This window comes from Kocuria sp. LHG3120 (assembly GCF_049897445.1).
Taxonomy (GTDB): domain Bacteria; phylum Actinomycetota; class Actinomycetes; order Actinomycetales; family Micrococcaceae; genus Kocuria; species Kocuria rosea.
The window spans coordinates 783,916-871,310 of the sequence record NZ_JAFCWG010000001.1; the positions used below are offsets into that span (position 1 = coordinate 783,916).

At 73.2% G+C, this 87,395-nt stretch carries 76 protein-coding genes and 1 tRNA gene (1 of these 77 running past the window's edge); 23 read left to right on the top strand and 54 right to left on the bottom strand.

Annotation, left to right across the window (positions count from 1 at the left end; translation table 11 throughout):
• The 9 genes from topA to ACP7CD_RS03695 all read right to left on the bottom strand — a co-directional run.
• On the bottom strand, positions 1-2,461 hold the 5' portion of the coding sequence (gene topA, locus ACP7CD_RS03655) for a type I DNA topoisomerase (RefSeq protein ID WP_426118893.1). 395 nt of this gene lie to the left of the window's left edge; only the first 2,461 of its 2,856 coding nucleotides appear in the window; its start codon is at positions 2,459-2,461; its stop codon lies off the left edge, out of view.
• Positions 2,462-2,660: 199 nt separating this feature from the next.
• On the bottom strand, positions 2,661-3,098 hold the full coding sequence (locus ACP7CD_RS03660) for a pyridoxamine 5'-phosphate oxidase family protein (protein WP_017832495.1): 438 nt from the start codon (positions 3,096-3,098) through the stop codon (positions 2,661-2,663).
• 60 nt (positions 3,099-3,158) lie between these two features.
• A complete protein-coding gene (locus ACP7CD_RS03665; RefSeq protein WP_426118895.1) occupies positions 3,159-4,817 on the bottom strand; it encodes a DUF7059 domain-containing protein in 1,659 nt (552 codons plus the stop codon).
• Positions 4,814-5,830, bottom strand: coding sequence for a rhodanese-related sulfurtransferase (locus ACP7CD_RS03670; RefSeq protein WP_426118897.1), 1,017 nt, complete (start codon positions 5,828-5,830; stop codon positions 4,814-4,816). Before ACP7CD_RS03670 ends, ACP7CD_RS03665 begins: the two co-directional genes overlap by 4 nt.
• A gap of 56 nt (positions 5,831-5,886) precedes the next feature.
• A complete protein-coding gene (locus ACP7CD_RS03675) occupies positions 5,887-6,339 on the bottom strand; it encodes a pyridoxamine 5'-phosphate oxidase family protein (RefSeq protein ID WP_232035265.1) in 453 nt (150 codons plus the stop codon).
• Positions 6,340-6,475: 136 nt separating this feature from the next.
• Positions 6,476-7,873, bottom strand: a complete 1,398-nt coding sequence (locus tag ACP7CD_RS03680; protein WP_426118900.1) for an MFS transporter — start codon at positions 7,871-7,873, stop codon at positions 6,476-6,478.
• A gap of 283 nt (positions 7,874-8,156) precedes the next feature.
• Positions 8,157-9,416, bottom strand: coding sequence for a galactokinase (galK, locus tag ACP7CD_RS03685; protein ID WP_426118902.1), 1,260 nt, complete (start codon positions 9,414-9,416; stop codon positions 8,157-8,159).
• Positions 9,413-10,555, bottom strand: coding sequence for a galactose-1-phosphate uridylyltransferase (gene galT / locus ACP7CD_RS03690; RefSeq protein ID WP_368796708.1), 1,143 nt, complete (start codon positions 10,553-10,555; stop codon positions 9,413-9,415). Before galT ends, galK begins: the two co-directional genes overlap by 4 nt.
• Positions 10,552-11,337, bottom strand: coding sequence for a DeoR/GlpR family DNA-binding transcription regulator (locus ACP7CD_RS03695; RefSeq protein ID WP_017832502.1), 786 nt, complete (start codon positions 11,335-11,337; stop codon positions 10,552-10,554). The genes galT and ACP7CD_RS03695 overlap by 4 nt, the downstream gene beginning before the upstream one ends.
• A gap of 194 nt (positions 11,338-11,531) precedes the next feature.
• On the opposite strand from ACP7CD_RS03695, the gene ACP7CD_RS03700 reads away from it, so the two are divergent.
• The 6 genes from ACP7CD_RS03700 (at position 11,532) to ACP7CD_RS03725 (ending at position 21,528) form a co-directional block, all read left to right on the top strand.
• Positions 11,532-13,775 (top strand): alpha-galactosidase, encoded by a 2,244-nt coding sequence (locus ACP7CD_RS03700; RefSeq protein WP_426118905.1) that lies wholly within the window; start codon positions 11,532-11,534, stop codon positions 13,773-13,775.
• A 9-nt stretch (positions 13,776-13,784) separates the two neighbouring features.
• Complete coding sequence (locus ACP7CD_RS03705) at positions 13,785-14,726, top strand: carbohydrate ABC transporter permease (protein ID WP_426118907.1); 942 nt, start codon at positions 13,785-13,787, stop codon at positions 14,724-14,726.
• Positions 14,727-14,741: 15 nt separating this feature from the next.
• Positions 14,742-15,725 (top strand): carbohydrate ABC transporter permease, encoded by a 984-nt coding sequence (locus ACP7CD_RS03710; protein WP_426118909.1) that lies wholly within the window; start codon positions 14,742-14,744, stop codon positions 15,723-15,725.
• 9 nt (positions 15,726-15,734) lie between these two features.
• Positions 15,735-17,147, top strand: a complete 1,413-nt coding sequence (locus ACP7CD_RS03715) for an ABC transporter substrate-binding protein (protein WP_426118911.1) — start codon at positions 15,735-15,737, stop codon at positions 17,145-17,147.
• A 112-nt stretch (positions 17,148-17,259) separates the two neighbouring features.
• Entirely contained in the window at positions 17,260-18,396 is a 1,137-nt protein-coding gene (locus tag ACP7CD_RS03720; protein ID WP_426118913.1) for an ABC transporter ATP-binding protein, read from the top strand.
• A gap of 72 nt (positions 18,397-18,468) precedes the next feature.
• A complete protein-coding gene (locus ACP7CD_RS03725; RefSeq protein WP_426118915.1) occupies positions 18,469-21,528 on the top strand; it encodes a glycoside hydrolase family 2 TIM barrel-domain containing protein in 3,060 nt (1,019 codons plus the stop codon).
• A gap of 70 nt (positions 21,529-21,598) precedes the next feature.
• On the opposite strand, the gene ACP7CD_RS03730 is transcribed toward ACP7CD_RS03725, so the two are convergent.
• Positions 21,599-22,789 (bottom strand): ROK family protein, encoded by a 1,191-nt coding sequence (locus ACP7CD_RS03730; RefSeq protein ID WP_426118917.1) that lies wholly within the window; start codon positions 22,787-22,789, stop codon positions 21,599-21,601.
• A 232-nt stretch (positions 22,790-23,021) separates the two neighbouring features.
• Here ACP7CD_RS03730 and ACP7CD_RS03735 point away from each other — a divergent pair, with 232 nt between their 5' ends.
• The 5 genes from ACP7CD_RS03735 to ACP7CD_RS03755 all read left to right on the top strand — a co-directional run bounded on the left by ACP7CD_RS03735 (position 23,022) and on the right by ACP7CD_RS03755 (position 30,377).
• The gene (locus ACP7CD_RS03735; protein WP_426118919.1) at positions 23,022-24,242 is read left to right on the top strand and encodes an ABC transporter substrate-binding protein; all 1,221 of its coding nucleotides are present in this window, start codon (positions 23,022-23,024) and stop codon (positions 24,240-24,242) included.
• Positions 24,239-25,174, top strand: coding sequence for a carbohydrate ABC transporter permease (locus ACP7CD_RS03740; RefSeq protein ID WP_426118921.1), 936 nt, complete (start codon positions 24,239-24,241; stop codon positions 25,172-25,174). Before ACP7CD_RS03735 ends, ACP7CD_RS03740 begins: the two co-directional genes overlap by 4 nt.
• A complete protein-coding gene (locus ACP7CD_RS03745) occupies positions 25,174-26,097 on the top strand; it encodes a carbohydrate ABC transporter permease (protein WP_426118923.1) in 924 nt (307 codons plus the stop codon). Before ACP7CD_RS03740 ends, ACP7CD_RS03745 begins: the two co-directional genes overlap by 1 nt.
• Complete coding sequence (locus ACP7CD_RS03750; RefSeq protein ID WP_426118925.1) at positions 26,094-27,893, top strand: glycoside hydrolase family 13 protein; 1,800 nt, start codon at positions 26,094-26,096, stop codon at positions 27,891-27,893. Before ACP7CD_RS03745 ends, ACP7CD_RS03750 begins: the two co-directional genes overlap by 4 nt.
• A gap of 141 nt (positions 27,894-28,034) precedes the next feature.
• A complete protein-coding gene (locus ACP7CD_RS03755; RefSeq protein WP_426118927.1) occupies positions 28,035-30,377 on the top strand; it encodes a DEAD/DEAH box helicase in 2,343 nt (780 codons plus the stop codon).
• A gap of 4 nt (positions 30,378-30,381) precedes the next feature.
• Here ACP7CD_RS03755 and ACP7CD_RS03760 read toward each other — a convergent pair whose 3' ends face one another.
• From ACP7CD_RS03760 to ssd, 7 genes are all read right to left on the bottom strand, one after another.
• Entirely contained in the window at positions 30,382-30,726 is a 345-nt protein-coding gene (locus ACP7CD_RS03760; protein WP_035925175.1) for an Rv3654c family TadE-like protein, read from the bottom strand.
• 73 nt (positions 30,727-30,799) lie between these two features.
• On the bottom strand, positions 30,800-31,165 hold the full coding sequence (locus tag ACP7CD_RS03765; protein WP_426118929.1) for a TadE family type IV pilus minor pilin: 366 nt from the start codon (positions 31,163-31,165) through the stop codon (positions 30,800-30,802).
• 305 nt (positions 31,166-31,470) lie between these two features.
• Complete coding sequence (locus ACP7CD_RS03770; RefSeq protein ID WP_426118931.1) at positions 31,471-31,770, bottom strand: DUF4244 domain-containing protein; 300 nt, start codon at positions 31,768-31,770, stop codon at positions 31,471-31,473.
• 215 nt (positions 31,771-31,985) lie between these two features.
• Positions 31,986-32,552 (bottom strand): type II secretion system F family protein, encoded by a 567-nt coding sequence (locus ACP7CD_RS03775; RefSeq protein ID WP_426118933.1) that lies wholly within the window; start codon positions 32,550-32,552, stop codon positions 31,986-31,988.
• Positions 32,549-33,310: a type II secretion system F family protein gene (locus ACP7CD_RS03780; RefSeq protein WP_426118935.1), complete on the bottom strand. Its 762-nt coding sequence runs from the start codon at positions 33,308-33,310 to the stop codon at positions 32,549-32,551. Before ACP7CD_RS03780 ends, ACP7CD_RS03775 begins: the two co-directional genes overlap by 4 nt.
• Positions 33,307-34,560, bottom strand: a complete 1,254-nt coding sequence (locus tag ACP7CD_RS03785) for a TadA family conjugal transfer-associated ATPase (RefSeq protein WP_426118937.1) — start codon at positions 34,558-34,560, stop codon at positions 33,307-33,309. Before ACP7CD_RS03785 ends, ACP7CD_RS03780 begins: the two co-directional genes overlap by 4 nt.
• Positions 34,557-35,651, bottom strand: a complete 1,095-nt coding sequence (gene ssd, locus ACP7CD_RS03790; protein ID WP_426118939.1) for a septum site-determining protein Ssd — start codon at positions 35,649-35,651, stop codon at positions 34,557-34,559. Before ssd ends, ACP7CD_RS03785 begins: the two co-directional genes overlap by 4 nt.
• A gap of 143 nt (positions 35,652-35,794) precedes the next feature.
• Between ssd and ACP7CD_RS03795 the strand changes: the two genes are divergently transcribed.
• Entirely contained in the window at positions 35,795-37,543 is a 1,749-nt protein-coding gene (locus ACP7CD_RS03795) for a bifunctional 3'-5' exonuclease/DNA polymerase (protein ID WP_426118941.1), read from the top strand.
• A 30-nt stretch (positions 37,544-37,573) separates the two neighbouring features.
• On the opposite strand, the gene ACP7CD_RS03800 is transcribed toward ACP7CD_RS03795, so the two are convergent.
• From ACP7CD_RS03800 to nth, 3 genes are all read right to left on the bottom strand, one after another.
• Positions 37,574-41,281, bottom strand: a complete 3,708-nt coding sequence (locus tag ACP7CD_RS03800) for a helix-turn-helix domain-containing protein (protein WP_426118943.1) — start codon at positions 41,279-41,281, stop codon at positions 37,574-37,576.
• A gap of 109 nt (positions 41,282-41,390) precedes the next feature.
• Positions 41,391-42,080 carry an NUDIX hydrolase gene (locus ACP7CD_RS03805; protein WP_081615713.1) on the bottom strand — a complete coding sequence of 230 codons (690 nt, stop codon included), beginning with the start codon at positions 42,078-42,080 and terminating at the stop codon, positions 41,391-41,393.
• A gap of 86 nt (positions 42,081-42,166) precedes the next feature.
• A complete protein-coding gene (gene nth, locus ACP7CD_RS03810; RefSeq protein WP_426118945.1) occupies positions 42,167-43,042 on the bottom strand; it encodes an endonuclease III in 876 nt (291 codons plus the stop codon).
• 174 nt (positions 43,043-43,216) lie between these two features.
• Between nth and acs the strand changes: the two genes are divergently transcribed.
• Positions 43,217-45,166 (top strand): acetate--CoA ligase, encoded by a 1,950-nt coding sequence (gene acs, locus ACP7CD_RS03815; RefSeq protein ID WP_368810046.1) that lies wholly within the window; start codon positions 43,217-43,219, stop codon positions 45,164-45,166.
• Positions 45,167-45,276: 110 nt separating this feature from the next.
• Entirely contained in the window at positions 45,277-45,726 is a 450-nt protein-coding gene (gene aroQ / locus ACP7CD_RS03820) for a type II 3-dehydroquinate dehydratase (RefSeq protein WP_109268170.1), read from the top strand.
• A 4-nt stretch (positions 45,727-45,730) separates the two neighbouring features.
• Here aroQ and ACP7CD_RS03825 read toward each other — a convergent pair whose 3' ends face one another.
• Positions 45,731-46,894, bottom strand: coding sequence for a MarP family serine protease (locus tag ACP7CD_RS03825; RefSeq protein WP_109268171.1), 1,164 nt, complete (start codon positions 46,892-46,894; stop codon positions 45,731-45,733).
• 252 nt (positions 46,895-47,146) lie between these two features.
• Between ACP7CD_RS03825 and ACP7CD_RS03830 the strand changes: the two genes are divergently transcribed.
• Complete coding sequence (locus ACP7CD_RS03830; protein WP_017832519.1) at positions 47,147-47,824, top strand: Crp/Fnr family transcriptional regulator; 678 nt, start codon at positions 47,147-47,149, stop codon at positions 47,822-47,824.
• Between the two features lie 78 nt (positions 47,825-47,902).
• On the opposite strand, the gene ACP7CD_RS03835 is transcribed toward ACP7CD_RS03830, so the two are convergent.
• The 3 genes from ACP7CD_RS03835 to ACP7CD_RS03845 are packed head-to-tail and all read right to left on the bottom strand — an operon-like array spanning position 47,903 to position 49,526.
• Positions 47,903-48,772 (bottom strand): NUDIX hydrolase, encoded by an 870-nt coding sequence (locus ACP7CD_RS03835; protein ID WP_426118949.1) that lies wholly within the window; start codon positions 48,770-48,772, stop codon positions 47,903-47,905.
• Between the two features lie 34 nt (positions 48,773-48,806).
• Positions 48,807-49,292: a RidA family protein gene (locus ACP7CD_RS03840; RefSeq protein ID WP_109243634.1), complete on the bottom strand. Its 486-nt coding sequence runs from the start codon at positions 49,290-49,292 to the stop codon at positions 48,807-48,809.
• Between the two features lie 39 nt (positions 49,293-49,331).
• Positions 49,332-49,526 carry a hypothetical protein gene (locus ACP7CD_RS03845; protein ID WP_031282517.1) on the bottom strand — a complete coding sequence of 65 codons (195 nt, stop codon included), beginning with the start codon at positions 49,524-49,526 and terminating at the stop codon, positions 49,332-49,334.
• Positions 49,527-49,617: 91 nt separating this feature from the next.
• Here ACP7CD_RS03845 and ACP7CD_RS03850 point away from each other — a divergent pair, with 91 nt between their 5' ends.
• Both ACP7CD_RS03850 and ACP7CD_RS03855 read left to right on the top strand, forming a co-directional pair.
• Positions 49,618-51,774: a transglycosylase domain-containing protein gene (locus ACP7CD_RS03850; RefSeq protein ID WP_426118952.1), complete on the top strand. Its 2,157-nt coding sequence runs from the start codon at positions 49,618-49,620 to the stop codon at positions 51,772-51,774.
• A gap of 23 nt (positions 51,775-51,797) precedes the next feature.
• Positions 51,798-52,712, top strand: a complete 915-nt coding sequence (locus ACP7CD_RS03855; protein WP_426118954.1) for a metallophosphoesterase — start codon at positions 51,798-51,800, stop codon at positions 52,710-52,712.
• A 50-nt stretch (positions 52,713-52,762) separates the two neighbouring features.
• Here ACP7CD_RS03855 and ACP7CD_RS03860 read toward each other — a convergent pair whose 3' ends face one another.
• Positions 52,763-53,341, bottom strand: a complete 579-nt coding sequence (locus ACP7CD_RS03860; protein WP_426118956.1) for an RBBP9/YdeN family alpha/beta hydrolase — start codon at positions 53,339-53,341, stop codon at positions 52,763-52,765.
• Positions 53,338-53,496, bottom strand: a complete 159-nt coding sequence (locus tag ACP7CD_RS03865; RefSeq protein WP_017832526.1) for a hypothetical protein — start codon at positions 53,494-53,496, stop codon at positions 53,338-53,340. Before ACP7CD_RS03865 ends, ACP7CD_RS03860 begins: the two co-directional genes overlap by 4 nt.
• Before the next feature lie 237 nt (positions 53,497-53,733).
• On the opposite strand from ACP7CD_RS03865, the gene ACP7CD_RS03870 reads away from it, so the two are divergent.
• From ACP7CD_RS03870 to ACP7CD_RS03885, 4 genes are all read left to right on the top strand, one after another.
• Positions 53,734-56,583, top strand: a complete 2,850-nt coding sequence (locus tag ACP7CD_RS03870; protein WP_426118958.1) for an FAD-binding and (Fe-S)-binding domain-containing protein — start codon at positions 53,734-53,736, stop codon at positions 56,581-56,583.
• 68 nt (positions 56,584-56,651) lie between these two features.
• On the top strand, positions 56,652-57,146 hold the full coding sequence (locus ACP7CD_RS03875) for a MarR family winged helix-turn-helix transcriptional regulator (protein WP_426118960.1): 495 nt from the start codon (positions 56,652-56,654) through the stop codon (positions 57,144-57,146).
• Positions 57,147-57,151: 5 nt separating this feature from the next.
• Positions 57,152-57,574, top strand: a complete 423-nt coding sequence (locus ACP7CD_RS03880; RefSeq protein WP_017832530.1) for an organic hydroperoxide resistance protein — start codon at positions 57,152-57,154, stop codon at positions 57,572-57,574.
• A gap of 43 nt (positions 57,575-57,617) precedes the next feature.
• On the top strand, positions 57,618-58,625 hold the full coding sequence (locus tag ACP7CD_RS03885; protein WP_426118962.1) for an NADP-dependent oxidoreductase: 1,008 nt from the start codon (positions 57,618-57,620) through the stop codon (positions 58,623-58,625).
• Positions 58,626-58,634: 9 nt separating this feature from the next.
• Here the strand turns inward: ACP7CD_RS03885 and ACP7CD_RS03890 are convergent, their stop codons facing one another.
• The 6 genes from ACP7CD_RS03890 to ACP7CD_RS03915 form a co-directional block, all read right to left on the bottom strand.
• A complete protein-coding gene (locus tag ACP7CD_RS03890) occupies positions 58,635-59,333 on the bottom strand; it encodes a haloacid dehalogenase type II (protein WP_426118964.1) in 699 nt (232 codons plus the stop codon).
• Between the two features lie 61 nt (positions 59,334-59,394).
• Positions 59,395-60,105: an HAD family hydrolase gene (locus ACP7CD_RS03895; protein WP_052133114.1), complete on the bottom strand. Its 711-nt coding sequence runs from the start codon at positions 60,103-60,105 to the stop codon at positions 59,395-59,397.
• Between the two features lie 168 nt (positions 60,106-60,273).
• Positions 60,274-61,878: a M28 family peptidase gene (locus tag ACP7CD_RS03900; RefSeq protein WP_426118966.1), complete on the bottom strand. Its 1,605-nt coding sequence runs from the start codon at positions 61,876-61,878 to the stop codon at positions 60,274-60,276.
• A gap of 163 nt (positions 61,879-62,041) precedes the next feature.
• Positions 62,042-63,496 (bottom strand): M28 family peptidase, encoded by a 1,455-nt coding sequence (locus tag ACP7CD_RS03905; protein ID WP_426118968.1) that lies wholly within the window; start codon positions 63,494-63,496, stop codon positions 62,042-62,044.
• A gap of 251 nt (positions 63,497-63,747) precedes the next feature.
• On the bottom strand, positions 63,748-65,337 hold the full coding sequence (locus tag ACP7CD_RS03910; protein WP_426118970.1) for a M28 family peptidase: 1,590 nt from the start codon (positions 65,335-65,337) through the stop codon (positions 63,748-63,750).
• Positions 65,338-65,494: 157 nt separating this feature from the next.
• Positions 65,495-66,724 (bottom strand): M28 family peptidase, encoded by a 1,230-nt coding sequence (locus tag ACP7CD_RS03915; protein ID WP_426118972.1) that lies wholly within the window; start codon positions 66,722-66,724, stop codon positions 65,495-65,497.
• 233 nt (positions 66,725-66,957) lie between these two features.
• On the opposite strand from ACP7CD_RS03915, the gene ACP7CD_RS03920 reads away from it, so the two are divergent.
• Positions 66,958-67,034 (top strand) — tRNA-Pro (locus tag ACP7CD_RS03920).
• 83 nt (positions 67,035-67,117) lie between these two features.
• Here ACP7CD_RS03920 and ACP7CD_RS03925 read toward each other — a convergent pair.
• The 14 genes from ACP7CD_RS03925 to ACP7CD_RS03990 all read right to left on the bottom strand — a co-directional run bounded on the left by ACP7CD_RS03925 (position 67,118) and on the right by ACP7CD_RS03990 (position 80,258).
• On the bottom strand, positions 67,118-67,993 hold the full coding sequence (locus tag ACP7CD_RS03925) for a type II secretion system F family protein (protein WP_426118974.1): 876 nt from the start codon (positions 67,991-67,993) through the stop codon (positions 67,118-67,120).
• A 36-nt stretch (positions 67,994-68,029) separates the two neighbouring features.
• On the bottom strand, positions 68,030-68,968 hold the full coding sequence (locus ACP7CD_RS03930; RefSeq protein ID WP_426118976.1) for a type II secretion system F family protein: 939 nt from the start codon (positions 68,966-68,968) through the stop codon (positions 68,030-68,032).
• Positions 68,968-70,416, bottom strand: a complete 1,449-nt coding sequence (locus ACP7CD_RS03935) for a CpaF family protein (RefSeq protein WP_426118978.1) — start codon at positions 70,414-70,416, stop codon at positions 68,968-68,970. Before ACP7CD_RS03935 ends, ACP7CD_RS03930 begins: the two co-directional genes overlap by 1 nt.
• A complete protein-coding gene (locus ACP7CD_RS03940; protein ID WP_426118980.1) occupies positions 70,413-71,624 on the bottom strand; it encodes an AAA family ATPase in 1,212 nt (403 codons plus the stop codon). Before ACP7CD_RS03940 ends, ACP7CD_RS03935 begins: the two co-directional genes overlap by 4 nt.
• A complete protein-coding gene (cpaB, locus tag ACP7CD_RS03945) occupies positions 71,621-72,361 on the bottom strand; it encodes a Flp pilus assembly protein CpaB (protein WP_426118983.1) in 741 nt (246 codons plus the stop codon). Before cpaB ends, ACP7CD_RS03940 begins: the two co-directional genes overlap by 4 nt.
• 12 nt (positions 72,362-72,373) lie before the next feature.
• Positions 72,374-73,333: a pilus assembly protein TadG-related protein gene (locus tag ACP7CD_RS03950; RefSeq protein WP_426118985.1), complete on the bottom strand. Its 960-nt coding sequence runs from the start codon at positions 73,331-73,333 to the stop codon at positions 72,374-72,376.
• Positions 73,330-73,704: a TadE/TadG family type IV pilus assembly protein gene (locus ACP7CD_RS03955; RefSeq protein ID WP_426118987.1), complete on the bottom strand. Its 375-nt coding sequence runs from the start codon at positions 73,702-73,704 to the stop codon at positions 73,330-73,332. Before ACP7CD_RS03955 ends, ACP7CD_RS03950 begins: the two co-directional genes overlap by 4 nt.
• An 80-nt stretch (positions 73,705-73,784) precedes the next feature.
• Positions 73,785-73,985 carry a Flp family type IVb pilin gene (locus tag ACP7CD_RS03960; RefSeq protein WP_426118989.1) on the bottom strand — a complete coding sequence of 67 codons (201 nt, stop codon included), beginning with the start codon at positions 73,983-73,985 and terminating at the stop codon, positions 73,785-73,787.
• 244 nt (positions 73,986-74,229) lie between these two features.
• The gene (locus ACP7CD_RS03965) at positions 74,230-74,916 is read right to left on the bottom strand and encodes a prepilin peptidase (RefSeq protein ID WP_426119041.1); all 687 of its coding nucleotides are present in this window, start codon (positions 74,914-74,916) and stop codon (positions 74,230-74,232) included.
• A 294-nt stretch (positions 74,917-75,210) separates the two neighbouring features.
• Positions 75,211-77,028, bottom strand: a complete 1,818-nt coding sequence (locus ACP7CD_RS03970; RefSeq protein WP_426118991.1) for a hypothetical protein — start codon at positions 77,026-77,028, stop codon at positions 75,211-75,213.
• 91 nt (positions 77,029-77,119) lie between these two features.
• On the bottom strand, positions 77,120-77,365 hold the full coding sequence (locus ACP7CD_RS03975) for a hypothetical protein (RefSeq protein ID WP_426118993.1): 246 nt from the start codon (positions 77,363-77,365) through the stop codon (positions 77,120-77,122).
• Positions 77,248-78,321 (bottom strand): glycosyltransferase, encoded by a 1,074-nt coding sequence (locus ACP7CD_RS03980; protein WP_426118995.1) that lies wholly within the window; start codon positions 78,319-78,321, stop codon positions 77,248-77,250. The genes ACP7CD_RS03975 and ACP7CD_RS03980 overlap by 118 nt, the downstream gene beginning before the upstream one ends.
• 57 nt (positions 78,322-78,378) lie before the next feature.
• The gene (locus tag ACP7CD_RS03985; RefSeq protein WP_426118997.1) at positions 78,379-79,578 is read right to left on the bottom strand and encodes a glycoside hydrolase family 26 protein; all 1,200 of its coding nucleotides are present in this window, start codon (positions 79,576-79,578) and stop codon (positions 78,379-78,381) included.
• A 116-nt stretch (positions 79,579-79,694) separates the two neighbouring features.
• Positions 79,695-80,258 (bottom strand): CGNR zinc finger domain-containing protein, encoded by a 564-nt coding sequence (locus tag ACP7CD_RS03990; protein ID WP_426118999.1) that lies wholly within the window; start codon positions 80,256-80,258, stop codon positions 79,695-79,697.
• Positions 80,259-80,372: 114 nt separating this feature from the next.
• On the opposite strand from ACP7CD_RS03990, the gene ACP7CD_RS03995 reads away from it, so the two are divergent.
• Positions 80,373-80,588, top strand: coding sequence for a hypothetical protein (locus tag ACP7CD_RS03995; RefSeq protein WP_426119001.1), 216 nt, complete (start codon positions 80,373-80,375; stop codon positions 80,586-80,588).
• A 108-nt stretch (positions 80,589-80,696) separates the two neighbouring features.
• On the opposite strand, the gene ACP7CD_RS04000 is transcribed toward ACP7CD_RS03995, so the two are convergent.
• From ACP7CD_RS04000 to ACP7CD_RS04035, 8 genes are all read right to left on the bottom strand, one after another.
• Positions 80,697-81,863: a thiolase family protein gene (locus ACP7CD_RS04000; RefSeq protein ID WP_426119003.1), complete on the bottom strand. Its 1,167-nt coding sequence runs from the start codon at positions 81,861-81,863 to the stop codon at positions 80,697-80,699.
• Positions 81,844-83,253, bottom strand: coding sequence for a class I adenylate-forming enzyme family protein (locus tag ACP7CD_RS04005; protein ID WP_426119005.1), 1,410 nt, complete (start codon positions 83,251-83,253; stop codon positions 81,844-81,846). The genes ACP7CD_RS04000 and ACP7CD_RS04005 overlap by 20 nt, the downstream gene beginning before the upstream one ends.
• Before the next feature lie 93 nt (positions 83,254-83,346).
• On the bottom strand, positions 83,347-83,958 hold the full coding sequence (locus ACP7CD_RS04010) for a biotin transporter BioY (RefSeq protein WP_426119007.1): 612 nt from the start codon (positions 83,956-83,958) through the stop codon (positions 83,347-83,349).
• Positions 83,959-84,137: 179 nt separating this feature from the next.
• Positions 84,138-84,845: an energy-coupling factor transporter transmembrane component T family protein gene (locus ACP7CD_RS04015; RefSeq protein ID WP_426119009.1), complete on the bottom strand. Its 708-nt coding sequence runs from the start codon at positions 84,843-84,845 to the stop codon at positions 84,138-84,140.
• Complete coding sequence (locus tag ACP7CD_RS04020) at positions 84,845-85,603, bottom strand: energy-coupling factor ABC transporter ATP-binding protein (protein WP_426119011.1); 759 nt, start codon at positions 85,601-85,603, stop codon at positions 84,845-84,847. Before ACP7CD_RS04020 ends, ACP7CD_RS04015 begins: the two co-directional genes overlap by 1 nt.
• Before the next feature lie 111 nt (positions 85,604-85,714).
• Positions 85,715-86,017 carry a CHY zinc finger protein gene (locus ACP7CD_RS04025; RefSeq protein ID WP_242630541.1) on the bottom strand — a complete coding sequence of 101 codons (303 nt, stop codon included), beginning with the start codon at positions 86,015-86,017 and terminating at the stop codon, positions 85,715-85,717.
• 163 nt (positions 86,018-86,180) lie between these two features.
• Complete coding sequence (locus ACP7CD_RS04030; protein ID WP_426119013.1) at positions 86,181-86,822, bottom strand: LutC/YkgG family protein; 642 nt, start codon at positions 86,820-86,822, stop codon at positions 86,181-86,183.
• A partial coding sequence (locus ACP7CD_RS04035) for a lactate utilisation protein LutB domain-containing protein (protein ID WP_426119015.1) occupies positions 86,819-87,395 on the bottom strand: 577 nt, incomplete at its 5' end. The genes ACP7CD_RS04035 and ACP7CD_RS04030, both read right to left, overlap by 4 nt.

The following is an 87,395-nucleotide window of genomic DNA, read 5'->3' on the forward strand; positions in this document are numbered from 1 at the left end:
ACAGCTGCTCCTCGGACTGCAGGGAGCGCGAGTCGCCGCCCTTCTTCAGGTAGGGGCCGAAGCGGCCGTTCTGCACCGTGATCTCGTTGCCCTCGGCGTCCGTGCCCAGCGTGCGCGGCAGGGACAGGATCTTGAGCGCGTCCTCGAGGGTCACGTCCTGCAGCGTCATCGTGGAGAGCAGGGAGCCCGTGCGGGGCTTCTCCTTGACCGGCTTCTTCGGGGGCTTGGGCTTGCCGTTCTTGTAGTACTCGACCGGCTGGGCCGCGAGCTCCTCGGCGGTGGGCTCGGGGATCACCTCGGTGACGTAGGGCCCGTAGCGGCCGTCCTTGGCCACGATGGCGCGCCCGGTCACGGGGTCGCGGCCGAGCTCCCGGCCGTCGGCCTTGCCCGTCTCGATGAGCTCGCGCGCCTTGTCGGGCGTGAGCTCGTCGGGGGCGAGGTCCTCCGGCACGTTGGCCCGGATCGGGTCGGTGATCTCCCCGGTCTCCGGGTCGACGGCGCCGGCCACCTCCAGGTAGGGGCCGAACTTGCCGACCCGCAGGGTGATGTCCTCGGTCACGGGGATGGAGTTCACGGCGCGGGCGTCGATCTCGCCGAGGTCGTCGACGATGGGCTTGAGCCCGTTCTCGTGGCCCTGGGAGCCGAAGTAGAAGTCCTGCAGCCAGTCGGTGCTGTCCTCCTCGCCGCGGGCGATCCGGTCGAGGCCCTCCTCCATCTCCGCCGTGAAGTCGTAGTCCACGTAGTCGGAGAAGTGCTCCTCGAGCAGGCGCACCACGGAGAACGCGGTCCACGAGGGGATGAGCGCGGAGCCCCGCACGCGGACGTAGCCGCGGTCCATGATCGTGGAGATGGTCGCCGCGTAGGTCGAGGGCCGGCCGATGCCGAGCTCGTCGAGGACCTTCACGAGGGACGCCTCGGTGTAGCGCGGCGGCGGCGAGGTGCGGTGCCCGTCCGCCTCGACCTCGGTGGCGTCCAGGAGGTCGCCCTCGGCCATCCGCGGGAGCCGCTTGTCGCCGTCCTTGCCGTCCTTGGCGCCGTCCTTGTCCGTGGCGGGGTCCTCGTCCCGGCCCTCCTCGTAGGCGGCCAGGAAGCCGCGGAACGTGATGACGGTGCCGGACGCGGAGAACTCGGCGTCCCGGCCGGCGGAGGACGTCGCCCCGAGCCGGACGGTCGCCGTCGACCCCTTGGCGTCGGCCATCTGGGAGGCCACGGTGCGCTTCCAGATCAGCTCGTAGAGCCGGAACGCGTCCGCGGAGAGCTCGCCGCGGACCTGGTTCGGGGTGCGGAAGGAGTCCCCCGCGGGGCGCACGGCCTCGTGCGCCTCCTGCGCGTTCTTCGACTTGGAGCTGTAGAGCCGCGGGGAGCCGGGCACGAAGTCGGCGCCGTAGAGCTCCGTGGCCTGGCGCCGGGCGGCCGTGACCGCCTGGTCGGACAGCGCCACGGAGTCGGTGCGCATGTAGGTGATGTAGCCGTTCTCGTACAGCTTCTGCGCCACCTGCATGGTGGTGCGGGAGGTGAAGCGCAGCTTGCGCGCCGCCTCCTGCTGCAGCGTGGAGGTGGTGAACGGGGCGGCCGGGCGGCGTGTGTAGGGCTTGGTCTCCAGGGACCGGACCGTGAACGCCGCGTCCTCGAGACCGGCGGCCAGTTCGCGGGCGGCCTGCTCGTCCAGGTGCGCGAGCTTGTCCGCGGCGCCCTTGAGCACGCCGTCGTCGCCGAAGTCGCGGCCGCCCGCCACCCGCTTGCCGTCCACGGAGGAGAGCCGGGCGCTGAAGGCGGTGCCGGCGTCCTCGCCGTCGGTGCGCGCGAACGTCCCGCTGAGGTCCCAGTAGTCGGCGGGCACGAACGCCATGCGCTTGCGCTCCCGCTCCACGACCAGGCGGGTGGCCACGGACTGCACGCGCCCGGCGGACAGGCCCGAGGCGATCTTGCGCCACAGCACCGGGGAGATCTCGTAGCCGTAGAGCCGGTCGAGGATGCGCCGGGTCTCCTGCGCGTCGACCAGGTCCTGGTCGAGCTCGCGCAGCTCCCCGAAGGCCCGCTCGATGGCCTCGCGGGTGATCTCGGAGAAGGTCAGCCGGTAGACGGGGATCTTGGGCTTGAGCACCTCCAGGAGGTGCCACGCGATGGCCTCCCCCTCGCGGTCGCCGTCGGTGGCGAGGTAGAGGGCGTCCGCGTCCTTGAGCTTGCGCCGGAGCTCGGTGACCTTCTTCTTCTTGTCCGGGTTCACCACGTAGTACGGCTCGAAGCCGTGCTCCACGTCCACCGCGAACTTGCCGTAGGGACCCTTCTTGAGCTCCGCCGGCAGCTCCGAGGGCTGCGGGAGGTCGCGGATGTGCCCCATCGAGGACTCGACCTCGTAGGCGTCGCCGAGGTACCCGGCGATGGTCTTGACCTTGGAGGGGGACTCCACGATGAGCAGGCTCTTGCCCGTTCCCGGGCTCTGGGTGGCCTTCGTTGGCACGGTACTCCTTGCTGCGGTCCGCGGTGCCGCGGGCCGCGGCGCTGCTGGACGTCGGGTCGAACGGGCGGGCGTCGGCCCGCCGTTGCGCTCCACCATAACGCCTCACCGCCGTCAACCCCCGCGCGGCGGGGACCCGGAGGACATCGGCGTCCCCGGGCGGGTCGCGCGGGCCGCCCGGCCCGGGCGGCCCGGACCGGTCTCAGGAGGGGTAGCGCTCGGGCTCGTCGCCGATCGTGAACTCGCGGCCCGTGGCGTGCTCCACGTCGATGACCACGAAGTTGTACTTCAGCGTGGGCGCCCACGGCCTGAGCGGCAGCTCCTCCGCGGCGTCGATCTCGGCGCGCGTCTCGAGCCGGCGGGCCCGGCCGTGGACCACCACGGATCGCACGACGTGCTCCTCCGAGACCTCGTCGATCTCGAACGCCACCTGGTCGTTGACGATGAGGCTCGAGAGCTTGGAGCCCTGGGCCGTGCGGAAGTACAGCTTGCGCTGGTGGACCACGTAGTTCACCGGGAAGATGTCCACGAGACCGGCGGCCTCGACGGCCAGCCGGCCGAAGGGGTGCTGCTCGAGGAGCTGCCAGACGGTGTCCTTGTCGAGGGTCTTGATGGGGTTCAGGTTGTCTCCGATGCTCATGCTCCCATCCTCCCACCCCCACCGTCGCGGCGCCGCCTGCTCATCCGCCCACAACGTCGCTCAGGCGGCGGGCGGCACCGGCTCGTGCGGCACGAGGAAGCCGTCGAGCACGAGGTGCCGGACCTCCTCGGTCAGCCGCTGCCGCTCCTCGCCCGCCCAGTCCAGCAGGGCGGCGAGCGCCCCGAGGATCTGCCGGGCGCTCAGCTCGCCGTCGCAGGCCCCGGCGAAGCCCGCGGCCTCGCTCGAGAGCACCACGGTCCGGCGCAGCCCGGCCCCCTGCCGGAGCAGGATCACGCCGGGGTGCTCCGCGCCGGGGCGCTGGTGGCGCTCCTCGGTGACGTCCTCGGCGGCCACGAGGTGGGCGTCCAGCCAGTCCTGGGGGTGCGCGGCGAGCCAGTCGGCCCGTTCCCACGTGGCGGCGAGCGCGGGGGCGAGCGGCTGCTGGACCGGGTGGGGGACGTGCTCGAAGCGGCGGAGCGCGCCCCCGGGCCGGGCCCGGGACGGGCGGCGGAGGCGGATCATCCCGAAGCCCACGGCCTCGACGCCGCGGGCGGCGAAGTCGTCGAGATAGGCGCGGTAGGCGCGTTCGTAGTGCTCGAGGTCGCGGGACTCCGCCGCGTCCCGCAGCCACGTCTCGGCGTACTCCTCCGGGCCGGCCAGCTCCCGCTGGACGAACCAGGCGTCGACGCCCTCGGGCACCCACTGCTCGGGCCGCTGCGCCCAGCGCTCGGCGGCCGGCCGCGCGTCCCCGGGCGGCGGGGCGAGGACCTCCCAGTTGCCGAGCAGGTGGGCGGTGGCCCCGGGGGCCATGACCCCGGGCAGCCCCCGCACCAGGTCGGCCACGATCCGGTCCCCCGGCAGACCGCCGTCCCGGTAGGTGTAGCGGTCGAGAGGGGTCTCCCCGGCGGGGCGCGGGGTGATGACGAACGGCGGGTTGGACACCACGAGGTCGAACCGCTCACCGCGCACGGGCTCCAGGAGGGATCCCGCCCGCAGGCTCACGCGGTCCTCGAGCCGGTCGGGGTCGATCCCGAGCGCCTGCGCGTTGAGCAGCAGGTTGAACCGGGTGAAGCCCAGGGCCCGGTCCGAGACGTCGGTGGCGGTCACGTGCCCCGCGTGCGCGAGCAGGTGGAACGTCTGGATGCCGCACCCGGTCCCCAGGTCCAGCGCCCGGTCCACCCGGCGGCGGTCGGTCGTCTGGGCCAGCGTCAGGGAGGCCTGGCCGATGCCCAGCACGTGGTCGCGGCGCAGCACGCCGGGGCGCTGGGACTCCCCCAGGTCGCTCGCCACGTACAGCTCCGTCCCGTCGTCGGAGGCGTGGGGGCGCAGGTCCACGGTGGAGCGCAGCCCGCCCTCCGTCTCCTCGGCGAGGCCCAGGCCCACGAGCTGCTCCGGGCGCACCGGGGCGGGCGCGAGCGTCTCCGCGGGGACGGTGCGGCCGAGGAGGAAGAGCGAGACGACCCCGGCGAGGCCCCGGTCCGGGTGCCCGGGCGTGCGGAGGGCCGGCTCGAGGACCCGCAGGGCGGGCACCGCCTGGTCCCGTGCGAGCGCGTCCATGGCGGCCTCCCCCAGCAGCTCCGCCACGCGGTCGTGGGTGAAGCCCGTCCGGCGGAGGGCGTCGTGCAGCTCGGCCGGCGCCCGCGGGTCGTCGGAGACGGGGGTCCCCGGGACCCGGGAGAAGGCCGGTGCCGCCGAGGGGCCGGGGGCGGCGGGGCTCATGCGGCCCCCGTCGGCACGGGCACGGGTGCCGACGCTGCGCGGGAGGCGGCCGGGGTTCCGTCGCCGGGCACGGGTGCGGGGGCGGACCCGACGGCGACCGGGGCGCCGTCGCCGGCCCCCGGTGCCGTGGCGGTGCCGCACCCGGCCGGGCAGGTGAGCCGCGGCCGCTCCTCGAGGCAGGCCGGGCACGCGAGCACGAGGGCGCGGCAGGTGCCGTCCGCGCAGTTGACGAAGCGGTTCGCGGGGCCGGCGCACCGGTCGCAGCGACCGATCGTGACCGCGGCCGGGGTGAACCGCACGTGCATGCGCCGGTCGAAGACGTACAGGGACCCCTCCCACAGCCCCCGGTCCCCGCGCTCGCGGCCGTACTCGGCGATGCCGCCGTCGAGCTGGTAGACCTCCTGGAAGCCGCGGTTGCGCATCAGCGCGGAGAGCACCTCGCAGCGGATCCCGCCGGTGCAGTAAGTGACCACGGGCCGGGTCTTGAGGTGGTCGTACTTCCCGGAGTCCAGCTCGGCCACGAAGTCGCGGGTGTGCGCCACGTCCGGGACCACGGCCCCGCGGAAGCGCCCGATCCGGGCCTCGTGGGCGTTGCGCCCGTCGAAGAACACGACGTCCTCGCCGCGGCGGGCCACGAGCTCGTCCACGGCGCCGGGCGCCAGGCGGGTGCCGCCGCCGACCACGCCGTGCTCGTCGACCTCGAGCTCGCCGGGCGCTCCGAAGGACACGAGCTCGTCCCGGACCTTGACCGACAGCCGCGGGAAGTCCTCGGCCGAGCCGTCCGACCACTTGAACACCGTGTCCCGGAGACCGGGGTGGGAGCGGGTGGTGCGGGCGTACTGCTTGAGCGCCCCGACCTCACCGCCCACGGTGGCGTTGAGCCCGTGCGGGGAGACGATGATCCGCCCGCGCAGGCCCAGCCCCTCGCACAGGGCGCGCTGCCAGAGCATCACGGCCGTGGGGTCGGGGAGCGGGGTGAAGACGTAGTGCAGGACGATCCGGTGCTGTGCCACGGGTCCAGGCTACAAGCGCGGCGGGGCGCCCGGCGCCGCGCGGTCCGGGCGCCGGGTCAGTGGCCCAGGTGGAACACGCGGCCGGTGACCTTCGTGGGGGCCACCTCCACGTACTCGAGCTTGGTGGTCCCGACCCACGGCCGCAGCGGCAGCTCGTCCACCCGGTCGGTCTCCTCCGGGTCGGTCAGCTGGCGGGCCGTGCCGCGCACGATCACGGACCAGGCCTCCCCGCCCTGCGCCTGGTCGACCTGCACGGCGACGTGCTCGTTGAGCACCAGGTGCAGCAGCTTGGTGCCCTTGGCGGTGCGGAAGTAGATCTTCCCGTCGTCGGCCACGAGGTTGATGGGGGTGATCTCGATCTCGTCGCCGTCCATGGTGGCGATCCGGCCGAAGCGTGCGCTGTAGAGGTGCTCCCAGCACTGCTCCGGGGTCAGCTCCGTGACCGGCGGCCGGTGCGCCCGGGCCTCCTTGTCGGGATTGTGCCCGGAGATGTTCATGGGGTTGCTCATGCGGTCATTCTGGCACGGGGCCTCCGCCGGCGTGACCCGTGTCATGTTCGTGACCGGGGCCCGGCTCGGGACGGGCGGACGCCCCGGCTGGGGTGACCGGCCGGGGCGTCCGCCCTCGTCAGCGATTCCGGAGCGCTCAGCGGCCGGAGGCGGTGCCCGCCCCCTGCAGCCGCTCCAGCTCGGCCGCCTCGGTGCGGGTGGTGTGCAGGTCGTCGATCTGGCCCAGGGTCCTGTCCTTGGTCTCCTTGGCCGTCAGGGCGGCGGCCACGGCGATCAGGCAGGCGCCGGTGACGAACCCCGCCACGCCCAGCCAGTTGTCCCCCTCGGCCCCGGCCAGGGAGCTGGCCAGGACGGGGGCGAAGCCGCCGGAGATCGCGAAGCCGATCTGGGTGCCCAGGGCCAGCCCCGTCACGCGCACCCGGGTGGGGAACATCTCCGCGTAGAAGGAGGGCCAGATGCCGTTGGACATGGAGTAGAAGAAGCCGGACATGACGGCGCCGAGGAGGAAGATCAGCGTCCAGTTCCCGGCGTGGACGGCGGCCAGGTAGGGATACATCACCGCGGCCGCGCCGGCCGCCCCGGTGATGAACACCGGCTTGCGCCCGACCCGGTCGGCGACCGTGGCCGCCACGGGGATCACGAGCAGGGCCACGGCGTTGGCGATGACGGAGACCCAGAGCATGGTCGAGCGGTCCAGGCCCACCACGGAGGTGGCGAAGGACAGCGACCACACCAGGAAGACCACGTTGACGGTGTTGATCATCGCGGCCGCGGCCACGCGCAGCACCGCGGTCTTGTGGTGCTTGACCATCAGGGTGAGCGGGGTGGCCGGCTTCTCGCCGGGCAGCACGGCCCGGGCCTGCTCGAAGGCGGGCGGCTCCTCCAGGTGGCGGCGGATCAGATAGGCCACGACCACCACGACGGCGGAGAGCCAGAACGGGACCCGCCAGCCCCAGCTGAACAGCTGCTCCTCGGTGAGCACGAGCGTGAAGGGGATGAAGACGGCGGTGGCGAGGAGGGTGCCGAACTGGGTGCCCTGCAGCGTCCAGCTCGTGGTGAAGGCCCGCCGGTGCTCCTCGGAGTGCTCCAGCGAGACCGAGATCGCGCTGGCCTGCTCGCCGGAGGCCGACAGCCCCTGGATGACGCGGCAGGTCACGAGCAGGGCCGGGGCCAGCAGGCCGGCCTGGTCGTAGGTCGGCAGGCAGCCGACGGCGAACGTGCCGGCGCCCATCATGAACAGGGTCAGCATCAGCACGAACTTGCGCCCGAACCGGTCGCCGAGGGGGCCCATGATGAGGGCCCCCAGGGGCCGGACGACATAGGCGACGCCCACGGTGCCCATCGACAGCAGGATCGCCACCCCGGGGGACGTGTCGGCCGGGAAGAACAGGTGGTTGAGCACCAGGGCGGCGGCCGTCCCGTAGACGGCGAAGTCGTAGTACTCCAGGGCGGAGCCGATCCAGCTGGCCAGGGCCGCCTTCTTCGGGGTCTTGCCGTGGGTCGCGGCCGCGGCCGGTGGAGGAGCGTTGTGCATGGGAGGTCCTTCGCTGAGGGCACCCCGGACGGCGGGGGCACGGGACGTGAGCGGAGCTGGAGAGAGGTGCACCGGCGGGTGGACGGGTTCGCGAGGAGCCCGGCCGGCCGGACCGTTGCCATATGATGGCAACTGTGTTTATATCTTGAACACAAGAATGATCCAGATCACACTGCACGTCAAGAGTGCGCCCTGCGATGACGCCGACCCCGGGCCCAGTGGGCCCGGGGCCGAGGAGCAGTGGCGCGGTGCCGCCGACGTCGTCCTGCGGAGGATCCGCGCCTCACCGCACCCGGCCGGCGCCCTCCCCCGGCACGACGACGAAGACGTCCGGCGCCCGGTGACCCCGGTCCGCGAAGGCCTCGGCGACCGCGTTCCCGACCTGCTCCGCCCGCGCCGCGGGCACGAGGGCGATCGCGGAGCCGCCGAAGCCTCCGCCGGTCATCCGCGCCCCGGCGGCCCCGGCGGCCAGGGCGGTGTCGACGGCGAGGTCGAGCTCGGGGCAGGAGATCTCGTAGTCGTCCCGCATCGAGGCGTGGGAGGCGACCAGCAGCTCCCCGATGCCCCGGACGTCCCCGGCCCGCAGCCGCCGGACCGTCTCCAGGACCCGGCGGTTCTCGCTGAGCACGTGCCGGATCCGGCGGGCGGTCTCCTCGTCCAGTCCGCTCAGGTCGGTATCGTCCGGGACGTCGCGCAGGGAGACCGCTCCGAGGGCGGCGGCCCCGCGCTCGCAGGAGGCGCGCCGGGCGGCGTAGCCGCCGTCGGCGTGGGAGTGGGCGACCTTCGTGTCGACCACCAGGACGGCGAGCCCGTGCCGGGCCACCGGCAGCGGCACGAGCTCGGCCTCCTGGGTGCGGCAGTCCAGGAACAGCGCGGCGCCGGCCCGGCCGCGCAGGGAGGCCGACTGGTCCATGATCCCGGTCGGGGCGCCGACGAACTCGTTCTCCGCCCGCTGCGTCAGCCGCGCCATCGCCGGCCGGTCCAGATCCAGTCCGAGCAGGTCGTTGAGGGCCACGATCGTGGCGACCTCCACGGCGTGCGAGGAGGACAGGCCGGCACCCACGGGGACGGTCGAGTCCAGCAGCAGCTCGAACCCGGGCACCTCCACCCCGTCGAGGCCGGCGAGCACGTGCACCACGCCAGCCGGATAGGCCCCCCAGCCGCCGACCGTCCCGGGGGCGAGCGCGGGGATCCGGAACCGGGCCCGGGACAGCCCCCCGCCGTCGGGGGCGTACGTGGAGGCCAGGTCGACGACGTCGTGCCCGGTCGTGTCCTCGCCCTGCCCGGTCCGCCGCCCCTGTTCGGCGTCCCGGCGCAGCCGGACGGCGACCATCGCCGAGCGGTCGATGGCGAAGGGCAGCACGAAGCCGTCGTTGTAGTCGGTGTGCTCCCCGATGAGGTTCACCCGCCCCGGGGCACGCCACACCCCGTCCGGAGCGTGCCCGTAGACCTCGGCGAACCGGCGGGAGAGCTCCTCCGCCCGGGCGGCGTCGTCCTGGCCTGCCTGCCGAGCGGCCGGCTGGGGGGTGTGGTGTCCGGTCATCGTGCGGCCTCCCTCAGGCGTGCGGCGGTCTGCTCCGCGGTGACGTCGTTGATGAACGCCCCCATGGCGGCCTCGGAGCCGGCCAGGAACTTCAGCTTGTCCTCGGCCCGCCGGGGGCTGGTCAGTTGCAGGTGCAGCCGGCCGGCCTCCCGGTCCGCCGCGTCCACGGGGGTCTGGTGCCAGGCGGCGATGTAGGGGGTCGGCGTGTCGTAGAGCCGGTCCACGCGCTGGACCAGGTCCTGGTACACCACCGCCAGCTCGTCCCGCTCGGCCCCGGTCAGCGCGGCCAGGTCCGGGACGCGGCGGTGCGGGACCAGGTGGACCTCCAGCGGCCACCGCGCGGCATAGGGCACATAGGCCGAGAAGTGCTCACCCGCCAGCACCATCCGGTCCCCGGCGGCGGTCTCGTCGGCCAGGACCTCGCCCATCAGGGTCCGCCCCGTGGCCTGGAGGTGCGCCCGGGAGCGGGCCGCGAGCCGCGCCGCGTGCGGGGCCGGATAGGGGTAGGCGTAGATCTGCCCGTGCGGGTGGTGCAGGGTCACCCCGATCTGCTCGCCCCGGTTCTCGAACGGGAACACGTGCCGGACCCCGGCCATGGCCGAGAGCGCCTCGGTGCGCTGGGCCCAGGCCTCCACCACGGTGCGCGCCCGCTCGGAGGACAGGGACGCGAAGGAGCCCTGGTGCTCCGGGGTGAACACCACCACCTCGCACCGCCCCACGGCCGGGGACGGGACGCCCCACAGGGACCGCTCCCCCACCTGCTGCGGGTCCGGCAGCTCGGCCAGCTCCGGGCCCAGCGAGGGGAAGCGGTTCTCGAAGACGACGACGTCGAAGTCCTCCGCCGGGATCTCCGACTCGCGCCCGCCCACGCTCGGGCACAGCGGGCACTGGTCGGCCGGGGGCAGGTAGGTGCGCGCCTGCCGGTGGGCGGCCACCGCCACCCACTCCCCCGTCAGCCGGTCGAAGCGCACCTCACCGCCGCCGGAGCGGGCGTCCAGGGGCCGGCGGTCCACCACGTGCTCCACGGGCGGGGTGCCGCGGTCGGAGAAGAACACGGCCTCCCGTCCGTCGGCGAGGTGGTGGGTCCGGTGCGCGATCAGCGGCACGGGGGCGCGCTCGGCGGGGGCGGGAGAGGTCATCGGACGGGCTCCAGTCGCAGGTCGGGGACGTGCTGGCTCAGGGTCTCGCGGTCGGCGGCGCCCAGACCGTCGTCGGTCACGACCGTGTCGACCTCGTCGAGACCGGCGATGCGGTGGAGCCCGGACAGGCCCCACTTCGTGGAGTCGGCCAGCACCACGCTGCGGTCGCAGCGCTCCAGGAAGAGGCGGTTGATCTCGGCCTCCATCATGTTCGGAGTGGTCAGCCCGTCGCGCTCGGACAGCCCGTGCACGCCCAGGAAGGCCAGGTCCACGTGCAGGGTGCGCAGGGCCGCGGTGGCCAGCGGGCCCACCAGGGCGTCCGAGGGGGTGCGCACCCCGCCCAGCAGGACCACCGTCTGTCCCGTGGCGGGCGCGTCCTGGAGCACGTCGGCGATCCGCGGGGAGTTCGTCACCACCGTGATGTCGCTGACGCGGCGCAGGGCGCGGGCCAGCGCGAAGGTGGTGGTCCCGGAGTTCAGCGAGACGGACATGCCCGGCCGCACCATCGCCTCGGCGGCGGCGGCGATGGCCGCCTTCTCCGGCAGCTGCAGCTCGGACTTGTGCGTGAATCCGGGCTCGGCCGCGGAGGATCCCGCCGGCAGCTTCGCCCCGCCGTGGACCTTCTGCAGCTCCCCGTCCCGGGCCAGCCGGTCCAGGTCCCGGCGCACCGTCATGTCGGACACGCCCAGCTCGGCGACCAGGTCCGCGACCCGCACCGCACCGGAGGCGCGCACGCGGTCGAGGATCTCCCGCCGTCGGCGGTCGGGGAGCATCTCGGTCATGGGGCCTCCTGGCTCGGCCGGGGTCCGTCGAGACCCCGGATCGGTGACATGCCCCACAATACAAACATCGTGGTGTTCTTTTCAACAGGGTTGATGTTTGATTCTGTCGCTTCTACTATGACGTGAACCACATCGATCCACCACTGCGATCGAGTGTCCGAACCCACCACCCCGATCAGCGCCCAGGAGCCGACATGACTGCTGCGACCCTCGAGCCGACCACCGCCCTCGATCCCACCGGACCGTGCCGGGTCCACCTCACGAGCGGGGGTGTGTCGGTCCTGGTCGACCTCTCCGAGGCCCAGCTGCCCTCCGTGGTGCACTGGGGCGCCGCACTGCCCGGCCTCGACGCCGAGGAGGCCGCCGTGCTCGTTGAGGCCGCGGTGGCCCACCGCACGGCCAACGGGCAGGACCTGCCGATGCGCCCGGACGTGCTCGGGAGTCTGCACACCGGCTGGAGCGGCCGGCCAGGACTGGTGGGTGACCGGGACGGCACCGCGTGGACCCCGCTGCTGCACCTCACGGAGGCCCGGTTGGATCCGGTGGAACCGCAGGAGGTCCTCGCCGACGGCGCCCTGGTGAGCGCCGGCGCGGCCCGCCTGCTCGTGGCGGCGGAGGACACCGGCGCAGGCCTGCGCGTGGCGATCGAGCTGGAGCTCACGCCCTCGGGCCTGCTGCGCGCCCGCGCCACGCTGACGAACACCGCCCCGGGTCCCTACCGCGTCCAGGAGCTGGGCCTCGTGCTCCCCCTGCCCACCCACGCCCGGGAGATCCTGGACTTCGCAGGGCACTGGGGCAAGGAACGGACCCCCCAGAGGCGCGAGCTCACCGTGGGCACGCACCTCCGGGAAGGACGCAAGGGCCGCACCGGCGCCGACGCCGCCTACGTCCTGTCCGTGGGCGAACCGGGCTTCGGCTTCGCCGACGGCGAGGTCTGGGGCCTGCACACCGGGTTCTCCGGCAACCACCGCACGTGGGCGGAACGGCTCTACGACGGCCAGCAGGTCGTGGGCGGCTCCGAGCTGCTGCTGCCGGGCGAGGTCTCGCTCGGACAGGGCGAGGGCTACACCACCCCGTGGCTGTACGGCGTGTACGGGCGGGGGCTGGACGAGCAGGCCGGGCGCTTCCACGACTGGCTCCGGGCCCGCCCCCAGCACCCCGCTCGGCCCCGTCCGGTGACGCTGAACGTGTGGGAGGCCGTCTACTTCGACCACCGCCTCGAGAAGCTCTCTACCCTGGCCGACCGGGCGGCCGCCGCAGGTGTGGAGCGCTTCGTGCTCGACGACGGGTGGTTCGGCGCCCGCCGCGACGACAACGCCGGGCTGGGCGACTGGGTGGTCTCCCCCGAGGTGTGGCCGCAGGGCCTGTCCCCGCTGATCGACCACGTCAACGACCTCGGCATGGAGTTCGGCCTGTGGTTCGAGCCCGAGATGGTCAACCCCGACTCCGATGTGGCCCGCGCCCACCCCGAGTGGATCATGGGCCCCGGCGGGCGCCTGCCCATCGAGTCCCGCCGGCAGCAGGTGCTGGATCTGGGTGTGCCGGAGGCCTACGCGCACGTGCGCGACCAGATGGTGGCTCTCCTGGACGAGTACCCGATCGCCTACCTCAAGTGGGACCACAACCGCGACCTGCTCGAGGCCGGCACCCACCCCGACGGACGCCCCGGGGTGCACGCCCAGACCCTGGCGACCTACCGGCTGATGGCCGAGCTCAAGGAGCGGTTCCCGGGCCTGGAGATCGAGTCCTGCTCCTCCGGCGGCGCCCGGGTCGACCTCGGGGTCCTGGAGCACACCGACAGGGTGTGGACCTCCGACGACATCGACCCCTTCGAGCGCCAGCAGATGCACCGGTGGACTCAGCAGCTCATCCCGGCCGAACTCATGGGCTCGCACGTCGCCTCCGGCGCCTCGCACACCACCGGGCGCATGCACACCCTGCACTTCCGCGCCGGCACCGCCGTGTGGGGCCACCTCGGCATCGAGTGGGACCTCACCCAGGCGACCGAGCAGGAATCGGCCGAGCTCGCCGAGTGGGTCGCCTTCCACAAGGTCCACCGCGGTCTGCTCCACTCGGGCCGGATGGTCCGCCTGGACGCCTTCGACCCCGCGCTGCGGATCCACGGGGTCGTCAGCGCCGACCGCTCGGAAGCGCTGTTCGCCGTCGTCGGCGCCGCCCTGCCCGACGTCGAACCCGTGGGCCGGTTCCGGTTGCGCGGCCTGGACCCCGAGCGCCACTACCGGGTGCGCGACGTCACCCCCGGCGCCGACCCGCACGGGTTCCGCCGCCCGCCGTGGTGGCCGACCGAGCGGGGCGTGGTCCTGTCCGGCCGGGCGCTGCAGACCGTGGGCGTGCACGCCCCCTGGCTGGCCCCGGACACCCTGCGCGTCCTGCGGCTCGAGGCCCAGGACCCCACCCAGCCCGCCCCCCAGAACTGAGGTAGCCCCATGTCCACGACCACACGTCCCCGCCGACCGGACACGCCGGTCGTTCCGGGCCAGGCCGGCCACGCACGCCGGCGGGGCCGACAGGACACCCGGATCGCGATGCTGTTCATCGCCCCGGCCCTCCTCGGCTTCCTCGTCTTCCTCGCCTGGCCCACCGTGCGGGGCATCTGGCTGAGCTTCACCAGCTTCAACCTGCTCACCCCGTCCGAGTTCGTGGGCCTGGCCAACTACCGGCGCCTCGTGCAGGACCCCATCTTCTGGGACTCGCTCCTGGTCACGGTGCAGTACGTCCTGCTGAACATCGGGATCCAGACCACGTTCGCCCTGCTCATCGCGCTGATGATGCACCACCTCACCCAGTCCACCTTCCTGCGCGGGGTGGTGCTCGCCCCCTACCTGGTCTCCAACGTGGTCGCCGCGATCGTGTGGCTGTGGATCCTCGACACCCAGTTCGGGGTGGCCAACCAGGTCATCTCGTGGGTCGGGCTGGACCGGATCGGCTTCCTCTCCGACGAGACCTGGGCCATTCCCACGATCGCGATGATCAATGTGTGGCGGCACATGGGCTACACCGCCCTGCTGATCTTCGCGGGTCTGCAGACCCTGCCCCAGACCGTCTACGAGGCGGCGCGCATCGACGGGGCCGGTGAGGTCCGGACCTTCTTCACCATCACCCTGCCCCTGCTGCGCCCCATCCTGGCGCTGGTGCTCATCATGACGGTCATCGGGTCCTTCCAGGTCTTCGACACCGTCGCCGTGACGACCGCCGGTGGGCCGGCCAACGCCACCAACGTGCTCCAGCTCTACATCTACGACATGGCGTTCGGCCGCTTCCAGTTCGGCTACGCCTCGGCGATGTCCGTGGCCCTGCTCGTGGTCCTGGCCGTCATCACCTTCCTCCAGTTCCGTCTGACCCGCGCCGGGTCCACGGACCTGGCCTGATCCCGAGGAGCTCCGATGAACCCGACCCCAGCCCCCGCGCAACCCGGAAGCGCCGCGCCCAGTCCCACGGGCGCCGCCGCGCCCGTGACCGCGGCCCCGGCGGACACCCCCGCCCCGGCCCGCCGCCGGATCACCCCCGGCAGGCTGCTCGCCTGGGCCTTCCTGATCGCCGTCGTCCTCGTCACGCTGTTCCCCTTCTACTGGATGCTGCGCACCGCGCTGTCCACGAATCCCGGGCTGCAGGCGGACCCCTCCTCCTGGTTGCCCCCGGAGTTCACCTGGGGCGCCTTCGAACGCGTGCTGGGACTGCAGTCCACCGAGGAGGCCCTCGCAGAGGGCGGCTCCGGCACGTCGCTGAACTTCTGGCGCTACCTGCTGAACTCCGTGGTGGTGGCCACGCTCATCACCGCGGGCCAGCTGCTGTTCTCGGCCATGGCCGCCTACGCCTTCTCCCGGCTGAAGTGGCCCGGGCGGGACCGGATGTTCGCCCTGTTCCTCGCCGGGCTGATGGTGCCGGCCATCTTCACCCTGCTGCCCAACTTCGTGCTCATCAAGGAGCTGGGACTGGTGGACAACATGCTCGGCATCGCCCTGCCCACCATGTTCATGACCCCGTTCGCGGTGTTCTTCCTGCGGCAGTTCTTCATGAACGTCCCCGCCGAGATCGAGGAGGCCGCCCTGCTGGACGGCGTCTCCAAGGTCGGCGTGTTCTTCCGGGTGATCCTGCCCATGTCCGCGGCACCGATGGCGACCCTGGGCATCCTCACGTACATGACGGCCTGGAACGACTACTTCTGGCCGCTGATGGTCTCCTACACGGACGCCTCCCGCGTCCTCACGGTGGCCCTGGGCGTCTTCCGGGCGCAGTCCCCGCAGACCGGCACCGACTGGGCCGGCCTGATGGCCGCCACCCTCATCGCCGCGCTGCCGATGATCCTGCTCTTCGCGGTCTTCGCCAAGCGCGTCGTCAACTCCATCGGCTTCAGCGGCATCAAGTAGGAGCTCACCATGACACGCACACCTTCACCTCTTCACCGTCCCCAGCGCACCGCGCGCACCCGTGGGCGCCTGGTCCTGGCCGTCTCCACCGTCCCGCTGCTCGCCCTCACCGGGTGCGGGGCGGACGCCGACGCCGAGGCCTCGGCCACCGGCGTCATCGACTACTGGATGTGGGACACCAACCAGCTGCCCGCCTACCAGAAGTGCGCCGAGATGTTCGAGGCCGAGCACCCGGACCAGGACGTGCGCATCACCCAGACCGGATGGGACGACTACTGGACGAAGCTCACCGCCGGGTTCATCGCCGACACCGGCCCGGACGTGTTCACCAACCACGTCTCCAAGTATCCCCAGTTCGCCGAGCTCGAGGTCCTGGCCCCCCTGGACGAGCACCCTGCCACCGCCGCGCTGGACCCCGACGACTACCAGGACGGCCTCGTCGACCTGTGGACCGGCCCGGACGGCCACCAGTACGGCGCGCCCAAGGACTGGGACACGATCGCCGCCTTCTACAACGAAGAGCTGCTCGCCGAGGCGGGCCTGACCCCCGCGGACCTCGAGGGCTGGAGCTGGAACCCCGAGGACGGCGGCAGCTTCGAGGACCTCGTGGCGCACCTGACCGTGGACGAGAACGGCGTCCGCGGCGACGAACCGGGCTTCGACAAGGACCACGTCGCCGTCTACGGCCTGGGCATCTCCGAGGCCGGCGGGAGCACCGCCGGCCAGGGACAGTGGTCGGCGTTCGCCGCCTCCAACGGCTGGCGGGTCACGGACGAGCCGCTGTGGGGAGACCACTACAACCTGGACGACCCCGCCCTGCACGAGACCCTCGACTGGTACTTCGGGTTGACCGACAAGGGGTACATGCCCCCGTACGGGCAGTTCAACGCGGCCGAGGGCGTCAACGCCCAGTTGGCCTCGGGGTCGGCGGCCATGGTCCTGGACGGGGCCTGGATGATCAGCACCTACGCCGGCATCGAGGACTTCCCCGTGGGCACCGCCCGCACACCCGTGGGCCCCGACGGCACCGCCACCTCCATGCTCAACGGCCTGGCGGACTCGATCGTCAAGGACACCGACAACCCCGAGGGCGCGGCGCAGTGGACGGCGTTCATGTCCTCCGCGCAGTGCCAGCAGGAGGTCGCCCGCGCCGGTGTCGTCTTCCCTTCCCGAAAGGACGCCACGCCCATCGCCGCGGACGCCTACCGGCAGATGGGGATCGATCCCGAGCCGTTCATCGCCCCGGTCCAGGAGGGCAACACCGTCTACTTCCCCGTCACCAAGTTCGGCGCGGACGTCTCGGCCCTGATGACCCCGGCTCTGGAGGACATCTACGCGAACCGGGTGCCCGCCTCGACTCTCACCGACATCAATGACGCCATCAACGTCCTCTTCGAAACCGACGAGACCGGGGGCTCCTGACCCGGCCCGGGCCCCGACGACACCCGTCCCGGGGGCCCGGCACCATCCGGTGCCGCTCCACAGCCACCACCCGCAGCATCACCTGCAGGAACTCCGAGAGGAAATACCCGCCATGTCTTCTGTGCGCTACGCCAATGTGACCTGCCAGTACCCCGGGGCCGAGCGGCCCTCGGTGACCGACCTGAACCTGGACATCGCCGACGGGGAGTTCCTCGTCCTCGTGGGCCCCTCCGGGTGTGGGAAGTCCACCACCCTGCGGATGCTCGCCGGGCTGGAAGAGGTCACCGGGGGCAACATCTACATCGGTGACCGCGACGTCACCGACGTCCCCTCCCGGGACCGCGACATCGCGATGGTCTTCCAGAACTACGCCCTCTACCCGCACATGACCGTGGCCGAGAACATGGGCTTCGCCCTGAAGATCGCCAAGATCAGCCCCGAGGAGCGCCGCCGCCGGGTCGAGGAGGCGGCGAAGATCCTGGATCTGACCGACTACCTGGACCGCAAGCCCAAGGCCCTCTCCGGCGGGCAGCGCCAGCGCGTGGCCATGGGCCGGGCCATCGTGCGCTCCCCTCAGGTGTTCCTGATGGACGAGCCGCTGTCGAACCTGGACGCGAAGCTGCGCGTGCAGACCCGCACCCAGATCGCCTCCCTCACCCGCCGGCTCGGGGTCACCACCGTCTACGTCACCCACGACCAGGTCGAGGCGATGACCATGGGCGACCGGGTCGCGGTGCTCAAGGACGGGCTGCTGATGCAGGTCGACACCCCCCGGGCGCTCTACGACGCCCCGGCCACGGAGTTCGTGGCCGGGTTCATCGGCTCGCCGGCGATGAACCTCTTCCGGGTGCCCGTCACCGAGGCCGGAGCCCAGCTGGGCACGGTGCGGATCCCGCTGAGCCCCGCCCAGCGCTCCGCCCTGAGGGGATCCCAGGTCACGATCGGGATCCGGCCCGAGGACCTGCACCCGGCCGCCGAGGGCACCGGGCTGCCGATCGTCGCCGACGTGGTCGAGGAGCTCGGCGCCGACGCGTTCGTCTACGGCCACCTCGCCCCGGTCACCGCCGCCAACGCGATCCTGCCCGTGGACCCCACCACCGGAACCACCGACGACCCCACCACCCACGAGTTCATCGTCCGGGTCGAGGGTCGCACCCCGCCGCGGGCCGAGACCACGGTCTGGGTCACCCCGGACCTGGAGCACGTCCACCTCTTCGACACCACCACCGGCAACCGCCTCCCCGACTGACCCGCAGGGCCCCGCAGCCCCGCACCACCCCGCACACGACATCGTCCGACCCGACCCGGAGCACCGAAACCCATGCACTCCTGCACCACCACCGATCTCCGAGCCGACCCATGGTGGTTCACCCACCCCGATGGCTCCTGCGGGGCGCTTCCGCCGCGGGCGCACCTCACCTCCGACCGGCAGGAGCTCTCCCTGGCGGGCGCGTGGGACTTCCGCTGGTTCCCCTCGGCGTCCGACGCCGTCTCGGCCTGCCCCGACCCGACAGCACCGGACACCGCCTGGCCGGACCGGATCCCCGTCCCCGGCCACTGGGTGCTCGAGCACCTCGACGGGGACCGGCGGTTCGGCACCCCCTGGTACACCAACGTCGTCTACCCCTTCCCCGTGGACCCGCCGCACGTCCCGGACGCCAACCCGACGGGCGACCACCGCACGCGCTTCGTGCTCGCCGATCTCACCGGCGGCGCGAGGACGGACCTGCGTGCCGTGCTGCTGCGCTTCGAGGGCGTCGAGTCCGCCTTCCGGGTGTGGGTGAACGGACGGTGGGCCGGCCAGGCGATGGGCTCCCGGCTCACCCACGAGTTCGACATCACCGACCTCGTCCGGGACGGGGAGAACACCGTGGTGGTGCGGGTCCACCAGTTCAGCGCGGGGTCCTACCTCGAGGACCAGGACCAGTGGTGGCTGCCCGGCATCTTCCGCGACGTCCGCGTGCTCGGCGAGGTGCACGGCGGGATCGACGACGTCCACCTCACCGCGGACCGGGACCCGGCCACCGGTGAGGGCGTCCTGGGCTGTCGGATCACGGCCCCCGCGGACGCATTCCCGGTGCACGTGGAGATCCCGGAGCTCGGCCTCTCCACCACCGTGGACGGCCCCGACCAGGTGGCGCTGCCCGTCGGGGTCGTGCGCGCCTGGACCGCCGAGGACCCGCACCTCTACGACGTCGCCCTGCGCGCCCAGGGACAGCTCGTCACCCACCGCGCCGGATTCCGCCGCGTCGCCATCTCCACCGACGGCGTCCTGCAGGTCGACGGCGCCCCGGTGCGCTTCCGCGGCGTCAACCGGCACGAGTTCCACCCGCGCCGGGGCCGCGCCGTGGACGCAGACTTCACCCGCGACGAGTACCGCCTCATGCAGGAGCACCACGTCAACGCGGTGCGCACCAGCCACTATCCACCGGCGCACCACGCCCTCGACCTGGCCGACGAGATGGGCCTGTGGCTCGTCCTCGAGGGCGACCTCGAGACCCACGGCTTCGTGCAGCAGGGCTGGGCGCGCAACCCCTCGGACGACCCTGCCTGGCAGGAGGCCTACCTCGACCGCACGGCCCGGATGTGGCAGCGGGACAAGAACCACGCGAGCGTCGTGATGCTGTCCCTCGGCAACGAGTCGGGCACCGGCGCGAACCTCGCGGCCGCCGCCGACTGGCTGCGCCGGCACGACGACCGCCCCGTGCACTACGAGGGCGACCACGACGCGGCCTACACCGACGTCTACTCCCGCATGTACCCGACGCCGCGCGAGACCCGCAGCATCGCCGCCGGCGAGCCCGTGCCCTCCACGGACGCCGCCGGGTCAAACCGGATCGCCCGGATGCCGTTCGTGCTGTGCGAGTACGCCCACGCCATGGGCACCGGCCCCGGTGGCCTGGCCGACTACGAGGAGATCTTCCGGACCCACCCCCGCGCGTGCGGCGGTTTCGTCTGGGAGTGGAAGGACCACGGCATCACCACCGTCACACCCGACGGCGTCCCGTTCCTCGCCTACGGCGGCGACTTCGGGGAGCCCCTGCACGACGGCAGCTTCGTGCTCGACGGACTGTGCACCGCCGACGGCCTCCCCGGCCCAGGTCTGCTCGAGTACGCGGCGGTGATCGACCCGCTGCGCCTCGAGCTCGACCCCGGGCACGCGGTGGTCGGCAACGGGTACGACCACACCGTGCTCACAGGCCTGCGGCTGCACTGGACGCTGCGCGGCACCGCTGTGGAGACGCTCAGGACGGGCACGGTGGAGGCCAGCGACCTGCCGTCCCGCCGCAGCAGCCGCGTGCCCCTGCCCGTGGCCCCTGGACCCGGTGAGCACCTCGAGGTCACCGTGGAGGCCCGCGGTCCTGCGGCCGGGCCACGACGGCGTGACGCCCAGCTCACCGGCCCGCCGGCCGTCGCCTCCGGGACACCAGGGCCGGCCGCGACGGCACCGTCCGGGGTCCGCGGTCCCGTGCTCTGCGTGTTCCGCGCGCCCACGGACAACGACGCCGGAACCATCGAGCCGACCCGCGAACTGTGGCGGCCGTCCCCGAACGGGGACGACACGGACTGGCACGGCTACACCGGGACCGACCCCCGCGACGCCACGACGACGCCGGGCATCGTGGTCTCCACGGCCCGGCGATGGCTGGACCACGGTCTGCACCGTCTCCAGCAACGCACCCTGCCCCAAGATCCCGGTGCGCCGGCGGGCACGATCCGCACCCTGTGGGCCGCACCGGGCACCGATCTGCGCACCGCGCCGTTCGTGCTCACCCACCGCTGGAGCGCCACGGACCGCCCCGGCGCCCGGCGCCTGGAACTGTCCTGGCAGCTCCCCGAACTGGACGTCCCCCTCGCGCGGGTGGGCTGTGTCCTGTCCCTGCCCGTGGATCCCGACGGGGAGGTGGAGTTCGACGGCGACGGCCCGCACCAGACCTATCCCGATGCCTGCGCCGCCGCGCGATACGGCACGCACCGCCTTCCGGCCCGGGGCCTGGCCGATCCCGGCGCCCGCCCGCAGGCCTCGGGCAACCGCGCCCGCGCGCACCGGCTCAGCATTCCGCTGGCCGACGGCACCCGCCTGCGGCTGCAGACCCTGAGCACCGAACTGGACGGAGCGCCCGCTCCCCGGGGGTTGCAGTGGACGCTCACCCCATACCGGGATGAGGAGCTCATGGCCGCGGCCCACCCGCACGAGCTCCCGGACACCGCCGGACGCGACTGGTTCCTGCACCTCGACGTCGGCCACCACGGTCTCGGCAGCCGCTCCTGCGGCGTCGACGTCGCACGCTCGGCGCGGCTGCACGCCCGCAGCGCCCGGCTCGACCTGGTCCTCGAGCCCGAGGCACCCGACACCGTGCGGAGACGGCCTGCCCGGTGAGCACGCTGCGGGGCCTCGCGACAGTCCTCGGGCGCGCCGGGGACGGCGGACCTCGGCCGCCACCTGAGCCTCAGCGGCCGGCGAGCTCCAGGTCCAGGGCGTGGCGCTCCACGTGGTCCAGGGCCAGACGGACTGCCCCCACGGAGACCACCGACTCCCCGAGCACCGAGACCGCCACCCGCGGGGGCGTGGCGGTGAAGCGGGGCAGCAGGTCCTCGATCCGTCCCAGCAGCGCGCCCGCGGACTCGGCGACGGCACCGGCGATGACCACCAGTTCCGGGTCGAAGAGCGTGCCCAGCAGGCCGATGACCCGCGCGAGCCGCTCGGCGAGGCGGCCGAGGATCTGCTGCGCGACCTCGTCGCCGCCCGCCGCGGCACGGAACACCGCCTCCGCCTCGACGGCGCCGGACGGCCCGGCCAGCTCCCGGAGCGCGGTCTCCGGCGCCCCGGGCCGCACCGCCTCGGCGCCCCACGCCCGGCACAGGGCGGCGATGCCGTCCGGGCTGCCGACCCCTTCGACCAGGGTCAGGCTGCCGAGCTCGCCCGCCGCCCCGGAGCGGCCGTGCAGGAGACGGCCGGCCTCCATCACCCCGGTGCCGATCCGCTCCCCCGCCAGCATCACCACGAGGTCGTCCACCCCGGCGGCAGCCCCGCGCCAGCGCTCGGCCATGGCCGCGAGGTTGGCGTCGTTGGCCAGCAGGGCGGGCCACCCGCGGCGCTCCTCCAGCCGGGTCTCGAGGCCGAGGTCGAAGGCCTCCCAGAACGGCTGGCCGTGGGAGATCCTGCCGCCGCGGTCCACTGGCGCGGCGATCCCCACCGCGGCGGCCAGCACCGCCCCCGGGGCCACGGACGCGTCCGCGAGCGCGCCGTCGACGGCGTCGTCCACAGTGGCCAGGCGCCGCGCCGGGGCGGGGTCGGCGAAGGCGCGGGTCGTGCGGCCCAGGACGCGGCCCCGCAGATCCGCCACCACGGCGGTGGTCTTGGCCTCGCCGACGTCCACGCCCACCACGAAGCCCGCCCGGTCCCGGAACCGGAAGCGGCGGGCGGGCCGGCCGACCTGGGCGTCGGAGGCCCCCTCGAGCTCCTCGATCCAGCCCATCCGCAGCAGGTCGTCGCACACGGCGATGACGGTGGTGCGCACCAGGCCGGTGGCGGCGATGAGCTCCGTGACGGTGACGACGCCCGCCTCGCGCATCACCTCCAGGACCGCGACCGTGTTGGTCCGGCGCAGCAGCTGCGGCGATGTTCCCGTACGACCCACCCGAACCCCTTGACTCTCCCGAACTGTGATCCACATAATAGTCCAGATAATAAATCTAAGTCACGTATTTATAGTCCGCGCGGTGCCGGACCGTCTGTCGTCCGTCGTCGCCCCGCCCGAGGAGAACCATGAGCGAGACCCCTGCCCCGCCGCCCCCGTCCGTCCTCCCGGCACCGGTGCGGCCGTGACCGCGCCACGGCGCGGGGGCGCGCGGCGATGGACCGCGACGGCCGTGTGCGCCCTGCTGCTGAGCGGCTGCGCCGCGGACGCGGACGCGCCCACCACGATCACCTTCTTCCAGTTCAAGCCCGAGGCCGTCGCCTACTTCGAGGACCTCGCCCGGCAGTTCGAGGCCGAGAACCCGGACGTGCGCGTGGTCGTGGACAACGTCCCGGACCCCGAGACGGCCCTGCGCACCCGCCTGGTCAAGGAGGACGTGCCCGACGTCCTGACCCTCAACGCCAACTCGACGTTCGGTGAGCTCGCCTCCGCCGGGATCTTCGCGGACTTCGCCGGCACCCCCGCGCTCGAGGACGTCAACCCGGCCTACGTGGACGTCGTCCAGGACCTGGGCGCGAGCACGCCGGACGCCGTCAACGGAGTGCCCTTCGCCGCCAACGCCTCCGGAGTGCTCTACAACGAGGAGCTCTTCGCCGAGCACGGGGTGGAGGTGCCCCGCACGTGGGACGAGCTGATCGCCGCCGCGGAGACGTTCGAGGCCGCCGGGGTCACCCCCTTCTACGGGATGCTCGCCGACGCCTGGACCGCCCAGGCGCCGCTCGCACCCCTCGTCCCGCAGACCGTCCCGGAGGACTTCTGGGAGCAGCGCTTCGCGGGCGGGAGCACCTTCCGCGAGGAGTGGCCGGAGGCCGCGCAGAAGCTGGCGACCCTCTTCGACCACACCCAGCCCGACCCGGTGGCCACCGGCTACGAGGACGGCACCGCCGCCTTCGCCCGGGGCGAGTCGGCGATGCTGCTGCTGGGCAACTACGCCGTTCCCCAGATCCGCTCGTTCGAGCCCGAGTTCACCATCGGCAGCTTCGCGCTGCCCGCCACGAACGACCCCGCCGAGACCGTCCTGGTCTCGGGGGTGGACGTGGTCGTCACCGCCGGCGCGGACACCGAGCACCCCGAAGAGGTCCAGCGCTTCGTCGACTTCCTCATGCAGCCGGAGGTCGTCCAGGCCTACTCCGAGGAGCAGACGGCCATCCCGACCCTCGAGGGCATGTCCAACGACGACCCCGCGCTCGCCGGGGTCCAGCCCTACATCGACCAGGAGCGCATCGTGGGTTTCTTCGACCACCAGTTCATCCCCGCCGTCCCCCTGGGGTCGCTGCTGCAGCAGTACCTCATCGACCGCGACCAGGAGGCCTTCCTGGGGACCCTCGACGAGAGCTGGGACAGGGTCGCCGACCGGCGCACCTGGGGCCTCGGAGCGGTGGAGTCACGATGACCACGGCACCCGCCCGCGCGCAGGGCGCACCGTCCACGGGCACGTCCGCCGCCGCGCCCGCCCGGCGCCGGAAGGGACCCGGCCGCGCCTTCTACTGGATGGTGCTGCCCGCCCTCGTGCTCTTCCTCCTTTTCCACACCCTGCCCGTGCTGCAGGGGGTCTTCTACAGCTTCACGGACTCCCCGGGCTACGGCGAGTGGGACTTCGTGGGCCTGTCCAACTACACGGCGCTGTTCACCGACGAGCGGGTCCGCTCCGCGTACCTGTTCACCTTCCAATTCGCGCTCGTGGCGACCGTGCTCGTCAACGTCATCGCCCTGGCCCTGGCCGTGGGCCTGACGGGGCGGATCAAGTTCAAGAACACCCTGCGCGGGATCTACTTCGTGCCCAACATCCTGGCCGTCCTGGTGATCGGCTACGTGTTCAACTACCTGCTCACCAACTCCCTGCCGAGCATCGGGGCGGCCCTGGGGATCGACCGGCTGTCGACGTCGATCCTGGCCGACCCCGAGCTGGCCTGGATCGGCATCGTGGTGCTCGCCGTGTGGCAGGCCGTCGCGTTCAACATCATCATCTACATCGCCGGGCTGCAGACCATCCCGGCCGAACTCTACGAGGCCGCCGCCATCGACGGCGCCGGGCCGTGGCGGCGGTTCTGGTCCATCACGTTCCCCATGATCGGGGCGTTCTTCACGCTCAACATGGTGCTCTCGCTCAAGAACTTCCTGCAGGTCTTCGACCACATCATCGCCATGACCAACGGCGGGCCGGGAACGGCGACCGAGTCCGTCTCCGTCCTCATCTACCGGGGCGGGTTCCAGGGCGGCGAGTACGGCTACCAGATCGCCAACGCGGTCGTGTTCATGATCGTGCTGGTGGTCTTCGCCGTCGTCCAGCTCCGAGTCCTCCAGCGCGAAGAGGTGTCCGCCTGATGTCCTCCACCAACGTCTCCGCCCCGCCCAGCGGCACCGCAGCAGCCGCCCTTCCGGCCCGATCCCGGCGGTCCGGCCGCCGGCGGTCCGGCCGCCGGCGGTCCGAGGGAGGCCGGGTGAACTGGTGGCTGACCGCGCTGCTGGTCGTCCTGGCCCTGACCGTCTTCGTGCCGCTGTACTTCACGGTGATCACCGCCCTGAAGACCCCCGACCAGCTCGGCGGCAGCGGCTTCGCCCTCCCCACGGAGGTGCGGTGGGCGAACTTCGCCGACGCGTGGACGCTGACGGACTTCCCGCGGGCCGCGCTCAACAGCGCCCTGATCACCGTCTCCGCGGTGGTGCTCACGCTCCTGACGAACTCGATGGTGGCGTACGCGATCGCCCGCAACATGCACCGGCGCTTCTTCAAGGGCCTGTTCTTCTACTTCATCTCCGCGCTGTTCGTGCCCTTCCCGATCCTCATGCTGCCCGTGGCGAAGCAGACCGCCGCGCTCGGCCTCGACAACCCCGCCGGCCTGGTCCTGCTCTACGTGGTCTACGGCCTGTCCTTCAACATCTTCATCTTCACCGCCTACATCCGCTCCATCCCCGTCGAGCTCGAGGAGGCGGCCAGGATGGACGGTGCGGGCACGTGGGGAGTCTTCTGGCGGGTCGTCTTCCCGCTGCTCACGCCCATGAACGCCACGGTCGGCATCCTGACCTGCCTGTGGGCGTGGAACGACTTCCTGCTCCCCCTCATCATCGTCTCCGACCCGCAGCAGGCGACCCTGCCGCTCGTCCAGTACGTCTTCCAGTCCCAGTTCCAGACCAACTACACCGTCGCGTTCGCGTCCTACCTGATGGCGATGGCACCGCTGCTCGTGGTCTACGTCTTCGCCCAGCGGTGGGTCATCTCCGGCGTCACCCGAGGAGCAGTCAAATGAGCACCCGCACCCAGCAGCAGGACATCACCGCCCAGCGGCCCGGCACCGGCAGCGGCGCCGGGGACACCCCCGCGTGGTGGACCGACGCGGTCGTCTACCAGATCTACCCCCGCTCCTTCGCGGACTCCGACGGGGACGGGATCGGCGACCTCGGCGGCATCATCGCCCACCTCGACCACCTGCAGGACCTGGGCGTGGACGTCGTCTGGCTGTCCCCGATCTACTCCTCCCCGCAGGACGACAACGGCTACGACATCAGCGACTACCAGGACATCGACCCGGTCTTCGGCACCCTCGAGCAGTTCGACGAGCTGCTCGGGGCGGTCCACGCCCGCGGCATGAAGCTGGTGATGGACCTCGTGGTGAACCACACCTCCGACGAGCACCCGTGGTTCGTCGAGTCCCGATCCTCCCCGGACTCCCCCAAGCGGGACTGGTACTGGTGGCGGGCCCCGCGCCGGGGCATGGAGCCCGGCGCCCCGGGCGCGGAGCCGACGAACTGGCAGAGCGCCTTCTCGGGCTCGACCTGGGAGTACGACGAGGCCTCGGGGGAGTACTACCTGCACCTGTTCTCGCGGAAGCAGCCGGACCTCAACTGGGAGAACCCCGAGGTGCGGCAGGCCGTCCACGCCATGATGCGCTGGTGGCTGGACCGCGGCGTGGACGGCTTCCGCATGGACGTCATCAACATGATCAGCAAGGACGTCGCCGAGGACGGCCACCTGCACGACGGGCCCCCGGTGGACGGGACGCCCTGGGGCGACGGCTCCGCGTCCTTCCTCTGCGGTCCCCGGATCCACGAGTTCCTCCAGGAGATGCACCGCGAGGTCTTCGCCGGCCGGGACGCCGAGCTCATCACGGTGGGCGAGATGCCCGGCGTCACCGTGGAGCAGGCCCAGCTCTTCACCGATCCGGCCCGCGCCGAGGTGGACATGGTCTTCCAGTTCGAGCACGTGGGCCTCGACCACGGCCCCGGCGGGAAGTTCGACCCCGAGCCGCTGCGCCTGACGGACCTGAAGGCCTCGCTGGGCCGCTGGCAGGAGGGCCTGGAGGAGATCGGCTGGAACTCCCTGTACTGGAACAACCACGACCAGCCCCGCGCAGTCTCCCGCTTCGGCGACGACAGCCCTGAGCACCGGGTGGCCTCCGCGACCTGCCTGGCCACCCTGCTGCACCTGCACCGCGGCACGCCCTACGTGTACCAGGGCGAGGAGCTGGGCATGACCAACGCACCGTTCGAGACGATCGAGGACTTCCGCGACATCGAGTCGGTCAACCACTACCGCCACGCCGTGGCCGCCGGCGCGGACCCCGCCGGGGTGCTGCGCGGACTGCGCTGGTCGAGCCGGGACAACGCCCGCACCCCGGTCCAGTGGACCGCGGGCGCGAACGCCGGGTTCACCACCGGCACCCCGTGGATCGCGGTCAACCCGAACCACGACGAGGTCAACGCCGAGGCCGCCCGGGCCGAGCCGCACTCGGTGTTCCACCACTACCGGCGTCTCATCGAGCTGCGGCACACCGAGCCCGTGGTCGCCCTGGGCGACTTCACCATGCTGGCCCCCCACCACGAGCAGCTATACGCCTTCACCCGGCGGCTCGGGGACGTCGAGCTGCTGGTGCTCGCCAACGTCTCGGGAGAGGAGGTCCGCACCGACCTGCCCGAGGGCTGGGCCGGCGCCGAGCTGCTGATCGGCAACCGCCCCGACGGCGTGGTCCCCGGCGACGAGGGGCTGCTGCGGCCGTGGGAGGCCCGCGTGCACCGGCGGACCCGGGGCGCGGACACGCAGGGCTGAGACGCGCCGCAGCGGCAGGGCGCCACCGCGCAGCGGCGCCGCACGGAGCCTCCGGGACAGCACCGAGCGCCGATGCCCTGGCGGCTCCCCGCGGCCGCCCCGCCGGTGGGGCCGCCGGGGCGGCGGTGGCACAATGAACCGGTGCCGTCCTCCGACCACGTCTCCCTGATCCCCCTGCTCGGCCGCGGCGACGCGCCGGAGCAGGTGCGGCACGTCCGGGAGATCCCCGACCGGGACGCCGTGACGGTCCCGTGGCCCGAGCACCTGCACCCGGACGTGGTCGCGGCCTGGGAACGGCTCGGCGTGCACGCGCCGTACCTGCACCAGGTCCAGGCGGTGCTGGCCCCCCGGCACGTGGTGGTCGCCACGGGGACCGCGTCCGGGAAGTCCCTCGCCTACCAGGCGCCCGTGGCCGACGCCGTGCACCGCGGCCGGCTCGCGGCGCTGGCGAACCCGGGCATGATCCACCACCCGGACGAGGCCACGGCCCTCTACCTGTCCCCCACCAAGGCCCTGGCCGCCGACCAGCTCAAGGGCCTGGACGCCCTCGGCCTGCCGACCCTGCGCGCCGCGACCTACGACGGCGACACCGACCCCGCGGAGCGCCGGTGGGTCCGGGACCACGCCGACGTGGTGCTGTGCAACCCGGACATGCTGCACTACGGGGTGCTGCCCAACCACGCGCGCTGGTCCCGGTTCTTCCGCCGCCTGAAGTACGTCGTGGTGGACGAGGCCCACTCCTACCGGGGTGTCTTCGGCTCGCACGTGGCCAACCTCATGCGGCGGCTGCGCCGGATCTGCCGTCTCTACGGCGCGGACCCCGTCTTCATCGGGGCGTCCGCGACCTCCTTCGAGCCGCACGCCTCCTTCGCCCGCCTCGTCGGCGTCCCCGAGGCCGAGGTGACGCCGGTGACCACGGACTTCTCCCCGCACGGACCGGTCACCGTGGTGCTCTGGGAGCCGGAGCAGACCGACGGCGGCGGCGAGAACGACGCCCCGGTGCGCCGCACCGCCCTGGCCGAGACCGCCGACATGCTCACCGACCTGGTGCTCCGCCAGGTCCGCACCATCGCGTTCATCAAGTCCCGCCGCGGCGCGGAGACGATCGCCCAGATCGCCCACCGGCAGCTGGAGGAGGTCGACCCCTCGCTGGCCCACCGGGTGGCGGCCTACCGCTCCGGGTTCCTCCCCGAGGAGCGCCGGGAGCTCGAGGAGGCGCTGCGGGACGGGCGGCTGCTCGGGATCGCGAGCACGTCCGCGCTCGAGCTCGGCATCGACGTGGCCGGGCTGGACGCCGTGGTCGTGGCCGGATGGCCCGGCACCCGGGCGTCCTTCTTCCAGCAGATCGGCCGGGCGGGCCGGGCCGGGCAGGAGGCCCTGGCCGCCTTCGTGGCGGGCGACGACCCCCTCGACACGTACCTTGTGAACCATCCGGAGGCGATCTTCGACGTCGACGTCGAGGCCACGGTGTTCGACCCCTCCAACCCCTACGTGCTGGCCCCGCACCTGTGCGCGGCCGCGGCCGAGCAGCCGCTGCGCGCGGAGGAGATCGACAGCTTCGGGCCCACCGCGCCGGAGGTGCTCGGCTCGCTCGTGGCCAGCGGGCACCTGCGCCGCCGGCCGAACGGCTGGTTCTGGACGCACCCCCAGTCCGCGGCCGGGATGGTGTCGCTGCGCTCGGACGGCGGCGGGCCGATCCGGATCATCGAGACGGACACCGGCGCGGTGCTCGGCACGATGGACTCCCCCCAGTCCCACTACCAGGCCCACCCGGGGGCCGTGTACGTGCACCAGGGCCGGACCTACATCGTGGACGAGCTCGACGAGGCCGGCTCGGTGGCCGCCGTGACGCGGGCGAACCCCGACTTCTACACCACCGCGCGGGACATCACGCAGGTGAGCGTGGTCGCCGAGGAGCGCTCGGAGCGCTGGGGGCCGGTGACCGTCCACTTCGGCCAGGTGCAGGTCACCACGAAGGTGGTCTCGTTCCAGCGCAAGGCCGTGATCTCCAACGAGGTCCTGGGCGAGGAGCCCCTGGACCTCGCGGCCCGCGACCTGTTCACGAAGTCCGTGTGGTTCACCGTGCCGGGCCCCGTGCTGACCGGCGCGGGGATCGAGGAGCCCGACGTCCCCGGGGCGCTGCACGCGGCCGAGCACGCCGCGATCGGCCTCCTGCCGCTCGTGGCCTCGTGCGACCGCTGGGACGTGGGCGGGCTCTCGACCGCGCTGCACGCCGACACGGAGCTGCCCACGGTGTTCGTCTACGACGGCCACCCGGGCGGGGCGGGGTTCGCGGAGCGCGGCTACGCCACGGCCGTCGCGTGGCTGGGCGCCACCCGGGAGGCGATCTCCTCGTGCGAGTGCGAGCACGGGTGCCCGTCCTGCGTGCAGTCGCCGAAGTGCGGCAACCGCAACAACCCGCTGGACAAGGCCGGCGCCGTGCAGCTGATCGACGCGGTGCTGCGCGACGCCCCCCGCGCCTGAGTCCTCACGGCGCACGGGCGGCCTCCGGGGGCCCTGCCCGGGACACGCCGCGGGCGGCCCCGAAGCGGGCGAGCGGCCCGTCCAGGGCCACGGCGGTGCGCACGTCCACGACGACGCGCTCCGGCTCCACGAGCGCGCACCGTTCGAGCCGTGCCCCGTTGTCCCGGGCCACGCGCTCGGCGGCGCCGCACGGGTCGCCGGCCACGAGGCCCCGGGCGGTGTCGGCGGCGGCGAGCGCCGCGAGGTCGGCGGCCTTGCCGGCACGGTGGGTCGCGATCCCCGCCTGGGCCAGCAGCAGCACGGCCACCAGCAGCACGCCGAGCACCAGGGTGAGCGTCAGCGCGTGCACGGTGCCGCTCCCCCGGTCGCCGTCGTGGTCCGGACAGCGGTCGGGCCGCCCCGGGAGGCCTCGCGCCGCGGGCTCAGCCACCGTGCCCATCGGCCGCTCCGGCCCCCTCCGTCTCGGCGGAGGCGTCCGCGCGCAGCTCCCAGCCGCCCCAGGTCCCGAGGATGCCGGGGGCGGGACCGGTGACGGTGACCGTGGCCGTCCCCGCGTTCCCGCCCAGGCGGATCACGGCGTCCTCCCCGGCCACGCGCAGCGCCGTGGAGCGGACCACGGCGGCGCTCTCGCCGCGGGCGGCGGCCCGGGCCGAGGCCCGCGCGGCCTCCTCGTAGCGGATCAGGGTCATCCCGGCCGCGGCGGCCGCGAGGAGCACGGCCAGGAGGAGCACGAGGGCGGGCAGCAGCACGGCCGTCTCGGCGGTGACGGCGCCGCGGTCCGACGGCACCGGCCGCGGCGCGGATCGGGACCCGGGGCCGCGCGGCGACCACGGACGGAGGCGGGAACCCGAACGCCACCGGGAAGCACGGGAACGGGGTCGGGACGACGGACGAGACCGACCACGGGATGAGCATCGGGGGCGGTGGGCGGGCATGGTGGACTCCTCACGGGCAGGGCGCGTGGCGGCTCGGGCCGCTGGGACCGGCGGTCGGGTCCGACCGCCCGGGCCGGCGGCCAGGACGGACGGGGAGGATGCTCCTGCGGGGTCCGCGGCGCCGGGGACGGCACCACGGACCCCGCCGGAGCAGCCGCTCAGACGCCGAGCGCCTTCTCGATGATCGCGGTCAGGAGCTCGCGCACCTGGCCGGAGGAGAGGACCGCGGCCATGACCCCGCCGAAGGCCGCCGCGGCGAGCACGACCATGGCGTACTCCACGGTGGTCGCGCCGAGGTCCGGGTCCCCGGCCCGGACGAGCGGGCGGGGCGGGGCGCCGGTGGCCCGGCGGGCGGACGGTGCGACCGGGCGGCCCCCGGCGGCGACCTCCAGGCCGGTCCCCGGGAGGCTGCGGCGCTTCCGGGCGGGACGGGAGGCGGTGGTCTGGTGCTGGGACATGATGGTTCCTTTCGGTGCGGAGCGAACTGGTGCGGGGTGAGCAGGTGCCGGACGGCCGGCACTGGCCGGGCGGCACGGCCCGCCGGAGGACGGCGGACGGTGCAGCGCAGCGGCGCCGGGCCGGTCCTCGAGGGCGCAGGGGTGCACGGGGCGGGACCCGGTGCGGACGGGGAGCGCCCCGGCGGCCGGGGGCCCGCGGCTCCGGGCGCGGCGGGTCATCCGAACACCTCGGGCACGAGCCCCATCACGACCGGCAGGACACCCCAGCAGACGAAGGCCGGCAGGGAGCACAGGCCCAGTGGCAGTACGAGCTGGACGGACAGCGACTCCGCGGCGCGCTCGGCCCGCCGGTAGGCGGCACGCCGGACCTGGGCGGCCTGCGAGCGCAGGCTCCGGGCCGACGGCGCCCCGGACGTCGCGGTGAACGTGAGCGCATCGCGGTAGTCGGCCAGGTGCGTGGGCAGCTCGCCCGCCGAGGTCCACGCCGTGTGCCACGGCAGCCCGAGCCGCAGCCGGGAGCCCACGCCTTCGAGGGCGGCGCCGGTGGCGTCCGTCCGGCACCCGCCCAGCACCGCCACGGCCTCCCCGAGCGGCAGACCGGCGTCCAGCATGGCGGCGGTGAGCTCCACGAGGACGCCGGCGGAGACGTGCGGTCCCGGCGGGCGACGGCGGGCCGCGGCCGGACGGGGCGTTCCCGGCAGCCGGGCCCGGGACGGGAGCGCCGCCAGCGCCACGGCGGCCACCAGGAGCAGTCCGGCGGCGGGCGCTGCGAGGGCGGTCATCGCGCACCCACCGCCTCGGCGCGGCCGATCAGGGTGCGCGTCCACACCCGGCCGAGACCCGTGAGCGCAGCGCCGGTCACGAGGGCGGCCAGCCCCCACGGCGTGGTGAGCAGCGTGCGCAGCGGGTCGACGCCCATGAGCATGCCCAGTCCGATGCCGAGCACCGGGAGCCAGGTCAGGATCCGGACGGTGGAGCGGGGGCCGGCCAGGGCGGTGCCGCGCGCCGCCTCGGCGTCGAGCTCCGCCTCGAGGTCGTCGGCGAGGCCGCCGAGCAGGGCGGCGAGGGGTGCGCCGGTGCGCTCGGAGACCTCCCAGCACAGGGAGAGCTCGGCGGTGGTGGCGACGGCCCGCCGCTCCAGCGCGCGGTGACCGAGCTCCGGGGCCGGCACCCCCGCCAGGGCGGTCGAGACGCTCAGCCCCAGGCGGGCGGCGGCCGCCACGGAGGTGCACAGCAGCTCGAGGTGCCGGCCGGTGCTCGTGCGGGCGGCGCGGCCCCCGGGCCCCGCTCCCTCGAACGCGGCCGCCGGAGACCGGCCCGCCTCCAGCAGCGCCGCGAGCCGGCGCAGCAGCGCGATCCACTCGGCGGCCTCCGTCTCGGCGTCCCGGGCGAACCGGGCCCACCACCGGACCGGGGCGACCGCCCCGGTGCCCGCCCGCGCGGCCGACCGGACACGGTGGCCCGGACCCGCGACCAGTACCGCGGCGCCTCCGGCGAGGCACAGGCAGAGGGCGAGGCAGAGGACGAGGACCGTGCTCACGGCCGGCCTCCCGCGAGGTCCTCGCCCGGGTCGGGCGAGCGGTCGGACGCCTGGCCGGGGGATCGGCCGGGCCGGTGGTCGAGCAGGGCGCACAACCCGTCCCAGCCCGGGCCGCGGCGCACGCCGTCGTGGGACCGGACCGCCGCGGGCACGGAGACGAGGGCGCCGGCCCGGTCCTCGAGCAGGGACACCGCCCGGACCTCGCGGCGCCCGCCCGCGCGGCCCACGTGGACGACCAGGTCCAGGGCGCTCGCGGCCTGCAGCGTCACGGCCTCCCGGCTCATCCCGGCCAGGGCGCCCAGGGCCGAGAGCCGGGCGGGGACCGCCTCGGCGGAGTTGGCGTGCACGGTGCCCGCCCCCGCGTGGCCGGTGTTCAGGGCCGTGAGGAGCTCGCGCACCTCGGCGCCGCGGCACTCGCCCACCACGAGCCGGTCGGGCCGCATCCGCAGGGCCTGCCGCACGAGCTCCGCCAGGTCGATGCTGCCCGCGCCCTCGGTGTTGGCGTGCCGCGCCTGGAGACCGACCACGTGGGGGTGCTCGGGCCGCAGCTCGGCGGCGTCCTCGATGAGCACGATCCGCTCGTGCGCCGGGGAGCAGGAGAGCAGGGCGTTGAGGACGGTCGTCTTCCCCGCCCCGGTGGCGCCGCTGACCAGGAAGTTGGCGCCCGAGCGCACGGCGCCCACGAGGAGCTCGGCGGTGCCGGGATGGACGGTCCCCGCCGCGACGAGGTCCTGCAGGGACAGGGTCCTCGTGCTGCGGAAGCGGACGGAGAGCAGGGTCCCGCCCGTGGAGATCGGCGGGAGGACGGCGTGCACCCGGTAGCCGGCGGCCGTCTGGACGTCCACGCACGGGTGGGCGGCGTCGAGGCGGCGTCCTGCGGCGGTGACCAGGCGCACGGCCAGGGCGCGCACCTCGGCGTCGGAGCGGAAGGGGGACGGGACGCGGCGCACCCCGGCCTCGGTCTCGAGCCAGACCTGGTCCGGCCCGTTGACGTAGACGTCGGTGAGACCCCGGTGCGGCAGCAGCGGCTCGAGCGGACCGAGACCGGTCAGCTCGGCGCGCACGGCCTGCACCGCCCGCAGGGTGCCGGCGGCCCCGAGCACCCGGCCGCTCGCGCGCACGGCCGCGGCGATGTCGGTGTCCGTGACCGGCCCGGAAGCGGCCAGCAGCCGGTCCCGCACGTCGTCGAGCAGGGCGGCCGGCAGCGCGGCCTGCGGGCCGGGCACCGCACCGGGCAGCGCGGCGCTCACGGGGCGGCCCCCACGGCCTCGAGCAGGCCCGCCACGTCCCGGGCGAGCCGCCGGGAGCGGCCCGCCTCGAGCAGCCGGCCCGTCTCCGCGGCCTCCGGCACCGCGCCGGAGAAGCGCAGGGAACCGGCGACGGGCAGACCGGTCGTGGCGGAGGCGAGGGCGTCGTCCACGTCGGCCACGTTGAGCCCGGCCGGCACCAGGCGGGCACTGGCGCCCGCCAGGGAACCGGCGGCCCACCGCGCGGCCAGCACGCCGCGCACCGTCCGGGGCGTGAGCACGAGGACCTCGTCGCACAGGGCCGCGGTGTCCGCCGTCCCCGGCCCCGCCCGGCCCAGGTCCACGACGACGAGGGCGGCTGCCCGGCGCAGCGCCTCGAGCACGCCGGCGTACGGCGCGGCGGCTCCGTCCGGCTGGGAGCGGTCCCAGGAGAGCCAGCGCAGCTGTCCCGTCCGGGCCATGGCCGGCCACAGCTGCTCGGCGTGCACCGTCCCGGCGATCCGGAGCAGGTCCGGCCAGCGCAGACCGTCCTGGTCCTCGAGGCCCAGCAGGACGTCGATGCCGCAGCCGGCGCGGTCCGCGTCCACGAGGACGGCCGGCCGGTCCTCGTGGGCGGCGCGGTCGGCGAGCCAGCACGCCAGCGTGGATGTGCCGGCCCCGCCCACGGCGCCCAGCACGCCCAGCACCCGGCCCGTGCCGCCGGGACCGGCGGGGCCGCCGGGCCGGGCGGTGAGGAGGTCGGCGAGCCATCCGGCGGCGTCGGGCAGCACGGCCACGGCGCAGCCGCCGAGGTCGGCCGCCCGGTCCCAGATCCCGGGGTCCTCAGGCCGGCCCACGAGCACCGTGCCCGGACGGACCCGCCCCCGCACGGCGTGGCGCACGTCCACGAGCTCGGTGTCCGCGAGCGTGCCCGGCGCGGTGGGCGCCGCCGCACCGGGCGGATCGGCCAGCAGGTCGGCGCCGGCGGCCGCGCAGACGCGCTCGACCGTGGCACGCAGCCCGGAGTCCTCGCTGACGAGGCGCACGGTGCGCGCGCGGGCCGCGGTGCCCGGACGCGGCGGGGCCGGGGCGGAGAGGTGGGCGGCGGTGCTCATGGCCCCACTGTCCGGGCGGGCGGCACCGGGCCGGCCCGGCGGGGGCGCCGGTGTGGACGGGCCACCGGCTTCCGGCGGCCCCACGGGCGTGTGCAGTCCGGGCACCGGCGTAGCGTGACGGACCCGTGCAGGACAATGGCCGGATGCACATCGTGGTGGGACCAGCACAGGACGGCCGGGGCGGGCACCGGGTCCAGGGCCTGACGGGCTCCGGGGACCCGGACGGGCCCGGCGTCGACGTGCCCGCCGGGGAGCTGGCGGCGTTCGTCGCCGACCGCGAGGAGGCCGCCCGGCGCGCCGGGTCCACGCCGCCGCGCTGGACCTGGGAGCGCACGGGCGCCGTCTACCCGCAGCTGCTGGCCGCCGGCGTCCGGGTGGAGCGCTGCCACGACCTGCGGCTGTGCCAGGCGATCCTCGCCACGGCCGCCACCGCCCACGGGTCCGGTGACGACGGCCCGCTGCCCTACGAACCGGTGCTGCCGCCGCTGCCCGCCGACGAGGCGCCCGGGCTGCTCCCGCCGCCGTCCCCCGCCGAGGACCAGTCGAGCCTGTTCGACCTCCCCCGCGCCACGGGTCCCGACGCGGCCGTGCTGGTCGCCGAGCTGCGGGCACAGCTCGCCGCGGTGGCCGGCGCGGTGGACGCCCGCCGGCTGACCCTGCTGCTGGCCGCGGAGTCCCAGGGCGCGCTGATCGCCGCGGAGATGCAGCACGCCGGGGTGCCCTGGCGGGAGGACGTCCACCGGGCCCTGCTGGAGGACGCCCTGGGCCCCGAGCCGGCGCCCGGGGAGCGCCCCCCGCGGATGGAGGAGACCGTGGCCCGGCTGCGGGAGACGCTGCACGCGCCGGGGCTGAACCCGGACTCCCCGCAGGAGCTGCTCAAGGCGATGCGGGCGGCGGGGATCGACGTGACGAGCACCCGGCAGTGGGAGCTCGTCGAGTGGGCGCGGGCCGTGCCCGGTCTGGCGGCCCGGCGCCAGGCCCTGATCGAGCCCGTCCTGGAGCACAAGAAGCAGGCGCGGCTGCTCAGCGCCAACGGGTGGCACTGGCTGGCCACGTGGGTGCGGGACGGCCGCTTCCGCCCGGAGTACGTGGTGGGCGGGGTGGTCACCGGCCGCTGGTCGGCCCGCGGCGGGGGCGCCCTGCAGATCCCGCACGTGGTGCGGGACGCCGTGCGGGCGGATCCCGGGCGCGTGCTCGTGGTGGCGGACGCGGCCCAGCTCGAGCCGCGCGTGCTGGCGGCGCTGGCCCACGACGACGCCCTGGCCGCCGCGTCCCGCGGCAGGGACCTCTATCAGGCCATCGCCGACCTCGGCGAGGAGCGGGGCTCGGAGCTGACCGAGCGCCCCCAGGCGAAGGTGGCCATGCTCGGCGCGATGTACGGGGCCACCACGGGCCAGTCGGGCCGGCTCATGCCGCACCTGGCGCGGATGTTCCCCCGCGCCGTGGACTACGTGGAGCAGGCCGCCCGGGTGGGCGAGACGGGCGGACAGGTCCGCACGCACCTGGGCCGCTGGTCCCCGCTGCCGGGCCCGGCGTGGGACGCGGCGCAGCGGGATACCGCCACCGAGGAGGCCGAGCGGCGCGCCGGGGCGATGGCCCGCGGCCAGGGCCGGTTCACCCGCAACTTCGTGGTCCAGGGCACGGCCGCCGAGTGGGCCGTGTGCTGGATGGGCGCCGTCCGCTCGGCGCTGGCGCGGGAGGCGGTCGACGCCGAGCTCGTGTTCTTCCTGCACGACGAGGTCGTGCTGCACTGCGCGCGGGAGGACGCCGAGCGGGCCGCCGGGCTGGTCCGCGAGTGCGCGGAGCGGGCGGCCCGGCTGGTGTTCGGGCGGATCCCGGTGGAGTTCCCCGTCAGCGTGGCCGTGGTGGAGTCCTACGCGGACGCCAAGTAGGCCGCCCCGGCCCGGGTCACAACAGGGGCCTCAGCACAGGTCCCGGTAGGGGGCGCCGGTCACGTGCCGGCGCCACTCGTCCTCCGTGATCGGGTCGCCCCGGTTGGCGCAGACCGCCTCGACCGCGTCCTCGGCCCGGACCAGCCAGCTGCGCACCACGCCGTCGTCGCCGGTGGCGACCAGCCGGTCCCCCACGAACCGCACGTCGTTCATCCGGTCGCCGGAGGCGGACAGGGCCGCGTAGACGTCGAGGTCCGCGGCGCCCACGGTCCACATCCACACGAACTTGTCGCCGGAGGCCCCGGCCAGCAGGGTGCCGTCCGCGGAGAACTGCAGGCCCTTGACGGAGGACAGGGCGTCCGAGGTCTCGCCCACGGGGTGGGGGTCGGACGGGTCCGCGACGTCCCAGAGCCGCACCCGGCCCGCCTCCGTGCCCACAGCCAGGAGGTCGTCCACCGGGGAGAACGCGATCGAGGTGGCCACGGAGTCGAGGGCCAGCCCCGCGGCCCGCCGCGGGGCGGCGGGGTCGGACACGTCCCACAGCTCCACGCCGTTGGTGTCGTCCGCCGCGGCGAACAGGGTGCCGTCCGCGTCGAACCGGGCGGCCTCCGTGCCGGGGACGGGGATCGTGGCCACCCGCCGGAGCGGCGCCTCGGGGCCGCGGCGCAGGAGGGCGATCTCGGAGCCCACCTCGGACCACGCCGCGATCGTGCCGGCGTCCGTCGTGACGTCGGCGCCCGTGATGCCCGCCTCGATGGCCGCGGCGCGCTCCGGCTCCTCCGGGCGGCCCCCGTCCAGGGGCCACACGAGGACGTCCCCGTCCTCGGTGCCCCCCGCGACGAGCGACGCGTCGGGGGCCACGGCCCCCGCGTACCAGAGGGTCTCCCCGGGCGGGGCCTCCGGGGGCGGCAGCGGCCGGGGGTCCTCGCCCGAGAGGTCGAAGAGGGACACGACGTCGGGGCCGACGCCGACGGCGCTCAGCACGGTGTGCTGCCGGTCCACCGAGAGCTGGTACACGGGCTCGCCCTGCCGGTGGATGACGGGCCCGCGCCGGTCCCACGAGCGGGTGGTGCCGTCCTGGGAGGTGGTGAGCACCCGCTCGCCCACGCGCAGCGCGCTGGTGACCCGGGCGGCGGTCGGGAAGGAGTCGATCCGGGCGAGGTCGGAGAGCCGGTGCACGTAGGCGTTCTGGTCGAAGCTGGCGGCCACGACGGCCTCGCCGTCCGGGGTGAAGGAGACGTCGCTGATCCAGCTGCCGAAGTCCGTGAGCGTCCCGGAGCGGGAGACTCGCTCCCCCTCGACGTCGTAGAGGCGCAGCTCGCGGGCGCTCAGCCCGGCGGCGAGGAGCGCGCCGTCGTCGGCGAGGTCCAGGGCCCGGACGACCCGCCCGGTCGGCACCGGGTCGAGGCGCTGCGCGCGGGCGCCGTCGGTGGCGTACCGGGTGATCTCCCCGGACGTCCCGCCCGCGTAGACCGTTCCGTCGGGGGCGGCCGCCAGGGCCAGGACGTCTGCGTCCTCCCCCAGCGCCAGGGCCGGCAGCGGCGCGGGGGCGCCGGGGTCCTCGATCGACCAGCGCAGCACCTCGCCCCGCCCCCCGGCCAGCAGCTGCCGGCCGTCGGGCGAGAGGACGACCGCGTTGACCGGGGTCCCCGCCCCCACGTCGAGCCCGGCCAGCCGCCGGGCCGGCGCCCCGGTGACGTCCCACAGGCTCACGTGCCCGAGCCCGCCCACCGCCGCGAGCACCCGCCCGTCCACCGCCAGGAGGTCCACGTCGCTCAGTCCGGGGGCGCCGTCGACCACGGCGAGGTCCTCCCGGTTCTCGGCGAGCCGGTCGCTGTCCCGCCACACGGACAGCAGGCCGTCCCCGGCGGCGCGTGCGACGACGGAGCCGTCGTCCAGCGCCGCGAGCCGGGACGCGCCGTCCGGGCCGAGCCACCGCTCCGGGGCGTTCACCGCGGTGGCGTCGATCAGGGCCGAGGTGCCCTCCCGGGTGGGGGCCATCCGGTAGGCCGCGAGGCTCAGCTGCGAGGCGAGGTTGGGCGACTCGCCCCGGATCCGGGAGGCCTCCAGCGCGGTCTGGCGGGAGAGCGCCTCGTCGCGGGCGGTCTCCGCGACGGTCTGGAAGCGCTCCGCGCGGACGCCCAGCGCCCCGGCCACCACGGCCGCGCAGACGGCCAGGGCGAGCAGGACGAGGGCCACGTGGCCGCGCCGCTCGATCTCCCGGGCGCTGCGCTTCTGCCGCTCCAGGGCGTCCTCGTAGTGGCGCTCGCTCTCCGCCAGGTACTCGCGCTCGGCCGGGCTCAGGAGCGCCTGCTGGCGCGGGTCCCCGGTCCAGTCCCGGAAGGAGGCGAGCTGGCCCAGCGGGATCAGGGCGAGGGGGTCGCGGTCGTTGGCGAGCCACATCTGGGTGGCGCGCTGAAGCTGCTGGCGGACGTAGAGGTCGCGGCGGCTGTCCTCGATCCAGCGGCTGAGCCGGGACCAGTGGTCCAGCAGGGACTCGTGGCTGAGCTGGATCTCGTCCCGGTCGATGGTCAGCAGCCGGGCGCGGGCGAACTCCTCGACCACGGCCGCCCCGCCCTCCGGCAGCTCCTCCCGGAGCACCGGGGTGCGCACGACCGTGGCGGAGGTCCCGGTGCCGACCACGCGCACCAGCCGCAGGAACACCGCGCGGGCCACCTCCTGCTCGCGCGGGCCCAGCCGGGCGTGCACCTCCTCGGCCCGCCGATCCACGGCCTCCGTGATGCCGCCCGCCGCGTGGTAGTCGGCCACCGTCAGCTCGCGGGTGCGGGCGTGCTCCCAGGTGCCGAGCATCGCCTGGGAGAGCATCGGCAGCAGGCCCACGCCGGCCTCCGTGCCGCGGGGGGCGACGTCCCGCAGGATCACCCCGACCAGGTCCGGGGAGACCCGGGCGCCGACGGCCTCGGCGGGGCCCACCACGATCTGCTGCAGCTGCTCGCGGGTCAGCGCGCCCAGCAGCACCGGGCGCTCCAGGGCGGTGCGCAGCTCGGCGTGCCGGCTCGCGGTGCCGAAGAAGTCCGCCCGCAGGCCGACGACGACCACCCGGTCCCGGCTCGCCGCGGCGAGCCGGTCCAGGAACCGCCCGGGCTCCTCGGCCTCCCGGGCGCCCGTCCAGAGCTCCTCCAGCTGGTCGACGACGAGCAGGTCCGGAGCCGCCGCGACGGCGTCCTCGAGCCGGCGCACCGGGTCGAGGCCCGGGGTCGTGGCCACGGCGCTCCACCCGTGCAGGGGTCCGCCCTCGGCCCGCAGCCGGCCGAGGAGCCCGGCGCCCAGCAGCGAGGACTTGCCCGCGCCGGAGGCTCCCACCACGGCCAGGATGCGGGGCCCGCCGGCGTCCGCCAGCCGCACCACTCGCTCGCCGAGCACGGCGACCTCGGCGGTCCGGCCGAAGAAGTGCGTCTCGTCCTCGGGGCGGTAGGAGCGCAGGCCCACGTACGGGGTGGAGTCCGGCCTGACCGGAGTGCGGGAGCGGTTGACGTCCTCCCACCACAGCTCCGCGGGGCGCTCGTCCGTCAGCCCGAGGGCGTCCAGCAGGGCCGTGAACTCCTCGCGCAGGGCCGGGCCGGGCAGGTGCGCCCCGCTGAGCCAGCCCTGGATGGTGCTGGCCGGCAGCCGGCAGGAGGCCGCGAGCGCCCGGACCGACAGGCCGCGGCGGCGGCGCGCGGCGCTGAGCTGCTCGGCGAGCCGGGGCCGCTCGGGGCCGGTCGGGGGCGAGGCCACCGGGAGCCTCCTCGGGGGGTCGTGGGCACGGGGGACCCTGGAATGGTAAGTCCGCTTGCCGGCGCGCCGGCAATGTTGCGCCCGGGGCGGCGTCATGCCCCCGGGCGTGCTACAGCGGTGCGGGCAGGTCCCGGCCGGTGTCCCAGGGCACGGCCCAGCCGAGGGCGGTGAGCACCCGGTCCAGGAGCACACCGGTGAACCCCCAGACGGTCACGGTGGACGCGGTGCCGGGCACGGGGACCGTGAAGGCGGGCGAGCGGTAGGTCTGCCGGCCGCGCGTGACGGTCGCGGAGTGCCGGTTGGCCGGGTCGATGAGGTCCAGCACGGGGACGCGGAACACGAGGGAGGACTCGGCGTGGTCCACGACGTCCACCGGCGAGACGTCCCGCCACCAGCCCAGCACCGGGGTGACGAGGTGGTTGGAGACCGGCAGGGGCACCGGGGCCAGGGCGCCGAGCACCTCCACCCCGTGCGGGTCCAGTCCGGTCTCCTCCTCGGCCTCGCGGACGGCCGCGCGCACGTGGGCGGCGCTGACCTCGCCGCCGGGCACGGACAGCACCTCGTGCAGGTCCCCGTCCTCGGGGTCCAGGCGCCCGCCCGGGAAGGCGACCTGGCCGGGGTGGGAGCGCAGCGTCGCGGCCCGCTGGACCAGGAGGACGTCGAGGTCCCGGCCCACGCCCTCCGCGTGCTCGGCGGCGCGCGAGGGCAGGTCGTCGAGCGCGCCGAAGAGGATGAGCACGGCCGAGCGGCGGTAGTTCTCGTCGATCTGCCCGATCCGCCACGGCTCGCGGTCCTCCATCCGCAGCTGCCGGCCGCTGCGGGCCACGCGCAGCAGGTCCTGGTAGGCGTCGCCCACGGGCCGTCCTCCTCGCCGGTCGGTGCCGCTCACGAGCTCAGGGGCCAGCCGTCGGCCTGCAGCTGGGCCCGGCTGCGCCCGGCGAGGAACAGCTCCAGCAGCTCCTCCCGGCCCGGGGCGAACTCGTACTTGAGCAGGGCCGCCGCCTGGGCGGTGTCCGTGGGCCCCTCGCCGTAGGACGGGCACAGGTCCGCGACGGGGCACACCCCGCACGCGGGCCGCCGGGAGTGGCAGATGCGCCGCCCGTGGTAGACGAGCCGCTGGGACAGGTCGGTCCAGTCGCGGGGCTCGAACAGTGAGGCGACGTCCCGCTCGACCTTGACCGGGTCCTCCTCCGCGGTCCAGCCGAAGCGGCGGGCGAGCCGGCCGAAGTGGGTGTCCACGGTGATCCCGGGGATCCCGAAGGCGTTGCCGAGCACCACGTTGGCGGTCTTGCGGCCCACGCCGGGCAGGGTGACGAGGTCCTCCAGCCGCCCGGGCACCTCGCCGTCGTGGTCGTCCACGATCTTCTGGGCCAGGGTCCGGATGGCCCGGGTCTTGGCCCGGTAGAAGCCGAGCGGGCGGATGATCTCCTGGATCTCGGCCTCGTCCGCCTCGGCGAGCGCCCGCGGCGTGGGACAGGCGGCGAAGAGGCGCGGCGTGGTCGCGTTCACGCGCACGTCGGTGGTCTGGGCGGAGAGCACCGTGGCCACGAGCAGCTCGTACGGGGAGCGGAAGTCCAGCTCGGCGACCGCGTACGGGTACGCCCCGGCGAGCACCGCGTTGATCCGGCGGGCCCGCCGCTTGAGCGCCAGCGGGGACTCGGGGGCGCCCGTCCGGCGGCGCCGTGCGGCGCCGGCGCGCGCCTTCGCGGGGTCCACGACGCGCAGGTGGGCGGGCGGGCGGGGCACGGCAGTCGGGACCATGCCCCGATTCTAGGCGGCGCGCCCGGAGGGCTTCCGTGACCCGGTGCGGCGTGGCCCCTGTGGAACCGGGTGCACCGATCGTCTAGGGTGAAAACGACACTATGTGAGCTGTGACACGGACGTCCGGTGCCGCCGGGGGTCCGTGCGCGGTGTGCGACGAGAAGGGAAGACCACATGGCTTCAGAGACCACGTCCGCCGAGGGCAGGACCTTCGCCCCGAGCCCCGAGTTCGCGGCCCAGGCCAATGCCACCGCCGAGCTCTACCGCCAGGCGGAGGAGGAGGGCGTCGACTTCTGGGGCCGCCAGGCGCGGGAGCTGCTGACCTGGAACAAGGAGTTCACCGAGGTCCTCGACTGGTCCAACCCCCCGTTTGCCAAGTGGTTCCAGGATGGCACCCTCAACGCGTGCTACAACGCCGTGGACCGCCACGTGGAGGCCGGCAACGGGGACCGGGTCGCCATCCACTTCGAGGGCGAGCCCGGCGACAGCCGCAGCTACACCTACGCCCAGCTCAAGGACGAGGTGTCCCGGGCCGCCAACGCCATGGAGAGCCTCGGCGTGACCAAGGGCGACCGCGTGGCCCTCTACCTGCCGATGATCGCCGAGGCGGTCATCGCGATGCTGGCCTGCGCCCGCATCGGCGCGATCCACTCCGTGGTCTTCGGCGGGTTCTCCGCCGACGCGCTGCGCTCGCGCGTCGAGGACGGCGAGGCGAAGCTCGTGGTCACCGCGGACGGCACCTTCCGCCGCGGCAAGCCCTCCATGCTCAAGCCGGCCGTCGACGACGCCCTCTCCCGCGGCGGCGCCACCGTGGAGCACGTCCTCGTGGTCCGCCGCAACGAGGCCGACATCGAGATGACCGAGGGCCGGGACGTGTGGTGGCACGACGCCGTCGAGGCCGCCTCCCCGGAGCACACCCCGTCCGAGCAGGGCGCCGAGGACCCGCTGTTCATCCTCTACACCTCCGGGACCACCGGCAAGCCCAAGGGCATCATGCACACCACGGGCGGCTACCTCACCCAGGGCGCGTTCACCCACAAGAACGTCTTCGACCTCAAGCCGGAGACGGACGTCTACTGGTGCACCGCGGACGTCGGGTGGGTCACCGGCCACTCCTACGTCGCCTACGCCCCCCTGGTCAACGGCTCCACCCAGGTGATCTACGAGGGCACCCCGGACTCCCCGCACCGCGGCCGGTTCTGGGAGATCGTGCAGAAGTACGGCGTGACGATCATGTACACCTCCCCCACCGCGATCCGCACCATGATGAAGTGGGGCGAGGAGATCCCGGCCGAGTACGACCTCTCGTCCCTGCGGGTGCTCGGCACCGTGGGCGAGGCCATCAACCCCGAGGCGTGGACCTGGTTCCACCGGGTCATCGGCGGCGGCCGCTGCCCGATCGTCGACACCTGGTGGCAGACCGAGACCGGCGCCATCATGATCTCCCAGCTGCCGGGCGTGACGACCGCCAAGCCGGGCTCCGCGCAGGTGCCGATCCCCGGCATCAAGGTCGACGTCGTGGACGACACCGGGCAGTCCGTGCCCAACGAGACCTCGGGCTTCCTGGTGCTGCGCGAGCCGTGGCCCGCGATGCTGCGGACCATCTGGGGCGACGACGACCGCTACGTGGACACGTACTGGTCCCGGTTCGGCGAGATGTACTTCGCCGGCGACGGCGCCAAGCGCGACGCCGACGGGGACGTGTGGATCCTCGGCCGTGTCGACGACGTCATGAACGTCTCCGGCCACCGCCTGTCCACCCCGGAGATCGAGTCCGCGCTCGTCTCCCACCCGTCCGTGGCCGAGGCCGCGGTGGTGGGCGCCACGGACGAGACCACCGGCCAGGCCGTGATCGCGTTCGTCATCCTCTCCGACCAGGCCGACGCCGAGGGCCGGGACAAGACCGAGCTGGCCGAGGAGATGCGGGCCCACGTGGGCAAGGAGATCTCCCCGATCGCCAAGCCCAAGAAGGTGCTCATCGTCCCCGAGCTGCCCAAGACCCGGTCCGGGAAGATCATGCGCCGGCTGCTCAAGGACGTGGCGGAGGACCGGGAGGTCGGCGACGTCTCGACCCTCGCGGACCAGACCGTGATGCAGCAGATCGTGGACTCGCTCGCCAAGTAGTCCGCGCCCCCAGCTCCGCAGCGCCCCCTCGCTCCTGCCGTGCGAGGGGGCGCTGCGGCGTCCGGGGGCCGCGCCCGGACCGGCGGGCGCCGGAGTGAGAGGATGCGGGCATGACCACCACGCGCAGACCGATCTACGTCCTCAACGGCCCCAACCTCAACCTGCTCGGCGTCCGGCGCCCGGAGGTGTACGGCACCACGACGCTCGGGGACATCGAGGAGGCCGTGCGCGCCCGGGCCGCCGCGGGCGGGTGGGACGTCGAGTTCCACCAGTCCAACCACGAGGGCGTCCTGGTGGACCGGATCCAGGAGGCCCGCACGGAGGGCGCGGCGATCGTGATCAACCCCGCGGCCTTCACGCACTACTCCATCGCGATCCACGACGCGCTCGAGGCGGCGGAGCTGCCCGTGGTGGAGGTGCACCTGTCCAACGTGCACCGGCGCGAGGCGTTCCGACACACGTCCTACGTGTCCCTGCAGGCGGACGTGGTGATTGCCGGGGCGGGGGCCTTCGGCTACGAGATGGCGGTCGAGCACCTGCTGCGGACCCTGGAGGGGTAGCCGCTCAGGCGGCGCAGGAGCCGGAGTCCACGGCTTGGGTCGCGCCCGCGGCGGCGCCCAGCGCCCCGCGCAGCTCGTCCAGGGTGAGGGCGTAGCCGACCTGCCCCTCGAGGGCCTTGGCGAAGACGACGCCGACGACGGAGCCGTCCTGAGCCACGAGCGGGCCGCCGGAGTTGCCCTGCTGCACCTGACCGGCCAGCTGGATGATCTCCATCGTCCCGCCGGTCCCCTCCACGGGTGCGAGCGCGGTGCCCTGCACGGTGGCGGGCCCGGCGGCGAACGGCCCGCCCAGGGGGTAGCCCATGAAGGCGACCGAGTCCCCGGCCGCGGGGTCCACCCCGAGCGGCAGCGCGGCCAGCGGCAGGGACGGCGCGGAGAGGACGGCGAGGTCGGAGCCCGGGTCGTAGTGGACGACGGCGGCGGCGTGCACCTGCCCGTCCCGGGTCTGCACCACCGGCTCGTCCACCCCGGCCACCACGTGCGCGTTGGTCACCACCTGCCCGGCGTCGGTCACGAAGCCCGAGCCGGTCTGGTTCTGGCGGCACTCCACCGCCATGCCGTAGACCTGCACCACGGACTGCCCGGCCGCCTGCAGCGCGGGCGTGCTCGTGCTCTCGTCGGGGGCCTCCTCGGCGGGGAAGAGCAGCTCGTCGAGCTGACGGATGCCGGTGGCCCCGCCCACGGCGTCCCGGGCCTCGGTCACCGCCGCGCGCACCGGTCCCGGGGTGTGCTCGTCGATCGTGCGCAGCACGGTCGAGGACGCCACCTGCTGGGACACGGCCGGGATGCCCAGCTGGCCGACGAGCGAGGCGAGGAGCGAGAGCACGAGCGCGGCGACGGCCACGTCGAGGGCCGCCCCGGCGATCCGGTTGAGCGCGCCCAGGCGCATGCGCTCGGTGACGGCGGACAGGGCGCGGCCCAGCAGCCCGCCCAGCATCTGCCCCGCCACCAGCAGGACCAGGACCGTGGCGAGCACGGCGCCCACGCGGTACTGCGGGTCCACCTGCGCGCTCACCCACGGGGCGGCCGAGAACGCCGCCACCCCGCCGAGCACGAGACCGGCCAGGGAGAACAGGGAGTTGAAGAAGCCGCGGCTGAACCCGTAGAAGAGGTAGCCCAGGAGCACGACGGCCAGGAGGACGTCGAGCAGGTTGAAGGACGGAGACATCGGGTTCCTCTGCGGTTTCTTCGGGGCCGGGAGCCGGGGAGCGAGCCACCAGCATAGGGAGCACGGCTGGGAAATCCGTGGAGCGGGCCTGCCGCCCCGCCCTGGCCCGCCGCGCCCGTCCTTGGGATTCGCGGGCCGGAGACACTACAGTGAACGTCAGGTACGTTAGGTCGCTCACACACCGGTGCGGGCGACTCCCGCTGACATCGGCCGCCACGGGCAACGGCCCGGCGGCACATCTTGAGGAGAACCATGGATATCGACGTCCTCCGCCGCGCTCCCCTGTTCGCGTCCCTGGACGACCAGGCCTTCGCCGCCCTCACCGAGGAGCTCACCGAGGTCGACCTCTCGCGCGGCTCCACGCTGTTCCACGAGGGCGATCCGGGCGACCAGCTGTACTTCATCATCTCGGGCAAGATCAAGCTCGGCCGCACCGCCCCGGACGGCCGCGAGAGCCTTGTGGCGATCATGGGCCCGGGCGAGCTGTTCGGCGAGATGGCGCTGTTCGACCCGAGCCCGCGCTCCACGTCCGCGACCGCCGTGTCCGAGACGCGCCTGGCCGGGCTCAAGCACGAGAACCTCAAGAAGGTCATCGAGCGCTCCCCCGACGTCTCCGCGCAGCTGCTGCAGGCCCTGGCCCGCCGGCTGCGGCGCACCAATGAGAGCCTCGCCGACCTGGTCTTCTCCGACGTGCCCGGCCGGGTGGCGAAGGCGCTGCTGGACCTGGCCGACCGGTTTGGCCGGCCCGCCACCGACGGCATCCTCGTGGCGCACGAGCTCACCCAGGAGGAGCTGGCCCAGCTCGTCGGCGCGTCCCGCGAGACCGTGAACAAGGCGCTGGCCGAGTTCGTCCAGCGCGGCTGGATCCGGCTCGAGGCGCGCGCCGTGGTGATCCTCGACCTGCAGCGGCTCAAGCAGCGCAGCCGCTGAGTCCTGCCCCGACACCGGGACGGCCCGGTCACCCTCGCGGGTGACCGGGCCGTCCGCGTGTGCGGGCGCGGCGGCGGCTCAGGTCAGGTCGAGGCGCAGCACGGGCCGGCCGTCGTGCACCTCGAGCACCGGGTTGCGGGCCACCACGGCCCGCTTCCTGGCCAGGAAGGCGATCGCCGAGGTGCACTCGGCAACCGACTCGAGCACGCACTGCACGCCGGGCGAGGAGAGGTCGTCGATCGTGCGGCCCACGGTGTCCTCCTGCCCCACGAGGTCCCCGAGCCAGCTGCCCGCCGGGTCGGCCACGGCCTGCGCGGCGTCCACCCAGCGGCCCCAGACGCCCTTCGACTCGAGCACGGACGGGGCCTGCCCGTCGGGGACCACCGCGGTGAAGTAGTGGATGTCGTACCGGCGGTGGGCGAAGTCGGAGGTGATCCAGTGCGCGAGCGGCTTGAGCAGGTCGGAGCGCAGCACGAGCCGGCGCCGGCCGAGCACCTGGGCGATGGACACGTCCCCCACAGCGAGCGCCTCCCGGGAGCGCATCCACTCGGCGCCCTCCACGGACTCGATGGTGCTCATCGTGTCCGACCCGGCCAGCAGGACGCCCGCCTCCTCGAACGCCTTGCGGACCGCGGCGACCACGGTGCGCCGCGCCCGGCCGAGGTCGTCCTCGACGCCGAGCCTGCGCGCCCAGTCCGCGGGGCTGGGCCCGGCCCAGTCGAGGGGCTCGTCGTCGTGGGGCTCGAGGGTCCCGCCGGGGAACCCGACGGTGCCGAGCGGTGAGTTGCCCGGGCGGTACTTGAGGTAGGTCTCCACGCCGTGCTCGCCGTCCCGCACGAAGACCACCGCGGCGGCCGGTGAGGGCGCGCTGCCGGGGATGCCGGCACCCCGCTCGAGCCAGGCCTGCGCGGCCCCGCGCTGGCCCTCCGGGATCTCGAACCAGCGCACGGCCGGCGGACGGCCCTGCCGCGGGGGCTGCGAATCAGCGGAACTCGGCAACGAGCTCCACCTCGACCGGCGCGTCGAGCGGCAGGACCGCGACGCCCACCGCGGAGCGGGCGTGCACCCCGGCGTCGCCGAAGATCCGGCCCAGCAGCTCGGAGGCGCCGTTGATCACGCCGGGCTGGCCGGTGAAGCCGGGATCGGAGGCCACGAAGCCGACGACCTTCACGATCCGGACCACCCGGTCCAGGTCCCCGACGGCCTCCTTGACCGCGGCCACGGCGTTGAGGGCGGCGCGGGCCGCGAGCTCATGGGCGTCCTCGGGGGAGACGGTGCCCGCCGCCCCGGACGCGGACACCTTGCCGGTGGCGGGCAGCTGCCCGTCCACGAAGGGCAGCTGGCCCGAGGTGTGCACCCACGAGCCGGTGACCACGGCGGGCACGTAGGCGGCCACGGGGGCCGCGACGGCCGGGAGCTCGAGGCCGAGCTCGGCGATGCGGGATTCGACGGCGGAGCCGTTGCTCATGGAAGTCCTCCGGTGTGGTGGGGCTGCGGTGTCCGGGCGTCAGCCCTTGGGGCGCTTGAAGTAGGCGATGGGGTTGGTCTGGACGGGGGCGTTCACGTTGCCCGCCGGGACGTCGGCGGGGGTGCTGCCGGGGAGCACGGTGACGAGCTCCCACCCGTCGTCGCCCCAGTTGTCGAGGATCTGCTTGGTGGCGTGGATCATGAGCGGCACGGTGGCGTATTCCCAGGTAGTCATGGCCCCAGCGTAGCCACGAACGCGGGGACGCGCTCCGCCGTGACGGGCCGCACACCGGCTGCGGCCAGGTTCGCGCTTGTAGACTGTCCGAATGGCTTCCCGCAAGAACCCTGCCGCGCAGGCACCGTCAGCCCTGGGCAACGTCGTGGCGTTCATCGCCACGAGCGTCGTTGCCGGCATCGTGGCCGCCGGTCTCCTGGTCCCCCCCGCAGCCGCCACCGGTCTCGCCGCCAACGCCTCCATCGGGTGGTTCAAGGACCTCCCGGCCCAGATGGAGGCGGGGCCGATGTCGCGCGCCTCCACCGTGGTGGCGCGGGACGGGACCGAGATCGCCACGTTCTACGCGCAGAACCGCACCCCTGTGTCCCTGGACGAGATGTCCCCGCACATGAGTGCCGCGATCCTCGCGATCGAGGACCGCGACTTCTACGAGCACGGCGGCGTGGACCTCGGCGGCATCCTGCGCGCCCTGGGCAACAACATCATCCGCCCGGACGCCCGCCAGGGCGCGTCGACCATCACGCAGCAGTACGTGAACAACCTGCTCATCGACTCCCAGGTCCGCGCCGGCGAGGAGGCCACCACCATCGGCGCCGACAAGGGCTACACGGACAAGATCAAGGAGATCAAGCTCGCCCTGTCCATGGAGCAGGAGCTGAGCAAGGACGAGATCCTCGAGGGCTACCTCAACATGGTGCTCTTCGGCGGGCAGAACTACGGCGTGGAGGCGGCCGCCCAGTACTACTGGGGCATCCCCGCGTCCGACCTGAGCATCTCCCAGTCCGCCGTCCTGGCCGGGATGGTGCAGTCCCCCAACTACTACGACCCCGCCGCGAACCCGGAGGCGGCCACCGAGCGGCGCAACATCGTGCTCGACACGATGCTCACCACCGGGGCCATCACCCAGGAGGAGCACGCGGCCGCGGCCGCCGAGCCCATCGAGGTGGACCCCAACCCCACGAACTCCGGGTGCACGGCCGCCGAGATCGCCCCCTACTTCTGCGACTACGTGGAGAACTCCATCCTCCAGGACTCCGCGTTCGGCGAGACTCCCGAGGAGCGGCTCAAGACCCTGCAGCTCGGCGGGCTCACCATCACCACCACGCTCGACGTCGAGGCCCAGCGGGTGGCCGAGGAGTCGGTCAACGAGACCCAGCCGCGGGACGACAACCCGGACAACGTCTCCACCGCGCTCGTGTCCCTCGAGCCCTCCAACGGGGACATCGTGGCGATGGCGCAGAACACCTACTACTCCACCGGCGAGGGCGCCTCCAACACCACGTACAACTTCAACGTGGACTCGTGGATGGGCGGGGCCGGCGGATTCCAGGTCGGCTCGACCTACAAGCCGCTGACGTACGCCGCGTGGATCGACGCCGGCAACGGCGCGGAGGACGAGATCGACGCGACCCGCACCCGCTGGCCCGCCGACCACCGGTGGAAGGCCTCGTGCCTGGAGCGCGGGTACAAGATCGAGCCCGGCAACAACGGCGAGGGCTTCGAGATCCAGAACGCCGAGTCCGGCTACACCCGGGAGATGGAGGCCGACTTCGGCCTGTACAACTCGATCAACACCGCGATCTACGCGATGGCCGAGGACCTCGACCTGTGCGACATCGGCGAGATCTCCGAGTCCCTGGGCATCGTCAACGGCAAGAACGGCGAGCCCGTGGACACCACGGTCCTGGCGTCCCTGCTGGGCGGCTCCGTGGACATCTCCCCGATGACCATGGCCCGGGCCTACTCGGCGTTCGCCAACCGCGGCGAGATGTGCGAGCCCCGCGCCCTCGAGCGGGTCGTGGACTACACGGGCAAGGAGTACGAGATCCCCGGGACGTCCTGCGAGCGGGTGATCAGCGAGGACGTAGCCGACGGCGTGAACTTCGCGCTCAACCAGACCCTGATCCGCGGCTCCGGCTGGCAGCGGGAGATCGGCCTGCCGGGCGCCTCCGCCGCCAAGACCGGCACCACCGACAACTCCACCCAGACGTGGATGATCGGCTACACCCAGGGCCTGGCCACCGCCTCCTGGGTCGGCAACTACGAGTTCGGCTCCCGGTCCCTGAACGGGCTGTCGATCGGCGGGGAGCGCACCGAGGGCGACGACTGGGTGGACGGCTCCACCTACGCCGGCGGCCAGTGGCAGCGGTTCATGGAGGAGGTGGCCCGGGACTACGACACGGACGAGTTCGCGGAGCCCTCCGACCGCGTGCTCGAGGGCCGCAACGGCACCTCGGAGCCCGGCTGAGGCCGGGAGCGGGAGTGGAACGCGTGCACACCCCCCGGGGCGCCGTCGCGCCCGCCCTGCGGACCGCCGCCGCCGTGACGGCGGCCGGTGCCGGTGCGGCGGCGGGCCTCGGCGCGTGGGGCGTCGTCGTCGAGCGCCGCCGGTTCCAGCTGCGCACGGAACGGCTCCGGCTGCTGCCCGAGGGCAGCGCGCCGCTGCGGATCCTGCACCTGTCGGACCTGCACGTCTGGCCCGGCCAGCGCGCCGTGCGGGAGTTCGTGCACTCGCTCGCGGCGCTGGAGCCGGACCTCGTGGTGGACACCGGGGACAACCTCTCCCACCCCGAGGCGCTGCCGTGGCTGCTGGAGATCCTGGACCCGCTGTTCCGCTTCCCCGGGGCCTACGTCCCGGGGTCCAACTGCTACTTCGCGCCGCGGCCCAAGAACCCGTTCCGCTACCTGTGGCGGGACACCTCCGGGGAGGGCCGGGACGAGGCGCCCCGGCTGCCCACCCAGGACATGCACGACGCGTTCGACGCCGCGGGCTGGACCCCGCTGATCAACCGCTCCGCCCGGATGGAGGTCGCCGGCCTCACCCTGGACCTGTCCGGGGTGGACGACCCGCACCTGGGCTACGACCGGCACCCCGGCTTCGGGGACCCGGCGACGGCGGACCTGCGCCTGGGGGTGGCCCACGCCCCCTACCTGCGGACCCTCGACCGCTTCGCGGCGGACGGCGCGCAGCTGGTGCTGGCCGGGCACACGCACGGCGGGCAGGTCTGCCTGCCGGGCGGGCGGGCACTGGTCAGCAACTGCGACCTCGAGCCGGAGCGCTGCAAGGGGCTCATCACCCAGGGCGGGGTGCCGGTCAACGTCTCGGCGGGCCTGGGGACGTCCCGCTTCGCCCCGATCCGGCTGTTCTGCCCGCCGGAGGCCGTGCTGCTGACGCTCACGGACTGAGCGGCTCTCCCCCGGCCCGCCCGCACCGGTCGCTCGCCCACGGAGCCCTGTCAGCCGCCGCGCGGCACCAGGGCCTCGAGCACCGCGGGCAGGCGGGTGACGCCGTCGGAGCCGCAGAAGTGCCCCGCCCGCGGCACCACCCGCACGGGGGCGCCGAGCCGCGCGGCGAGCGCCTCGGTGGCGGCCGCCGGCACGGTCGGGTCGTCGTCCGAGCGCAGCACCAGGCGGCGCCGGGCGCCGGCGCGCACGGCGGAGACGTCCACGTCCTCGGCGAGGAACTCGTCGAGGAGCGGCACGGCCTCGAGCCGTCCCGTGAAGCCGGCCACGAGCACCAGCCCGCCCAGCGTCCACGGCTGGGGCAGACCGGCGAGGTGGCGCAGGATCGTGATGCAGCCCAGGCTGTGGCCCACCAGGTGGGTGTGCCGGTCCGGCTCGCCCACCGCCCGCGCCACGGCGGCCAGCCACGCCCCGGATTCCGGGAAGGACGGCTCCGGCAGCTCCACGACCTCGGTCCGCACGCCCTCGGCGGCGAGCCGGTCGCGCAGCCACGGGAACCAGTGCTGGTCGGGGGCGGCGTCGTAGCCGTGCACCACCACCACCCGGCGGACCTCCGGCTCGGGGTCGCTCACCCGGAGATCTCGGGGACCGCCACGATGATCCGGTGGTTGGTCCTGTCGCACAGGTACATCTCGACCGTGCCCTCCGGCACCGGGCCGCCCTCGGGCCACTGGTCCTCGGGGATCTGGCGCAGGGGCCCGCCGCAGGACGGGCAGATGGGGTCCATGGTGATCTCCTCCAGGGGTCGGCTCCCGGGCCGGCGGGCCCGTGGCCCGAGCTTCCCCCAAAACGGCGCCGCCCACAATCCCCCCGCACCGCCCGGGGCCGGCGGACCGGAACGAACAGGCCCGGTCGGCCGGGCCCCGGCGGCCCCCGCCGGGCGGACCGCTGCGGCGCCTGTGGTCACACCATAGGATGTGGCGTGGACCACCCCGGCCACCCCGCCTCCCCGTCAGGAGATCCCATGACCGCCCCCACCACGCATCCCGCCCCTGCCCCCGAGGCCCTGCTGGAGGAGCTGCGGACCTGGTGCGGCCGCGACGCGGTGGTGACCTCGGAGCTCGAGCACCGCGCGCTGGCCCACGACGCCTCCCACTACCTGCTGCAGCCCGCGGCGGTGGTGCGCCCGCGCTCGGCCGCGGACATGGGCCACCTCTTCCGCGCGGTCGCCCGCCACGGCCTGGGCCTGACCTTCCGTTCCGGCGGGACGTCCCTGTCCGGGCAGTCCGTGACGGACCAGGTGCTGGTCGACGTCCGGCGGAACTTCCGGGAGGTCGAGGTGCTGGACGGCGGCCGGCGGGTCCGTGTGCAGCCCGGGGCCACGGTGCGGCAGGTCAACGCCCGGCTGGCCCCGTACGGCCACAAGCTGGGGCCGGACCCGGCGAGCGAGGCCGCGTGCACGATCGGCGGTGTGGTGGCCAACAACTCCTCGGGCATGGCCTGCGGGACCGACGCCAACACCTATCGGACGCTGGAGTCCCTGGTGTTCGTCCTGCCCTCCGGGACCCGGGTGGACACCGCGGACCCGGACGCCGACCGGCGGCTGCGGGAGCTCGAGCCCGCCCTGCACGAGGGTCTGCTGCGGCTGCGGGACCGGGTGCGCGGCGACCCGGCGTCGGTGCGCACGATCGAGCGGCAGTTCTCGATGAAGAACACCATGGGCTACGGCCTCAACTCCTTCCTGGACCACGACGAGCCGGTGCGGATCCTCGAGCACCTGATGGTCGGCAGCGAGGGCACCCTGGGCTTCGTGGCCCAGGCGGTCTTCCGGACGGTGGAGATCCTGCCGTTCGCCTCCACGGGACTGCTGGTGTTCCCGGACCTGGCCGCGGCCACCCGCACGGTGCCCGCCCTGGTGGCGGCCCGCTCGGCCACGGTCGAGCTGCTGGACGCCACGTCCCTGAAGGTCTCCCAGCGCACGGGACTGGCCCCGGCGCAGATCCTGGACATCGACGTCCGCGACCACGCGGCGCTGCTCGTCGAGTACCAGGGCCGCACGCCCGAGGAGGAGCAGGAGCTCTCGGCGGGCGCCGCCGGGCTGTTCCGCACCCTGGACCTCGCGGTACCGCCCGCCCTGACGGACGACCCCGCGGCCCGGGCGGCGCTGTGGACCGTGCGCAAGGGCCTCTACACCACCGTGGCGGGGGCCCGGCCGAGCGGGTCCAACGCGCTGCTCGAGGACGTCGTCGTCCCTGTCGCGGAGCTCGGCGAGACCTGCGAGCAGCTCACGGGGCTCTTCGACGCCCACGGCTACCGGGACTCGGTGATCTTCGGGCACGCCAAGGACGGCAACGTCCACTTCATGCTCAACGAGCAGTTCGACCGCCCGGACCTGCTGGCCCGCTACGAGCGCTTCACCGAGGACATGGTCACCCTGGTCCTCGACCACCACGGCTCCCTCAAGGCCGAGCACGGCACGGGCCGCAACATGGCGCCGTTCGTGCGCCGGCAGTACGGGGACGAGCTCTACGACGTCATGGTGGCGCTCAAGCGGCTCGTCGACCCGGGCGCGCTGCTGAACCCGGGCGTGCTGCTCAACGAGGACCCCACGGTGTATGTGCGAGACCTCAAGACCGCGCCCACGGTGGAGCAGGAGGTGGACCGGTGCGTGGAGTGCGGCTACTGCGAGCCGGTCTGCCCGTCCAAGGACCTCACCCTCACGCCGCGGCAGCGGATCGTGGGCCGCCGGGAGATCGCGGCGGCCGAGGAGCGGGGGGACACGGAGCTCGCCGGTCGGCTGCGCGCCGAGTACGACTACGAGGGCCTGCAGACGTGCGCCGTGGACGGGATGTGCGTGACGGCCTGCCCCGTGCTCATCAACACGGGCGACCTCGTGCGCCGGCTGCGCGCCGAGGACCACAGCCGGGTCGCGGACGCCGGCTGGGGCGCCGCGGCGCGGGCGTGGGGGGCGACGACGACGGGCGCCGGGCTCGGCCTGACCGCCGCGAAGGCCCTGCCCGCCCCGCTGCCGGCCGCCGCGACCGCCGCGGCCCGGGCCGTCCTCGGCGCCGAGCACGTGCCGCAGTACAAGGCGGAGCTGCCCGCGGGCGGCCCGCCCCGGCCGCACCGGCGGGACCCGGCCGCGGAGGCCGTGTTCTTCCCGGCGTGCATCAACTCGATGTTCGGCACGGCCGCCCGCCCCGGGGGCGGTACCGGCCTGACCGCCTCGGAGGCGTTCCTGGCGCTGTGCGACCGCGCCGGGGTGCACGTCACCGTCCCCGAGGGCATCGGGAACCTGTGCTGCGGGACGCCGTGGAAGTCGAAGGGACTGCCCACCGGGTACGCCACGATGTCGGAGCGGACGCTGGCCGGGCTGTGGGAGGCGACCCGCCAGGGCGAGCTGCCGGTCGTCTGCGACGCCGCGTCCTGCACCGAGGGCCTGGAGACCATGTCCGAGCTGGCGGCGGCGTCCAGCGAGTACCACGCGCTGCGGTTCGTGGACGCGGTGGAGTTCGTGGCGGACCGGGTGCTGGGGCGGCTGACCGTCAGCCGCCCGATCGGGTCCATGTCGCTGCACCCCACGTGCTCGAGCGTGCACCTGGGCATCACCGGCGCCTTCGAGACCCTGGCCCGGGCGATCAGCGAGGACGTGGTCGTGCCGAAGGACTGGGGCTGCTGCGCCTACGCCGGGGACCGCGGGATGCTGCACCCCGAGTTCACGGCCTCGGCCACCGCGGCCGAGGCCCGCGAGGTCACCGGCCGCCGCTTCGACGCCTACGCGTCCCTCAACCGCACGTGCGAGCAGGGCATGACGGAGGCCACCGGCCACCCGTACCGGCACGTGCTCGAGCACCTGGAGGAGGCGACCCGCTGATCCGCGCCCCAGTTTCGGTTGTGCACAACTGAGTTGTGCCCAACCGACCCCTGTGCCACCATGGGGTCATGGACGCAGATCTCCGGCTCGACGCGCAGCTGTGCTTCGCGCTCTACGCCGCCTCACGCGCCACGACCGCGGCCTACCGCGAGCCGCTGGCGGAGCTCGGCCTGACCTATCCGCAGTACCTCGCGCTGCTCGCGCTGTGGGAGGAGGACGGCCAGACCGTCTCGGCGCTGGGCTCCCGCCTCCGCCTGGACAGCGGCACCCTCTCCCCGCTGCTCAAGCGGATGGAGACCGGCGGGCTCCTCGAGCGCCGCCGGGAGCACGACGACGAGCGGCGGGTCACCGTCCACCTCACGCCGTCCGGCCACCGGCTGCGCGAGCGCGCCCCGGCCGTGCAGCGGCGCGTCCTGGAGGCCTCGGGGCTGACCGCCGCCGAGATGGAGACGCTGCGGGCACTGGCCCGGCGGATCGGCGCCCCCGCCGATCCGGGCGCCGCGGACCGCGCCGGTGCGGACAGCACCGGAACCCGAACCACCACCACCGACACCCAGGAGTGACCAGCATGGACACCGTCTACACCGCCGAGGCCCTCGCCACCGGCGCCGGCCGCGACGGCCGCACCCGCACCACCGACGGCCGGATCGACCTGGGCCTGGCCGTCCCGCAGGAGATGGGCGGCTCCGGCGACGGCGCCAACCCCGAGCAGCTCTTCGCCGCGGGCTACGCCGCCTGCTTCCACTCCGCGCTGCAGATGGTGGCCCGGCAGGAGAAGGTGAAGCTCGGCGACTCCAGCGTCGGGGCCCGCGTGGGCATCGGCGGCAACGGCCAGGGCGGCTTCGGCCTCGAGGTCGACCTCGAGGTCGTGCTCCCCGACCTCGACCCGGCCACCGCGCAGGCCCTGGCGGACAAGGCCCACCAGGTGTGCCCGTACTCGAACGCCACCCGCGGCAACGTCGACGTCCGCGTGACCGTCGCCGACGACTGATCCCCGCTCCCCCGCCCCCTTCCCTCGACCCCCAGGAGAACCGATGACCCCGCCCACCAGCACCCGCCAGGTCGTGCTCGCCTCCCGCCCCGACGGCACCCCCACCCCCGAGAACTTCCGGCTCGAGGAGGCCGCGCTGCCCGCGCCCGGCCCCGGCCAGGTCGTGGTCGCCAACCGCTGGATGTCCGTGGACCCGTACATGCGCGGTCGGATGAACGACGTGAAGTCCTACGTCCCGCCGTTCCAGGTGGACCACCCGCTCGACGGCGGCGCTGTCGGCGAGGTCATCGCCTCCTCCGCGCCCGAGCTGCCCGTGGGCGCCACGGTGCTGCACGGGGCCGGGTGGCGGGAGCACGCGCTCGTCGAGGCCGCCTCCGCCACCGTGGTGGACCCCGCCCTCGCCCCGGAGTCGGCCTATCTGGGGGTGCTCGGCATGCCGGGGCTCACCGCGTACGCCGGCCTCATGGCGGCCGCACGGTTCCGGCCCGGGGACACGGTCTTCGTCTCCGGCGCCGCCGGGGCCGTGGGCTCGCTCGTCGGCCAGATCGCGAAGCTCAGCGGCGCCGCCCGCGTGGTCGGCAGCGCCGGCTCCCCCGAGAAGGTCGCCCGCCTGCTGGAGCTCGGCTTCGACGCCGCCTTCAACTACCACGACGGCCCGGTCCTCCCCCAGCTGCGGCGCGCGGCGCCCGAGGGCATCGACGTCTACTTCGACAACGTGGGCGGCGAGCACCTGGAGGCCGCGATCTCCGCGCTGAACGTCCACGGCCGCGTGTGCCTGTGCGGGGCGATCTCGCAGTACAACGCGACCGAGCCCCCGGCGGCGCCGCGGAACCTGGCGCTGGCGATCGGCAAGCAGCTGAGCCTGCAGGGCTTCCTGGTGAGCGGTCACCAGGACCTGGGCCCGGAGTTCCGCGAGAAGATGGCCGGCTGGCTCGCGGCCGGCGAGATCCGGTGGGACGAGACCGTGCGCGAGGGGCTGGACGACGCCCCGCAGGCGTTCATCGACCTGCTCGCCGGGGCCAACACCGGCAAGATGGTCGTCAAGCTGTGAGCTGAGCCGTCAGGCCGTCAGCACGGCGCCGCCGGCGGCCAGCCGCGCGGCGAGCTCCCGCACCCCGGACACCGTGAGGTCCGGGGTGCGCGCGTACCCCGGCCAGGGCGAGCCGTGCCGGTCGATCCAGGCCGTGCGCAGCCCCGCCCGGGCGGCGCCGTGCAGGTCCCAGGGGTGCACCGCGACCATGAGCATCTGCTCCGGCGGCACGCCCCACGCCCCGCTCGCCCAGGTGTAGGCCTCGGACGCCGGCTTCCAGCAGGGGGCCTCCTCGACGGAGCAGACGTGCTCGAAGTGCTGCCGCACGCCCCCGCGCTCGAGCAGGCCCTCGGCGGTGGCCGCGGAGCCGTTGGTGAGGGCCGTGAGCCGGAACCCGGCGTCGGCCAGGGAGCGCACCCCGTCCGGGACGTCCGCGTGCAGGGGCAGCCGCTGCACGGCGTCCAGGACCCGGGCCACGGCGTCCTCCACGTCCCCGGCCGGCGGGTGCAGGGTGAAGAGCGTGCGCGCCGTCTCCTGCCCCAGCACGGAGAACGGCTGGGCCTCGCCGTGGACCGCCAGCGCGAAGCCCTCCCGCAGGACGGAGGCGAACCACGTGGCCGCCAGCTCCCCCGGCACCCCGACCTCCTCGAAGGCGTGGCGCAGAGGGCGCATGTCGGAGAGGGTCTCGTTCACGTCGAACACGAGGACGGGTCTGTCGTCGGTGGTCATTCCGGGGCCTTTCGTTAGCGGTGGTGCGCGGCGCGGTCCGCGCGGGAGCCGGCGGGGGCGCTCAGCCCGCCGGGACGAGCCGGCCCAGGGGGCTGTTCTCGAAGTCGTCGAGGAGGGCCTGCGGGTCCGCGTAGACGGCCACGGCCCCGGCCTCGCGCAGCTCCGCCTCGCTGATCCCGCCGCTCGTCAGGCACACGGCGTCGAGGCCGAGTTTCCACGCGGACTCGACGTCCCAGCGGGCGTCCCCCACCACGATCGCGTCCTCGGGGCGCAGGTTGCCGGCCTCCAGCGCCGCGGCGAAGATGTCCGGGGCGGGCTTGCTGTGCTCGGCGTCCGTGGCGGTCGTGACCGCCGTGAGCAGGTCGTCCGAGCCGAGGGCCTCCCGCATGGCGGCCACCTCGGTGACGTTCGACGACGACGCCAGCACCACCACGAGCCCCGCGTCGGTGCAGCGGCGCAGCAGCTCGGCGGCGCCGCGAGTGGGCTTGAGCCCCGGCCAGTGCACGGAGAACAGGGCCCCGTGGGCCGCGCCGATGGCGTCGTCCCCGTCCCGGTCCCGGTCCGCGGGCAGCAGCTCCTCGATCAGCTGCTCCGAGCCCATGCCGATGAGCCGGTGGATGCGGTGCATGGGGACGTCGTGCCCGGCCTGGTTGAAGGCGTGCCACCAGGCGACGGTGTGCAGGTAGCTCGAGTCGATGAGGGTGCCGTCGACGTCGAACAGGACGCCGCGCCGGCTCGGCGCCGAGCGGTCGGGGGTCCGGGGAGGAGTCATGGCCTCACCCTCCCACCCGGTGGCCGGGTGAGCAATGGGGCGCGGAGTGGCGGTGGCGGCGCGGGTGCTCCGGGGGGACTCGTCCTGCTGTCGTGGAACGCCACCGCTCCCCCGACAACGACTGTGCGGAGGAAGGTCGGGGGCCGCCCGGTCCCGACCTCCCGCCGCTCACTGCACCGGCACGTCGTCGGCGGCGCTGTGCGGGCCGCTCCCCTGGTCCGCGGTGGCCGGACCGAGCGGGAGCCCGCGTCCGTCCTGCTGCGCGCTCTCGTCCGCCCCCGTGCCGTCGACGTCCCGGGTGGAGGCCGCGAAGCGCTGGATCACGGCTGCCGCCGCGTCGGTCATCTCGCCCAGTCCCCGGGCGTCGACGTTGGCGAGGTCGTCGCACGCGCCGTGGTAGCAGAAGTCGTAGGCGACTCCGGCCCGGCCGCCGAACAGCGCGGCCTGCTCCGCGGTCTTGATCCCCTCGGCGCCGGTGAACAGGCCGCCGGAGGGGACGCCCTCGGCGATGAAGGGCCCGTAGTCGCTGCGGCCGCTGAACTCGGTCTCGCCGGAGGCCAGGCCCACGGAGCCGAAGTGCTCGTGGAAGGCCGCCTCGATCGCGGCCGAGCCCGCCGGGGCGGTCACGGGCCCATCGGGGCCCTGCACGGGCGGGAACGCGGAGTGGTCGCCGTCGTAGACGAAGCGCCCGTAATTCGGGGAGCCGATCATGTCGAAGTTCAGGTACACGGCGATGTCCTCCAGCGCGGCGGGGTCGTTCGCCTTCAGGTCCGCGACGTAGTGGCTGGAGCCGCGCAGGCCGAACTCCTCCGCGCCCCACCAGGCGAAGCGCACGGTGTTCGCGGTCTCCGTGCCCGCGAGCGCCTCGGCGATCGCCAGGATCCCCGCGGAGCCCGAGCCGTTGTCGTTGATGCCCGCGCCCTCGGGGACGCTGTCCAGGTGGGCGCCGACCATCACCGTGCTCCCGGACTCGCCCGAGCCCGTCTCGGCCAGGACGTTGACGGTCTCGCGGTTCTCGGAGACGGTCTGGGCCGTCACGGTCACCTCGCCCCCGCCCAGCAGGGCCGTCCCTGCCGCATGGCTGAGACCGACCACCGGGAGGGTCGTGGCACCGGGCTCCCCGAGCGTGCCGGCGACCACGCCCTCCTCGCCGGGCAGACCGGTGTTGAAGATCAGCACCGCGGACGCCCCGGCGGCCTGGGCGTTGGCGGCCTTCACCCCGAAGGTGCACGTGCCCCGCTGGAGCAGGGCGACGCTGCCCGCCGTGAAGCCGGCGAAGTCCTCGGCCTCGCAGCCGCTGGTGCTCGCCGCCGGGGCGCCGGTGGTGTCCACGGCCTGCACCGGGGCGGTCACCGTGCCGGATCCGGAGTAGACCATGACGGCCGCCTCCGCCGCGGTCAGGGTCCGCGGGACACCATCCGGGCCGGGCACGGCCACGGTGGTCGGGACGACCTCCTGGAAGAACGGGAAGGAGAAGCTCTGGACCCGCGGGGCGTAGCCGGCGGCGCGCAGCCGGCCGACCACGTAGTCCGCGCTGCCCCGGTAGCCCGGGGTGCCCGAGGCCCGGTTGCCGCCGTTGGCGTGGGCGACGGCCTGGAACACCTCGAGGTGGTCCAGCACCTGCTGCACGGGCACGGCCGCGGCGGTCGGGGCGAGCGTTCCGGCGTCGTCGGCCTCTCCCGGAGCCGCCGTGACGGCGCTCGGCACGGTGAGCGCGAGGGTGCCGGCCAGGGCCGCGGCCACGGTCCATCGGCGGGGTGTGGGGTGCGGCATGGGTCCTCCCGGGGCCTGAGGCCGATCGGGGGCTCGACCGTGTCCGTCATGGGCCCCATCGGGCGGGTGGAGTCCTGCGCACAGGATCTCAGCTCCAGGTCAGAGGCACAATGACCGGACGGATTGTGGCACGGGGAACCGCATCGGCCTCAGTGCGGCCGCCTCACTCGGCCTGCCTCTGCGCGGCGGCGTTGCTCGGGCCGCGGCCCTGGTCGACAGCGGCGGGGGGGACGGGAGCCACGATGCCGAGCAGCCGCCGGCCCTCCGTCTCGAGGTCCTCGGTGGAGTTCGCGAAGCGCAGGACGACGGCGGAGGCCGCGCCGGTCATCTCCTCCAGCGTCCGGAGGTCGACGTTGCTGAGGTCGTCGCAGGACGCGTGGTAGCAGAAGTCGTAGCCGATGCCGGCCCGGCCGCCGAACAGCGCCGCCTGCTCCACGGTCTTGATCCCCTCCGCCCCGGTGAACAGGCCGCCGGAGGCGATGCCCTCGGCGATGAACGGGCCGTAGTCGCTGCGGCCGCTGAACTCGGTCTCGCCCGAGGCCAGGCCCACGGAGCCGAAGTGCTCGTGGAAGGCCGCCTCGATCGCGGCCGAGCCCGCCGGGGCGGGCACCGAGCCGTCCTCCGGGCCGAACGCCGAGGCGTCGCCGTCGTAGACGAAGCGACCGTGGTTCGGGGAGCCGATCATGTCGAAGTTCAGGTACAGTGCGATGTTCCCGAGCGTCCCGGCGTCGTTGGTCTTGAGGTCCGCGACGTAGTGCCGGGACCCGAGCAGGCCGAACTCCTCCGCGCCCCACCAGGCGAAGCGCACCGCGTTGGCGGTCTCCGTGCCCGCGAGCGCCTCGGCGATGGCCAGGATCCCCGCGGAGCCGGACGCGTTGTCGTTGATCCCGGGACCCTCCGGGACGCTGTCCAGGTGGGCGCCGACCATGACCGTGCGCTGCCCGTCGCCCGAGCCCGTGTCGGCGAGGACGTTGAACGTCTCCCGGCTCTCGGAGACGGTCTGCGTGCTGACCGTCACCTCGCCCCCGCCCAGCAGGGCCACGCCGGCCGCGTAGCTCAGTCCGACCACGGGGATCGTCACCCCGCCGGGTTCGCCCAGGGTGCCCGCGACCACGCCCTCCGCCCCGGCCAGGCCCGTGTTGAAGATCAGGACCGCGGACGCCCCGGCGGCCACTGCGTTGGCGGCCTTCACCCCGAAGGCGCACGTGCCCCGCTGGAGCAGCGCGATGTTCCCCGGCACGAAGTCGGCGAAGTCCCCGGCCTCGCACCCGCTGGTGCTCGCGGCCTTCTCTCCGGTCGTCCCCACGGCCTGCACCGGCGCCGTCACGGTCCCGGAGCCGGAGTAGGTCATGACCGCCACGTCCGCCGCGGGAAGCTGCCGGCCGCCCGCGGTGACCGTGGCCGGGGCGGTCTCCTGGAAGAAGGGGAAGGTGAACTTCTGGACCTGCGGGGCGTAGCCGGCCGCCCGCAGCCGGCCGACCACGTAGTCCACGCTGCCCCGGTAGCCGGACGTGCCCGAGGCACGGTTGGCGTTGTTCGCGTTGGCGATGGCCTGGAACACCTCGAGGTGCTCCAGCACCTTCCCGACGGGCACGCCCGCCGCGGTCACCGTGACCACCCCCTCGCTGTCGAGGTGGCAGCGGCCACGGTCCGGTGGTGATGGGTGCGGTGGCGCATGGGGACTCCCGTGGCAGGGGCCGATCGGGGGCTCGACCGTGAGGTCGGCTCCATCGTGCTGGTGGAGCCCTGGGCCCAGAATCTCAACTGCACGTCAGCGGCACAACGGTTGGACGGATTGTGGCGCAGCGAACGGCCCCGCCCCCGGCGCAAACTGCCGGGGACGGGGCCGATCACTGTGCCTCGGGACCGTCAGGCGGCCGCCTTGTCGTGGCCGTGCCCGTGGCCGCGGCCGTGCTCGGAGTGCGGGCCGTGGCCGCGGTCGTCGCCCTTCGGGTGGCCGACGGCGCCCTTGCCCTTCTGCCGGTAGGGCTCGCCCGCGCCGTTGACGTCGTGGGTGGACATCGCGTAGCGCAGGACGACGGCCGCGGCGGCGTCGGACATCTCCTCCATGCCCTGGAGGTCGACGTTCGTGATGTCGTCGCACGCGGAGTGGTAGCAGGAGTCGTAGGCGACACCGGCCTGGCCGCCGAACAGCTCGGCCTGCTCCTCGGTCTTCACGCCCTCGGCGCCCGTGAACAGGCCGCCGGAGGGGATGTCGGCCTCGATGAAGGGCCCGTAGTCGCTGCGGCCGCTGAACTCGGTGTCGCCGGAGGCCAGCCCCACCGAGGCGAAGTACTCGTGGAACGCCGCCTCGATGGCCCCGGAGCCCTCGGGGACGTTCGTGTCGCCGGGGTCGAAGGTGGAGGCGTCGCCGTCGTAGACGAAGCGCCCGTAGTTCGGGGAGCCGATCATGTCGAAGTTCAGGTACATCGCGATGTCCTCGAACGCCTCGGGGTCGTTCTCCCGCAGATCGGTCACGTAGTGCTCGGCGCCCAGCAGGCCGAGCTCCTCCGCGCCCCACCAGGCGAAGCGCACGGTGTTCTCGGTCTTCGTCTTGGCCATCGCCTCCGCGATGGCCAGGATGCCGGCCGACCCGGTGCCGTTGTCGCTGATCCCGGCGCCCTCGAGCACGCCGTCCAGGTGCGCGCCGACCATCACCGTGTTCCCGGGGTCGCCCGAGCCGGTCTCGGCGAGGACGTTGTAGGTGGTGCGCGTCGCCGAGACGGTATCGGTGGTGACCGTGACCTCGGCGGCGTCCAGCAGGTCCACGCCCGCCTGGTAGCTGAGCCCGACCGTCGGCAGGGACGTGGCCTCCGGGGAGCCCAGGGTGCCGGCGACGGTGTCCTCCGCGTTCGGCAGGCCCGTGTTGAAGATCAGCACGGCGCTCGCGCCGGCGGCCTCCGCGTTCGCGGCCTTGATCGCGAAGGAGCAGGTGCCGCGCTGCAGGAGGGCCACGCTGCCCGCCTCGAAGCCGGCGAAGTCGCTCGCCTCGCAGCCGCTGGTGGTGCCCACCCGGGCCCCGGTGGTGTCGACCGCCTGCACCGTGCCGGTGACGGTGCCCGTGCCGGAGTAGGTCATCACCGCGACGTCCTCGGCGGCGAGCTGCGTGCCGTCCGCGGCGACCGTGGCGGGGGTGCGCTCCTGGAAGAACGGGAAGTCGAACGCCTGGACCTCCGGGGTGTAGCCGGCGGCGCGGAGCCGTTCGACCACGTAGTCGACGCTGGCCTGGTAGCCGGAGGTGCCGGAGGCGCGGTTGCCGTCGTTGGCCTCCGCGATCGACTGGAAGGCGTTCAGGTGCTCCGTGAGCTTCTGCTGGGAGACGGCCTGGGTGATCTTGTGGGTGGTGTTGTTGTTGCTGGTGTCGCGGGTGGGGGCCGCGACGGCACTGGTCGCCGTGAGGGTCAGGGCGCCGGCCAGGGCGGCCGCGGTGATCCAGTGGCTGGGTTTGCGGACGGGCATGGAACCTCCAGGTGAGCGACGGCCGGGAGGTAGCCCGGCCGTGACGCGGTTCACAGTCATCGAGGAATGACTCGGATTTGCACATGCTCACAAATGGGTTACCGACCGGTCAATAACTTTTGTCCACTAGTTGGGGGACAACAACAGCGGGCCGGGCTCACCGGCGCCCGCGGGCGCGGCGCCGCACGGCGACGGCCACCCCGGCGGCGGCTGCGGCAAGCACGCTCACGGCGGCGAGACCCACGAGGACCGGCCCGAGCTCCTCGAGCGCCCCGCGGCGCGGCCATCCGTCCGGGGGGCTCAGGGGCACGCCGTCGTCCATCGTGGACGACGCGAAGCCCAGCACGACCGCGGCGGCGGCGTCGCTCATCTCCTCCAGGACCTGGAGATCGACGTTGTCCAGGTCGTCGCAGGCGGCGTGGTAGCAGGGGTCGTAGACCTCGCCGGCCTCGCCGCCGTACCGGGCGGCCTCCTGCCGCGTCTTCTCGCCCGTGTCGCCGGTGAAGAGCCCGCCCACGGGGATCCCGGCCGCGGCGAACACGAGGTGGTCGCTGCCGTCGTCGATCGGCACCTCGTCGAAAGCCACCGCCTCGGACTCGAAGTAGCCCTCGAACGCCACCTCGATGGCGTCCGATCCGTCCGGCGCCTCGATGGAGTCGTGCCAGCCGTTCCCGGACGTGTCGCCGTCGTAGACGAAGCGCCCGTAGTTCGGGGAGCCGATCATGTCGAAGTTCAGGTACAGCGCGATGTCCTCGAACGCCCCGGGGTCGTTGGCCCGGAGATCGGAGACGTAGTGGTCGGCGCCGTTGAGGTCGACCTCCTCCGCGCCCCACCAGGCGAAGCGCACCCTGTTCCGCGTGTCGGTGCCGGCCAGGGCCTCGGCCACGGCGAGGACGCCCGCGGCGCCGGAGCCGTTGTCGTTGAGGCCGGGGCTCTCCGGCACGCTGTCCAGGTGGGCGCCGACCACCACGGTGCTGCCCGGGTCGCCCGTGGACGTGTCCGCCAGGACGTTGTACGTCACGCGGCACTCCGTGGACGTGTCCTCGCCATGGTCGTCGTCGTCGTGGTCCTCGTCGTGGTCCTCGTCGTACGGGAACGTGAAGGCCTGCACCCGGGGGTGGTAGCCGGCGGCCCGCAGTCTCTCCACGACGTGGTCGACGCTCGCACGGTAGCCGTCGGTTCCGGCGGCGCGGTTGCCGCCGTGGGCGTCCGCGGCGGCCTGGAACGCCCGCAGGTGTCCCTCCAGCCGCTCCGCGGTGACGGCCCGGGTGATCTCCTCCGTCGAGGCGGCGCCATCGCGCCCGGCCGGAAGGGCTCCGGCCGGGAGGAGGAGAGCCACCGTCAGCACGGCCGGGGCGAGCCCTCTGCTGAGTGCTCGTGGACGCACGACCCCTCCCCCGGGACATGGCACCGCACGTGTTCTCGATGGACGTCCCTCGTGACGTCCGCCGTGGATCGACGGTGCTGTGCGTTCACACAAGCACGGACCGGGGCTCCGGTCAACGATCCGCGGGTCATCCGTCGCCGCCGTGCGACACGGCCGCGGGCACCCGATTTCCCACCCGCGCGGCCGGATGGCTATGATGGAGCAGTTGTTTCCGGCTGAGACCGGATGCTTCACGGGATGTGGCGCAGCTTGGTAGCGCGCGTCGTTCGGGACGACGAGGTCGCAGGTTCAAATCCTGTCATCCCGACCACCAGCGAAAGGCCCCGGACCAGTCGGTCCGGGGCCTTTCGCATGTCCCGACGACGACGCGCCGGGTGAGTCCCTGCGTCGGTGTCAGAACTGTTCCATGGCGTTGAGCACCACAGGGCCCATGATCATGAGCATGAGCACAGGCAGGATGAGCAGCATGAGTGGAACGGTGATCTTCACCGGGATCTTCATGGCCTGCTCCTCGGCCCGCTGCTTGCGCTTCATGCGCATCTCGGCCGCCTGGGTCCGGAGCACCGAACTGATGGAGATGCCGTAGACGTCAGCCTGCACCACGGCACGGGTGAAGTTCCGCAGATCCGGTACGTTGGTCCGCTCCTCGAGCGCGAGGTAGGCGTCCTTGCGCGGCACACCGACCCGCATGTCCCCCAGCGTGCGCTGGAGCTCCTCTGCCAGGGGACCCTTGCCGTTCTCCCCTGCCCGGGACATGGCGGACTCGAAGCCGAGCCCGGCCTCCACGGCGATCAGCATCTGGTCCAGCGTGTCGGGCAGCTCCAGCCCGATCGCCCGCTGGCGTTCGATGCCGCGGCTGTAGAGGAGGAGGTCCGGGACGAAGTAGGCCACGGCCGTGACCACGATGACGAGAGCCAGCATTCTGCCACTGGCGTTGCTGGTCAGGAGCAGCACCCCCAGGACCAGCCCGATACCCGCCAGGAGCGGCTTGGCGGCGAGCAACCTCGAGAGGGGCCACGCCGCCGGTCGGCCGGCCAGCGCGTGCAGCCGGTCGAGCCGCGCCACGCCCTTCGGTGTCGTCCACCGATGCAGACCGACCCAGGTGGGTCGGGCAGGAACACCGACAGCGGCGACCTCGGCGCTGAAACCGCGGGACAGGTTGTCCCGCACCTGGCGTGCGGACGCCCCGGCGGTGCTGAACACCGCCCACAGGGCCAGCGCCATGGCTGCGCCGAGCGCCACAGCGGCATAGGTGAGGGTCGGTGCCACGGGATCACTCCTGAATCTGTGAGGGGAGGGGACGATCTAGAACTTGAAACTGACGATCTTGCGCATCCACAAACCGCCCAGGACGAGCATGGTGGCGGCGAGGGCCAGCAGCCCCCATCCGATGGGGTTCTGGAACATCGCGGTGAAGAAGGAGGGATTCATAACGCCCATCGCTCCGGGGACCAAGATCGGCAACGCTATGAGGATGTAAGCGGACATCTTCCCCTCAGCGCTCAGTGCTTTGACCTGGCGGCGGATCTGATTACGTTCTCTGATGGTGTGGCCGACCTGGTCGAGGACCTCGGCGAGGTCGCCGCCCACTTCCCGGTGGATGCCAATGGCCTGCGAGACCCAGCTGAAGTCCTCGTTGCCCATCCGCGCCGCCGTCTCGTCGAGGGCGCTGTTGAGGTCGCGGCCGAGACGGGTCTGGTTGACCACCCTGGCCAGCTCTTCACTGGCGGGGGCCTGCGCCTCGCGTGAGACGGCGTCAACAGCACGCAGGAGGCTGTGGCCGGCCCGGAGGCTGCCGGCGAGCAGCTGCAGGGTGTCGTCGAGCTGATCGGCGAAGGCACGTCGCCGTTTGCCGACCGCCAGTCCCAGGAACACCTTCCCCCCGAGCGGCGCCAGGACCAGCAGCAGCAGGCCGAGCAGTGGCCCGCCCACGAGGAAGCCGAGAATGGCGGAGACCAGCCCCACGGCCCCCACCAGCACGAGGAAGTCGGCCGGCGAAAGACGCAGCCCGGCGCGGTCCAAGGCATCGGTGATGGACCGGGTCCAGCCGTGGCGGTTCAGCGTGTCGGCGATCGCGCTGGTGGTGATCCCGGTGACGCGACTGAGCACGGACGGCGGAGCCTCGTCGAGGCGAGGCGGTCGTCGCCGGTCAATCGGGAGCCGGGGCGTGGAGGAGCTGAACGTGATGAACAACAGCAGCAGGAAAGCCATCAGGCACAGGAGGGCCCCGAGGACGACCACCATCAGCGCACCCGCCCAGGTGCGCTCGTCTCCGGCATTTCGAAAACCTTGGGCGAGACGTGGATGCCGAAATCCTCGAAACGGTCCACGAACCGCGGGCGTACCCCGGTGGGGATGGCCTTGCCCAGGAACCGCCCGTTGGCGTCCACCCCGGCACTGTAGTCGAAGACGAACGCATCCTGGAGGGTCACGATCTCACCCTCCATGCCCTGCACCTCGGTGATGTGGGTGACGCGCCGGGTGCCGTCGCGCAGGCGCGTCAGCTGAACGACCACGTCGATGGCCGAGGAGATCTGTTCCCGGACGGCCCGCAGAGGAAGATCCATCCCCGCCATGAGCACGAGGGTCTCCAGGCGGGCGATGACGTCCCGCGGCGAGTTCGCGTGAATGGTGGACAGCGATCCGTCGTGACCGGTGTTCATGGCCTGCAGCATGTCGAGTGCCTCGCCACCGCGGCACTCGCCGACGACGATGCGGTCGGGACGCATGCGGAGCGAGTTCTTGACGAGGTCGCGGATGGTGATCTCGCCCTTGCCCTCGATGTTCGCCGGCCGGCTCTCCAGACGCACCACGTGCTCCTGCTGGAGTTGCAGCTCGACCGCGTCCTCGATGGTGATGATCCGCTCGTCGTGCGGAATGAACGAGGACATGACGTTGAGCAGGGTCGTCTTGCCCGTGCCCGTGCCACCGGAGATGAGGATGTTGAGGTGCGCCTTGACGCAGGCGTTGAGCAGCTCCGCCATCTCCGGTGACATCGAGCCGAACCGGACGAGGTCGGCGACCTTGAGCGGGTCGGCTGCGAACTTGCGGATGGTGAGCGATGAGCCGTTGACCGCCAGCGGCGGAATGACGGCGTTGACGCGAGACCCGTCCTCGAGGCGGGCATCCACCAGCGGTGAGGACTCGTCGATGCGACGGCCCACCTTCGAGACGATCTTCTCGATGACCTGGCGCAGGTGCTCCTCGGACTTGAACTGCGCATTGCTCAGGCCGACCCGACCGTTCTGTTCGATGAATATGCGGTCGGGCCCGTTGACCATGATCTCCGTGACGGACTCGTCGTCCAGGAAGCGCTGCAGCGGGCCGAAGCCGAGCACATCGTCGCTGATCTCGCGGACCAGACGCTGCCGCTCCTCGACGGTCAGCGGCACCTGCTCGGCGTCGACGATCTGGGTCAGTTCCTCCCGAGCGTAGACCTGGAGGGAGGCCTCGGTCAGTCCCGAGTCGTTGAGTCGACTGCCGATGCGCTCGAACAGTGCCTCGGCAACGCGGTCCTTGAGCGCGCCCAGGGCGTCGGACGCCGGCGTCACCGAGACCGGGACAGAGGGGGTTTCCACGACGAAGGCGGAAACGAAATCCGCACCCTCCTCCGCGCCGGCTGTCGGTGCGGGCTCGACAACCGGCGGAGCAGGTACTCCGCGGGCGGCGTCGAGTCGTTGCGAGAGCTTCACTGGAGCACCGCCCGTCGGTGCACGGCCTTGCGGGGTGCGGTGGAGTGGGCGGGATCGAACCGGGCCACGAGCTGGTTGAGGGCCTTCGCGGCCTTGTCTCGCGAGGACTCCTGGAGGATCGGCTCGCCCTTGTTGGTGGAGTAGGTCACCGCCTTGGACCGGGGCACCACCACGTCCACCGGCGTCCGGACGGTGGCCTCGATGTCCTGCACGCTGAGACCGCTTGCGCGGTCCGCCATGTTGACCACGATGTGCCGGGATCCTGGGAGCATCTGCAGCTCGGTGAGGACGTCGATCTCCTTGCGCAGCCCGCGCACTCCGGGCACGTCCATGCCGGAGATGAACACCACGTCCGTCGCCGACTCCAGCGCAGCCAGGGTGTGCTCGCCCAGGCCCGGGGCGGTGTCGACGACGACGAACTGGAACTCGCTGGCCAGCTGGTCCAGCATGTGCCCGATCTGATTCGCGTTGATCAGATCGGCCTCGGCCGGTGAGTCCGGTGTACACAGCGCGTAGATCGACGTGGGATGGACGCTGAGGAAAGCCTTGAGCACCATCGTGTCCTGCGCAGCAGCACCAGTCACCGCATCGGTGAGCGTGTGCTCGGGCGTAAGGTTGAGCACCGCCGCGACGTCACCGAACTGCACGTCCAGGTCCACGAGGACCGTCGACATGGGCGCGAGCTTGCCGAGACCGACGGCCAGATTGGTGGCCACCGTGGTCTTGCCGACACCGCCCTTGGGCGAGGTCACTGCGATCACCCGGCCGCCGAGGCGCGACGGGGGCGCGTCCAAGGACGCATCGGGGATCAGACCACGTCGCCGGCTGTCGGCACTGTGACAGGCCCGCTCGAGCAGCACGCGGATGACGTCGGACTCCGCCTGCGGCTCGAGGATGTCCCGGACGCCAGATCGCATGGCCGCCAGCGCGAGCGTAGGATCCGCGTCCGCGACGAGGACCAGGCTGATCTCGGGGTGCTGCACGTCGAACACGGACGCCAGACGGAGAGCGGCTCCCGGTTCGACCCCGGGACCTAGCAGGAGGACCGACGGCAGTTCGCCGACCACCTTGCGCAGGAGCTCGTCCGGAGTGTCCGGGATCTGCGCGTTGTAGACCGTCTGCACCGAACCGGGAATCCGGCCGGCGATGGCCGTCTGCACGCGTTGCTCGAACGTCACGTCCGAGGTGACGAGTAGGAATCTGCTCATTTGAAGAAGTCCTCCATGCTGGCTCCGTCGTCGTTCCACTTGGCGTCCACGGGCTGGTTCGACAGCCAGATCCTGCCGAACTCCGCCGCGAACACGGTCTTCTCGGCGTCAGCCGCATCCTGAGCGAGCGTGACGAGCATCGCTCCCTCGGGGACGGGGGGCGCGTCCGGGGCGGCTTCTTCCTCACCGCTCGCCTCAGCGGCAACGACCGGCGCGCCCTGGATGCTGGTGACCAGCACCCGGTGGAACACCAGCTCCGTGGCGGGCTTGTCCCCGGGCCCTTGGTCGAAGGAGGCGAACACACCCACGAAGTCGCCGGCCTTGATCTGACCACCGACCACACGATCTGCGCTCACCTGGACGGTGACCTCCTGGAGTTCCTTGGGCACCGCCACTCGGCCCGGTTCCTGAAGAGAGTTGAGGGTAACGAGCCGGCTGCCCAACACCTGCTCGCCGGGTTGAAGCGCCACCGAGGTGACGCGGCCATCGAACTCCTCGAGGGTCACCACGGCATCCTCAACAATCGCGGCCATAGGAAGGGTCTGCGTGCTTACGTGGTCGGAAAGCTCTTCGACGGAAGTTTCCGGTGCTACGGCGGTGTCGACCACCAGGACGTCCTTGGTTTCCGTGCCCTCGAGGGCACGTGCGTCGGCGGCCCGGACATAGCCTGTGACTAGCATGGCTCCGATCAGGGCGAAGACCACTGCCATGACGGCCGCAATGACACGAACTTTCACGAAACTATCCTTCTACTCGGTCAGGAAAATGACTGATGTCCCCAGATCGGGGCCGCCCGTGGTGAACTCGTCGTCCAGCGTGGCGTAGGAAATGAACTCGCCGATGATGCCGTTGCAACTGCCGGTGCACGACGGACCAGGACCCGTGTTGTTTACGGAGTTGCCAGGGAAACGCCACCCGTGAATGCGGAAAGTAGCCCACCCGTAGATTCGGTATGTCGACCCGCTGCCGGTTCCGCTCTTGTCGTTGTACAGCGGCAGGATGGCCGTCTGCCCCACGAGTGATGGTTTGAGGACCGCTGTAGAACAGTTGCCGGGGATGCTCGCGCCGGAACTACCCAAAACATTCATCCCGATAGACATCTGTATCTCGCATGCCCCGGAGGCAGTATTGAGCCAGGAGAATCCGCCAGGCAAGGTCTGCCCGGAGGGACTGGTGGTGGTACAAGGGTGAGTTCCCGAACCGTGAGTCGGGATTACCTGCACCCCGCCGTCCAACATGCCGGTGATGACGCATTCGGCGAAGGCTAGCGGCAGCATAGCCGGTCCGCCGGCCGGGCTGCCCCAGGCAGCGGAAGCTGTCGCTGCCACAGTCGGATCGGGAAATCCGAGCAGCGAACTGAACGAGAGCGCCAGGGAGTCATTCCCCGATGTAGCGTCCTCGCTGGTTGCCCGCACACGAACCGGTGACGCTCCGGGTGCGGAGAGCAGAATCGCGCCTGCCGCGCTGTCCTTTGCATTGCGATCGGCATATTCCTGAGCAGTGTTGGATGAAGCTCCACAGTTGCCTTCAGCGCAATCCTCGGCAATGGCGAGTGCCGCAGCATCCGCGCCGTTCTGAAGTTCTGCACGCTCGGCGTACATGGCACCCACATCAATGGCAATGGCTGCCGCGGCGAGCATCATCACGAGCAGGAGCGCCACCATGATGGAAATCGCGCCTCGCGTTTCGTTCCTCACCCGTTCGATCATCCGCCGCATTGCATGGCCGCCCTTCCGGTGACGGTGATGCCCGCCGGCATGAGGCCTGTAAGACCGGTCAGTGGGTATTGCGCCGTGACTTCGACCGGGGTGCCAGGGGCACACGTGGCAGGACTGTGTGCCAAGGTCAAGACAGCAGGATCTAGAGAGGGCGACGAGTCCTGCGCGGCATCGACGGCGTCGCTCCAGACTTGGGTGACGGCCATGCTGCGTGCAGCCTCCCGAGCCGCATGGGTGACACTGATTTGCACGTTGTACGCATGGCCGAATTCAATAATTGCGAAAAGTATTGCCAGCAAGAGCGGAAGAACCAGCGCAAATTCGACGGCCACTGCCCCCCGGGCGGATCGAAAACCGCTCATAGCCCCCTCCTTGGAGCCGGAATGTACCGCGCCGCGACGACCCGGACGAGGGTCGCCGCGGCGCGAATGCACTGCTGGGACTACGGGTTGATCGCGTCGCCGATGCGGGTGACCAGGCCGGCGAACTCAGGGCCAAGGAGCAGCAGCGCCCCGACGAGAAGAAGCGAGATCATCCCGATGAGGAGGCCATACTCCACCGCGGTGGCGCCCTTCTCCTCGCCGGAGAGGCGGGACTTGGCGTCGCCGAAGATGGTCTGGAGGGTGATGAAGAGAGGCAGCATGAGAAAGCTCCTAAGCAAAGCGGAGAAAGGGTGGAGTGGGTCTTCAGCTGTTTCCGACACTGCCTGCGAGAGGCTCCCCGTACCGGGCTACTGACCTGTAATGAGAATAGACTTTGCTCCAGCAAAGTCACAAGCATTCGAGTGCATGCACTTTGGGGGACGTCAAACAGCGACGCAATGCCTAGTGGGAGATGCATTCATCTGCATAAATAGGAGTAGGGCCCACTTTGTCCCCCGAACGGGGTCAGTAGAGGCCCGGCAACAGGTACTCCCGCGCCAGCAGTTCGCCCCAGACGACGGCCACCAGGGCGCCGGCGAGCATCGACGGGCCGAACGGGACGTCGCTGCGCAGACCGCCGCGGCGGGAGGCCAGAACGGCAAACCCCACCACCATGCCAACCACGGATGCCAGCACCGCCCCGACGAACAGGGCCCCCCACCCCTGAAACCCCAGGAACAGGCCCAGCACGGCGGCGAGCTTGACGTCCCCCATGCCGAGCCCGGCCGGCGAGATGAGTGCCAGCACGAGATAGAGGACGAAGAGGGCGAGGGCTCCCAGTACAGCGCGTAACAGCGCGCCCCAGGCGTTCTCGCCTGTGGCGGCGAGCGCGAGCAGCACGAAGCCGATACCCAGGGCCGGCAGGACCACAGCATTGGGCAGGAGGTGGTGGCGCAGGTCGATCACGGTCAGGACCACCGCGACGGCCGCGAAGAAGAGGTACGCGGGGAGCTGCCAGCTCAGCCCGAAGAACGATGCCACGAGAACGAAGAGCGCGGCCGTTGCGGCCGTCAGGGGTGGCCGGGAAGGCAGAGAGAGAGGCTCGTCCGTGACAGGGCTGTAGCGGAGGACCACCCCGGGCAGGAAGCAGCCCACCACAGCGCCGATAAGACCGGCGGTGAGCACCAACCAGAGGGGTGCTGATCCGAGCATGGGCTCCACGAGGGCGCTCCTCCGGTCCGTGGGCGCTTCGGCTGACGCCCGGGTGTGCAGTTGTCCCCCACTCAGGGGTCGCGTACGGGACAGAGACTAACCGAGCAATCGATTCTCCCGGTGTTGTGGCACGTCAATCGGCCATTGCGGAATTCACGGCTCTCAGTTCGAAAAGCCCCGACCGGAATTCTCGAGAAATACAGCGCACAGGAGCACCGGTGTGTTCTCTCTTTCGGCGACAGGGCAAACCTCGGTCCGATGTGGCTGAACGATTCGGCCGGTGGGCTTCTGAGATCAGTTGACGAGCCAGGACAGCACGGGCGAGATGAGGACGCACCCGAGTGCCATGAGCACGATGACCGCTGCCAGCACGACCTGTTCCCGGCGTGCCGCGGGGGCCCCGGCGAGCTCCAGCGGCGGGCGGGGGCCGAACTCCCAGTCGAGGGCTTCCTGTTCCCAACGGGTGCCGGCCACCTCGTCGGCACCGCGCAACAGGCGCAGACGCTCGGAGGTGTCCTCGTTGTCACCGTGATGGCGTGCGCCGAGCGGGGGCAGTGCCCAGGTGTGCCGCAAGCCCTGCAGGAGTGAGAGCACCGCCTCCAGCGGTTTGTTCTCGAGGTAGCTGCGCTGCGTCCAGGCCACCTTCGCCCGCTCGAGCGGGAGGCCGAGCACGACGTCGGCCCCTTCTCTGCGGACCTCGAAGGCCACCCGGTGCGCTCGCCGGCGGGGTGTCCCGGGTGGGTCCTCGGGGACAGTGATCCGCGGGACGTGCAACCAGTGGAACGCCGCGACCACAGAAGGCCGCGCGCCACGGCCCAGGAACAGCACGCCGTTGCGCTCGACCACCACGGTGACGAGCCGGGGAAGGCCGGCGTGCCGGGCACCGGCGAAGAGGTCCGGGCGCAGTGCGTGCAGAGCGTCCAGGAACTGCGCGTCGCGCCGACCCTGCAGCACCGTGTACATACTGAGCCCCTCGGCCGCCCGAAAGAAGACCTGCGCCCGGGAGCCGAGGAGAGCGGCCAGTGCGGCGCCGGCGATGGCCCCCATCAGACCTGCGAGCACGATGAGCCTGCCCGAGAGCTCCAGTGAGGCCGCCCGCGCCGACCACCAGAAGATGCCGAGCGCGGCGATCGCCAGCACCGGCGCCAGCTGAGCCCGGTGTTCGTGCACCCACCAGGACCGGTCCTTGCGGGACAGGTGGTGCTGCTCGGCCTCGCCGGCAGTCCGAGGCCGGCCCGGGCGCCGGGAGACGCTGAAGGACTGTCGCACGTCATCCTCCCGTCCGGCGGTGTCCGGGGGCTGACGGCGGACGGCGTCCCCGGCGGGTCCCCAGGAGGAGTACGGACCGCTCAGCTCGGGCAGTCGGTCCCGGAGCTTCGAGTGCTCGGTGCGCAGCCGGTCGCCGTCGAGATCCGTGGGCGAGATGCCGTAGCCGTCCAGCCGCCCGCGCGCCGCCATGGTCACCAGCTTGTCGGGATCCGGTGGGGACCGCAGGAGGTGCTTGGCGAAGGCAGCGGTCATGAAGTGGCAGGCGTCGAGGGCGTCCGCGTAGGCGTCCATGCCGGAGTAGCCCATGGATGCGGTGATGTGGGCGGAGGTCTTGCTGAGCTGCACGGTTGCGAAGGACGCGGCGACGTCGAGCAGCAGGAACACGGCCGCCGCTCCGTACTCGGGGAAGCCCGTCTCCGCGAGACTGTCGCGCGGGGACAGGCCCAGAGCGCCCTGGACCCCGCGCACGGAACGGTCGAACATCGTGCTGCCGTGGGCTGTCCGGATTTCCCGGAACACCAGGGTGTCCAGCAGGCGGGCCCGGATCTGCGGGACCGGTGTGCTCGGGTGGTATCGGGAGGCGGGGAAGGCGGCGGCGTAGCGCGTGCCCAGGAACGCTGTGAGACCCCCGTGGGTTCCCACGGCCGGGCTGGTGATCATGCTGTCCGGGCGGGCCAGCTCCCGTTCGATCTCCCGCAGCATCCGGAGGTCGAGCTCCCCGAGGAAGGCCAGGGCATGCTCCAGCTCCTGAGCCCCCTCTGCTCCGTCCCGCGTCTGGGTGCGGGCCATGGCGCGCAACCGCTCCACTGCTGCGGTGCGCTCTGCCCGCTCGTCGCCGTCCATGTACGTCCTTGCCCCTCGGTGCACCGGGCTGAACACCGGGCAGCAATGTGTTCCCAAAGGCAAACTACACCGGGCGGGCGACTTCCGACGCTCAGCAGGAGGTGAGCACGGACAGTGCGGCCTGCAGGCCGTGCACCTTCCGCACGTCGAGGCCCACCCGCTCGGAGGCGGCACGGCACCGCAAGGCGTCGCCGATCGCCGCGGTGAGCCGCTCGGCCGTCAGCTTCTTCTGCGGGATCGGCGCGGCCGCCAGCCCGAGCCCGTGGAGCTGCCGGCCCCAGAACGGCTGGTCGGCCAGGAACGGCACCACCACGTGCGGGACGCCGGCGCGGGCCACGGTGTGGACGGTCCCGGCCCCGCCGTGGTGGACGGCCAGTGCCGCGCCGGGCAGCACGCGTCGAGGGGCAGAGACGGGACGGCGAGCACGTCGTCGTCCCGGAGATCGCCCCGGAGATCGTCCGGCAGCGCGAGACTGCCCCACCCGGTGAGCAGCAGCGTCCGCAGACCGTGGGCGCGGGCGCTCTCCACCACCACCCTCCCCCGGGCCAGCGGGTCTCCCGACGCCATGGAGCCGAAGGTCGCCACGAGGCAGGGCCCGCCCCGGAGGAACGCGCGCACGGCGGGAGCGGGCTCCGGCGCCGGGGCGTCGGCGTGCCAGGACCCGGTGAGGTGCACGGAGGCCGGCCAGTCGTCCGGGCGCGGCAGGAGCTGCGGGCTGATGGGCAGCAGGGTGGCCGCCGGGGCGGGAACGGCGGCCGGCCGGCCGCCGGGCAACGGGGCGCAGGCCCTCTCGATGTCCCGGCGGAACATCCGCTCGGCGCCGCGGGCCACCGCGTAGGTGGCGCGGTTGAACCGGCCGAGGTCCCGGTTCACCACGCCGGGCGCCGGGAACTGCCGGGTGGGCGTGAGCACGGGGACCGCCTCGACCACGACGTGCGGGACGCCGAGGGCCTGCGCCACCGCCGGCGCCGTGAGCACCTTGGCGTGGTGGACCACCACATCGGGCTCGAAGGCGAGAGTCTCCCGCACGGCGGCGGCCAGCATCCGGCGCATGCCGGGGCCCACCTCGGTGCGGAAGTGCCGCACGGCCGTCCACGGCGAGATCCCGTGCTCGGCGACCAGCCGGTGGAAGTCCACCTCCAGGCTCATGGTGTCCAGCCCGGACAGGTCCACACCGGAGGAGTCGGGGAGGCCCAGGCGGACCTCGTGGCCGTGGCCGGCGGCGAAACGGGCGAGGGCGGCGAACGGCTCCACGTCGCCACAGGTGCCCGCGGTCAGCAGCATCATCCTCATGGACCCAGTGTGCTCCTGCCGCGCCCTAGCCGCAGGCGGGTCAGGAACCGGGACAGGTCAGGAACCGGGAGCGGTGCAGCTCTCCTCCGGGCCCCAGCGCAGCCAGTCGGGCAGATCCGCGGTGAAGGCGTTCCGGACGGCGGCGCTGTTGGTGGTCGTCCAGTCCACGGGCCCGTCGATCTCGACCTCGTGCTTGTCCCACTCGAACCAGCTGATCATCTTCAGCTGCGGGAAGTCCCGGGGAATCGACTCGTCGAAGACCTGCCCCCACCACGCCTGCTTGATCGCCAGCTCGTCGGCACCGCCCACCGCCGGGTTGTACAGGGCGGCCGTCTCCGGGATGCCCACCGGCTTGCCGCGCCGCTCCCCGTACTCGGCGTAGAAGTCGGGGACGGCGCGGTCGTCGCCGCCGGCTCCGGAGTATGCGCCGGTGAGCTGGGCGGCGAACTTGCCGGGCTCGGGCAGCTCGTTCTCGCCCCAGGGGTGCCGGTCGCCCCAGTGGTACAGGGACATGCCCACCCAGTCCACGGCGTCGTCGCCCGGGTAGTAGGGGGCGTACGGATCGTCGGCCATGGTCAGTGCGCCGTCCCCGTCGGTGTCGAGGGCCGCGAAGTCGGCGCTGCCGGGCTCGGCCTCGTGCTGCCCGCCGGCGAACGGGTAGCCGCCCCCGTAGTTCGGGGCCCACATCATCGCCGAGCCGGGGGCGCGCTCGTGCACCGCGTCCGCCACGCGACGAAAGGCCTCCACGTAGGCGGTCGGCTGGTGGCCCCAGGCGTACCAGGAACCGTTCATCTCGTGGGCGAAGCGCACGACCACCGGCACCCCGGAGTCGTTGATCGCCGCGAGGTCGGCGGTCAGCTGCCGCACGGCGTCGTCGGTGACCTCGGCGAGCCCGCCCTCGGGCTCGAGGGTGAGCAGCAGCATCCGGCCGTCGGCCCGGACCTGGTCGGCCGCCATCCGGAGGTAGTCGTGACCGCGCTCGTCGTAGGGGAACCCCGTGAAGGACACCGACACGGCGGGCCGGTGGCCCAGCCGGTCGGCGTAGTCGGCCAGCGGCTTGTCCTCCCAGTCGAGGTTCACGCCGTACAGCGCGCCGCTCTCGGGGACCAGCTCGGACCGGTCCAGGACGGTGCACACCGGCAGCGGCGCGGCCTGGACCTCCTCGTCGGGCTGGGAGGCGATCTGGGCGGCGAGGGTGCTGCCGCCCAGGGCGAGGGCGGCGACGAACACGACGGCGACGAGCGAGGATTCCTTCACCCGGTCAGCCTAGGAAGCACTCGATAGAAAATCATGGACATGGACGTCCGGCGGGCGGTTCGTGACGAACGACGACGACGCCCCGCTCCCCGCGCCGGCCGGTCGGCCGGGCCGGCTCACGCCCCGGCGGCGGAGTCCGGGCGGTCGTCCGTGTCCGGATCGGAGGCCTGCCGCCGGCGGTAGGCGGTCATGTTGGTGCGGTTGGCGCAGCGCTGGCTGCAGAAGCGCTTGGACCGGTTGCGGGAGAGGTCCAGTAGCACCCCGCCGCAGTCCTCGGCCCCGCACTCCCGCAGCCGGTCCGTCTCGTCGGCGCGGATCACGTCCACGAGGGCGAACGCCGTCTCCAGGCGCAGCCGGGCGGCGAGGGGTGCGTCGGAGGGCGAGGCGTGCAGGTGCCAGTCCTTCCCGTCGTGCCGGGCCAGGTGCGGGGCGAGCTCGGTGGTGTCGAGCACGGCGTTGACCGCCTCCACCATGGCGTCCCGGTTCAGGGCCCAGACCCGCCGGAGCTCGTCGCGGACCTCGCGCACCTCGGCCAGCTCGTGCTCGTCGCGGTCGAAGCGCCCCGACCAGCCGTGCTCCTGGAGGAGGTCCCGCAGCTGCGCGGTGGTCACCAGCTTGTCCTCCCCCGAGCGGGTGGCGCTCGGCGCGGTGTTCATCAGCGCCACGTCGGACTCGAGCACGTCTTCAGTGTCATAGGCAAAATGCACTTGACTACTTATCCCTTCCACGGCTAGCGTGAGTGTCATCAACAGTTTAGACCCTTACGCGACGATGGTCGCGAGAAGGAGCCCCTCATGGTCGGCGGACTCTACCTCCTGGCGCTGCTCTTCGTGTTCGCCACCGTGGGCCGGCAGTCCGTCCCGCGGCGCGAGCGCACGGCCCTGCGCAGCTGGACGCTGCGGGACGTGTACTACAACGTGCGGCGCGGCGTGAGCGTGCTCGGCGAGCACGGCCCGTGGCACCCGGGCCTGGACGACGCGGAGCAGTCGACGGCGCAGCGCTCGCACTGAGCGACGCGGGGCCGGCCGGGCTACTCGCCCCGGGCCGGCCACGGTCCCAGCCGGAGGAACAGTTCTCGGTCGGGGCACGCTGTGTCGTCCAGGGCGCACCCGCCCCGGTCAGAGCGCGACCTTCTCGAACAGGGCCGCCGTGCCGATGCCGCCGGCGGAGCTGATCATCGCCAGCACCAGACTCCCGGTGGGCAGTGTCCGTGACCGGGACAGCAGGCGCACCACGGACACCGCCCCGGAGGCGCCGTAGGCGTGGCCCAGGGCCAGGGCGCCGCCCTCGGCGTTGAGCACCTCCTCGTCGAGGCCGATCAGATCGACGCAGGCCAGCACCTGTCCGGCGAAGGCCTCGTTGAACTCGGCCGCCGCCAGCTCCGCCACCGCCACGCCCTGCTCCGCCAGCAGCTGCCGGGCGGCCACCGCGGCGCCGATGCCCAGCCGCGACGGGTCCACCCCGATCGTGACCGCACCGAGGAAAGCGAGCCCTTCCCGCCGGCCCAGAGCCCGGGCCGTGGCCGGATCGGTGACGAGCACGGCGGCCGCCCCGTCCGCGTCCCCGCAGGAGTTCCCGGCCGTGACCGTCCCGCCGGCGGCGAACACCGCCGGGAAGCGTGCCAGCAGCTTCGCGTTCAGCGCCCGGCGCGGGCCCTTGTCGGCCCGCACGTCACCGCGGGGACCGTCCACCGGCACCAGCTCGTCCTCGAACGCTCCCGCCTCCGCGGCGGCCAGCGCCCGCCGGTGGCTGCGCAGGGCGTAGCCGTCCTGGCGTTCCCGGTCGATCCCGTGCTCGCGGGCGACCGTCTCGGCGGCCTCGCCCATGTCGGGATCGCCCAGGTGCTCCGGGGCGAACCGGGCGCGGCGGTAGTACTCGACTCCCCCGTCCTCGCGTCGTCGTCCGCGCAGCGGTGCGGTGCTGATGCTCTCCGCCCCGCCGGCGAGGAAGGCCCGGCCGGCTCCGGCCTGGGCGAGCCGGCAGGCCAGCACCACGGCGTCCAGGCCCGAGCCGCACTGCCGGTCCACGGTCAGGCCCGGCACGGAGAGCGGCAGGCCGGCCTCGAGGGCGGCGAGCCGGGCGAGATTGCCGCCGGCCCCCACGGCGTTGCCCACGACCACGTCGGCGAGCCGGGCGGGGTCCAGGCCCGAGTCCGCCAGCAGGGCGCGGAGCACGGGGGCCAGCAGCCGGTGGACGGGCACGCCGTCGAGCAGGGTCCCGGCGCGCGCCAGGGGCGTGCGCCGCCCCAGCACCAGCACGGGGGCGTCAGCCGAGCGGTCGGGCACGGTCGTCTCCTTCGAGGATCCAGTCGCGGAACACCGCGCGGCTGAGCTTGCCGTTCGCGGTCACCGGCAGCTCGCCGAGCTCCCAGTACTGCTGCGGGCGCTTGGCCGGGGCCAGCCGCCCGTCCAGTCCGGCCCGGATCCGCCCCCGGTCCGTCCCGGCGGTGGCCGGGAGGATCCCGGCCACGATCCGCTGTCCGCGGGTGGCGTCGGGAAGGCCGGCGACGACGACGTCGGCCACTCCGGGCACCAGGGCCAGCGCCGCCTCGACCTCGTGCGGATAGACGTTGTACCCGCCGGTGTTGATCATCTCCGCCGCCCGTCCCAGCACGTGCAGCTGCCCGTTGCGGAGGAAGCCCTGGTCCCGCACCGTGTGCAGGCCGCCGAGCCGGCCGAAGGCCTCGCCGTCGTCGCCCCAGAGGTAGCCGTCGCAGACCAGGTCCGAGCGGACCCCGATCGTGCCCGTCACGCCCTCCGGCACGGGGTTCCCGACGTGGTCCAGGACGGCCACCTCCACGCCGGGGAACGGATAGCCCACCGCGGTGCCGGAGTCCTCCGCAGTCGTCGCGGCGGGCTCGCCCGGGCGGTGGCAGCGGGCGGCGACGAAGCCGAGCTCGGCCGCACCGTAGTACTCCCAGATCGCGGCGTGCGGGGCCCAGCGGCGGGCCGCCTCGAACGTGGTGGCGTCCAGCTTCTGCCCGGCGCACACGATCGCCGTGACGCCGCTCGCGTCGACGCCGGCGGCCAGGCCGCGCTCGGCGAGGACGCGCAGCACGGTGGGCACGAGCACCAGGCGGGTCACGCCGTGGCCGGTGATCGCGGCGTGGGCGGCGGCGACGTCGAATTCCGGCAGGGTCACGAAGCCGGCCCCGGCGTAGAGGCACTCGGAGAGGGCGTAGAGGTTCATGCTGGACGCCAGGGGGCCGGGGGCCAGCACGCGGTCCCCGGGTCCCAGACCGAAGTGCGCGGCGGAGGCATCGAACGAGCGCCGCCAGGAGGCGCGGCTGCGCCGGAAGCCCTTGGGCAGGGCCGTGGTGCCCGAGGTCAGGCCGATCAGGAACGCCGAGGCGGGGTCGCCGTCGCGCAGTTCCGCCGGGGCGGGCTGGTCGGGGAGGCGCGCCGCGCAGCGCTCCCGTACCTGCTCGGTCGTCTCGTCCGGCCAGGCCGGGTCCAGGACGGCGCACACGCGCTCCTCGGCCACCCCGGCGGCCCACCGGACGGCGAAGTCCGTGCCGTTGGCCTGCCGCAGCATCCCCGTGGGCTCGCCCGAGGCGGCCAGGACCGCGGCCCCGGCCCGCAGATCGCCCCAGCTCAGAGCCTCGTTTCCGCAGGCGACGGCGAGCTCCTGCGGGCGCTCCTCGGCCCAGCGGGTCACGCGGTCCAGAAAAGGCATGTCCTCGTCCTCCGTGGTGGTCTCACGCCGCGGGGGCTCCGCTGAGCAGTGAGCAGGGTGTCACGGCCGCCGGCGGGCGGCGCTCCCCCGTGGTCAGCGGGCGGTGGGCGTCCCGCCCAGGAGCCGGCGGTAGCTGCGGTGGACGTTGATCGCGGCCAGGGTTGCCACGACCGCCTTGAGCAGGTCCCCGGGGATGAACACCAGCGCGCCCAGGGCGGAGGTGGACAGCGGCAGCCCGGTGACCACGGCCGTCCACGGGATGCCGAAGGCGTAGATCACCGCGATGCCGCCCACGACCACGCTCAGCAGCACCGCGGCGAAGCGGGCGGCCCGGCCGGTGCGCCGGATCGCCCAGTACTGCACCAGCGCCCCGATGACCAGGGCCGCGGGGATCCAGCCGATCAGGTAGCCGCCGGTCGGGCCGAGGAACACCCCGAGCCCGCCCCGGCCTCCGGCCAGCAGCGGCAATCCGGCCAGCACCAGGGCGTGCAGGACGACGACGGAGAGCATGCCGCGCACCGGCCCGAGCAGGGCGCCGGCGAGCATCACCCCGAGGGTTTGCAGCGTGATGGGCACCGGGATGATGCCGACCGTGATCGGGGGCACCAGCCCCAGGGCGGCGATGAGGGCGGCGAACACGGCCACCAGGACGGTGTTCTGGGTGGTCTGGGAGCTGTCGGCGGTCCGGGAGGTCATGGTGGTCATGGGGTCCTTCGATCGGGGACGAGCGGATGGGCTCGAGCGGGCGGGGCGGAACGGAGGGGTCTGGAACGGTCGGGATGGAACAGGACGGTCGGAGCGGCCGGGCTGGGGCGAACCGGACTGCATCGGTCGGGACGGGACGGAGCGGGACGGTCGGGTGGGACGGTCGGGTGGGCCCGGGGTCAGTCGGTGGCGGTCCGGGACGTGGCCCGTGGTGGGGGCGCGGAGTCGTAGCAGCGGGCGTCGAGGGCGGAGGCAATCTCCTGGGCCGACTCCAGGGTCCGCACCAGCAGGGGCACCAGCACGGCCACCGGACTGTTGTGCAGCCCGCGGGCGAACTGGGCCTCGCGGACCTCGAGGTACTGGGTGCGGATCTGCGGGATGAACCGGATCGTCATCGACAGGGCCAGGCTCATCTGGGCCGGGTTCAGCCCCAGGTGCCGGGTCGGGGCCAGCAGCCGCTCGAACAGGGCCAGCATCTGGGCGAACGTGGTGGACAGGCTCACCGCCCAGGCGAACAGGCACAGGCTCAGCAGCCGCAGGGATGCCACCGCCGCCGCCTCCCAGGTCGTGGTGAACCCCAAGGTGAGGAAGACGATCCCCACGATGAGCAGCAGCCCGGCCAGCAGCCGTGCCAGGCGGGCGACCGGGGTGCGGGTCGCCCAAGCGGCGGCCACGGCCAGGCCGAGGACGGCGAGCTGGACGCCCAGGTGCGTCACGGCGTAGATGCCGAGGCTGGCGGCGAACAGGAACGCGAACTTGGGTCCGGCCGGGATCCGGGCCAGCACACCGGTGGGCCCGGCACGGTGGAACCCACCGTCACCGTGGGGTCGGGCGCCGTGGGGGCGGGCGGCGCCGGTCCAGGCGTCCTGCTGCCGGGCCGCGCCCATCAGTCGCTGATCCCGCAGTAGAACTCGACGGCCGGCCCGGGGGCGCCGTCGAAGGCGATCCGGCCCTCGTGCACCACCAGCACCCGGTCGTAGCCGCCGATCAGCTCCAGGTCGTGGGTCACCACGACGGCCCGCTGGTCGAGCTCGTCGATGGTGGCCTGCAGCCGGCGCCGGTTGCGCCGGTCGAGCATGGTGGTCGGCTCGTCGAAGACGATCGTGGAGGGTTCCATCACCAGCACGGAGGCCAGGGCCACCAGCTGCTTCTCGCCCCCGGACAGGGCGTAGGACTCCCGCTCGGCCAGGTGGGGAATGCCCAGCCGCTCCAGCACCCCGTCCACCCGGGCGGAGAGCTCGGCCCCGCGCAGGCCCAGGTTCTTCGCCCCGAAGGCGAGGTCCTCGGCCACCAGCGGCATCACGATCTGGTTCTCCGGGTTCTGGAACACGAAACCCACCCGGCGCCGGATGCGCTTGGCGTCGGTCGCGGTGGACAGCCCACCGATCTGCACGGTGCCCCGGGTGGGCAGCAGCAGCCCGTTGAGCAGGCGCACCAGGGTGGACTTGCCCGACCCGTTGAGCCCGATCACCGCGATGCGCTGTTCGTCCAGGCACAGGTCGACGTCGCGCAGGACGTCCTGGCCCTCCCGGGTGACCGTGACCCCGGTCAGCCGGATCGCCGGGGCCTGGGGCCCGGGCGGCCCCGGCGGGGCGGAGGACTCCGCCCGGCGGGACCGGTCCCGCAGCGGATGCTTGATCGACACCGTGGAAGCCGTCCTCTCCTCGTCCTGCTCAGCGGCGGGCGGCCGCTGCCGCGCCCCGGTGCGTCCGGGAGGGGCTGCAGCCGCCCCGGGACGCCTGGGTCCCGGGGCGTCTCAGTCCCGGGGTGCCGGCTCGAAGTACAGATCGGCGTGCAGGGCGCAGCCCGGGTTGAACCGGGCGGCGCACCGCGGACAGCCGTCCGCGGCCAGGTACTCCCGCACGGAGAGCTCGTGGCCGCAGACCCCGCAGAGCACGGCCTCGGCGTCCTGCTCCTCGACCGGCCACTGCGCCGCCGGGTGGCCGGCGGTCTCCTCGTGGCACAGATGACAAGGGTAGTACTCCTGGCAGCACCAGAACTTGATCGCGACTACGTCCAGCGGCGTGCGGTAGTGCACGCACCGCGTCTGCTCGTCCACAGGACGTCCCAGAACCCGTCTCACCGCTGCCCCTCCCGTGCCGCGGCCGGTCCGGCCCCTCCCGCGGGAGAGCCCGGACCGGCCGCTCGTGACGTCCGACGACGTCCACTGTACGGAGCCGCAGCTGCTCGGTGGAGGACCCTCGTGCGGTGGGGGCGGGAGCTCAGCCGAGCAGGATCACGTCCAGCCTCCGGGGCCCGTGCACGCCCTCCACGCGCTCGAGCTCGATGTCCGAGGTCGCGGACGGCCCGGAGATCATGGTGACCGGGGCCGTGGGCTCCACCAGGGCGAGGGCCTCGGGGATCAGCTCGACCACCGAGTCCAGCGGCACCACGCAGATGTGGTGGTCGGGGACCAGGCTGATCGCCCGGCGGCCCTCGTCGGGACGGCCGGTGAGGAAGATGGTGCCGGTCTCGGCGCAGGAGACGGTCGAGGACGTCACCACGGCGTCCACGGCGTTGAGCTCCCGCACCCCGAGCGCGGAGGCCGCCCGGGCGTCGTTGGGGTCCACGATGACCCGCCGCATGCCGGACTCCTCGGGGAGCCAGGCGCGGTCCAGGCCCTCGGGCACCACGTAGCGGGCGGACGCGCCCAGCAGCTCGGCGATCCGTCCCGGCAGGGTGGCGGGGGTCTCGTGGTGCACCGAGGCCTTGTAGTCGACCAGCCGGTCCTCGAGCATCTCGACGACCTCCTCAGCCGCACGCTCCGAGGCGCGGCGGTAGGTGCGCTCCGCCGGTGCGGGCGCGGGCGTGTCGTGCAGCGCCCCGCGGATCCGGTTGAGGATCTCGGTCCTGGCGTCGGTCATCGCTCTCCCCTGTCGTGCTGGGTCTCGTCCGCGGGCCCGTCCTGCGGGGCGCCGGCGGCGCCCGCTGTGGCAGCGGCACCCGTGGTGCCGGCAGCGTCGGCTGCCGCGGCAGCGTCGTCGGTGACGGGGCCGCCGTCGGCGGCCACCCGCTGCTGCGTCTCGTCGGCGTGCTTGGCCCACCAGTTGCGGAAGGACTCCTTCGGCGGGGCGGGAATGTCCCGCTCGTCGGTCCAGCCTCCGGCCGTGCCGGGCAGCCAGCTGATCGCGCGGTCCCTGCCCGCCACGGCCCGGCCCAGCGGGAGGGCCTTCTCGGCGAGCGCCATGCGCTTGCCGGAGGACATCACGAAGGACGCCCCCTTCATCATGAGGTCCATCTCGGACGGGGCCTGCGGCAGGCGCCGGGTCCGGGCCGGTGCCGCGGCGGCGCCGTCGTCGGAGCGTTCGCCGTGCTGGGTGCGCACGTCCTCGTCGCGCAGGTGCACGAGGATCTCGGGGATGTTGATCTTCACCGGGCACACGTCGTAGCAGGCCCCGCACAGCGAGGAGGCGTAGGGCAGGGAGGCGTTCTGCTCG

Coding starts and splice junctions, on each gene's coding strand:
- ACP7CD_RS03660 (WP_017832495.1), bottom strand. CDS start 3,098: ATGAGCATCGGAGACAACCTGAACCCCATCAAGACCCTCGACAAGGAC.
- ACP7CD_RS03665 (WP_426118895.1), bottom strand. CDS start 4,817: ATGAGCCCCGCCGCCCCCGGCCCCTCGGCGGCACCGGCCTTCTCCCGG.
- ACP7CD_RS03675 (WP_232035265.1), bottom strand. CDS start 6,339: ATGAGCAACCCCATGAACATCTCCGGGCACAATCCCGACAAGGAGGCC.
- ACP7CD_RS03680 (WP_426118900.1), bottom strand. CDS start 7,873: ATGCACAACGCTCCTCCACCGGCCGCGGCCGCGACCCACGGCAAGACC.
- galK (WP_426118902.1), bottom strand. CDS start 9,416: ATGACCGGACACCACACCCCCCAGCCGGCCGCTCGGCAGGCAGGCCAG.
- galT (WP_368796708.1), bottom strand. CDS start 10,555: ATGACCTCTCCCGCCCCCGCCGAGCGCGCCCCCGTGCCGCTGATCGCG.
- ACP7CD_RS03695 (WP_017832502.1), bottom strand. CDS start 11,337: ATGACCGAGATGCTCCCCGACCGCCGACGGCGGGAGATCCTCGACCGC.
- ACP7CD_RS03700 (WP_426118905.1), top strand. CDS start 11,532: ATGACTGCTGCGACCCTCGAGCCGACCACCGCCCTCGATCCCACCGGA.
- ACP7CD_RS03705 (WP_426118907.1), top strand. CDS start 13,785: ATGTCCACGACCACACGTCCCCGCCGACCGGACACGCCGGTCGTTCCG.
- ACP7CD_RS03710 (WP_426118909.1), top strand. CDS start 14,742: ATGAACCCGACCCCAGCCCCCGCGCAACCCGGAAGCGCCGCGCCCAGT.
- ACP7CD_RS03715 (WP_426118911.1), top strand. CDS start 15,735: ATGACACGCACACCTTCACCTCTTCACCGTCCCCAGCGCACCGCGCGC.
- ACP7CD_RS03720 (WP_426118913.1), top strand. CDS start 17,260: ATGTCTTCTGTGCGCTACGCCAATGTGACCTGCCAGTACCCCGGGGCC.
- ACP7CD_RS03725 (WP_426118915.1), top strand. CDS start 18,469: ATGCACTCCTGCACCACCACCGATCTCCGAGCCGACCCATGGTGGTTC.
- ACP7CD_RS03740 (WP_426118921.1), top strand. CDS start 24,239: ATGACCACGGCACCCGCCCGCGCGCAGGGCGCACCGTCCACGGGCACG.
- ACP7CD_RS03745 (WP_426118923.1), top strand. CDS start 25,174: ATGTCCTCCACCAACGTCTCCGCCCCGCCCAGCGGCACCGCAGCAGCC.
- ACP7CD_RS03750 (WP_426118925.1), top strand. CDS start 26,094: ATGAGCACCCGCACCCAGCAGCAGGACATCACCGCCCAGCGGCCCGGC.
- ACP7CD_RS03770 (WP_426118931.1), bottom strand. CDS start 31,770: ATGTCCCAGCACCAGACCACCGCCTCCCGTCCCGCCCGGAAGCGCCGC.
- ACP7CD_RS03775 (WP_426118933.1), bottom strand. CDS start 32,552: ATGACCGCCCTCGCAGCGCCCGCCGCCGGACTGCTCCTGGTGGCCGCC.
- ssd (WP_426118939.1), bottom strand. CDS start 35,651: ATGAGCACCGCCGCCCACCTCTCCGCCCCGGCCCCGCCGCGTCCGGGC.
- ACP7CD_RS03795 (WP_426118941.1), top strand. CDS start 35,795: ATGCACATCGTGGTGGGACCAGCACAGGACGGCCGGGGCGGGCACCGG.
- ACP7CD_RS03805 (WP_081615713.1), bottom strand. CDS start 42,080: ATGGAGGACCGCGAGCCGTGGCGGATCGGGCAGATCGACGAGAACTAC.
- nth (WP_426118945.1), bottom strand. CDS start 43,042: ATGGTCCCGACTGCCGTGCCCCGCCCGCCCGCCCACCTGCGCGTCGTG.
- acs (WP_368810046.1), top strand. CDS start 43,217: ATGGCTTCAGAGACCACGTCCGCCGAGGGCAGGACCTTCGCCCCGAGC.
- aroQ (WP_109268170.1), top strand. CDS start 45,277: ATGACCACCACGCGCAGACCGATCTACGTCCTCAACGGCCCCAACCTC.
- ACP7CD_RS03825 (WP_109268171.1), bottom strand. CDS start 46,894: ATGTCTCCGTCCTTCAACCTGCTCGACGTCCTCCTGGCCGTCGTGCTC.
- ACP7CD_RS03830 (WP_017832519.1), top strand. CDS start 47,147: ATGGATATCGACGTCCTCCGCCGCGCTCCCCTGTTCGCGTCCCTGGAC.
- ACP7CD_RS03840 (WP_109243634.1), bottom strand. CDS start 49,292: ATGAGCAACGGCTCCGCCGTCGAATCCCGCATCGCCGAGCTCGGCCTC.
- ACP7CD_RS03845 (WP_031282517.1), bottom strand. CDS start 49,526: ATGACTACCTGGGAATACGCCACCGTGCCGCTCATGATCCACGCCACC.
- ACP7CD_RS03850 (WP_426118952.1), top strand. CDS start 49,618: ATGGCTTCCCGCAAGAACCCTGCCGCGCAGGCACCGTCAGCCCTGGGC.
- ACP7CD_RS03865 (WP_017832526.1), bottom strand. CDS start 53,496: ATGGACCCCATCTGCCCGTCCTGCGGCGGGCCCCTGCGCCAGATCCCC.
- ACP7CD_RS03870 (WP_426118958.1), top strand. CDS start 53,734: ATGACCGCCCCCACCACGCATCCCGCCCCTGCCCCCGAGGCCCTGCTG.
- ACP7CD_RS03875 (WP_426118960.1), top strand. CDS start 56,652: ATGGACGCAGATCTCCGGCTCGACGCGCAGCTGTGCTTCGCGCTCTAC.
- ACP7CD_RS03880 (WP_017832530.1), top strand. CDS start 57,152: ATGGACACCGTCTACACCGCCGAGGCCCTCGCCACCGGCGCCGGCCGC.
- ACP7CD_RS03885 (WP_426118962.1), top strand. CDS start 57,618: ATGACCCCGCCCACCAGCACCCGCCAGGTCGTGCTCGCCTCCCGCCCC.
- ACP7CD_RS03890 (WP_426118964.1), bottom strand. CDS start 59,333: ATGACCACCGACGACAGACCCGTCCTCGTGTTCGACGTGAACGAGACC.
- ACP7CD_RS03895 (WP_052133114.1), bottom strand. CDS start 60,105: ATGACTCCTCCCCGGACCCCCGACCGCTCGGCGCCGAGCCGGCGCGGC.
- ACP7CD_RS03900 (WP_426118966.1), bottom strand. CDS start 61,878: ATGCCGCACCCCACACCCCGCCGATGGACCGTGGCCGCGGCCCTGGCC.
- ACP7CD_RS03910 (WP_426118970.1), bottom strand. CDS start 65,337: ATGCCCGTCCGCAAACCCAGCCACTGGATCACCGCGGCCGCCCTGGCC.
- ACP7CD_RS03930 (WP_426118976.1), bottom strand. CDS start 68,968: ATGGTGGTCGTCCTCGGGGCCCTCCTGTGCCTGATGGCTTTCCTGCTG.
- ACP7CD_RS03940 (WP_426118980.1), bottom strand. CDS start 71,624: ATGAGCAGATTCCTACTCGTCACCTCGGACGTGACGTTCGAGCAACGC.
- ACP7CD_RS03950 (WP_426118985.1), bottom strand. CDS start 73,333: ATGATCGAACGGGTGAGGAACGAAACGCGAGGCGCGATTTCCATCATG.
- ACP7CD_RS03955 (WP_426118987.1), bottom strand. CDS start 73,704: ATGAGCGGTTTTCGATCCGCCCGGGGGGCAGTGGCCGTCGAATTTGCG.
- ACP7CD_RS03960 (WP_426118989.1), bottom strand. CDS start 73,985: ATGCTGCCTCTCTTCATCACCCTCCAGACCATCTTCGGCGACGCCAAG.
- ACP7CD_RS03965 (WP_426119041.1), bottom strand. CDS start 74,916: ATGCTCGGATCAGCACCCCTCTGGTTGGTGCTCACCGCCGGTCTTATC.
- ACP7CD_RS03970 (WP_426118991.1), bottom strand. CDS start 77,028: ATGGACGGCGACGAGCGGGCAGAGCGCACCGCAGCAGTGGAGCGGTTG.
- ACP7CD_RS03980 (WP_426118995.1), bottom strand. CDS start 78,321: ATGAGGATGATGCTGCTGACCGCGGGCACCTGTGGCGACGTGGAGCCG.
- ACP7CD_RS03995 (WP_426119001.1), top strand. CDS start 80,373: ATGGTCGGCGGACTCTACCTCCTGGCGCTGCTCTTCGTGTTCGCCACC.
- ACP7CD_RS04005 (WP_426119005.1), bottom strand. CDS start 83,253: ATGCCTTTTCTGGACCGCGTGACCCGCTGGGCCGAGGAGCGCCCGCAG.
- ACP7CD_RS04010 (WP_426119007.1), bottom strand. CDS start 83,958: ATGACCACCATGACCTCCCGGACCGCCGACAGCTCCCAGACCACCCAG.
- ACP7CD_RS04015 (WP_426119009.1), bottom strand. CDS start 84,845: ATGGGCGCGGCCCGGCAGCAGGACGCCTGGACCGGCGCCGCCCGCCCC.
- ACP7CD_RS04030 (WP_426119013.1), bottom strand. CDS start 86,822: ATGACCGACGCCAGGACCGAGATCCTCAACCGGATCCGCGGGGCGCTG.